A 115,343-nucleotide genomic window follows, 5' to 3' on the forward strand; every position below is an offset into this window, starting at 1 on the left:
GGTGATCCTCAACGGCCTGGATGTGACGGGCGGTGAACTCACTGTCTACGAGAAAAACCTGACCTATGGCTCCGAGCCAAATACCCCGGCGCTGACCCAAAACGGCACCTTCACCGTCAACGCCACAGACGGTTTGCAAACCCTGACCGTGGGCGGCATCGCGGTGGTCAGCAATGGCGTGGCCGCAGGCATGCCGCAGTCGATTAACGGCTTGCACGGCGCCACGTTCACCATCACCCATTACGACCCGGTGACCGGCGTAGTCAGCTACAGCTACACGCTGAATTACACCGACACCCACCCGAACGGTGACGGTGCCAACAGCATTTCCGATAACTTCACCGTGGTCGCCACCGACAAGGATGGCAGTACCGCCACCGGTGAAATCAACGTCAACATCGTCGATGACGTCCCGACCGCGCACAACGATGCGGTGTCGGTCACCGAAGGCGGCGTGGTCACCGGCAACGTATTGTGGAACGACGTTGGCGGCGCTGACGGACCGGCGGCGGGCGGTGGCGTGGTGGGCGTGCGTTTTGGCTCCGACACGTCGACCTCGGCCATCGGCAACTTGAATACCCACATCAACGGCACCTACGGTTACCTGACGCTGGACGCCAACGGCAACGCCGAGTACCACAGCAACCCGAACGCGGTCAGTGGCCCGGGCGCCACCGACACCTTCACCTACACCTTGCGCGATGCCGACGGTGACGAAAGCACCGCGACCATCACCATCGACGTCAACAACAGCTGCATCAAAGCGGTGGGCGACAGCGAAGTCACGGTCTACGAAAAAGCGCTGGACCTGACCAAGGACGGCCAGGACCTGGCCGCTGGTACAGTGGTCGGCAGCGACCCTCATAACACTGGCGAAACGGCTACTGGCACGGTGGTTGGCACCATCGCTGATGCCTCAGGCACGGTGACTTACACGTTGGTCGGCAGTGCGACCGGGACCTATGGGCAGATCTTGCTCAACCCGGACGGCTCTTATACCTACACCCTGACTTCGGCCCCGAAAACCTCGCCGGGCGCCAACGACGGCGCCAACACGTTGAGCGAAAGTTTCACCTACAAAGCCACCGACGCGTTGGGCAACAGCACCACCAGCACCATCCACGTCAACATCGTCGATGATGTGCCGAAAGCCGTGGCGTCCGATCGCATAGCCACCGTTACGGAAGTCGACTCCAACCTGCTGTTGGTGATCGATGTGTCCGGCAGCATGGCCGACAAATCTGGGGTGGATGGCTATTCGCGTCTGGACCTGGCCAAGCAGGCCATCAACGCCTTGCTCGAAAAGTACGACAACCTCGGTGATGTGAAGGTACAAATCGTCACTTTCAGCAGCACTGCCACCGACAAAACCCCGGTTTGGGTGGACGTGGCGACGGCCAAGTCGATTGTCTTGGGCCTGACAGCGGGGGGTAACACCGATTACGAGGCGGCGATGAACGTGGCGAAAACCGCGTTCGCTACCGACGGCAAGCTGACGGGGGCGCAGAACGTCGGTTACTTCTTCTCTGACGGCAAACCCAACGAAGGGACGGCGAATGAGTCGACCTGGAAGGATTTCCTCAATAACAACGACATCAAGAACTACGCGATTGGTCTGGGCAATGGCGTGAGCAATGCCAACCTCGACCCGCTGGCTTATGACGGCACTACCGGCACCGATACCAATGCGGTGGTGGTCAAAGACCTGTCGCAACTCAACTCGGTACTGACCGGCACTATCGTTGGTGTGCCAATCACTGGCTCGTTGCTGGTCGAAGGTAGCTCGTTCGGTGCCGATGGCGGTTTCATCAAATCCATCGTTGTCGACGGCACCACGTACACCTACAACCCCAAAGGTGACGGCTCGCTGACGTTCAGTGGCGGTGCCAACCATGGCACGTTCAACACGGTGAACAACACCCTTACCGTTGCTACCAATAACAGCGGCACGCTGGTGGTGAACCTCGACACGGGTGAGTACACCTACACCTCGCTGAAAGTCACCAGCGTGGTGGTCACTGAAAACATCGGCTTCACGCTGAGCGACAACGATGGTGACCAGGCCAGCTCGACACTGACTGTAAAAGTAGTGCCGAACGCGCCACCGGTAGCGGTGGACGACCACATCATCACTAACGTGCTGTCCGGTAAAATCGTGGTGCCGGGGGAATTGCTGGTGGCCAACGATTCCAGCCCTAATGGCAATCCTCTGACGGCTTCACCGGTCACCCTTAACACCGGTTGGGTTGCCAAGGGTGGAGACTTCACTGCCACCAGCCTCAAAACCATCGCGTTCAACGCTAAGACTGACAGCCCCGCAAACCAGGCGATTTCCCTGGATCGTGCTTCATTCAACGCCACTGCTGCGACCATGACCGCGACATTGCTGATTGCCGGCTACCTGGGCGCCGTCACAACCGTCAATGCCAATGATGAGGACCGCATCACCGTTAACCTCAAGCAAGGTGAAACCCTTAACCTGGATCACAACCTGGCGGCCGGGCACATTGCGATGGAGTACTCGGTCAACGGTGGCGCGTTCATCCCGGTCGGCGACGGTCAAACCATCACTGCCACCAGCGATGGCACTTATCAGATCCACATCATCAACATTGCCGACGGCCCGCATAACACCGGTACCGGAGCAGAGAACTACCAGCTGACCATGACCGTCAATTATTCCGGCGCCCATGACGTCACCCCGGATTACCACAGCACCTACACCGTTAATGACAGCCATGGCGGCAGCGACAGTGCGGCAGTGACCGTCAGCTATCAGGAAGGCCACACCCTGACCGGGACGGCGGGTGATGATGTGCTTGTAGCGGGGCCGGGCGATAACATCATCAACGCCGGTGACGGCAACGATGTATTGACCGCAGGCACCGGCAACAATGAATTGCATGGTGGTGCCGGCAATGACTTGCTGTACGCCGGGCCGGGTAACGACCTGCTCGATGGCGGCCCCGGCAACGACACGGTCAGTTACGCCCACGCAACTGCTGGGGTTACCGTCGACCTGAGCCTGCTGACTGCCCAAAACACCATCGGTGCGGGCGTCGACACGCTTCAGGGCATCGAGAACCTGGTGGGCTCCAATTTCAATGACCACCTCACGGGTGACAACAATAACAACGTCATCAACGGTGGCCTTGGGAATGATGTGCTCAACGGCGGCGGTGGCGACGACATCCTGATTGGCGGCATGGGCAACAACACCCTCACCGGTGGTCCAGGCGCCGATACCTTCCAATGGCTGGCCGGTAACAGCGGGCATGACGTGGTCACTGACTTCACGCCCGGCACCGACAAACTCGACCTGTCACAACTGCTGCAAGGTGAGAATGGCACCGCTGCCTCGCTGGATGATTACCTGCACTTCAAAGTGACCGGGAGTGGCGCTTCGCTGGTCACCACTATCGATGTCAGCAGCATGGCAGGTGCCGCACCGAACCAGACCATCGACCTTGCAGGCGTCAACCTGGCCAGCCATTACGGCGTAACGCCGGGGGCGGGCGGGGTGATTGCCGGGGGCCACGATACGGCAACCATTATCACCGGGATGCTCAACGACCATTCGTTGAAGGTTGATACCGTGTGACGTAAAAACCTTAAACAAAAAACCCGCCATCCTGAGTCAGGGTGGCGGGTTTTTTGTTGGGTGCCATTTGCGCTGCTGTCAGAAGTACCAGGCGCTAACGCGTTTGAGTTTTACGCAGGGTTTTTTGCCTGAGGATGTAGATCGTCACCAGCACGGCACTGGTCAGCATGAAGCCTCGCGCCCAGGGAAGCGGCACCAGATAACAAGAGAACAGAATGCTCGCCCACATCAACCCGATGGAGTAAACCTTGCCCTTGAGCGGGATACCGTTGCCGTCGAGGTAGTCACGAATCCACGGGCCAAGCCTTGGATGGTTGACCAGCCACTGGTAAAAACGCGGCGAGCTGCGGGCAAAGCACGCGGCGGCCAACAGCAAAAACGGCGTGGTGGGCAATACGGGCAGGAAAATTCCGATGACTCCCAGTGCTACGCTCAGCCAGCCGATGGCCAGCAGAACGTAGCGCACTATCAGGGAGCGGTTGCCTATGGGGTTGTCCATAGGCCCAACCTTAGTGGTGACGTGGCTTGAGGATCGCCGGTTTTTCATCGGGCGCGTTGCACAGCAGGTACAGCGCGGTCAGCGCTTCTGGAATCTGCACAATCATGTCGTCCATCAGGTTGGCATCGGCCGCGATGTCGGAAAACTCTGGTTGCTCGTCGAACAGACCCGAACCGACCATGATCGGCAGCAGCATTTCGCTGACTTCGTCTTCTGCGGTTTCGAACCACGCCGCTTCGCGCAGGAACACGCCTTCCATGAAGCCGATGCACCAGCCGCGCAGGTCGGAATCATCCGGGTCTTCGCCCAGGTCCAGTTCGCATGGCAACTCGAACTCTTCATCGGAGGCCAGTTGACGAGCGATGTGAGCCTTGAGGGCCAGCAGAGTGGATTCGATCGCTTCACGCTCGGTGTCGTCGGCGTAATGCGGCTCTTCAGCGAAGAGGGCATCGATCCATTCGCGGTCAGGAACCACTTCCGAACAAATCGAAAGGGCAGTGAGGTAGCCGTGGGCGGCCACGTAGTCCAGCGCCTCGTCATGCAGTTCGTCGGCGTCGAGGAAGACTTGCAGGCGGGTTAATTGCTCAGCGAAGGACATTAAAGGGCTACCTTGGGAATTAAACAGATGCGCGAATTCTAGGCCTTCTTGCGCGCTCAGGCCAGCCGCGCGGCATTTTTGCCGCCGTTGCGGGGTTCAGGCCTGCTCCCAAAGGTCATGCAGTGTACTGCCGCTCATGTGTCTTATCAGCGGCGCCCTTTGCCGGACAGTGGTCGGGTATACTCCCGCGTTTTGCGATGCCCTGTTGGATTGCGGCTGAGATATGAAGTGTCATGCAACGCGCACTTACGATTTATCGGTGCAGCTTGCGTGGTTCTGAACCAGCCTTGCAGGGATGTTTCGGTGATTTTTGGAGTTTTTATGCTCGAACAGGCTCAACGCGTCCTCAAGGACATCTTCGGCTACGACAGTTTTCGCGGTCGCCAGGGTGCAATCATTGAGCGCGTGGCCAGCGGCGGTGATGCGTTGGTGCTGATGCCGACAGGCGGCGGCAAATCCTTGTGCTTCCAGGTCCCTGCGCTGTTACGAGAAGGGCTGGCAGTGGTGGTTTCACCGCTGATCGCGCTGATGGACGACCAGGTCGCCACCCTCGAGGAACTGGGCGTCGCTGCAGCAGCGTTGAACTCCACGCTGAGCGCCGAGCAGCAGCGTGATCTGGCGGCGCGAATCAAACGCGGTGAAGTGAAAATGCTCTACCTGGCGCCCGAACGTCTGGTGCAGCCACGCATGCTGGCCTTCCTGCAAAGCCTGGAAATCTCCCTGTTTGCCATCGACGAAGCGCACTGCGTATCGCAGTGGGGGCATGATTTCCGCCGTGAATACCTGCAACTGGGCCAGTTGGCTGAACTGTTTCCCACTGTCCCGCGCATTGCCCTCACGGCCACCGCTGATAAACGCACCCGCGAAGAAATCGTCGATCGCCTGCACCTGCAAAACGCCGAGCGCTTTCTGTCGAGCTTCGACCGGCCCAACATTTTTTACCGCATCGTCCCAAAGGAACAGCCACGCAAGCAGTTGCTGGCGTTTCTGACCGAGCGCCGCAGCGACGCCGGCATTGTGTATTGCCTCTCGCGCAAGAAGGTTGACGAAGTGGCGGTGTTCCTCAGCGAACAGGGCTTCCCGGCGCTGCCGTATCACGCCGGTTTGCCCAACGAAACCCGGGCGCATAACCAGAAGCGCTTCCTCAACGAGGAAGGTTTGATCATGGTGGCTACCGTGGCCTTTGGCATGGGCATCGACAAACCCAACGTGCGCTTCGTGGCTCACCTTGATTTGCCCAAGTCCCTTGAAGCGTATTACCAGGAAACCGGTCGCGGTGGTCGGGATGGCCTGCCGGCGGATGCCTGGATGGCTTATGGCCTGCAAGACGTGGTGATGCTCAAGCAGATGCTACAAAACTCCGAGGGCGACGAGCGCCACAAGCGTCTGGAGCAGCACAAGCTAGACGCCATGCTCTCGCTTTGCGAAGAAACACGCTGCCGTCGTCAAACGTTGTTGGCCTATTTCGACGAAGACATGCCCCAGCCTTGCGGCCATTGCGACAACTGCGTTGATGGCGTGCAAACCTGGGACGCGACCGAGCCGGCACGCCAGGCACTTTCGGCTATTTACCGCACCGGTCAGCGTTATGGTGTCGGCCACTTGGTGGACGTGCTGCTGGGCAAGGACAACGAAAAAATCCGTAGCTTCGGTCATCAGCATTTGTCGGTGTACGGCGTTGGCAAAGCGATGGGCGAAAGTGAATGGCGCTCCCTGTTCCGACAGCTGGTGGCCCGTGGCTTGGCAGACATCGACCTTGAAGGTTATGGCGGCTTGCGCCTCAGCGACAGCTGTCGACCGCTGCTCAAGGGCGAAGTCACGCTGGAGCTGCGCCGTGACCTGAAGCCGCAAACCACCGCCAAAAGCAGCAAGAGCCAGGCGAGCCAATTGGTACGCGGCGAAGAGCGCGAACAGTGGGAAGCCTTGCGCGCACTGCGTCGCAAGCTTGCCGAGGAACACGGTGTGCCGCCGTACGTTATCTTTCCCGACTCCACACTGCTGGAGATGCTGCGCAGCCAGCCGACCTCGCTCGCGGAAATGGCCACGGTCAGCGGTGTTGGCGCGCGCAAGCTGGAGCGCTACGGCGACGCTTTCCTCGAAGTCCTCGGCGGTCAGGTCGAAGCGCCGAAAGTGGTGGCCGATGTGCGCCACGAACTGATCACCCTGGCCCGAGCCGGCATGACCCCGTTGCAGATCGCCGGTCAACTGCAGTGCTCGGAAAAGAACGTTTACACCATGCTCGCCGAAGCGATCGGCAAGCAGCAGCTGTCACTGGAACAGGCACTGGATCTACCCGAAGAGTTGATGGGCGAGGTGCAGGACGCTTTCCTTGATGGCGAAGGCGAATTGCCGCCAGTGGCAGAAATTGCGGCACAGTTCGCCGGCAAAGTCCCGGAAGGGGTTTTGTACTGCATTCGGGCTGCTCTGCAGTCCGAATTCGAGATTTGAATCCGGTGTTACATGGATGTAACGATTCAGTACAGAGCAACGCTTGCCTCGAGCCAACGGTCATGCTTAGCTGACTAATAATTAGGTTTTCCCTATTTCAGTCTAACCATGAGTTTTTTATGCCGTTAACCGATCAACACCGCTTTGGCATGCAACTGGCCCAGATGTCGCGAGGCTGGCGTGCCGAGCTCGACCGCCGACTGGCCGGCCTTGGACTTTCTCAGGCTCGCTGGCTGGTGCTGCTGCACCTCGCTCGATTCGAGGATGCACCCACTCAGCGTGAATTGGCGCAAAGCGTTGCTGTGGAAGGGCCGACGCTGGCCCGGTTGCTCGACAGCCTGGAAAGCCAGGGGCTGGTGCAACGCCAGGCAGTGCTCGAAGATCGGCGGGCCAAAAAAATCGTCCTCTGTGCGCCCGCACTTCCCTTGATCGAACAAATCGAAACCATCGCCAACCAGTTGCGCATAGAACTTTTCAACGGCGTCGATGAAGCGGATTTAAAGGTTTGCATGCGTGTTCATGGGCACATTCTGGCCAACCTGGAAAAATCTTGAGGCATAACCTCACGCCAGGTTTTTGAGATACCCCGTTGGGCAGACTATAAAGAACTACTAGGCAATATCGCGTTCGTACCGGATGTGCGAACGCGCACGGTTGTTTCTGGTTATCTAAGGGAAGCTCATGCTCGAAAGTCGGCACGTTGTATTGCGGTTTTGCGGCAGGCTGCTCGTCATTGGCGGGGCTGTCGCTTACTCGGCACTGGCGCCCGCATTGGGCTTGGGTGACATCACCATGCACTCGGCGTTAAATCAGCCGTTGCGTGCCGATATCGGGCTGGTGGATGCCGCCGGTTTGCAGGAGGGCGACTTGTCCGTCAGCCTCGCGACGGCGGACGAGTTCAAAAGAGCCGGTGTCGAGCGAGTGTTCTTCCTCAACGATCTGAAGTTCACGCCCATCCTGCACGGCAATCGCAGCCTGATCCGGGTCAGTTCGAACAAACCGGTCAAAGAACCCTTTCTGAATTTCCTGGTGCAGCTCAACCAGCCCAATGGGCGCGTGTTGCGTGAGTACACGGTGCTGATCGATCCACCAGGTTCGCCGGGTATCGTTCCCGTCACTGACGAACCGGATGCACGCCCCCAGTCTTCTGCATTCCCAAGCGTCACGCCGGCCGTTGCGCCGTCAACTCCAGCCAAAAAAACTGCGACACCTGCGGCCCTGCCGCCCACCGTCGCGCCGGACAGCGATATTCTCGCCGAACAACTGGCGGCCAGTGTCCTGCAAACCCAACAGCTGCAAACGACCATCGATGAGCTAAACAAAAAAGTTCAGGCTCAGGACGAGCAACTTGCCGAACAGAAAAAGAAGGTCAGTGAACTGCAAGCTCAACTGACAGTGGCGCCACCCGTTGCGCCGGCAGTGCCCGCAGTGCCTGATACGGTAGCGCCAACTCCAATAGCTGCGGATGAACCCGAAGGCAGCAATTGGCCCCTGATCATCGGTCTGTTAGCGCTAGCGTGTCTGGTATTAGTGGGGATGGTGGTTCGACGTCGTCGTCAGCAGGAACAGGCCTTGTCCGGGGACATTTCCGGTTTGCCGCCCCGACAACACCCGGAACCGGATCAACCCGCCGGGTTGGAGGCACAGACGCGTGGGCCCCAACCTTCAGCCGTACACCCGGCCGAGCATCAAGATGACGCGCCGCATGGCGATGTGCTCGAAGGGGTAGGTATCTATTTGGCTTACGGTCGTTTTTCCGAGGCGGCCGGTTTGCTGCGAGAGGCACTGCTCAAGGAGCCGCAGCGTACAGATCTGGCGGTGCAGTTACTGGATGTGCTGGGTAAACAAGGGGATGTGCCCGCGTACGATGCTCAGGAAAGCAGGCTGCGCGACGCCGGGTTCGATTCTCAGATGCTGGATGAGATTCGTGCGCGTCACCCCAAACTGAACAGCATCGCGCCAGCGCTCGTTCCGCCCGTTGTCACGCCACCTGTGGCGATGGCTCCGAGTGATGAGTTCCAGCTAAACCTGGATGACTTATCGATGGACTCCAATTGGGACTTGGTCAGCCCCTTCGAACCTGCGAAATCATCGGTCGAACCGCCGGCGACAATAGAGCCCGTTTTTTCCTCGAACCTGCATGTCTTGCCCGACGTGTTCGAACTGCCCGAAGAGCCCCAGATCGAATCGGAGCTGGAGTGGGAAGCAGACGCTGACACGCAAACGCTGGATGACGACTTTCTTGCGGGCTTCGCCGAGCCTGGCGAGTCACTTGAACTTGAACCGCTGAGTCTGCAACCGGCGAATCCCGCCATTGCCGGCAAACTGGAGCAAGCACAGACCTGTATCGACGACGGCGACCTGGACAGCGCCATCGAGTTGCTGAACGAATTGCTCAAGGATGGCGATGAACCGTTGAAACAGACTGCGCGGAGCTTGTTGGCCGGGATTCGCTGAGGCTCTACCATAGCGAAGTTCTCAGGCTCAGGAGTGTTGCCAACCATGACCGCGCATAAACCGGAAATCGTTATCACCTATTGCACGCAGTGCCAATGGCTGCTGCGTGCAGCCTGGCTGGCTCAGGAGTTACTCAGTACGTTTGGTGACGATCTGGGCAAAGTATCGCTGGTGCCCGGCACTGGCGGGGTGTTCCACATATTCTGCGACGCGGTGCAGATCTGGGAACGTAAGGCTGACGGCGGCTTTCCCGAGGCCAAGGTGCTAAAGCAACGAGTGCGCGACCAAATCGACCCGCAGCGTGATCTCGGCCATAACGACCGCACTCAGTGAGACGGCGCTTGCGCCGCAACGTTTTTCTTGCTGGTACCGCCCGATAATCTGCTGGAAACAATAATCGCGACGATGATCAGCGCGCCGCCGAACAGCATGCGCAGCGTGGGGTTTTCGTTGAACAGCAGCCAGGCCAGGGTAATGCCGTAAACCGGTTCCAGGGCGAACACCACGGCGGCGGTGCGAGCCTTGATCACCGCGAGGCTGGCGACAAACAGGCTGTGGGCGACGCCGGTGCAGAACACGCCTAGCAAACTGATCCACAGCCAATCCAAGGCGCGTACTTCACTCAGATGCGGTGCTGCAACGGGCAGCAAACACACGGCGACCACCACGTTCTGACACAGCGCTGCCTGCACCGCAGGTATTCTTGCGGCGCTGGCGCGATTGGTCAGAGACAACAGCGCGAACAACAAACCTGAGGTAACGGCCCACAACAGCCCAACCGTGGCGCCGCTGGCCAGGTCGAAATCTGGCGTGACCAGTACCAGGCCGATACTCACCAGCACCACCAGGAGAATTTCATTGGCGCGAATTCTCTCGCGAAAAATCAGTCCTTCCAGGATCACGGTGAATGCCGGGAAACTGGCAAAACCCAGCGTAGCAATCGCCACCCCGGCGACTTTTACCGCAACGAAAAAACTGACCCAATGCCCGGCCAGCAACACACCGCTGAGTAGCAGCCCGCGCCAGTCCGCGCCGGCAAGCTTGCGCCAGCGAGTGTTGCTGGCGAAGCGGGCGAAAACGGCCAGTGCCAGCACCGCGAAGATGGCGCGCCCAAAGACGATTACGGCGGGGGAGGCCGCTGCCAGTTTGCCGAACACACCGGTCAGGCCAAACAGCAGTGCGCCGATATGCAGGGCGCCAAGGGCGGTACGCGGAGTCATTGCAAATCCTTAACAACACAACAGACAGAGCGTCTATTCAATCGTGTTATGCCCAACCTGTCTGTCGCCAGACTCGCGTTATTTGTCGCCAGCCTCGCGTCGAAATGTGCCGGGCGAGGCGCCGAACTCGCGCAAAATCGCCGCCGCGAAAGCGCTTTGTGAGCTGTAGCCCACCCGATTGGCGATCTCGCCGATGGGCAGCGCCGAATCCCGGAGCAGCCCCACGGCGATGTGCAAGCGTCGGCTGCGGATGTAATCCATCGGCGTTTGCCCGCATTCGGCAACGAAGCGTGCGTGCAATCGCGCTGTCGACAAACCGGCAATACGTGCCAGATCCGCCACCTGCAGTGGATGGGCCGCTCGCTGGTCAATGTGGGCATTCAACGCGGCGTAAGGAAGACGCCGGCCACCGACGGTCTCCGGTTTGGCATTGTTGAGGCTGGCCAATAACAGCACGGCGCCTTGTTGGGCGATCAATGGATCGTTGATCTGGCTGCCGGCCAGCCAACTGACGAGCTGACTCTGCCCGGCATCCAGTGGCAGGCGACCCGCCTGATCGAGCAAGCGCCGGCTCGCGTCGGCATGATCCCCCAGCGACTGAGAGACCCATTGGTCACTCGGCACATCCAGCACCAGGCAGCGGCTGCCGTTGGGGCTGCCACAGGCATGATGAAAGCCTGACGGCACCACCACGAAGCTCTGCTGAATCACTTGGCTGCCGCGCCCGTCGACTTCAAAATCCAGCGCGCCCGACAACCCGATCACCAGTTGTGCATGGTCATGGCTGTGGACGATAAGGTCCTTGGTGTATTGGCGCAGTGTGAGGATCGGTCTCATCGCGGGTCTCGGGGCGGGTTTGATGAGCAAGGCTGGCAGTTTACACCGAGGCCGCTTGCTGGGCGCTGTCACAGCACTGACTTGCCACTGTCATGGGCCATTAACCCGCCCGGCGCAAGCTTGCAAAAACAATCGCAGAGGGTTGCCCATGACCAGCGCCGAGCTCGCCAAACCCAGTCGTAAACAACGCGTGCGCACATTGTGGATTTCCGACGTGCATTTGGGCACCCGGGATTGCCAGGCCGAGCATTTGTCGAAGTTCCTCAAGGGCTACCACGCCGACAAGATTTACCTGGTCGGCGATATCATCGATGGCTGGAAACTACGCGGTGGCATGTATTGGCCTCAAGCGCACACCAATGTCATTCGTCGTTTGCTGACCATGAGCAAGCGCGGCACCGAAGTGATCTATGTCACCGGCAACCACGATGAGTTCCTGCGCCGCTATTCGAAACTGATCCTGGGCAATATTCAGCTGGTGGACGAGGCCATACACGTGACTGCCGATGGCCGCCACCTGTTGGTGATCCACGGCGATCAGTTTGATGTGATCACCCGGTACCACCGTTGGCTGGCGTTTCTTGGCGACTCGGCTTATGAGTTCACCCTGACGCTCAACCGCTGGCTCAACCACTGGCGCGCGCGGTATGGCTACGGTTACTGGTCGTTGTCGGCGTACCTCAAACACAAAGTCAAAACCGCCGTCAGCTTCATCAGTGACTTCGAAGAGGCCATCGCCCATGAGTGCACCAAGCGCGAATTGCATGGCGTGGTATGCGGCCACATTCACCATGCCGAGATTCGTAAGGTTGGCGAGGTGGATTACCTTAATTGCGGGGATTGGGTGGAGTCGTGTACGGCACTGATCGAGCATTGGGATGGCTCGATCGAGTTGTACCGCCTGGCGGATGCACAGGCGCGAGAGGCGCAATTGAATGCGCCGAAAGTGGCGGAGCCCGCATAAATCATCGCTAGAAGGCTGGCTCCCACCGTGGAATGCGCCCCTGTGGGAGCGAGCCTGTTGGCGATAGCCTGTCAGGCCGGTGCGTGCTCTTCCATCGCGGCTGTGTAAATCGAGTTTATGGGGTGAGCAAACAAGCGTTCCATCATCGGCAAAAAGAAGCTCAGCGGTAGCGATTCATAAGCCGGATCGAACGCTGCAGCGTCATATTTGGCGCAAAACTCGATCGTCGCCTGGTACTGCGAGTGGTCGCTGAATTGCTCACGCAAGTGCCGATCCATGCCCAAATGATGAAAGAAGTAATAACCCTGGAAAATCCCGTGCTTTTCAACCATCCATAAATTTTCGGCGCTGACGAACGGCTTGAGAATCGCTGCCGCAATGTCCGGGTGGTTATAGGAGCCCAGCGTATCGCCGATGTCGTGCAGCAGAGCGCAGACCACATATTCTTCATCACGGCCATCGCGCCAGGCACGACTGGCGGTTTGCAGGGAATGGGTCAGGCGATCCACCGGGAAACCACCAAAATCACCCTCGAGTAGCTTCAGGTGCGCCACAATCCGTGCAGGCAACTGTCGGGCATAAGCACTGAAGTCTGCGGCGATGATCGCCCAATCTTCCTGCGTACCGTCCTGCATGTGGGTGAAACGGGCATTGGCATTCATTGGCTATCCTCGTTCGACTTTCTGCGCCTGCTGCTAGAACGGCACGCGACCCAGAATCATGTCGCGGTACATCACGAAATCGCCGAGCAGGCTGTAAAACGGATGCTGAAAAGTTGCAGGGCGATTCTTCTCAAAGAAAAAATGACCCGCCCACGCAAAGGTGTAGCCAGCCAGCGGCAAGGCCAAAAGCCATAGCCATGCGCCCTTGCCAACGGTCAACGCCAAAATAAAAATAACCAGCGTGGTGCCGATGAAGTGCAATCGTCGGCAGGTACTGTTGTTGTGCTCGCTGAGGTAATACGGATAGAACTCAGCGAAGCTATTGAAACGCTTGATGTTTTCCACGACAGCGATCTCTGTGGTTATTGTTCTGGCTGCAAGTTGTTCTGCGGGTAGCTTATTTGAGTCTAGAGTGATCATTGGCAACAGCCAGTGACAATAGGCGCCACTTTAGTATCCTTCGGAAATTGGCCGCGGTAGACGGCTCACCACAGACAGTAAACGCCATGAGCGAACGAACAACTTCTGCAAGCTGGGCGATGGGGATTGTCAAAGCACTGGAGATGGACGGCCTGGATTGCCGGGTTCTGTTCAAGCAGCTGGGGCTCGACTACGCGTCACTGGATGACCCGGACGCGCGCTTCCCGCAAGACTCCATGACACGGCTTTGGCAGCGTGCGGTTGAGCTGTCCGGCAACCCGGCAATTGGCTTGAACATGGGCAAAGTGGTACGACCGGCCTCGTTTCACGTGGCGGGCTATGCCTTGATGTCCAGCCAGACCCTGGCCGAAGGCTTCAAGCGACTGGTGCGGTATCAGCGGATCATCGCCGAAAGTGCCGACCTGAGTTTCCGCCTGCTGGACGAAGGTTACGCATTGATTCTGACGGTGCATGGCGATCACCTGCCGCCCACCCGGCAAAGCGCCGAAGCATCGCTGGCCTGTGCGCTGGCCCTGTGCGGCTGGCTGACGGGGCGAACCTTGCAACCGCGTAAAGTGCTGGTGCAGGGTGATCAGCCTGCGGATCTTGAACCGTATAAAAAAGCCTTCCATGCGCCGCTGGTGTTCAACGCGCCTTATGACGCGCTGATTTTCGAGCGTTCCGACATGGAAGCGCCGCTGCCTACCGCCAACGAGGCCATGGCCTTGCTGCATGACCGTTTTGCCGGCGAATACCTGGCGCGTTTTTCCGAAAGTCGCGTAACCCACAAGGCGCGGCAGGTGCTGTGCCGCTTGTTGCCTCAAGGTGAGCCCAAGCGGGATACGGTGGCGCAGACGCTGCACCTTTCGCAGCGGACCTTGCAGCGACGCTTGCAGGAAGAGGGCACCAGTTTCCAGACGTTGCTGGACGACACTCGGCGTGAACTGGCCGAGCAATACCTGGCGCAACCGACCATGACGTTGCTGGAGATAGCCTACCTGTTGGGGTTTGCCGACCCGAGCAACTTCTTTCGCGCATTTCGGCGCTGGTTCGACGCAACGCCCGGCGAATACCGGGTGCGGCTGATGGAAGCTCCCGCCCTTGTCAGTGACGCCAAAACGCCGGAATACACAGCACAAACACGGTGATGATCTCCAGTCGGCCCAGCAACATGCCAAACGACAGGATCCACTTGGCTGCATCGGGTAACGATGCGAAGTTGCCGGCTGGGCCGATGGTTTCGCCAAGTCCCGGTCCTACGCCAGAAACCGTGCTGGCGGCGCCGGTGAGTGCGGTCATCCAGTCCAGGCCTAACAGCGACAGCAGCAATGCGATCACGCAAATAGTGATGGCGAAAAAGAACGAAAACGTCAGGATCGAACGCACGATTTCTTCGTCCAGTCGGTGACCGTTGTACTTCTGCTTGATCACTGCGCGCGGATGAATCAACTGATTTAGGTTGGCCTTGAGCAGGATGTAGGCCACCTGGAAGCGAAAAATCTTGATTCCGCCAGCAGTCGAGCCCGAACAGCCTCCGACGAAGCCCAGGTAGAAGAACAACATCAGTGAGAAGTTGCCCCAGATGCTGTAGTCCCCAAGCGCAAAGCCTGTAGTCGTCACCACCGAGGTCACGTTCAGCGCCACGTGCCGCAGCGCCTCCAGCCAATGCAGGTCGGTGGTCCACCAATACCAGGTGCCGAGTACCAGCCAGGTCACCAGCAACATCCCGAGCAGTCCTTGAACCTGCTGGTCCTTGATCAGTGCCCGACGATTACCGCGCATGGTCGCCACATACAGGGTAAAGGGCAGGCTGCCGAGAATCATCACGACTACTGCAACCCAGTGCACGGCGGGTTGTTTCCAGTGCGCCAGAGACTCGTCCGATGTGGAAAACCCCCCGGTGGAAATCGCTGACATTGCGTGGTTGATCGCGTCAAACAGGCTCATTCCGGCCCACCAGAACGCCAGGCTGCCAAAAATGGTGATACCCACGTAAGCCGCCACAATCAGGCGCGCCACCATGTGCGAACGGGGCATGACTTTTTCGGAACGGTCCGACGACTCGGTCTGAAACAGGCGCATGCCGCCGATGCGCAGCAACGGCAGGATGGCCACCGCCATGCCGATAAAGCCGATGCCGCCGATCCAGTGCAACAGCGAACGCCACATCAGGATGCCGGGGGACATGGTGTCGAGGCCGGTAAGTACCGTCGAACCGGTGGCGGTGATGCCCGACATGCTTTCAAAAAACGAGTCGGTGTAACTGATGTGCTGAGTCAGCAAAAACGGTAATGCTGCAAAAATGCACACCACCAGCCAACTGCTGACGGTCAGCAAATACATGTCTCGCGGGCGCAAATGTATGTGCTCGGGTCTACCGGGAATCACCAGGGCCAGGCCTGCAATGAAGGTAATCATGCTCGCCCAGAGGAACGATGGCAGGTCACTGGTGCGCTCGAAGATCACCAGCGTGGCCATGGGCACGACCATGGAGATAGCCAGCGTGATCAGGAAGATGCCGATAATGAAACCAATGATCCGTAAGGTCGGCAACGCCATGAAGTCCGCTCGGGCTGAAAGTGGGAAGGGCGCCATTCTACCTGCGGGGCAGGGCATGTAAACCGGCATGCCTGCGGCACTTACCGCTAGAATAGCCAAACATTTTTTACAGGAGGTGGCCGATGCAGGCTCTCGACGCTTTGCTCAACCGTGTTTCCGTTCCCCGACTGGTCGACCCGGCGCCCACTGCCGAGCAGCGTGAAGCGCTGTTTGGCGCAGCGATGCGTGCTCCGGATCACGGTCACCTGCAGCCGTGGCGTTTTTTGACCGTAGAAGGTGCCGCGCGCGAGCAAATGGGTGAGTTGCTGGCGCAAGCGGCCAAGCTGCAGGACGGCGAAGTATCCGAGGCCGCCGTGGACAAGGCGCGGAATGGCCCATTACGGGCGCCGCTGGTGGTGGTAGTCATTGCCCGGTTGCAGGATCACGTCAAATACCCGAAATCCGAGCAATTGCTGGCGGCCGGTTGTGCGGCGCACGGGATCTTGCTGGCGGCTTATGCGCAGGGCATTGGCGCGGTATGGCGCACTGGAGAGCTGGCGTACTCGGCGCATGTGGCCAAAGGTTTGGGGTTGGCAGAAGGGGAGGAAGTGATTGCGTTTCTTTACCTGGGTACGCCGCAGAAAGAACCGCGTGTGGCAGAGAAGGTCGATCTGGCCGAATTTGTCAGCGTCTGGCCTGGCAACGCCTGAAGATCAAAAGAGCGCAGCCTCGTTTCACTCGACAGCGCCTACAGAACCACGCGGTCCATGTAGGTGCTGTCGAGTAAAACGAGGCTGCGATTCTTCGCATCACCACAACGCTCTCTCAGAGCTGGATCACCGCTCCTGGTACCAGCGGCAAATCAAGGCTTGCAACAAACCCTCCCTCCGGATGATTGGCCAGCACCAGAGTCCCGCCATGGCGTTCTGCCGCGCGGCGTGCAATGGCCAACCCAAGTCCATGCCCGGCAGCAGTCTGGCCTGGTGCACGGTAAAACGGCTCACCCAACTGGCTTAAATGTTCAGCTTCTACACCGGGCCCGTGGTCACGCACACTCACCACAATCCGCTCGCCTGTACGCACAGCCTGCATCTCGATCGGCGGACCTACCGGGTTGAACCGTTGAGCATTGCGCAACAGATTGTCCACGGCGCGCTCGATCATCGTCGGCCAGCCTTTGAGGTGTAGCTGTGGCTCTGCTTTCAAGCGTACGTTTTGCTCGGGCGAACCCAGTTGCGCATCCTTCTGCAGGGTGTTCAGCAGTGCATTGAGGTCAATGTCCTCTGCACTCGCGTTATCGGCGTCGACCCGCGCCAGCACCAGGATCTCGCTGATCAAAGCTTCCAGTCGATCGCACTCGCGGGTCAGGCGCGGCCAGAGTTTTTCCCGTTCTTCAGGTTTTGCCCGCTCAGCCAATGCCAGGGCGATGCGCAGCCGGGCCAGCGGTGAACGCAATTCATGGGAAACATCGCGCAGCAGTTGGCGCTGGCTGCCGATCAGACTTTGCAGGCGCGCACCCATGCGGTTGAAGTCATTGGCCAACACACCGAACTCGTCGCGTCGGTTGGCCAGTTTCACCAGGCTGTTCTGTTGATAGGTGGTTTGCCCCAAGTCATGCACTGCGCCGCGCAAACGGCTCAGCGGGCGGGTGATGGACATCGTCACGAACAGGCTGAATAACGTCAGTACTACCAGCGCGATTCCGAGTGCGCTCAACGGCCAGAGCAGGCTATCACGGTGCCAGGAATCAAGTTCGGGGTGAGGAATGCGATAGATCAGCAAGTAGGTATTGCCGGTCTTCTCGCTGGTGTATTCAGCGGTGAGACGGCGCCATGGCAAGCGGCGATCATCGTCATGTTGTCGTGCTTCGAAAGCCGCCGCGCGACGTGGAAAGGTACCGCGCACCACCGGATCGCCACTTTCGTTGAGCACCTGGACATCAATGTGATACTGACGTTTGCGCTGTTCGAGGATGTCCTGCGCGGCGTCTTCACCCTGATTTTCGTAGGTTTGCGTCCACTGTTCGGCCAAGGTGTTGAGGCCGGGATGGCGACTGAGAATCCAGGCGTCCTGATTCAGCATGTGCCCAAGCAGAATCGAAAGCCCCGCAACCAGGGCGATGGCCAGCCAGAAGCTGGCCAGAATACGCCAGAACAGTGAGCGCACAGAAAGTCCTCAAGCAAACGCAAATCAACGTGGGAGCGGGCTTGCTCGCGAAAGCAGTGTGTCAGTGACAAAAACTTTGCCTGATACACCGCTTTCGCGAGCAAGCCCGCTCCCACATTTACTTTAGTGGCAACAGACCCGACGGTGTTGAGCCATCGGGTCCGGGTTAACGCATTATTGCGCTTTTTGCGGTTGTTGCGCTTTCCAGGCCTTGAATTCGGCCCATTCAGCGCGACGCTCAGCCTGTTTTTTCTGGATCGCGTCGAATTGCTTCTGTTGGTCCGGTTTCAGTACTGCGCGCACATCGGCTTCGGCTTTCTGATGTTTGGCAGTCATTTCGTCTTTCATGGCTTTCTGGTCAGCTGGGGAGAGTTTCTCCAGGTACTTTTCGACCAGTTGTTTGCGATCATGCATCTGCTCGCCCATGATTTTGCGGATCTGCTCGCGCTGTTCGCGGCTCAGGTCCAACTGGCTGTACGGGCCGCCTTTACCGTGCTGGTACATCTGACCGCCGTGGCGCGGGCCGTCCATCGGACCACCCATCGGGCCCGCGCCTTCGGGCATGGCCATGGCAACGGTCGGCAGAGCGGCGGCAAACATCAGAGCGATAAGAGTCTTGCGCATGGTGAATCTCCTTGTCTCGTTCCCGGTACGTTCCGGATGAGTTCAGATTACGGAGATCAAGGTCAGCGGCGGTCAGGGGAGCGTAAAGCTTGGGTAAAGACGATTTCGCAGCGTCCTGACAAAACTGTAGGAGCGAGCATGCTCGTTCCTACAGGCTGTAGTAGTAACCGCGGCTGCGCAGGGCAACGATGCGAGGGCGGCCGTCGGGGTGCGGACCGATTTTTTTGCGCAGGTTGCTGACGTGCATGTCCAGGCTGCGGTCGTACAGGGTCAGTTTGCGGCCAAGAGCGATTTGCGCCAGTTCCTGCTTGTCCAGCGGCTCGCCGGGTTGCTTGAGCAACGCTTCGAGCAAACGGCTTTCGGAGACGGTGAGGGTGAATTCCTGCTCTTCGATGCTGACTACGCCACGCACAGGGCTGAAACACAGGTCGCCCAATTCCATCTGGCTGGAGACGGCAGCCGGATGACTACGGCGCAATACCGCTCGTAAACGGGCGGTCAGTTCCCGTGGATCGCAGGGCTTTGCCAGGTAGTCGTCGGCGCCCAGTTCCAGGCCGAGGATGCGGTCCAGCGGTTCGCCACGGGCCGAAAGCATCAGCACCGGCAAATCCGGATGGTCGCTGCGCAATTGCTTGAGCAATTCCAGGCCACTGCCGTCCGGCAGCATCACGTCCAGTACCACGGCGGCCGGGGCAGTTTCTGCCAGCGCGCGGCGTGCACTTTGGCCGTCGTGGCAGGCACGGACCTGAAAGCCTTCCTGGCTCAGCCAACTGCTCAGAAGCTCACACAGCTCCTGGTCATCATCAATTAATAACAGCTCGCTCATGAATCACTCAATTTAGCCATTGCCGACGTTTTCGACTTGCACCACTGGCGAAGATACCGCAGAGCAAGGCTAATAGCGCTACCCCACCACCAATGACGAACCACTGCTGTTGATCGGTCAGCAGGCGCGGCAGCGGACTACTGGCCAGAGCTTCCTTGAGTTGCAGCTTGAGGCGCTGATTCTCTTGGCGCAATCGGCTCAGTTGAGCGCTTTCGCGTTCGCCATCGGCATTTTGCAATTGTTTGTTCAATTCTTCTCGTTGCCGCTCACTTTCTTTCAAGCGTTGCTGCAACTCGGTGATCTGGCTACCGGCGCTCAAGGACAGCGGCGTCGAATTACTGCCAGCGGTACTTTCCTCACCGTGGGCGGGGCCAACCATCGACAACGTCACCAACATCAGACACAACGGACCCTTGCGCATCACGACTCCTGATTCCAATCGAGTTATTGGGCAAGTTGTCGGCAGGCAAACGAGAATAATGAGCGATTGAGAGCGCGATGAACCAACAAGGTTCACCGCGCGGGGACATTTTTGAAGAAAGTTACGGCAGGACTTGCTTGAACGGCTTGACTGAAACGTTGGCGTAGACGCCTGCAGCGATGTACGGATCAGCGTCAGCCCAGGCTTGCGCAGCGCTCAGGGAATCGAATTCGGCGACGATCAGGCTACCGGTGAAACCTGCGGCGCCCGGATCATTGCTGTCGACGGCCGGGTGCGGGCCGGCCAATACGATTCGACCTTCACCTTTGAGCTGTTGCAGGCGCTCAAGGTGTGCTGGCCGAGCGGCCATGCGGGCTTGCAGGGAGTTGGCGACGTCTGTGGCAATGATTGCGTAGAGCATGTCAGTCCTCGGTTTTTGGCGTTGTGGTATCGGCGTCGTGCAGGTGGCGAGACAGGTAGATGCCTTGGCCCACCAGGAATATCAGCGTCATGCCCAGGCTGCCGAAGACTTTGAAGTCGACCCAGTAGCTCTGGAAGGTGAACGCAACGAACAGGTTGGCGGCGCCGCAAAACAGGAAGAACACGATCCAGGCGATGTTCAAACGGGTCCATACCGGGTCTGGCAGGGTCAGCGCATGGCCCATGATGCGTTTGATCAGTAGTTTGTCGCCGATGAAGTGGCTACCGATGAAGGCCAGCGCGAACAGCCAGTTGACCACGGGCGCCTTCCATTTAAGGAAGGTTTCGCTGTGGAACGCCAAGGTCAGGCTGCCGAATACCAGGCAGGCGATCAGGGTCAGCCATTGGCTTTTCTCCAGCTTGCGCTGGGTAATGAACAATGTGCCGTAAACCACCAGGGAACTGATGATCAGCATCGCGGTGGCACTGTAGATGCCCCCGATCGACAGCTCATGGCCGGCGATGTCGACAACGCGAGGATCGATTTTGTAGACGATGAAAAACAGTAGAAGCGGGATGAAATCGATGAATTGTTTCACAGTGGCAGCCAGAAGCAGGATGTGGCGGCATAATAACAAACATATGGGCGCGCGATAGCGCCAGCTGATTTGAGGTAACACTTCCCCGTGAATGTCGATTTGCACTGCCACAGCACCGCCTCCGATGGCGCTTTAGCGCCTGCAGTTCTGGTTGCGCGTGCGTTCGAGAAAGGCGTGCGAGTCCTGGCCTTGACCGATCACGACACCCTTGAAGGGCTGGAAGAGGCCCGCAATGAGGCCACGAAGCTTGGGATGCATCTGGTCAACGGCGTCGAGTTGTCCTGCACATGGGGCGGCGCGACCATTCATGTGCTGGGCTACGGTTTTGATGTCAATGCCGCGCCGTTGGTCGAAGCCATCGCAAAACTGCACGATGGCCGCTGGCTGCGGTCCGAAGAGATAAGCCGCAAATTAGCCTTGAAAGGCATGCCTGGCGCGCTGGAAGGCGCTCGGACTGTGCAACAGGCATTGGGCGACAGCGGTAACGCGCCGGCCCGTCCGCACTTTGCCGACTGGATGGTGCAGGAAGGGTTCGTCAAAGATCGCGCCGAAGCCTTCCGCAAATGGTTGGGCGCCGGCAAATTGGGCGACGTCAAGCAACACTGGCCAACCCTTGAAGACACTGTCGAAACCCTGCGTGCGGCGAAAGCCTGGGTCAGTCTTGCGCACCCTTGGCATTACGATTTCACGCGCAGCAAACGTCGCCGGTTGATTTCTGACTATATTCAAGCAGGGGGCCACGCTATAGAAGTGGTCAATGGTTATCAGCCCGCCGAGCAGGTGGGCAGCCTAGCCATTCTCGCCCGTGAGTTCGGTCTGCTGGTCAGCGCCGGCAGTGATTTTCATGGCCCTGGAGGCTGGTCCGAGATCGGCGAATATCGCGCCCTCCCGGAGGATCTGCCGCCACTTTGGTGTCGATTCAAACATGACCCAATTATTGCCGCCGTCTGAACAGGTAGAGAATGTGAGTCAATTTTTCCAGATTCATCCGGAAAATCCGCAAGCGCGCCTGATCAAGCAGGCAGTCGAGATCATCCGCAGCGGCGGGGTGGTGATTTATCCCACCGACTCGTCCTACGCCATTGGTTGCCAGATCGGTGACAAGAATGCCGTGGAGCGCGTGCGCCGGTTGAGACAACTGGACGACAAGCACAACTTCGCGCTGATCTGCAGCGACCTGTCGCAGTTGGGGCTGTTCGCCAAGATCGACACCGGCACTTTCCGTCTGCTGAAGGCGCATTTGCCTGGTCCTTATACGTTCATTCTCAACGCCACTCGCGAAGTCCCGCGCCTGCTGTTGCACCCTAAAAAACGCACCATCGGCCTGCGCGTACCGAGCCACCCGATTGCGCTGGCGCTGCTGGAAGAGCTAGGCGAGCCGTTGATGAGCGTGACGCTGATCATGCCCGGTGACACCGACCCGCTGACCGACCCTTACGAAATGCGCCAATTGCTCGAGCATCAGGTTGACCTGATCATCGACGGCGGCTTCGGCGGCATCAAGGCTTCCACTGTGATCAACCTCGCCGATGGCGAGCCGCAAGTCATCCGCGTAGGTTGCGGCGACCCGGCGCCGTTCATGGCCGAGGCGTAGATGTCGGCAGTGGAACCCGTTGTCGACAGTCAGGCCGGAGCCCAGCAAGAGCTGCCCTTCGCCATGGTCTATGGCCAGGCAGTTCTTGAAATGCCGCTGGACTTGTACATTCCTCCGGATGCGCTTGAAGTTTTTCTCGAAGCTTTTGAAGGCCCGCTCGACCTGCTGCTTTACCTGATTCGCAAACAGAACATCAATATTCTCGACATCCCGGTGGCGGAAATCACGCGCCAGTACATGGGGTACGTCGAATTGATGCAGTCGGTGCGCCTGGAACTCGCCGCCGAATACCTGGTGATGGCCGCGATGCTGGCCGAGATCAAGTCGCGGATGCTGTTGCCGCGAGCAGAAGCGATTGAAGCCGAAGAAGACGATCCTCGCGCCGAACTGATCCGTCGCTTGCAGGAATATGAGCGCTTCAAGGCTGCCGCTGAAGGCATTGACGCCCTGAGCCGAGTCGGCCGTGACGTGGTGGTGCCCAAGCTCGATGCTCCCGAAGCTCGCGCGCGCAAGCTGTTGCCCGACGTCAGTCTGGAAGAGTTGTTGATGTCGATGGCTGAAGTTCTACGCCGTGGTGACATGTTCGAAAGCCACCAGGTCAGCCGCGAAGCGCTGTCCACGCGTGAGCGCATGAGTGATGTGCTGGAGCGGCTCAAGGGCGGCGGTTTTGTCCCGTTCGTGGAATTGTTCACCGCAGAAGAGGGGCGTCTCGGCGTCGTGGTGACTTTTATGGCGATCCTCGAACTGGTCAAGGAATCTTTGGTGGAGCTGGTGCAGAATGAGCCGTTCGCGGCAATTCATGTGCGGGCCCGAGCCGAATAACGAGTTGAAACATGAACCTGACTGAACCCCGTGACCTGGCGCCATTGCTTGAAGCCTTTCTGTTGGCCTCGGGAAAACCGCAGTCGCTTGAGCGCCTGTTCGAACTGTTCGAGGAGGGCGAGCGCCCAGAGCCTCCGGTTTTCAAGAAAGCGCTGACGATTCTGGCCAAGTCTTGTGATGGTCGCGCGTTTGAATTGAAAGAGGTTGCCTCCGGTTATCGCCTGCAGATTCGCGAAAAATTTTCGCCTTGGGTCGGGCGTTTGTGGGAAGAGCGTCCGCAGCGTTATTCCCGCGCAATGCTCGAAACCATGGCGCTGATCGCTTATCACCAGCCGATCACCCGCGGAGAGATCGAAGACGTTCGAGGCGTTGCGGTCAACAGCCACATCGTCAAAACCTTGCTGGAGCGCGAGTGGATTCGCATCGTCGGTTACCGTGACGTACCCGGCAAACCTGCAATGTTCGCCACCACTAAAGTGTTTCTGGATCACTTCAACCTGAAAAACCTCGACGATTTGCCACCCCTGGCCGACCTGCGGGAAATGGAGCCAGACCCCATCCTCGATTTCGACGACGTGCCGGTGCCTGCAGGGTTGCAAGAGTTGGCAGACGCCAGCGCCGAGCCGGAAGAGCCCAAGGAAGAAACCAGTTTTCACACGCTCCTGCTGGAGCTGGACACCATGGAGGAAGGTCTCAAGACCGATTTCGACGATTTGTTGCGCGATGGAGCAGTGACAGAAGAAACGCTCGAGACGCACATTGAGGTTGAACTTCAGGTGGAGCCCGAAGCCGAAATCGAAGAGCCACAGGATGAAGTGCCGCAGGAAGAAGAGCTTGAGGATGATGTGCTGGGCGTTGCCGAAGCCCGCGAAAAACTCCTTGCCGCTGTAGCTGCGCTTGAACAGAAGACGCCCGAGCCAGAATTGACTGACGAAGAGGCCGAAGCCCGGGCCCTCGCCGAAGCCATCGAGGCCGAGCGCCGCGAATTCGAAGACTGACCCGCCGCTGTAGGAGCGAGTCAACTGGAGTTATCGATGAGCTCAACCAAAGACCCTTGCATCAGCGTCTGCAAATTTTCCGATGACATCTGTGTCGGTTGCGGTCGCAGCAAGCGTGAGATCAAGACCTGGAAGAAAATGGACAAGGTCGACAAGCGTTCGGTGCTTGCTGAAGCAGCGTTGCGGTTGATCAAACTGGGCGTCACCGGCCGGCGGAAAAACAAATAACCTGGCGTCGATCAGCTAGTCTCTGATGCGCTAACGCTTGCATGAGCGTATGATTCGCGACCCTCGAGCGAGCCCTTCGCCCGAAGACCCAGATTTACATCGCTTCAGGACGCTCAAGCCAGAGCCTCCTGAACAGACCACACCGGGAGGTGCCCAGATGAGTATCAACGACCAGAAAGACGACCAGGAAATCGGCCCAGCAGGCGAAAAACTGCAGAAAGTCCTCGCCCGTATCGGCGTCGGCTCGCGCCGTGACGTAGAAGCCTGGATCAGCCACGGCCGCATCAAGGTCAATGGCAAAGACGCCACCCTCGGCCTGCGCGTCGACCTGCATGACGCCATTACCATTGATGGCAAGGTGATCAAGCGCGAAGAAGCCGCCGAGTCGGTACGCCGCGTGATCATGTACAACAAACCAGACGGCGAAATCTGCACCCGTGACGACCCTGAGGGCCGTCCGACCGTGTTCGACAAGATGCCGCGCCCGAAAGAAGGTCGCTGGATCAACATCGGTCGTCTGGACATCAACACCACTGGTTTGCTGATGTTCACCACTGATGGTGAGTTGGCCAATCGCCTGATGCACCCTTCCTACGAAATGGACCGTGAATACGCGGTGCGTGTGCGTGGCGAAGTCGATGACGAGATGATTGAGCGCTTGAAAGCAGGCGTCGTCCTCGAAGACGGCCCGGCCAAGTTCACCGACATCAAGCAAGCACCCGGTGGCGAAGGTTTCAACCACTGGTACCACTGCGTAGTGATGGAAGGTCGTAACCGCGAAGTACGTCGTTTGTGGGAATCCCAGGGTTTGGTGGTCAGCCGTCTGAAGCGCGTGCGTTTCGGGCCGGTGTTCCTTAACTCGGACCTGCCGATGGGCCGCTGGCGCGAAATGAGCCAATACGAAGTCGACATTCTGAGCGCTGAAGTGGGCCTGACCCCAGTGGCCATGCCGCAGATGAACGCCAAGAGCAAAGACAAGCTTGAGCGCATGCAGCGTAAATCGTCGCGTCCGGTTGGCAAAACCGAACGTGTACGCACTTTGCGTCCGGCTGCAGGCGCCCCGGCAGTCGGCCCGCGCCCAACGCGTGAACCGCAGATCGAAGGCGAACGCGGTTCCCGCAAACCTGCTGCTCCTCGTGCAGACGGCGAGCGCGGCCCGCGCACTCCGCGTCCGGCCAATGGCCGTACTGAGCGTGGCGAAGGCCGCGGTGCGCCTAGCGGTGGCCGTAGCGATCGCGGTGCCCCAGCCGGTCGCGGTACACCAGTGGCTGACCGTCCATCCGACACTAAGCGCCCGGCCAAGCCTGCGCCGAAGAAGCGCCCAGGTATCGTCCTGGTCGACAAGGATGCACCGTCGGGCAAGCGTCGTGGCGCCCCCGCCGGCTCCGGCCAGCGCCCAGGCTTTGGTCGTCGCAAGCCTGAGTAATCGGTAAACGCTATGTAAAAGCGCCAACCCTCGGGTTGGCGTTTTTTTTTGCCTGCTCATCGCGAGCAGGCCGACTCCCGTGAGCAAGATTTTTCAGAAAAAATGCCTTCAAAATGTGGGAGCGAGCCTGCTCGCGATAGCGTTAGCCCTGCACCGTGAACTCGGATTGGAAAGCCAGCTTGACAGCCTGTAACGAAAATTTTCCGAAACCTGCCGATTGGCCTTGTGAAATTGTCACGTCTTGAAGGCCGTAAGAAAAAGCTTACAGCCAACATTCTTGCCCGTTGCTTCCAGCCCTCTAGCCCGCTTGTTTTACTCACCTTTGCAGGGTGAGATGCGCCCCATGCCTGTCGTGCAGGCGCATAACAAGAAGGAGGCGCAATGTACGCCGTGACTGATCTCCACTTCCCTGCGCGGGGCATTTTTCTTGCCGCCGCCGTCGACGACCTGCAAAGGTCAGACTCATTATTTGCAGCCATCCGTGACCTTGCGGGTGGACACATGCAGCCCCGGCAAATGACACGCTGATTCAGCGGGTCTGGTAGCAGGGGGTTACAGGTGTACAATGCGCCGCGTTTTAACTGTGACTTCCTGCGTATATACGCGCACTTCAGGGCTACCCGCCTTGTTCACTCCGCCATGCCACAAGCCTGTCGGGTTCGATTTCGTCACAGATAAAAACAAACAGGTGACGCATGTCCGTTGTAAATACGCTGAACGTGAGACCCTTTTCATGAGTGGACAAAACTCGCAACCAGGCGAGCTGAAGCGCGGCCTGAAAAATCGCCACATTCAATTGATCGCCCTCGGTGGCGCGATCGGTACCGGGTTGTTCCTGGGCTCGGCCGGTGTTCTGAAATCCGCCGGCCCGTCGATGATCCTCGGGTACGCGATCTGTGGCTTTATCGCTTTCATGATCATGCGCCAGCTTGGCGAAATGATCGTTGAAGAGCCGGTAGCCGGTTCCTTCAGCCACTTTGCGCATAAGTATTGGGGTGGTTTCGCAGGCTTTCTGTCGGGCTGGAACTGCTGGATCCTTTACATTCTGGTGGGCATGTCCGAACTGACTGCGGTCGGCAAATACATTCACTACTGGGCGCCGGACATCCCGACCTGGGTCTCGGCCGCCGGTTTCTTTGTATTGATCAATTTGATCAACCTGGCCAACGTCAAAGTGTTTGGCGAAGCCGAGTTCTGGTTCGCGATCATCAAGGTTGTCGCGATTGTCGGCATGATTGCGCTGGGCAGTTACCTGCTGATGAGTGGTCATGGTGGCCCGCAAGCGTCGGTGAGCAACCTGTGGGCCCACGGCGGTTTCTTCCCCAACGGTGTCAGTGGTCTGGTGATGGCCATGGCGATCATCATGTTCTCTTTTGGCGGCCTGGAAATGCTCGGGTTTACCGCTGCAGAAGCCGACCAGCCTAGAACCGTGATTCCGAAAGCCATCAATCAGGTGATCTACCGGATTTTGATTTTCTACATCGGCGCGCTGGTTATTTTGTTGTCGCTGACGCCTTGGGACAGCCTGTTGGCAACCCTGAACGCATCCGGTGATTCCTACAGCGGTAGCCCGTTCGTGCAGGTGTTCTCGATGCTTGGCAGTAACACCGCCGCGCATATCCTCAACTTCGTGGTGTTGACCGCAGCGTTGTCGGTGTACAACAGCGGCACCTACTGCAACAGCCGGATGTTGTTGGGCATGGCCGAACAGGGCGATGCGCCGAAAGCACTGGCCAAGATCGACAAGCGCGGCGTGCCGGTGCGTTCGATTCTGGCTTCGGCGGCGGTGACGTTGATTGCCGTATTGCTCAACTATCTGATCCCGCAGAACGCGCTGGAACTGTTGATGTCGCTGGTCGTGGCGACGCTGGTCATCAATTGGGCGATGATCAGTTTCTCGCACTTCAAGTTTCGTCAGCACATGAACAAGACCCAGCAAGCGCCACTGTTCAAGGCTCTGTGGTATCCCTACGGGAACTACATCTGCCTGGCGTTCGTGGGCTTCATCCTCTGCGTGATGTTGTTGATCCCGGGTATTCAGATCTCCGTGTATGCGATTCCGGTGTGGATCGCGTTCATGTGGGTCTGCTACGGCATCAAGAACAAACGCTCAGCGCAGCACGCATTGCACGCCGCATCGAAATAACGCGGCACGCAAAAACGACAAACCCGGCCACGTGCCGGGTTTTTGATTTATACAGGCTCGCATACCCGCGTATCCTGAACGCCCTGATCCCGGACGCTTTTCCATGCTGGTGATTTCCAACAATGTGCATCTGCCGGATGCCGAGATCGAGCTGACGGCTATTCGTGCGCAAGGCGCGGGTGGGCAGAACGTCAACAAAGTCTCCAGTGCCATGCACCTGCGCTTCGATATTCCCGCCTCATCGTTGCCGGAGTTTTATAAGGAACGGCTGCTGGCGCTGCGTGACAGTCGCATCACCAGTGATGGCGTGTTGATTATCAAGGCCCAGCAATACCGGACCCAGGAAGCCAATCGCGCGGATGCGCTGGAGCGACTGACCGAGTTGATTCTGAGTGCCACCAAGGTTGAAAAAAAGCGCCGTCCAACCAAACCGACGCTGGGTTCGAAAAAGCGTCGGCTGGAGTCCAAGACCAAGCGCGGCAGCATCAAGGCTGGACGCGGCAAGGTCGACTTTTAGCGAGCGTCACGTTCTTCCCTGTATTTTGGCGCCTGCCGGTACAGGTAAATACTCAGCATCAAACCGCTCAATGCGGCGATGGCGGCGAACAGGAATATCGACGCAAAACCAAAGCCTGCCGCAATTGCCCCGGCCACTGGGCCGGTAATTCCCAGCGATAAATCAATAAACAGCGAATAAGCCCCGACTGCCGCGCCACGGCTGGACGCAGGCACCAGGTTGACTGCTTCCACGCCCAGCGCCGGAAACACCAGCGAGAAACCGAAACCGCTCAGCGCCGCACCCGCCAACGCCCAATGAGCGTCTGGTGCCATCCACAACAGCAGCAGGCCCAGGGTTTCTACCGACAGGCACGCAATGGCAACGCGAAACCCGCCGAGACGGTTGATCAGGTTGCCGAACAGCAGCCGTGCACCAATGAAACTGGCGCCGAACAAGCTCAGGCACAGCACCGCGTTTTCCCAGTGCTGCGTGGCGTAATAAAGGGTGATGAAGGTTGCGATGGTGCCGAAACCGATGGAGCCCAGCGCCAGGCCGCAACCGTGCGGCAGCACTCGCCCGAGTACATGCATGAACGGTAGCCGTTCACCGACCACAATTGGCGCGGCGGTTTTAGGCCACGCTAATGCCAGGCCAAGAACAGCCAGCAGCACAATGCTCACGCCCATGCTCCACAAGCCCAGTTTACTGACCAGCAGTACCCCGAGCGGAGCGCCGATAGCCAGCGCGCCGTAACTGGCAATGCCATTCCAGGAAATAACTTTAGCGGTGTTCGCGGCGCCCACCCGGCCGATGCCCCAGCCAATCGAACCGGAACCCACCAGGCTTTCTGCGCTGCCCAGCACTAATCGGCCGATCAACAGGCTGATCAGGCTCAGCATCGGCAGGCTTTGGGTAAAGGCTGAAATCAGCATGAACACGCCGCTCAAGCCGCAGCCTGCCAAGCCATACATCACCGCCAGTTTGCTGCCCTTGTTGTCGATGATTTTCCCGGCGTAAGGACGGCTGAGCAGTGTGGCCAGGTATTGCACGCTGATCACCAGCCCGGCAATCACGGCGCCAAAGCCCAGATCGCTGTGGACGTAGCCCGGCAATACGGCAAGGGGAATGCCGATGTTCAGGTAGCCGATAAAGGTAAACAGGACGATGGAAACAACTTGCAACGTTACCGCCAAGGGGCGCGGATTTTCTGACATGGGTAAAGGTCCACGGGGAAGCTAGGTAGATAGGCTGCTTATGATAGCGGCGCTGAAGCTAGTGGGGCGGGGAAAAGTCAAACTATTTGCCGGGCGGAGCAGCATCAGGGCTTGGCAGGAGCAACCAATTGCGTCGTGACCAGGGCGGCCAAGGCGTTTTCTTCGCTGCCGAAACGGGCGAGCAGGGCGGCTTGTTTCTCGGGGGAGAGGCGATTCCAGATATCGATCATCTTTTCGGCGGTGCCGATCAGGACGCTGGCCTGGGTGTCGCTGAAATTGTCGGTCATGGTGTGCAACTCGAGGGATCAGGCGGTGTGGAAAGCGCATGTTAGCGCTTTCCACACGGTCTGGTAGTGCAGGTATTTCAGTCTTCGCTGTCAGCCTTTCGACTGTCAGTGGCTTCCTTCGGCTCGGGCTGTTGGGCACCGGCTTGTTGCGGGGTTGTCTGCTCAGTTTCGTGCAGGCTTGGGAAGGGGAGATTAGGGATCTCGTGCATGTTCGCGCTCCTCGCAAAGTCTGTTGATAGATCTGGTAGATCCGCGCTTTTACAAAGCTTGAGCAGGATACAGCAGGAGAAATGACAAATAGACTTTTATCTCTATTTGTTTCGACGGATGGGCTTGTCTAGACACATCTGAGCTATTGCACCGCTTTATCGGTAGGAGCGCGCATGCTCGCTCCTACCGGGGAAGGTTATTGGCAGACGGCTGCGATGGCTTCGGCCAACAGGTCCAAGCGTGTTGCATCAATGCCCGCTACGTTGGCGCGGCCGGAGCTGACCATGTACACACTGTGATGCTCGCGCAGTTGCTTGACCTGCTCCGGCGTCAACCCGGTGTAGGAAAACATACCGCGTTGCACGCCAATGTGTGCAAAGCGCTCACGCAAGCCGTGGGGCTCGAGGGCTTCCACCAAACCGCTGCGCAATTGAGCAATGCGCAAACGCATCGACTCCACTTCATCGGCCCAGAGGCTTTTCAGCTCCGGGTCGCCCAGAATGGTCGCAACCACAGCCGCGCCGTGGTCCGGTGGCGTTGACCACAGGTTGCGCGCGATATTGGCCAGTTGACTGCGAATATCCAGCAGCTTGTCGGCGTTTTTCGCGCAGACAATCAGTGCGCCGGTGCGATCTCGATAAAGGCCGAAGTTCTTCGAGCACGAACTGGTGATCAGCACTTCAGGCAGTTCTTCGGCAAACAAGCGAGTCGACCACGCATCCTGTTCCAGGCCATCGCCGAACCCCTGATAGGCGAAGTCGATCAACGGCAACAAGTCTCGACTGCGCACTACATCCAGCACTCGGCGCCAGTCGTCATGCGACAGGTCGAAACCGGTCGGGTTGTGGCAGCACGCATGCAGCAGCACCACATCGCCCTTCGGTGCCAGCTTGAGTGCTTGCAGCATGGCCTCGACGTCGAGACGGTTATCACTGCCCACATACGGGTAATGGCTGACCTTGACTCCGGCCGTGGCGAAAATGGTTTCGTGAATCGGCCAGGTTGGATTACTCAGCCAGACACCGCGCCCCGGCAGGCAATGCGCGATGAAGTCGGCGCTCAGGCGAAGTGCACCGGTGCCACCCGGTGTTTGAGTGACCCCGGCGCGTTGTTCGTCGATCAACGCCGAATCTGCACCCAGCACCAGCTCGTTGATGGCTTTGCCGAACGCAGGTTCACCGTGGCCACCGATATACGTCTTGGTGTTCTGGCGATCCACCAGTCGCGCCTCGGCGAGTTTCACCGCTTGGGGAATAGGCGTCAGGCCTTGGGCATCTTTATAGACGCCCACACCCAGATCGAATTTGCGCGGGTTTGGGTCCTGCGCATAAGCGTCCATCAACCCGAGAATCGGGTCGCCCGGAACTCTGCCGATGGCGTCGAAATGCATTATTTGCGCCCCTCGGCATCCTTGGCCACAACGTCAGTGCGTGCAGCCATGATGAAGTCGTTACGGTGCAGGCCTTTGATCGAATGGCTCCACCAGGTCACGGTGACTTTGCCCCACTCGGTCAGCAAACCTGGGTGGTGGCCTTCGGCTTCGGAGATTTCACCGACAGCGTTGGTGAATGCCAGCGCGTGTTTGAAATTTTTGAACAGGAATACTTTTTCCAACTGCATCACGCCGTCGCGAACTTCGATGTTCCAGTCCGGGATCTGCTTGATCAGCACCGGCAGTTCTTCGTCGCTGACTTGAGGGGCGCCGGCCTGGCAGGCTTCGCAATGAGCTTGGTTCAATGTGGACATGATCTGTTTCCCGATTCGATTCTTGTTAGACGTTACTATTTTTCAGTGCGTACCGCGACTGCTGGCGTGCTCAGGCAGCCTTGGGTTTCGGTGGAAATTTGGGTGCATGCAAACCTAACTGCATGCCTTGCTGAACCATGCCCATGATGTCTTCGTGGGCCAGGTCAAACAGGCGCTTGAGGTTAGGCAGCACAAAATACAGAGGCTGCAAGATGTCGATTCGGTAGGGCGTGCGCATGCATTCCAGCGGATCGAAGGCTTGATGCTCAGGCTCGTCCGACAATGAATAAACAGTTTCTTTCGGTGAAGAAAGAATGCCGCCGCCGTAGATGCGCTGGCCTTGTGGTGTGTCGACCAGGCCGAATTCGATGGTCATCCAGTACAGGCGCGCCAGATAAACGCGTTCTTCCTTGGACGCCTGTAGGCCAAGCTTGCCGTAAGTGTGGGTAAATTCCGCAAACCAAGGGTTGGTCAGCAGCGGGCAGTGGCCGAAAATCTCATGGAAAATGTCCGGCTCTTGCAGGTAATCCAACTCTTCGCGGGTGCGAACAAACGTCGCCACCGGAAACTGTTTGTTAGCCAGTAATTCGAAAAAGGTCTGGAAAGGAATGAGCGCCGGCACGCGGGCAACTTGCCAGCCAGTGGTTTCACCGAGGACTTTGTTGATCTCGCCGAGCTGTGGAATGCGGTCGTGGGGCAGGGCGAGCTTTTCGATACCGTCCAGGTATTCCTGGCACGCACGACCCTCAAGCACCTTCAGTTGACGAGTGATCAGCGTGTTCCACACCGCGTGTTCTTCGGCGGGGTAGTCGATAAAACCTTGCGCATCGGGCTCGCGAGCCACGTATTGCGTCTGCTTCATGCTGCTCTCCTGCTAGGGGAATTCGTTCTTGTTATGTCCAGCTATGGACTTAGAAATACCCCAAAGGTGTGGAGCGAGGCAGTGCTTGCCTTCTTCAGCGCGTAGGAAGATTCTTGCTATTCGTAAAGTTTTCGTTACGGATCGGCTGTTGAGGCGCAGGTATTGGGTTTTTTGGGCTTGAAAAGCGCTTTGGCTGTCACATAATCTTGACGATTAAGTTGGCGTCTGCGCAAAAAACTACCCGCTCAGCGTTTCGATCAACCTGTTTCGAGCCCTTCATATGCGTATCAAAGTTCACTGCCAGAACCGCATCGGCATCCTGCGCGACATTCTTAACCTGCTGGTCGAGTACGGGGTCAACGTCGCTCGTGGTGAAGTCGGCGGTGAGCATGGCAACGCGATCTACCTGCATTGTCCGAATCTGATCAACATTCAATTTCAGGCGTTGCGTCCGAAGTTTGAATCGATTGCCGGGGTTTTTGGCGTCAAGCGTGTAGGGCTGATGCCCAGTGAGCGTCGGCACATGGAGCTCAATGCATTGCTTGGCGCGTTGGAGTTTCCGGTGTTGTCGATCGACATGGGTGGCTCGATTGTCGCGGCCAACCGCGCCGCTGCGCAGTTGCTCGGGGTGCGCGTAGATGAAGTGCCGGGCATCCCGCTGTCGCGTTATGCGGAAGATTTTGACCTGCCGGAACTGGTGCGAGCCAATAAATCGCGGATCAATGGGCTGCGGGTCAAAGTGTGCGGCGACGTGTTTCTCGCCGACATCGCCCCGCTGCAATCCGAGCATGACGACAGCGAAGCCATGGCGGGTGCGGTGCTGACGCTGCACCGTGCCGACCGTGTGGGTGAGCGCATCTATAACGTGCGCAAGCAGGAATTGCGTGGCTTCGACAGCATTTTTCAAAGCTCGAAAGTCATGGCTGCTGTTGTGCGCGAAGCCCGGCGCATGGCACCGCTGGACGCACCTTTATTGATAGAGGGTGAAACCGGCACCGGCAAAGAATTGTTGGCGCGCGCCTGTCACCTGGCGAGTCCGCGCGGCCAGTCGCCGTTGATGGCGCTCAACTGCGCCGGTTTGCCGGAGTCCATGGCCGAGACTGAGTTGTTCGGCTACGGCCCGGGTGCTTTTGAAGGCGCGCGGGCTGAAGGCAAGCTCGGTCTGCTGGAGCTGACGGCGGGCGGTACGTTGTTTCTCGACGGTGTCGGGGAAATGAGCTCTCGCTTGCAGGTGAAATTGCTGCGGTTCCTGCAGGACGGTTGCTTCCGTCGTGTAGGCAGCGATGAAGAGGTTTATCTGGACGTGCGAGTGATCTGTGCGACGCAGGTGGATTTGTCGGAGTTGTGCGCTCGCGGAGAGTTTCGCCAGGATTTGTATCACCGTTTGAACGTGCTTTCGCTGCACATTCCACCCTTGCGTGAATGCCTTGATGGTCTGACGCCACTGGTAGAGCACTTCCTCGACCAGGCCAGTCGGCAAATTGGCTGCCCGTTGCCGAAACTGGCGCCCGCAGCGATGGAACGGCTGGTTCATTACCACTGGCCAGGCAATGTCCGACAGCTGGAAAACGTGTTGTTCCAGGCGGTTTCGCTGTGTGAGGGCGGGACGGTCAAGGCTGAGCATATTCGACTGCCGGACTACGGCGTGCGTCAGCCACTTGGCGACTTTTCGCTCGAGGGAGGGCTGGACGCGATTGTTGGACGCTTCGAGAAAGCGGTGCTCGAGCGGTTGTATTCCGAGCACCCAAGCAGCCGGCAATTGGGTAAGCGGTTGGGGGTTTCGCACACCACCATCGCCAACAAGTTGCGTGAGTATGACGTCGTCAAGACCGAGTCATAACGGGTATTTGCGGTAGTTGTTCTGGGCTCTTCGCGGCAAGCCCGCGAAGACGCCGGCACTGCCTGCACCTTGGTCAAGGCTTGCCACCAAACGGCATAACACCGCCGGTTTTTCGTCTTTGACACAATCCCCGATTCCCTTCGAAATCGCTAAAACCCTTTGTTTGCCGGGCCCCACGCCGCCAAAAAAAAGTTGGTCTGCAAATTGCTTATTGCTCATCAGTACAGCGGTGGGCGGCAAACGTCCGGCATGCAGAGGAAAGAGTGTGGACAAGTACCTTTATGTGGCAATGACCGGCGCCAGCCAGAATGCACTGGCGCAGAAGGCTCATGCGAACAACCTCGCGAACATCTCCACCAACGGCTTCCAGAAAGACCTGGAGCAGGCGCGTTCGATGCCGGTGTTCGGTGACAGCTTTCCGGCGCGCGCGTTCGCCATGTCCGAACGCCCGGCCACCGACTTCTCTCCTGGCTCGCTGGTAGAAACCGGCCGCGACCTCGATGTCGCCGTACAAGGCGGCGGATGGTTGGCGGTACAGAACCCCGATGGCGGCGAAAGCTACGTGCGCACTGGCAGCCTCAACGTTGATGCACTCGGTGTATTGCGCGCCGGCAACGGTATGCCGGTGATCGGCAACGGCGGCCCGATTGCGGTGCCGCCTGAGCAGCAAATCGAAGTCGGCGAAGACGGCACTATCAGCATTCGTGCGATGGGCGAAGGTCCTCGCGTGATGGCCGAAGTCGACCGCATCAAACTGGTTAACCCCGACTTCAAGAACATGACCAAAGGCCTGGACGGTTCCATTCACACCAAGGACGGCAAGCCTGCGCAAGCCGATGCCAACGTGAAACTGGTGTCCGGTTTCCTCGAGTCGAGCAACGTCAATGCCGTGGAAGAGATGACCTCGGTACTGGCTTTGTCGAAGCAGTTCGAACTGCACATCAAGATGATGAACACCGCCAAAGACGATGACCAGGCCATGGCTCGGGTCTTGCAGATCAGCTAATTATCAGAACGTCGCGCCGTAAAACAGGCGCACGAGGAGAATCGAATGCTTCCGGCTCTATGGGTTGCCAAAACAGGTTTGTCCGCCCAGGACACCAACCTGACGACCATTTCCAACAACCTGGCAAACGTGTCGACCACAGGTTTCAAACGTGATCGTGCCGAGTTCCAGGATTTGCTCTACCAGATCAAACGCCAGCCTGGCGCCCAGTCGACTCAGGACAGCGAACTGCCGTCGGGTCTGCAATTGGGTACCGGTGTGCGCATCGTCGGCACGCAAAAGAACTTCACCGCCGGTAGCCTGCAAACTACCGAACAGCCGCTGGACCTGGCGGTCGACGGTCGTGGTTTCTTCCAGATTCTGCAGCCGGACGGCACCACGTCCTACACCCGTGACGGTACTTTCCACCTCGACTCCAACGGTCAGATCGTCAATGCCAGCGGTTTCGCCCTGGAGCCGGCGATTGTCATCCCCAACGATGCCCAGACCTTCACGGTCGGTCGTGACGGCACCGTGTCCATCACCATTGCCGGCAACCCGGCGTCCCAGGTGATCGGCAACTTGCAAACCGCCGACTTCATCAACCCGGCCGGTCTGCAAGCCGTTGGTAACAACCTGTTCCTGGAAACTGCCGCCAGTGGCGCGCCGCAAGTCGGTACCCCAGGCCTGGCCGGTTTCGGTACCACGCTGCAGAACACCCTGGAAACCTCCAACGTGAGCACCGTTGAGGAGATGGTCAACATGATCACCACCCAGCGCGCCTACGAGATGAACTCCAAGGTGATTTCCACCGCCGACCAGATGCTCTCGTTCGTAACGCAGAATCTGTAATCAAGTCCAAGAGGCGGCCATGAGGCTGCCTGCAACACCGTGAGGTAGGGTCATGAATCGCTTTGTATCTGTTCTGGCACTGAGTGGAGTCGCCGCGCTGGCGGGTTGCGTCGGTCCGACGCCCAAGCCCAATGACCCTTATTACGCCCCGGTGTTGCCACGGACGCCGTTGCCGGCAGCCGCCAACAATGGCTCGATCTATCAGGCCGGTTTTGAACAGAACCTGTACAGCGACCGCAAGGCGTTTCGCGTGGGTGACATCATCACCATCACCCTGAACGAGAAGACCCAGGCCAGCAAGAACGCCAACTCCCAGGTCGGCAAGACCAGCAAGACCAGCATCGGTTTGTCTTCGCTGTTCGGCGGTGTGCCCAACACCAATAACCCGTTGGGCAGTGGTGATTTGAGCCTTGATGCCGGCTACAGCGGCGACCGTGCGACCAAGGGTGATAGCAAGGCAGGGCAGGGCAACAGCCTCACCGGTTCGATCACCGTAACCGTCGCCGATGTGTTGCCCAACGGCATCATTGCGGTACGTGGCGAGAAATGGATGACCCTCAATACCGGTGACGAACTGGTGCGCATTGCGGGCCTGGTTCGCGCCGATGACATTGCTACCGACAACACTGTTTCGTCGACCCGCATTGCCGATGCACGCATCACTTACTCGGGCACCGGTTCGTTTGCCGATGCGAGTCAGCCAGGCTGGTTCGACCGTTTCTTCCTCAGCCCGCTGTTCCCTTTCTAGGTGGCTACGTTGAATTTCAGAAGTCTCATCGTTGCTGCCCTGATGCTGTCGGCATCCTTCAACGCTCAAGCCGAGCGCCTGAAGGATATCGCCAGCATTTCCGGCGTGCGCTCCAACCAATTGATCGGCTATGGCCTGGTGGTCGGGCTTAACGGCACCGGTGACCAGACGACGCAGACCCCGTTTACCCTGCAGACCTTCAACAACATGCTCTCGCAGTTCGGCATCAAGGTGCCGCCAGGCTCGGGCAACGTGCAATTGAAGAACGTCGCTGCGGTGTCGATCAGTGCTGACTTGCCGGCATTTGCCAAACCGGGCCAGCAGGTCGATATCACCGTGTCGTCCATCGGTAACTCCAAGAGCCTGCGTGGCGGCACTTTGTTGCTGACACCGCTCAAGGGTATCGATGGCAACGTCTACGCCATCGCCCAGGGCAACCTGGTGGTTGGCGGTTTCGATGCTGAAGGTCGCGACGGCTCGAAGATTACGGTCAACGTCCCTTCGGCCGGCCGGATTCCTGGGGGTGCCTCGGTGGAGCGTTCGGTGCCGAGTGGTTTCAACCAGGGCAACAGCCTGACGCTGAACCTCAACCGCTCCGATTTCACCACGGCCAAACGCATCGTCGACAAGATCAACGACATGCTCGGCCCAGGCGTTGCCCAGGCTATCGATGGTGGTTCGATTCGGGTCAGTGCACCGCTGGACCCGAGCCAACGCGTGGACTACCTGTCGATCATCGAAAACCTTGAAGTCGATCCGGGTCAGGCGGTGGCGAAAGTCATCATCAACTCGCGGACCGGCACCATCGTGATCGGCCAGAACGTCAAGGTTTCCCCGGCCGCCGTGACCCACGGCAGCCTGACCGTCACGATCACCGAAGACCCGATCGTCAGCCAGCCAGGTCCTCTGTCCAATGGCCAGACGGCGGTTGTGCCGCGCTCGCGGGTCAACGCCCAGCAAGAAGCCAAACCGATGTTCAAGTTCGGCCCGGGTACCACCCTCGACGAAATCGTTCGTGCGGTGAACCAGGTCGGCGCGGCGCCGGGTGACCTGATGGCCATCCTTGAAGCGTTGAAGCAGGCCGGCGCGTTGCAAGCCGACCTGATCGTGATCTGAGGACGTAGATCATGGACATGCGCAAAAGCGGATTGGTCAGCAGCAGCGATTCGGGCTCCTATTCGGACCTTAATCGCCTGAACCAACTGAAAGTGGGCGACAAGGACAGCGACGCGAACATGCGCAAGGTTGCGCAGGAATTCGAGTCGTTGTTCCTCGGCGAAATGCTCAAGTCGATGCGTTCGGCCACTGAAGCGCTGGGCAAGGACAATCCGCTGAATACGCCTGCCGCCAAGCAGTACCAGGAAATGTACGACCAGCAGTTGGCCGTTTCCATGTCTCGCGAGGGCGGTGGTATTGGTTTGGCGGACGTGCTGATGCGTCAGATGTCGAAGAACAAACCGATGGCACCGGGTGAAGCTGCTGCGGCATCGGCGGCCAAACAGGCTGCCGCCAAAGCCGCGGTTGAAACGCCGATTGCTGCTGGCACTGTTGCCACCCACGGGCCGTTGTCGAGGCTCAATGGTGAGCGTCCGTTGTGGGCGTCGCGCTCGGTCCATGCACCGCAAGCGACGGGTGAGGGCGCACATCGCAACGACATGGCACTGATCAATCAGCGACGCCTGGCATTGCCGCCGAAACTGGCGGACCGTTTGCTCGCCGGTCTGGTGCCGTCGGCCTCGACCGCCAACAACACGGCGATCAACAAAACCTTGTTGCCTGAGCAAACCACGCCGGCCGTCAAGACCGGAGCCGGTCCACTGTTCAATGGCGACTGGCTGGCCTCGCAAGCCAATTCCGACACCAGCGCACGCCTGCAGGTTTACGGCCGTGCCATGGCGCAAATCCCGTTGGCGCCGGCGAAGAAAGCCTTCAGCTCAGCTGACGAATTCGTCAACACCATGCTGCCGATGGCCAAGGAAGCAGCCGACCGCATCGGCGTCGATCCGCGTTACTTGGTGGCCCAGGCCGCGCTGGAAACCGGATGGGGCAAATCGGTCATGCGCTCCCAGGATGGCAGCAGCAGTCACAACCTGTTCGGCATCAAGGCCGGCAGCAGTTGGAAGGGCGATTCGGCGCGAGCGATCACCAGCGAATTCAGGGACGGCGAGATGGTCAAGGAGACGGCAGAGTTCCGGTCCTACGCCTCTTACAAGGACAGCTTCCATGACCTCGTCACTTTGCTGCAAACCAATAATCGCTATCAAGATGTCGTGAAGTCGGCCGATAACCCAGAACAGTTTGTACGCGAGTTGCAGAAGGCCGGTTACGCAACCGACCCCGACTACGCAAGCAAGATTTCGCAGATAGCCAAGCAGATGACTAGTTACCAGAACTACGCTGCGGCGGGCGTTTCCACCACGCCTTTATAAGGCATAAGGTTAAGGTCTGAACCATGAGTTTGCTCAATATCGGGATGTCCGGGCTGGCCGCAAGCCAATCCTCGTTGGCGACCACCGGCAACAACATTGCCAACGCTGATACCGCCGGGTACTCACGCCAGCAAACCGTGCAGGGCACCAAGTCCTCGCAGCAGTTCGGCAACGTATACATCGGCACTGGCACCACCCTTGCCGATGTGCGCCGGGTGTACAACAGCTACCTCGATGCACAGTTGCAGACCACCACCGCGCTCAATAGCGATGCGGCGGCCTACGCAGGCCAGGTCACGCCGCTGGATACCTTGCTGTCGGACAGCGGTACCGGCCTTAACGGTGCACTGACCAAGTTTTTTGCTTCGGTGCAAAACGTCAACGCCAAGCCCGGCGACGATGCTTCCCGCCAATTGTTGCTCAGCGACACCCAGGCGCTGGCGGCCCGTTTCAACTCGATGTCGACGCAGTTGAACGCGCAGAACACCAGCATCAACGGCAACCTGACGAACATGGCCGATCAGGTCAACAAACTGGCCGCAACCGTGGCCCAGTTGAACCAGAAGATTACCGAGATTTCCAGCTCCGGTGGCCAGCCCAATGAACTGCTCGATGCGCGTAACGAGACGGTGCGTCAGCTGTCGACCTTCACCGGTGCGCAGGTGGTTGAGCGTGATGGCAACCTCGACATCTATCTGGGCAGCGGCCAGCCGTTGGTCATGGGCAACACGGTCAACAAACTCGAAGTAGTGCCGGGCAAAGACGACCCGAATCGTTTGGCTCTGCAGCTCAATCGCGGTTCGAGCACTATCGATATCACCTCGATCATGACGGGTGGCGAGATCGGCGGTTTGCTGCGTTATCGCAGCACTGTCCTGGACCCGGCCATGAACGAATTGGGTCGTGTGGCATTGGTCGTCGCCGATCAGATGAACAGCATCCAGGCCCAAGGTATCGACAAGAACGGCAACTTCGGTTCGAACCTGTTCAACAGCATCAACAGCGCGGCGCAAATGGCGCAGCGCAGCATCGCTTCGGGCAATAACACCGGCACCGGCAACGTTGACGTGAGCATCGAGGATTCGGGCAAGCTGACCATCAATGATTACAAGGTCACCTTTACCAGCGCCACCGACTACACCGTGCAGCGCCTGCCGGACAACACGTCTATGGGCAGCTACAGCACCGCCACGCCGCCAGCGCCAGTGATCGATGGTTTCAAAATGAATTTCACCGGCACTCCAGCTGCCGGCGATACCTTCAAGATCACCCCGACGCGTAACGCGGCTGGCAACATCAAGATAGAGATGACAGACGCCAAGAGTCTGGCCATTGCGGCGCCCTTGGGCGCGGAGATTGCGGCGGGTGGCAGCGGTACGCTGACCATTCCTGCGAGCGGCCAGCCGAAGCTGACTACCCAGTTCGACATCTACGACTCGGCAACCGCCACGGCGATGCAGAACGGCCTCAAGAACTCGACACCGGTCAAAGTCTTGTTTGGTGCTGTGTCTGCTGACGGTACCAGCCAGGCCTACCAGTTTCTGGACGCCAAAGGCGGGGTGATCAGCAGCGGTACCATCAAGCCTGGCGAGAACAACACGCTGAGCCTGAGCATCCCGTTGACCGACGCCAGCGGCGCACCGATCAACGACCCAGGCCCGCCCATTGTGCAGCGCACTGCACAGTTTGACATGACGGTTGCCGGTGCCCCAGGCAACGGCACTGCGATCAATGTGACGTTGAGCCAACCGGGTACCCTGGATAACCGCAACGGTACGGCATTGGCTGGCCTGCAAACCGCACAAACCGTGGACACCGGTTCGAGCAGTAAAGGCATTTCCCTGACCGACGCCTACGGCAAACTGGTCGAAGGCGTAGGCGCCAAGGCTGCCCAGGGCAAGCTCGACAGCGCCGCCACCACTGCGATCCTGGCCAACGCCAAAGGCGCACGTGATTCGTTGTCCGGTGTCGACCTCGATGAGGAAACCGGCAACCTGGTCAAGTATCAGCAGTACTACACCGCCTCTTCGCAGATCATCAAGGCTGCGCAGGAAATTTTCAGCACACTGATCAACAGTCTTTAAGGAGTCGTAGCCCATGCGCATTTCTACCGCCCAGTTTTACGAGTCCTCTGCAGCGAACTACCAGAAAAACTTCGCCAACGTGGTCAAAAGCAGCGAAGAGGCCAGCAGCCTGGTTCGCGTCAACACCGCAGCCGATGATCCGGTCGGTGCGTCGCGCTTGCTGCAGTTGGGGCAACAAGCTTCGATGCTTGATCAGTACGCCACCAATACCAACACCATCAAGGCGACGCTGGGTCAGACCGAGTCGGTATTGACCAGTATCAACAACGTGCTGCAGCGCGCCAAGGAGTTGGCGATTGGTGCAAACAACGCCGGTTATACCGATGCCGATCGTCAGGCCAACGCCTCTGAACTGGGCCAGATTGAAGAGCAACTGCTGAGTTTGATGAACAGCCAGGATGAAAACGGTAAGTACATCTTCGCCGGTTCCAAGGGCGATACCGTTCCGTTTACGCGCAACAGCGATGGCACCTACAGCTACAACGGCGACCAGTCGACCCTGAACCTGCCGGTCGGCGACAACATGTCGATGGCCACCAATAGCACCGGTTGGGAAGTGTTTCAGCAAGCGGTCAACACCGCGCGCACCCAGGTGACCGGGTCGATGAATGACGGCCTCGTCACACTGTCCAACGGACAGGTTTCATCCAGCGTTTCGTACAACAGCAAATTCCGCAGCGGCGAGCCGTACACAGTGGATTTTGTCAGCGGCACTCAGTTAAAGATCACGGACGGGCTCGGCAACGACGTGACGAATGAAGCGACGCAGGGCGGTGTCATCACCAACGGCACGAATCAAAGCATCAGTTTTCGCGGTGTCGACTTGTCGCTGAGCTTCAACGACCCCAACGCGACGCTGACTGGGCGTAATTTCACCCTGCAATCCACGCCTGACACGTTCAACGTGTCTCGCGGACCCGGCAACACCGGGTCGGTTCAGCCTACCAGCACCAAGGTTACCGATCCTGCCGCTTACAAAGCGAGCTTCCCAAGTGGCTCGGCGGTGCTGAAATTCACCAGCGATACCGCGTTCGATTTGTACGCTGCACCGATTACTGCCGACAGCAAACCGGTCTCCAGCGGCACGATGGTGGGTAACAAGGCCACCGCATCCGGTGTGGAGTTCACACTCGACAACACTGCGACCAACGTTCTGGTTGCCGGCGACCAGTTCAATTTGGCTGTCAACACTCACGAGACCCAGAACATTCTGGACACCGTGAGCCAGTTGAAAACTGCATTGAACACCCCGACTACGGGCAATGCTGTAGCAACTCAGAAACAACAAGCGGCGATGACAGCAGGCTTGGGTAACCTAGCCAGCGGTATCGATCAAGTGTCCGCAGGCCTGAGTTCGGTAGGCGGTCGCGGATCGGCGCTGGATACCCAAAGCGACACCAACCAGGCGCTGGTGCTGGCAAACACTCAGACGCAATCGACGATCCGTGATTCGGATCCGGCCGAAGTAATGACGCGCCTGACCCTGCAGCAAACCATGCTGCAAGCTTCGCAGTTGGCGTTCAGTAAAATCGCGCAGTTGGGCCTGTTCAACAAAGTCTGATCCAGAGCGGGGGTCGCATGCCCGTGCGATCCCTGATCCTCTACCTTTACGGTTCAGGACGTTTTGCTCTCTCGCGGAGCTGACGCCCGCCGGTCGAGAGTCACGCGTGTGAAACCTATTCCTCTTGTCAGTATCGCCATCCCTGCGTTCAACCCGCGTTTTTTTCGTGCGGCATTGCAAAGTGCGCTCGACCAGACTTACGAAAACCTTGAAATCGTCATTTGTGATGATTGCCGCACGGATGAAATCGAGCAAATAGTAGCTTCGTTGGTCGCAGAATCGAGCGTGGTTGTGCGCTACTCACACAATCCTGAGCGCCTCGGTTTCCAACAAAATCTCTTGCGGTGTTTCGAAGAAAGTCGTGGCGAGTTCATCAAGTTTTTATGTGATGACGATCAACTGCTGGTGACCACGATCAGCCAGCAGGCTGCCATTTTGAGCGTGCATGCCGAAGTGTTGTTGGTGGTGAGCAAGCATCACGTGGTCGATGCCGACGATTACGTCTTGCCGATTCGCATGGAGAACGTTGGGCTTACTCCGTTCGACGCGCTGTTCAAGGGCGAGGACCTGCTGGCCAGTTTCGAGAAAACGCCGCGTAATATACTTGGCGGATTCAGTTGCGCGCTGATGCGTCGGGCAGACATCGCTTCATTGCTGCCTGCCTTGGCTCAGCCTGAGGCCGGGTTTGTCGCACTGCTTGATTTTGCCTTGTTCATTTGTTTGCTGCGACGAGGCAACCTGGTGCAGCTCAGCAACGTTGGCAGTATCGAGCGCTTGTATCCAGAGCGCCTGCGCAAACGCCCGGACATGGTGTCTGCGTCCGTTGTCGAGTGGGGATGGCTGGAGCAGATGCTTGCTCAGCGCAGCGGCGAACTGGCCCCCGCCACCGATTGGGTGCGCTACGTGATGCTGGAGGAGCTCACCACGCCAGAAACCCGTGAATGGGATGAGCTCAATCTGTATACGGTGATGGCTTCGCGCCAAGGCATCATGCTGGTTCAGGTCGGCACGGACACCGAAAGCTACGCTGATCTCTACGCGCAATGGATCGACTGCCGCCGTTTCAGTCCGTCGCGTAAGCAGGTGTTGTCACGGCAGATTGCGCGATGGCCGCATCGTCCTGCCATCGTCCCGATCATCATTGATTCGAACGATGACGCCTACGGGCTGGACGTTACCCTCCAAAGTATCGCCTCCCAAACGTATGCCTGTGAATCGGTGCTGCTGTTATCGAACGGTGCAGGGGACCTCGGTGACGGTATTCAGCGCCTTCCACTGCGGGCCGACTGGCCACAGCAACTCAATCAGTTACTGCCAGCGCTAAATGGAGCCGACTGGGTTTACCTGCTTCGCGCCGGTGATCGTTTGACCGAATCCGCATTGCTGGTTCTGGCTGACCGGATTGTCGGCATGCCGGGCGCATCCTGTATTTTCAGTGACGAAGGTGCGCTGGTAGACGACGAGCCCGCCGAGCCAATCTTCAAGCCCGACTTCAATCTCGACTTGATGCGCGGATATCCCTATGTCGGTCGTACCCTTGCGTTTGAACGCCAACGTCTCGTTGCACTGGGCGGCTTTGACTCGACGCTGGGTGAGCTGGCACCTCATGACGCGATCTGGCGACTGGTCGAAACGGACGGGACGAACGCTATCGGGCACATTGCTGAAGTACAGGTTGAATCGACTTTTACCTTTGCACAGTGGCTTTCCCTTCCTGAAGTGATCGAGAAGAACGCTCAACTGATCACTGCGCATCTGCAGCGCATAGGAATCAGTCACGTGTTGCATCCGGGACCGATGTTGAAATTGATTCCGCGAATCGAGTACCAGTATGCGCAGTGTCCGCTGGTGTCGATCATCATTACCGTCAACGACGAGTTGATGGCGCTACAGCGCTGCATCAATAGTCTGATTAGCAAAACGGCGTATACCCGTTACGAAATCATCCTCGTCGACAATGCCAGCGAAAGCGCTGAAGTGCGGAACTGGCTCAAGGCCATGGCCGAGTTGGGCACTGACACCTTGCGCATTTTCTATCAGCCGGAGAGCGGCAATGATGCGACCGTCAAAAATTTCGCGTCACAACAGGCGCGTGGCGAATACCTGCTGTTTCTCAGCCCCTATTGCGTGGCCCACGACGAGCGTTGGCTGGACGAGTTGCTCAACCATGCGCAGCGTCCAGAAGTCGGGATCGTTGGGCCGCGCACGCTCAACCTGCAAGGCAATGTGATCGATGCCGGCTTGGTGCTGGGGCTAAATGGCTTGGCGGGCCGGGCGTTTATCAACGAGCCAGTGACTTCGGGCGGCTATATGCAGCGCCTGCAGGTGGTGCAGAACTGGAGCGCGGTCAGCGGCCATTGCTTGCTGGTCCGCAAGTCGGTGTTTGACGGTGTTGGTGCGTTTGAAGAAACCATCAGTACTCAAGGCATCAACGCCCTTGAGCTGTGCCTGCGGGTCGGCAAGGACGGTTACCTGATCGTCACCACACCCTTCTCCAGCGTAGTGCTGGCGCCTTCCGCACACACCAGAATTGAAGAACTGCGTGAACAGCAGCTGGAGCTCGAGCAAGAGGCGTTCTACCAGCGCTGGTTACCACAAATTGCTAATGATCCCTCATACAACCGCAACCTGAATCTGAGCGGCAACAGCTTTGGCCTTAATCCAGGGCAGCGCACGGGATGGAATCCACTATTTACGCGCAATGCGCCGTCGATTCTAGGGTTGGCGCTTAACAGTTCGGCGATCGGACACTACCGCGTCAGCCAGCCTTTGTTCGAGCTGCAAGCGGCAGGGCGAATCGTTGGCCGAGTGGCGTACGACATGCCCTCAATCATTGAGATTGAACGGCAATCGCCTGACGTCATCATTCTGCAGGGCCGCTACAACACCGGTAAAATCAACGACATCGTTCAAGTGAAAAACTATTCCCGGGCCATGCGTATTTACGAGTTGGACGATTATGTCGCGCGGATCCCGGAGAAGAACGAACACACCCGTAATATGCCCGATAATATCGAGTCATTGATGCGCAAAGGCATTGGCATGTGCGACAGGGTAGTGGTGTCGACGCATGCGCTGGCGGGTGTCCTCAGTGATATGCACCACAACATTCGGGTGGTGCCTAACATGCTGGCACCTAATCTGTGGGCGCACCTTAAGAGCCAGCGTCGCACCTCGAACAAGCCGCGCATCGGCTGGGGTGGCGGTACCAGTCATCGCGGCGACCTGGAGCTCATCGCTGATGTGGTCCGCGAATTAGCAGATGAAGTCGAGTGGGTCTTTTTCGGCATGTGTCCCGATCTGCTCAGGCCCTATGTCCACGAGTTCCATCCTGGCGTCAGCCTCTCGGCGTACCCGGAAAAACTCGCAAGTCTGGATCTTGATCTTGCGTTGGCGCCCTTGGAATTTCATATCTTCAACGATTGTAAGAGCAACCTGCGATTGCTCGAATACGGTGCTTGCGGCTATCCGGTGATTTGCTCCGACACTGAGGCATATCGTGGTCATTTGCCGTGTACAAGAGTCCTGACCAACAGCACCGATGAATGGTTGCAGGCGATTCGCATGCATCTGTCGGACCCGGCTGCCAGTTATCGAATGGGTGACGATTTGCGCGAAGTGGTCTTGCGCGATTTCATGTTGCGCGGCGATAACCTGCAGTACTGGGCCGATGGCTGGCTGCCGGATTGAAAGCCAACATCGAACAGCCAATAGAACGTAATGCCGCTGATCTGGCGACCCGCTCGTTATAGGAATTCATATGCAAATTAATTTCACGAATGGAACCGCTGCTCCTTTAAACGAGCGGCTTACACTGGTGCTGTTGGCCCACGATCAACCGCGAACGTTGCGCCGTGCATTGCGTTACTACAGTAATTTATCGTGCGCGGTACTGGTTGTGGATTCGTCGCTCGAAACAGACGTCGACATCGCCGTGACGTTTCCCAGGGTTCAATATGTGCATGCGCCGGCGCAGGGTGTTGAGCATTTCAGCGTCAGGGTCCGCCGGGTGATCGATCGGATCACCACGCCTTACATGGCAGTGGCCGAAGCCGAAAGCTTCCTGTTGCCTACGGCGATTGATCAATCCTTGGCTTTCCTTGAGGCCAATGCCGATTACGGTACCTGCCAGGGTTACAGCCTGGCATTCGAAGCGCATGCCGATCGTGTCGATTATTATCTGCGTGACCGCAAGGGCTGCGAAGACTACGAAGATGATTCGGCTGAAGCTCGGCTGGCCGTGTTGGCCAGTGACTCGCCCTCTCTCGCGACCGCGGTGACTCGCACGGCCGTATTGCAGCGCTGGTACAGCAACCTCGCTGCGGACTTCAACCCAACCGTGCAGGAAAACGGCTACTCCAATGGACTAACGGAAGGTGCCAAAGTGCGCCTGCTGCCTGTTCCGTACGCGCTGCACCAACGCAACAGCATCACGTTTGGCGCGATCACTGAAAAGTTGTTCGAGTCACGCTGGGATTCTCATCTCGGCGAGCCGGTTCGTCGTTTCGAACCGACGCAATACGTTGAGTTGCCGTTTTATAATCAGGCTTTTTTCGACGTGCTTACAGGCCTCGAGTTTCTACTCCACGCAGTGCCGACAGGCCGGTTGCAACTTGATGAGCTCGAAGCGGCAATGTTCAAACAGAAAGAACTGTCGCGCGTACACCGCAACGCCAGCGCTGAGCCGCTCAATGAGCGCTTGCTGAAAGCCTTCCAGACTTATGCATTCAATCAGGATGTAGTGCAGCAATTGGGCCGCGTGTTGCAAAGCGAAGGCGAAAAAGAACATGCGCACAAAATTCTCGCGTGGGGCCAGCGTTTGGCGGCTGCGACGCTGCAAGATAACGGTCGCTTGTTTGATGCCACACGCTCTGGTCAATTGATGCAGTGGCTGGAGGCTCGTGAGCCGAGCGCCGCTCAGGTCAAGGACATCGGCCGGCACCTGGCACGCAACGGTGGTGGCCCGACATTCGGCATTCTGTTGCTGGATCTGGACGCTGACATCTTCAAGCTGCAGGCAACCTTTGATAGCGTTATGAACAGCTATTGCAGAGCGTTCAAGATCATTGTGTTTACCACCGGCGATCTGCCGGCCGAAACCACGCTGCAAAACACCCTGCACTTCGTCAAGGTCAACGAAAGCAACTACGTCGACAAGATCAATCAGGCGGTCAGCCAGACGGATTGCGACTGGATGGTGTTGATTGAGGCGGGTGAGGAGCTGACGCCAAGTGGCCTGTATCAGGCGAGCCTGGAGCTGCTTGCGGCGCCGCAGTGTCGTGCAGTCGCCATGGATGAGTTTCAGCGACAGGACAGTGGGACACTGGCCGATGTCTTCCGTCCGGGCTTCAACCTGGATCTGCTGCAAAGCTATCCGGGCTTGATGGCGCGCCACTGGCTGGTTCGTCGGGATGTCATGGTCGAGACAGGTGGTTACTCGCGCGAGTTCAAGAAAGCGCTGGAGTTTGATTTGCTGTTGCGTCTGATTGAGCAGGGCGGACTGGACGGTCTCGCGCATCTGGACGAGCCGCTACTTATTGGTCGGGCGCCGGACGAAAATGCCAGTGCCGATGAGCGTCGGACACTCCTGCGCCATCTTGCCACCCGTGGCTACCAAGCTGACGTCAGCACGCTGGTGCCAGGCACGCACAAAATCGATTACCGCTTCACCGAGCGTCCGATGGTGTCGATCATCCTGCATGGCGTCAGCGATCTTGAAACCTTGCAGCGCTGCATTCGCAGCGTACTCCAGCGTACCCGCTACCAGCGTTACGAACTGCTGCTTGCGAACGATTCGGCTTACGCGACGTCGTTAGGCACATGGCTAGATAGCCAGGGGCCACAGGCTAATCGCGTTCACCTGTTCAATGCCCAGCCGGGGTTGGCAACGGGTAGTCTCATCAATGCGGCCAGCCAGCACGCCCAAGGCGAATACCTGGTTACGCTGGCGGCTGATAGTGAAGTGGTCAACGTCAACTGGATCGAATCCTTGCTCAACCAAGTGCTGCGCCCGGAGGTTGGTATTGCCGGTGCCAAGCTCATCGATCAGGAAGGTCGGGTTACTCAGGCTGGCTTGATCCTGGGTTTCGACGACGGTGTGGGTTCGCCGTTCGTGGGTGAGCCGAAGACGGCCATGGGCTACATGAATCGGTTGGTGGTGGAGCAGAATTGCTCGGCAGTGTCCTTTGCATGCCTGATGATCTCCAAGCAGTTGTTCGAAGCGGCTGACGGCATCGACGTGGAACACTTTGCCGAAGCGTTCGGTGATGTCGATCTATGCCTGCGCGTCGGTCAAGCGGGTTATCTGACGGTGTGGACACCCCATGTGCAAGTCATCCAGTCGGGCGTGATGGCACATTCTGCAGAGGCTCGTCAGGCGTTTGGCGAGAAGTGGATCGAGGCGTTGGGGCACGACCGGTTCTACAACAAAAACCTGGCCGCCTATGGCTCTGGTTTTGAGCTCGGGCCGGTGGTCGGCATTGACTGGCCGGCCCTGGTCAAGCAAGCCACAGCCTGAGAATCAACGTTCGATATTAGTCAGCGTCAACAAAACAAGGCTCACCTGACGGTGGGCCTTTTTTGTCTGTGTCGCGTGCTGCAGCCCTTTCGAAACGGGGCCTGCCAGCACTTGTTTTCCTGTGGCACCAATATTGCTTTCTGGTGTCTGCGCCCGAGTAAATCGCGCAGACGCCGAATTATTGGCGTCCCTTGCCAATGGCCAGCGATTCAATGAAGTCGATGTCGCCCACAGTTGAGAGAAGCACATGAAGGCAGTAATTCTGGCGGGGGGATTGGGTACTCGCATCAGCGAGGAGTCGCACCTCAAGCCCAAGCCGATGATCGAAATTGGTGGCAAGCCAATCATCTGGCACATCATGAAGATCTACTCTCACTACGGCATCAACGACTTTGTGGTGTGCCTTGGCTACAAGGGCTACGTCATCAAGGAGTACTTCGCTAACTACTTCCTGCACATGTCGGACGTGACCTTCGACATGGCCAAAAACAGCATGCACATTCATCAGGGTAAAGCCGAGCCATGGCGCGTCACTCTGGTCGATACCGGCGAAACCACAGGTACCGGCGGACGCCTGAAGCGCGTTCGCGAATACTTGGGTGACGATACCTTCTGCTTGACCTATGGCGACGGTGTATCGAACGTCAACATTCCCGAGCTGATCGACTTCCACCGACAACACGGCAAAAAAGCCACCGTGACGGCGGTGCAGCCGCCAGGCCGCTTTGGCGCGATGGAGCTTGAAGGCGCCTGCGTCAGAGGCTTCCAGGAAAAACCCCAAGGCGACGGTGGCTGGATTAACGGTGGTTTCTTCGTGCTGGAGCCGAGTGTGCTCGACGGTATCGAAGACGATTCGACCACTTGGGAATACGAACCGATGCGCAACCTTGCGCGGCAGGGCCAGCTCATGAGCCACCTGCACCATGGCTTTTGGCAACCGATGGACACCCTGCGTGACCGCGTTTTCCTTGAAGAGCGCTGGAACAGCGGCAACGCCGAATGGAAGCTCTGGCAGTGAACGGATTCTGGGCGGGCAAAAAGGTCTTCCTGACCGGCCATACCGGCTTCAAAGGCGGCTGGTTGGCGTTGTGGTTGCAGCAACTTGGCGCTGATGTACGCGGTTTCGCCTTGCCTGCCGTGACCACGCCTGCGCTCTGGTCGGTGGCCGGAGTGGACCGTCTGATTGCCGGCGACCTGGCGGATGTTCGCGATGAAGCGGCAGTCGCCTTGGCCTTGCAGGCGTTCCAGCCCGATGTGGTGTTCCATCTCGCGGCGCAACCGCTGGTACGCGAAGCTTATCGCACGCCGGTCCAGACCTATGCCATCAACGTCATGGGCACAGTGAATGTGCTGGAGGCCGTGCGTCATTGCCCGAGCGTTCGCTCGGTGGTGGTGGTCACGACCGATAAATGCTACGAAAACCGCGAGTGGGTTTTGCCCTATCGCGAGTACGACGCCCTCGGCGGTTTTGATCCGTACAGCAACAGCAAGGCCTGTGTGGAATTGCTCTGCGCGTCCTACCGTAATTCCTTTCTGCAGGCGTCCGGAGCAGCGCTGGCCACTGCACGGGCAGGCAATGTAATCGGTGGCGGCGACTGGTCGCCGGAACGGTTGATCCCGGATGTGTTCCGCGCCTGGCAAAACAACGAAGAAGTAGTCCTGCGTTATCCCAACGCGACGCGTCCATGGCAGCACGCACTAGAACCGTTGATGGGTTACCTAATGCTGGCTCGCGGGTTGTTCGAGGACGGCGAAAAGTACGCCAGTGCCTGGAACTTCGGGCCTGAGCGCAGCAGTGTTGCCACCGTCGAAACCATCGTCGGCCAACTGGCTGAATTATGGCCGACGCCAGTTCGTTGGTCGGTCGATACCCAGTCGCAACCCCACGAAGCCGGGTTGCTCGCGCTCGATTCAAGCAAGGCTCGTCAAGAGCTGGGCTGGACGCCGCGCTGGTCATTGGCGACCACGCTCGAACGCACGCTGGCCTGGAACCTCGCCTGGCAACACGGCGAAGACATGCACACCTTTACCCGCAAGCAAATTGCGGACTACCAAGGCGATACCCATGAGTGAAAGTACTGCGGATCAGTTGCGCCAACAAATTGTCGAGTTGGTTGGGCGTTATGCGCAGCTGGAACTGGCACCTAAAGTCTTCGTCGCCGGCCAGAGCCCTGTGCCGCCCGCCGGCAAGGTGATCGGCGCAGGCGAACTGCAAACGATGACCGAAGCGGTGCTGGATGGTTGGTTGACCACCGGGCGCTTCAATGACGCTTTCGAAAAGCGCTTGGGTAAATACCTGGGCCGACGGTGTGTGCTGACCACCAACTCAGGCTCGTCGGCGAACCTGGTCGCGTTTTCTGCGCTGACCTCGCCGCGCTTGGGTGATCGCGCGATCAAGCCGGGTGACGAAGTCATCGGTGTGGCGGCGGGTTTCCCGACCACGGTCAACCCGATCCTGCAGTTCGGTGCAGTGCCGGTGTTCGTCGATATCGAACTGCCGCACTACAACATCGATCCGGCCAAGATCGAAGCGGCTATCGGCCCCAAAACCAAGGCGATCATGCTCGCGCACACCTTGGGCAACCCTTACGACCTGAAAGTCATCCGCGCGCTGTGTGACAAGTACAAACTGTGGCTGATCGAAGACTGCTGCGACGCCCTCGGTTCGACCTACGACGGGCAACTGGTCGGCACGTTCGGCGACATAGGCACCCTGAGCTTCTACCCGGCACACCACATCACCATGGGGGAGGGCGGTGCGGTCTTCACCAACAGCCCGTTGCTCGCGCGCATCATGGAATCGTTTCGGGACTGGGGCCGCGACTGTTATTGCGCACCCGGCCAGGACAACACCTGCAAGCAGCGTTTTTGCAAGCAGATGGGCCAGTTGCCGGAAGGGTACGACCACAAGTACACCTATTCGCACCTTGGCTATAACCTGAAAATCACCGACATGCAGGCCGCTTGTGCGTTGGCGCAAATGGATCGACTGGAGGATTTCACCGAGGCGCGCAAACGCAATTTCCTGTGGCTCCGCCAGCGTCTGGCGAACTGCGCCGACTACCTGATCCTGCCGCAAGCCACTGCGAACAGCGATCCTTCGTGGTTCGGTTTTCCCGTGACGTTGCGTGACGGCTGCGGCATCAAGCGCGTCGAGTTGCTGCAATACCTCGACAGCAAAGGCATCGGTACACGCCTGCTGTTCGCCGGCAACCTGGTGCGTCAGCCGTACATGGAAGGTCGCAACTTCCGCGTTAGCGGTGAGCTGACGGTCACCGACAAAATCATGAACGATACCTTTTGGGTGGGCGTATGGCCGGGGCTCGGTGAAGAACACCTCGGACATGTCGCATGCTGCCTGGAGCAGTATTTCGGGTTGGCCCACTGATGCGCGCTTACATCCTTTGCGGCGGATTCGGTACGCGCCTCAGCGCTGTGCTGCAAGGTTCGCAAAAAGCCGTGGTCGACATCTATGGTCGACCATTCCTGGCGCTGGTCCTGGCGCAACTGAAACAGGCTGGTATCAGCGACGCGGTGTTGTGCGCGCATTACCGTGCCGATCAGTTGGCGGAATTGTTGCCGGCGTTGTCTGCCGAATCGGGCCTGTCCCTGCAGCTAGTGGTTGAGGAGCAGCCGATGGGCACCGGCGGTGCAGTGTTGCAAGCACTGTGCGAAGCACCACCCAACGGCCGTTATCTGGTGCTCAACGCCGATACCTGGCTCGATCACTCGGCCTATCACCTGGCAATGAATGCGACGAAGGATGTACTGGTCGGGGTCAAGGTTGAAGACCGTTCGCGCTACGGCAGCCTGAGCTGCTCGGACAACTTGCAACTGCTTGCGTTGAACGAGAAGGGTATTCACGGGCCGGGTCTGGTGAACGCTGGCGTTTACGGTTTCGCGATCGACTCACTGGACGGGTTTGCGTTGCGAGCCTGTTCGATGGAGCAGGAGATTCTGCCCCAGTTGATTGCTCGCCAATCGCTGAAGGTCGGTGAGTATTCGGGCCCATTCATCGATATTGGCACGCCGGACTCGCTGAGCGCATTCAAGTCGGCTTTTCAGGAGGTCGCGAGCGCATGAATCAGTTGGTAAAAAGCCAGACGATTTACACCCATCAGACCATCCTCGATGCGGTTGAGTGCATAGAGTCCGGTGCCCTGCAGATCGTTTTTGTAGTGGACGATGAGCGACGTCTGGCCGGCGTCTTGACCAACGGCGATCTGCGCCGATACCTGCTGCAAGGCGGTGCAACCACGGTACCGGTCACCGAATGCATGAACACCGACTATCGCTCGGTCAAGCTTGGTGCAGCACGCGAAGAAATGCTCAAGATCTTCGACCTGAGCTACAACGCAATCCCGGTGGTGGATGTCGATGGCTATCTGGTCGACGTGGTCACGCCTGCGCGACTGGCGGCTAATCAGGAAGTGCCGGTTTTGGCGCGGGCACGAGCTCCTGTGCGGATGAGCTTTAGCGGCGGTGGTTCCGACCTCACGTATTACTTCGTGGAAAACCCGGCAGCGGTTCTTAGTTGCACGGTGGGTCTTTATTCCCACGCCACGTTGATCCCGCGGACCGATAACGTCATCCGGATTTTTTCTGAAGACCTTGGCACCGAAGAACATTACGCCTCCATAGCCGACTTGTTGGGGCATGGCGACAAGGGGTTGCTGGCAACCATCGTTTCGGTGATTCAGCCCAATTACGGTCTTGATCTTTATATCCGTTCCGATTTTCCCGTGGGCTCTGGCCTTGGCGGTTCGTCGGCCGTCACCACGGCGGTTATTGCCGCATTCAATGAACTGCGCCGAGATCGTTGGAGCACCTACGAAGTCGCCGAGCTGGCGTTTCAATCCGAGCGACTGTGCTTCGGCATTGCTGGTGGATGGCAGGATCAATACGCCTCTGCCTTCGGTGGTTTCAACCTTATCGAGTTCAAGGAAGGTCGAAACCTGGTGCATCCGATTCGGCTCGAGGATTCGATCTGCAACGAACTTGAAGAGTGCCTGGTGCTCTGCGACACGCGCATTTCCCACGACTCCGGCAAGCTGCATGAGCAGCAGCGCGAAGAAATGGAAAGCAAAAATGCCCAAGGCCTGCTGATCACTGAAAGCGTGGCGCTGTGCCGTCACATGCACCATCACCTGATTCGCGGCGAGCTGCATGATTTCGGCCGTTGCCTGCATCAGGGCTGGATGCTCAAGCGCCAGTTTTCCCGTGCCGTCAGCGATGGCGTGCTCGACCAGATTTACGACAGCGCGCTGGCCGCCGGCGCGCTGGGTGGCAAATTACTTGGCGCCGGAGGCGGGGGCTTTTTCCTGTTCTTCGTGCAGCCCCAGCACCGCCAGGCCGTAACTTCCAAAGTCCGCGAGCTTGGCTGCCGAACCACTGATTTCCGTTTCGAATCCAACGGTGTCACTTCCTGGCGGACCAAAATTCAATGAGCAAGCAAACCTTCAGCATCGATGGCGTTGTCATCGGTGGCGACCACACTTTTGTCATCGCCGAAGTGGGCAACAACCACAACGGTTCGGTAGAGCTGGCCAAACAATTGGTGGATGCCTCGATCGAATCCGGCGCTGATTGCGTCAAGTTTCAACTGCGCAACCGTGAAGCGCTCTATCGGCGCAAGGCTGATGGTTCGCGCGCCGAGGACCTGGGCGTCGAGTACATCCAGGACTTGCTCGACAAGGTTGAATTGAGCGTCGATGAACACCTGCAAATCCGTCGGTACTGTGCGGCAAAAGGCATCAGCTACATCTGCACTCCATGGGATGAGCCTAGCGTCGAAGTCCTCGCCGACTTTGACGTGCCGGCGCTGAAAATCGCTTCGGCCGACCTGTGCAACCCGTACCTGATCGCCAAGGCTGCACAACTGGGCAAGCCGCTGATCCTGTCCACGGGCATGTCCCTGGAGCACGAGATCGTCCGCGCCATCGAGCAGTTGAACGGTTTGGGCGTGCCCTTCGCGTTGCTGCATTGCAACAGCACTTACCCGGCGCCGGAAACCGACATCCAGCTCGGTTATCTGGCGCGCCTGCGCGAGCTGCACGGCCTGATCGGTTACTCCGGCCACGAGCGTGGCACCGCCATCAGCATTGCCGCCGTTGCATTGGGTGCCAAGTTGATCGAGCGCCACATCACCCTCGACCGCGGTATGGAAGGGCCGGACCATCTCGCCAGCCTCGAGCCGGAAGAATTCCGTCAACTGGTCGAAGGCATTCGTCAGGTCGAGAAGGCCTTGCCGTGGACCGGACCCGGTCGTCACGCCAGCCAGGGCGAATTGCTCAACCGCGAGAATCTTGGCAAGAGCGTGATCGCCGCTCGTGCCATCGCACCCGGTGAAGTATTCGAGCAGAGCATGCTGCGCGTAGCCAGTCCCGGTCAGGGTCTACCGCCGTATCGCTTGATCGATCTGCTTGGCAAGAAGGCAGGACGCGCAATTCCTCAAGGTGATTTTCTGTTCGACAGCGACCTGTCCGAGCAAGCCGAAGTGCGCCGTGAATTCGCCATGCCGATTCTGTGGGGCGTGCCGGTGCGGTATCACGATTTCCTGCAGTACGAGCAGTGGATCAAACCGGATTTATTCGAATTCCATCTGTCCTACCGCGACCTGAGCGTGGCGCCGCAGGCATATCTGCGTCAGGTCGAGTGTTCGCGCTTGGTGGTGCATGCCCCGGAGCTGTTCGAGAACAGCGAGTTGCTGGACCTGGTGGCCGATGACCTGGACTACCGCCAGCGCTCGATCGCCAACCTGCAACGGGTGGTCGACGCCACCTTGCAAATCGCCGAATTCTTCCCGAATGCCGACTCGCTGCTGATCGTCGCCAACATCGGCGGCTTCTCGGCAGACGAGCCGTTCCCGGTCAGTCAGCGTGCCGAGTTGTATCGCCGCTTCCAGGAGTCCTGCGCGCAGGTCGACTTCGGTCGCACCGAGCTGATTCCGCAAAATATGGCGCCGTTCCCATGGCACTTCGGCGGTCAGCGTCACCAGAACATTTTCATGATGCCGCAGGAACTCGCTGAACAAGCCAAGGCCCTGAACCTGCGTCTGTGCCTGGATCTCTCGCACCTGCAAATGGCCTGCTTTCACTTTGAGCTGGATTTCCAGGCAGCGCTGAAACTGCTGCTGCCGTACTCCGCGCACTTGCACGTGGCCGACGCCAAAGGCAGCAACGGCGAGGGCGTGCTCATGGGCACCGGTGATGTGGACTGGCCGGCGACCTGGACGCAGCTCAAAGCGTATCCGCAAGTGAGCTTTATTCCGGAAGTGTGGCAAGGCCACAAGGATCACGGTGCCGGATTCTGGTCGGCGCTGGATTTTCTGAATCAATTGAATTGAGCCGAGCGCTCGGCGAACTGGGGTTTGAACGATGAGTACCAAAATGCGTGTAGCTGACTACATCATGAATCGACTGGCAGAGCTGGGCATCAAGCAGGTGTATTTCCTGCCAGGTGGCGGCGCCATGCATTTGAACGATGCCCTGGGACGTCATCCTGACCTTGAGCCGATCCTGTGCTTGCATGAGCAGGCCGCCGGCATTGCCGCCGAAGCAGCAGGCAAGCTCACGGGTGGACCAAGTGCTTGCATGACCACCTGTGGGCCGGGCGCTACAAACGCGGTGACGGCTACCCTCGGCGCCTGGCTCGATTCCACCCCAGTGTTCTTTATTTCGGGTCAGGTCAAGACCGCTGATTTGAAGGCCGGTACCGGTTTGCGCATGTTGGGTGTGCAGGAAGCCGACATCGTCTCCATCGTGTCCTCAATCACCAAACGCGCGGTGACCCTGACTGACCCCTTGGCTATTGCTGAAGTGTTCGATGAACTGGAACACGCGGCGCTGACTGGTCGTCGCGGTCCAGTCTGGCTAGACGTGCCGCTGGACATGCAAGCTGTGCAGATCGACCCTTCGCAGTTGCGCCGCGCGAAGTTGCCGCTCGTGCCTGCGTCTGTCGACATCACCGAGTCGTTGGCCCGCACTCTGGAATTGCTGAAAACCGCCAAGCGCCCGGGGATCATCGCCGGAAGCGGTATCCGTATGGCGGGTGCTGTCGATGCGTTCAATGCGCTGGTGGAAAGCGCTGGTGTTCCGATCATGCCGACCTGGCTGGCGATGGATGTGATAGAGGACGATCATCCTCTGTACGGCGGCCGTCCCGGCTCTATCGCGCCGCGCTGGGCCAATTTTACTTTGCAGAACTGCGACCTGCTGATCGTGCTCGGTTCGCGTCTGGACATGGCGCTCACCGCATACAACCACGCGCATTTTGCCCCGCATGCGAAAAAAATCGTTGTCGATATCGATGCGGCGGAAATTGCCAAGTTGCAGATGCCGGTCGAAGTGGCGGTGGTGGCAGACGTCAAACCGTTCATCGAAGGCCTGGTCGCTGGTATCAAAGCCGCGCCTCTACCTGCCTTCGATGGCTGGCTGGCACAGATCGCAGACTGGCGTAAACGCTATCCGTTGCTGCTGGCTGAGCACGCCGATGACAGCGAAGGCGTGAGCATGTATCACTTCACTGATCGACTGTCCGAGCTGCTGAAAGAGGGCGATGTGATTGCCCCCGGCAGTTCCGGTTTTGCTTCCGAATTGTTCCTGCTCAATCTGCGTCTCAAGAAAGGCCAGCGCTGCTTCCACAACCGTGGGACCGGCTCGATGGGCTTCGGTATTCCTTCGGCCATTGGTGCTTGCCTGGCGGCGGGCCGCAAGCAGACGATCTGTGTCGAAGGCGATGGCGGCGTGCAATTGAACATCCAGGAGCTGGCCACGCTGGCCGCGCAGAACCTGCCGGTCAAATGCTTTGTGATCAACAACCAGGGTTATGCCTCGATCCGCACCTCGCAGAATATGCATTTCAAATTGCTCGTCGGCGCAGACGACACCAGCGGTTTGAAGCTGCCTGACCTGCAGCAACTAGCTGCTGCATATGGTGTTGGTTATGCACGTATTGATGCGCACGATGGACTGGATGCCGCTTTGAGTGAGGTACTGGAACGAAGCGGTCCAGTGATCTGTGAGGTGTTGGTTCAAGTCGAAGAGGCGCGGGTGCCGCGTGTCATGACGCGAATCAACGAACAAGGCAAACCGGAAACCGGCGCTCTGGAAGATCTGTACCCGTTCCTGCCGCGTGATGAGTTCAACGAGCAGATGGCGATTTCGGAGCGTCACTGAGATGGCCTGGCTAAAAAGAAAACTGACCGGTATGAGCTACCGCTACCTGAGAGGCACGGTATCGTGGGCGCATGGCAAGTCGCCGGAGATTCGCCATGAGCGATTGTTACCGTACTCAAGCTATGCGCCATGGTGCGGCGATCAGCCCTTTGAGCAAGCACTGTCGCTGGTCGAGAAAAATACGCTGGTGGACAAATACCGGTTATTCGAGCTGTGGTCGCTGGCACGGCAACTGGATAGTGTTGATGGTGATTTCCTCGAAGTCGGTGTTTGGCGTGGTGGTTCCGGCTGCCTGTTGGCGTTGGCCAGCAAGCGTCCGGGTCGCAAGGTATTCCTCGCCGATACGTTCACGGGGGTGGTCAAAGCCGGCAGTCTAGATACTCGTTATGAAGGCGGTGAACATAGCGATACAGATATCCAACTGGTCGAGGCACTCGCCTCGCGGTGTGGCGTGAGTGATCGTGTGCACCTACTTGAGGGCATGTTCCCTGAATACAACGCCGAGCATGTAGGCCCACGCCTGGCGTTCTTGCACATCGATGTGGATGTTTATGAGTCCGCTCGCAGCGTGCTGGAATGGGCGTTGCCACGTCTGGTCGCCGGTGCCGTTGTTGTATTTGACGATTACGGTTTTTATGGCTGCGAGGGCGTGACCCGACTGGTAAACGAATTCACTGCGGCCAATCGGGATTTCCGCTTCCTGCACAACCTGAACGGCCATGCCGTGCTGGTCCGGATAGCTTCGGGAGCCAGCCATGCTTGATGGGCAAAACTTCAAGCATGTGCTGGTCTATGGCGCACGTCTGGCCGGCCAGCGGGTTCAAGCGTATCTGGCGGGAGAGGGCGTCGAAGTCAGCGCGTATCTGGATCGCGACGCTTCGCTCAAAGAAGTTGACGGGATCAATGTTGCTACCGCCTCGGATTGGGCGGTGCAGCATGACCCGGCGAGTGCTTGCGTCATCATCGGTCTGTTCAACAATTACGTGGACGTTGGCGAAGTCGTCACACAGTTAAACCAATTGGGCTATGGGCGGGTCGTTAGCCTTGTCGAGTTCGTTCGCCATTACCCCATGGATCAACCCTTCCGATATTGGTTGGTTGAACCGAGTTATTACGAAGCGCATGCCGATCGCATCGCCCGCATGCGAGAACAGTTGGCCGACGAGGCCAGTCGCGAATTGCTCGACCGAATCGTTGATTTCAGAACCACCGGTGACTACCTGCGGTTACCTGCGCCGACGCCTCGTCAGTACTTTCCTGAAGATCTGCCTGCCTGGCCACAGCCATTGCGCTTTATTGACTGCGGCGCCTACACCGGCGACACCGTGGAAGAGATGCGCGCTGCTGGCCTGACCTTCGAGGCCGTGGCCACCTTCGAACCCAATCTTGATAACTACGCCGTGCTCGTCAAGAGCCTCAGCGACCTAAACACGGTGAACTTTCCATGCGGTGTTTCCGATGGCAACCGGCAGGTCGGCTTCGATGGTGCGTTGGGCGCAGGAGGACATCTGGTCGAGTCGGGTGGTGAGACCGTGACCTGTGTTCGGTTGGATGACGCGTTGCCGGGGTTTATGCCCAATCTGATCAAGATGGACATAGAGGGTGAGGAGCCTGCAGCGCTTGAAGGCGCCAAGGCCATGCTGAAGAAGCACCGGCCGAATCTGGCCATCAGCATTTATCATCGGGCAGAGCATCTGTGGAGCATTTTTGAGCAGTTGCTTAGCTATGAGCTGGATTATCGTTTTTATTTGCGCTGTCACGCACATAGCTCGTTTGATACGGTGCTTTATGCGGTCAAGCCCATTGTTTTTGAACGCTGCAACGGGGTAGCGCCGCATGCGAAACCATGAGAATGCCGATTTACTTCAAAGTGAAGATCTGACTGAAGGTTGCACTTATCAGTGCGCTTTTTCTGTTGGTGAGCAATCCTCGATCCTGAATTTTCGCTTTGACCCTAAGGCCAGCCTTGCTGCCGGGCGGGAAGTGGTGCTGCGATCACGTCATCAATTAAATGTTTTAAAAAGGCTCGGTGAATATCCCGGTATGGCCCGGCTCCTTTCCATTCAAGCATCCGATTTTTCGTATGACGCACTGGAAAGGCAACTTGATGCGCCGGTTTACATCTTCGGTGCCCATCAGGTAGGGGTATTGCTCGCCCGACTCTTTACCAACAGCGGTGGCTGCGTTAAAGCATTCTTTGATAACGATGTAAACAAACACGGTGCAATGCTCGACGGAATCGTGGTGCAGGCATTTGACCTTTCCAACATTCCGAGCAACGCTCTAATTGTTCTGGGTAGCGGTCGCTACAGCGCCGTCATTCAAAATGATCTTCAAGTCAGGGGCTGGAGCAATTTTATGACCATGCAGCAATTTCTTGCTGCGATGGATGCGCCCTACATTACCGAGTCCAGCTTTCGCAATTACCGGTCAAAAGTCGCTGATGAAAGTCTGGCGTTCATATCAGCGTTTTTGTGTCTTGATGACGAGCGCTCGCGAGAAGTGTTTGACGGGTTGATGACCATGCGTCTTGATCTGGGCCATGCGGACTCTGCAATTCGCTCGGATTTCTTAGATGAGTATCTCGAGCCCGGATTCATCACGGCTGCCGATCTTCGCCACTACGTTGATGCTGGCGCATACAACGGAGATACCTTGGCAAAAATCGAATCACGTTTCGGCCCGGTAGAAAGCTCCTATTTATTTGAACCGGAGCAACTCGCGTTTCTGGAGTGTCAGCGCCGTTTTGAGGGGAGACCGGAAGTGGTCGCATTGCGAGCGGCTATGACCGAAGTTGCCTGCCAGCTCTCGGCACCTGAATCAAACAGTTGCGATGTTCTAGGCGTGTTGTCTGTCGAGCAGTCACTCGTTCCACTCGTGCATGTACCTGGTATTCCCTTGGACCAGATCATGCCCGCGAGAGTAAGCCTGATCAAACTTGATATTGAAGGTGCAGAGCGGGGCGCCCTTCGAGGGGCTCGCGAAGTTATACAGCGAGATCGACCGAAGCTGTGCGTGTGTGCCTACCATCGTGGCGATGATTTATGGAAGTTGATCGATACCGTTCTTTCGATACGTGACGATTACAAAGTTGGTGTTCGTCATTATTCGGACATTGTCGACGACACCACGCTTTATTTTTACTGATCCTACGGTCCGTGAGAAAACTTCACGGTTGATTTAAGAATTGAAGGGATGTAGTCAATGAGTTCCAATCTCGCCCACGCTGATCGCCTGGAATACTGGAACGGCTTTTATAGCCGCCAAGATACATCGGTACCGCAATTGCCTTCCCAGTTCTCCGTATTCTCGGCAGGTGAATTCATTGGCGTTGATGCAGTCGTCGAATTCGGCTGCGGCAATGGGCGCGATAGTGAGTTTTTCGGGCTCAATGGCTATCATGTATTAGCCTTTGACGCGTCCAGAGAAGCAATAGCTCTTTGTCAAAAGCGGACTAAAACTACGCAAGTCCGCTATCTGTTGAGCAACGCTCAGGGCAGTTCGGAATATCTTCAAGACTTCCTGCAAGGCAAACGTCGTATTGCGGTCTATGCACGATTCTTCTTGCATGCGATAGATGCCGACGTTCAAAAGTCATTCTTTGACATGCTGGAAAACTCCCTACCGGCAGGCAGTTTGGTTTTTCTGGAGTACCGGACCAAGGAAGATGAGATAGGAGAGAAAAAGTTTGGTCAGCACTACCGCCGTTACATCGATCATGACGCCCTGATCGACACATTGCAGGGCGCGGGGTTTTCCATCGCATACCAGATACAGGGGCGCGGATTTGCAAAGTACCGTGATGAAGATGCTTTGGTCGGACGCTGTGTAGCTGTGAAGGGGTGAGTATGATTCCTCAACAACTGAAAGAAAAACGTTTGGTTCTGTTTGGCGCCGGGAGAGTGGCAAGATTGATGTTCGCTCGATTTCCTGACTTGAACGTAGTGGCGTTTGCCGATAACGATCCGCTGAAAGAAGGCACTTTCGTGGGTGATGTTCCGGTTATTTTGCCTTCAGGGCTACGGGCGGTTGATTACGATCTGGTTGTGATCAGCACTGGATGGTGGGAGAGCATTACCGCCCAATTGCTGGGGTTGGGTGTTCCCACTGAGAAAATCGTCCTTCCTCCCAAAAGTATGTTGGCCGTGAACAATGGTGCCAAACCGTTTTCCCACCGCGTCACCAAGACGCTTGCGGTTGATGTGATCCAGCGCGTCGCAGACTTTTGCGAGGCTTTCGACATTCCTATCCTTCTAGATTTCGGGACGTTGTTGGGGGCTACGCGCGATGGTGATCTTATTGCTTGGGATGACGATGTCGATTTCTCGGTCAATGATGATGATTTCCCCTTATTGCTCAAACATTTGACTGACTTCAAATCCCTGCTGCCGAAGCCGTACGGTGTGTGTATCGAAATTATCATTCTCAAATCGGATGACTGGGTGAACGGGGTGTCGGTAACATTTGAAAACGTCGTTGGTCACGACGTTATCATCCCGTTTGAATTGGGCTTCATGCGTCGTGTGTTTGAAGAGGGGATGTCCGTTACCAAGTCATCGGGCCCAGCATTTATTGCGCCACAGGTACATTTTCGTACGGCTGACACCACACGATTCCTTGACCGGCAGTTTTTCACTCCCCATGACGTGCCAGGTTATCTGACTTTCGTTTATGGCAATTGGCAGGCGCCCAAGCAGGATGTAACCCTGGCCGACTATCCCATGCAGGAATCAGATTATCGAGAGACCTCAAGGTCAGTTTTCTGAAAATGGACATGCACGCTTATTCTCCTGATGCAGGGTCCATACCCGCACATCTTCAATCGATTGTGGCTGGATTGAATTTGCGTGATGAGTTGGCGGGCCGACATCTGTTGCTGACGGGGGGGACGGGTTTTTTTGGCCGTTGGTTGATGGCACTCCTGAACGACTTCAATGGTCAAGGCGCCGCGATAACTGTGACCGTCACCTCTCGCAATCCAGCGCGTTTTTTAGCGGCCCAACCCCAGTATCGAGCATGCGACTGGGTTAACTGGTTCACGGGCGATATCCGCGATCTGGTTGATCTGCCTGGGCGGGGCCCCGATTTTATTCTACATGCCGCTGCTGATACATCGGCAGAGGCCAATGCGCATCCACTGGAGTTGTTCAATACGCTCGTGGACGGCACGCGACGGGTATTCGAACTCGCCGCACGCAGCGGTACATCGCGTGTGTTGTTGACTGGCTCGGGTGCTCAGTATGGAAGCCTGCCGTTTTCAACGGGCGTTGATGAATCCTACAGCGGCGCCTGCGTGAGCAATACGGCTGCCAGCGCGTACGCCGAAGGCAAGCGGGCTCAGGAAACACTCGGAGCCCTCTATGCCGATCAGCATGGGATCGATGTCGTGTTGACCCGCTGCTTTGCCTTTGCAGGACCGGGACTGCCGCTAGATGGACATTTTGCGATCGGTAACTTTGTACGGGACGCTCTGTATGGCGACGAGATCGTGCTCAAATCCAGTGGTCAGGCCATTCGCAGCTACCTGTACGGCGCTGATCTAGCGGTCTGGTTGTTGACCTTGCTTGTACGTGGGGAGTCATGTGTTGCCTATAACGTGGGCTCTGACCAGGCGATCAGCATCGCTGACCTGGCCAGGCGAGTAGTTGCCCGGATAGCACCGCAGAAATCGGTACAAATACTAGGGTGTTCCGACGACGCGGGGCGCTCGTTCTATGTGCCCGACATCAGTCGCGCAAAGGAACTGGGGCTGGATGTCTGGACTTCCCTGGATGCGTCCATCGACAGCATGGCGAAATGGGCCATGGCGCGGGATGTCGAAAGACATTGAGCACACACAGACCTCGCGGTCCAAGGCTCAACCCGGCCTGATGCCACACTCTTATTCGACGAGAAGCTAATCTTGATACGCGAATTGTTTTCGAAGCGGCCGCAACCGTACTACATCTATGCACCGAATTTCCGCCGCAGCTCTGCCGGTATTCGTGTTTTGCACATGCTATGTGACGCTCTCAATCGCTCTGGTCACGAGGCTTACGTCGTTGCCCAAGTGCTTAATCCAGATTTGATCACACCGTACTTGAGCGCTGAGGTTATGGCGTTGCACAAGTCCCAAGGGCTGGAGCCAGTGGTGGTGTACCCCGAGATTATTGATGGCAATCCACTCGGAGCGGGCGTGGTAGTACGTTATCTTCTCAACCAACCCGGGTACCTCGGTGGTAAAGGTGTTTATGCCGAGGATGATCTGCTTTTCGCCTATTCGCGGGGATTGCTACAGCCCGGTATGGCTGAGGAGAACGTACTCCACTTGCCGCCCATCGACCTGAGCATTTTTTGCCCGCCAGTGAATCCGGCCAAACGGGTATCTGGCAGGGTTTGTTATTATCAGGGGCGGGAAGGGCGAGCTAAAATCGATCCGGAGCTATTGCCTGCGGATGCAACCGAAATAACCGCTGAGTTTCCAGACTCATGGGAGGGCTTGGCCGGCCTGTTTCACCAGTGTGAGTACTTTTATCTTGCCGAGCGTTCGGGGCTGGCCGCTGAGGCGGCGCTGTGCGGGTGTATCAGTATCGTGTTGCCGGGGCAATATGCGCCGGGGCAGTTGTCCGAATTCGAAAACAAGAACTATGGAACGGCTTGGGGCAATACACCCGAAGCGATTGAGCGTGCCCGAGAGACACTGCCGTTGTTACGGCAGGTGCAACTGCAACATCAAGCGAGATTCTGGTCTGCGTTGGACTACTTCATTGAGGTGACGCAGGAAGCGGCCACAAACCATAAAGCGAGGTCCGCTAACAGGGTCGTTTCGCAATGGATGGGTACCCGAGTGTGCAGCGAGACTCAACGGCGATTGATGGTCGAGCATCAGGCTGCGAACGTAGTGCCGTTGGTAGGTGTGTTGGTTTTTAACAACCACCAGAGCGACGAACCCCTGTCCCGTACGCTCGCAAGCTTTGAACGCTTGGGTTGGTTTGCCGGTAACCTTCGTATCATCGTGCTGGGCGCCAGGCCAACTTTTGCGGCGGCAGATGGAAGCCTGCGAGATGTGATCTACATGGATAGTAAGGATGTCGCATGCGTCAATCGGTTGCTGGGGGACAGTGATTTCGACTGGTTCGTCATGGCTGAAGCCGGTGTCGAATTTTCCCCAGCTGGCTTACCTGTTTCGGCAGCGAGCCTGAAAGACGCCGGAGAAGGGGTCCAAGCCTTATTCGCCGATGAAACCATACGAATGGCCGATGGAACGCTGGACATCGTGTTACGTCCTGACATGAACTTGGACCTGCTGTTGAGCCTTCCGGCGAGTTTGAGTCCTCACTGGTTTTATCGCCGCGCTGCACTGCTTGAACTCGGCGGGTTCGCGCCGGGCTATGGCCAGGCATTCGAACTGGAATTTCAGTTGCGCCTTATTTGCGAGGTAGGAGTCGCTTGCGTAGCGCATGTTTGTGAGCCGCTGCTGATCAGTGAGGCCAGACCGCTGCAAGACTGTGCCGATGAACGCGCAGTTATCGAAGGGCATCTTCTGGCCCGCGGTTATAACCAGGCCCAAGTATTGCCACTGGAGCATCTGGGTGGCGGCTACCGTCTTGATTACGGACATGCACGACAGCCGATGGTCAGCATCCTGATTCTTCTGGAGGGCCGTTTATCTGAGTTCAGACGGTGTGTTGAATCAATTCTGGAAAGCACCGAATACCCTTATTACGAAGTCTTGCTACTTGATCACGGCATTGAAGATGCCGAGGTGCTTGATTGGCTGGCAATGGTTGAACAGGTGGGCGGGGATCGGCTTTGTGTCGAGCGCTTTGCCCCAGAGCAATCCGTCGCCTCTCTGAGCAACGATGCCGCCGCAATGGCGCGTGGTGAGTTCCTGCTCTGGTTGGGCGCAAAGGCGGGCATTCTAGGCAAGGGCTGGCTGCCGAAGCTGCTCAACCATGCGCTACGTCCCGAAGTGGGGGCTGTCGGCGGTAAACTCTTGTCGGCACAAGGCAAGATTCATCACGCGGGCCTGCTTTTAGGTATTGGTGGTTCGGTCGGCCGCGCGTTCCATGAACTTTCCCACGAAAGCGTCGGTTACATGCAACGGCTTCAGGTCGATCAGAATTATTCTGCGCTCAGTAGTGAATGCCTGATGGTGCGGCGTTCACTATTCCAGGAGGCAGGGGGGTTTGACGAGAGTCCGTTGTTAAAGCGTTGGGTGGATGTTGATCTGTGTCTGAAGCTGCAGCAGGCGGGTTACTTGAACGTCTGGACGCCGCATGTGCAGTTGTTGATTGGGGCTTGTGAAATAACGCGGGCGTCTGTCGAAGAAGAGGATGCCTTGTATGCCCGCTGGTTGCCCATGCTTGCGCGCGACCCAGCGTACAACACTGGGTTGTCGCTGCGTGCCGAAGCTACTTTCCGACTTGATGATCACAATCTGGCCTGGCATCCGTTTCAAGGCTCGGGATCGCTGCCTTCGGTGTTGGCACATCCTGACCATATAGGTGACAGCGGACATTACCGGATTGTCCAGCCATTCGATGCTTTGAAAGAGCAGGGGCTGATCTCTGGTGCTCTGTTGTCGGGGATGATGACTGTGCCTGAACTGGACCGTTATGACCCCCATGTCATTGTTATGCAGTGTCAGCTCAGTGAAGAGCATCTGCAAGCCATGCGTCGAATGAGCACCTTTTCGCAAGCCTTCAAGATTTTTGAGTTAAACGAATACCTTCCCGAATTGCCTCTCGATAGCGTTCGTCGACTTGAGCTGCCCGAGGGCATCGTCGGAGCATTGAAGCGGGGACTACTTCATGTGGATCGCTTCGTCGTCGCTACACCTGCCCTGGCTGAAGCGTTTGCTGGCTGGCATGAGGATATCCGGGTGATACCGAGCCTGCTGCCTGGCTGTTGGTGGTCCGGGAAGCAAGGAAGGCGTCAAGCAGGTACAAAGCCCCGGGTGGGATGGGCCGGCTCTGTGGAGCATGCGCGAGATCTCGCACTGATCGCCCGCGCGGTTGTAGCGACGGCAGCGGAAGTGGAGTGGGTGTTCGTTGGTTATTGCCCGGATAACCTGAGACCGTACGTGCATGAGCTTCATTCCAATGTGCCTGCGGATTGCTATCCGGTGTTACTCGCCGGCCTTAATCTGGATTTTGCCGTGGCACCTCTTGGGGACACGCTGTTCAATCGCTGCAAGAGCAATACCGTTCTGTTGGAGTACGGAGTGTGTGGCGTACCGGTAGTCTGCAGCGATATCGAACCTTACCGATGCGGCTTGCCTGTCACGCTGGTCAACGGCGGAGTGGATGAGTGGCTAAAAGCGATCCGAGCCCACTTGAACGATTTGGATCAGGCTGCAGTGATGGGCAATGCCCTGCAAAGTGCTGTGCGTCGCGATTGGATGCTTGAAGGCGAGAAACTTCTTGGATGGCGCGACATCTGGCTTCCGGCATGAGCCAGACGTCAACGCTGGATGTGAAAAATTGCATTCATGTGCTTATCGGCGTGACGCATAGGTCATAAAGTGCATCTTCACTGTATTGTGTTCTTGGGTGCGGGTGATGAGTCTGCTCCGGGAAATCAACCATTTTGATGCGCCCCTGAGCTTTTCGGGGTGAACCTAGTCGCTGTTTATGATCGGGAAGCCATGATGATTGGCATAAAAAGCATAGCGAGTTACGTGCCGACCGCTGGTGTGGATAACTACGCTCAGGGTGCCAAATTCTCCAAGGATGAAGAGTTCATCCTGGGCAAGATCGGTTCGGCTTTCTTGCCGCGTAAAGGCGCCGAGCAGGAAACTTCGGATTTGTGTGTTGAAGCGGTCAACGCTTTGTTCGCCAGTAATCCGGAGCTCAAGCGCGAGTCGATTGATGCATTGATCGTTGTGACCCAGAACGGTGATGAAGAAGGGCTGCCACACACAGCCGCCATCGTTCAGGACAAGCTCGGTCTGCCAACCCACGTCGCCGCATTTGATATTTCATTGGGCTGCTCGGGTTACGTTTATGGCATCTACGCCATGAAAGGCTTCATGGAAGCCGCCGGCCTGAAGAACGGTTTGCTGATTACTGCCGACCCCTATTCAAAGATTGTCGACCCGGAAGATCGCAACACCACCATGCTCTTTGGAGATGCTGCGACTGCGACGTGGATGGCTGACGACGCGCCTTGGCAGTTGGGCAAAGCCAAGTTCGGCACTGACGGTTCCGGTGCGCCGCACTTGAAGGTCAGCGATGGTGTGTTCTTCATGAACGGTCGCCAGGTTTTCAACTTTGCATTATTGAAAGTTCCGGCGCATCTGCACGAGTTGCTGGATGAATCCGAGCTGCAAACCAGCGACATTGATGCATTTTGCATTCACCAAGGCAGCGCGGCGATTGTCGACGCCGTTGCCCGGCGGTTTGAAGGTGAGCCGGAGAAGTTCATAAAGGACATGGTTGAGACCGGAAATACCGTGTCCTCGAGCATTCCGTTACTGCTGGAAAAGCACGTGCTGACTTCACCTTGGAAACGCGTCGCGATTAGCGGATTCGGCGTGGGCTTGTCTTGGGGCTCGGCGATTCTTTATCGCGGCTGATATCAAAAACGCTGTTCCATAGCGCTGCCGGTACTCCCGGTAGCGCTATTTTTTTGCCTGTAGCTTTTGTTCGTGGCTTTTTTGACGTCATTTTTTTATGACTTAACGATTCTAACCCCTTGTTTTACGGGGGGTGGCAGTCTGCTAGTAATTTTTTTTAAAAAAGCCCTCAAGCAACTTGCCATGACGACGATAACTATTACGAAGGTTCTCTAGGCCACACCCGGCGGTTGCCAGGGCCGGAAGCCGCAGTACCCAACCAACGAGGAATTCGTCATGGCTTTAACAGTAAACACTAACGTTACATCGTTGAACGTTCAGAAAAACCTGAACAAGGCTTCTGATGCTCTGTCGGTTTCGATGACTCGTCTGTCTTCCGGCCTGAAAATCAACAGCGCAAAAGACGACGCCGCCGGCCTGCAAATCGCTACCCGCATGACTTCGCAGATCCGTGGTCAGACCATGGCGATCAAAAACGCCAACGACGGTATCTCCATCGCTCAGACCGCTGAAGGCGCGATGCAGGAACAAACCAACATCCTGCAACGTATGCGTGAACTGGCCGTTCAATCCCGAAACGACAGCAACAGCTCCGACGACCGTGACGCTCTGAACAAAGAGTTCACCCAGATGGCCGCCGAGCTGTCCCGTATCGCTGGCTCCACCAACCTGAACGGCAAAAACCTGCTCGACGGTTCGGCCAGCACCATGACCTTCCAGGTTGGTTCCAACACTGGTAGCGACAACCAGATCAAACTGGACTTGACCGCCAAGTTCGACGCCGTGAGCCTGGGCATCACTTCCGGTATCACCATTGCCGGTTCGTCCACCACCATCGCTGAAACCAATTTCTCGGCAGCCGTTGGCGCAATCGACACTGCACTGAAAACCATCAACTCCAGCCGTGCTGACCTCGGTGCTGCACAAAACCGTCTGACCAGCACCATCGCCAACCTGCAAAACATCAACGAAAACGCCAGTGCTGCACTGGGTCGCGTACAAGATACCGACTTCGCTGCTGAAACTGCACAGCTGACCAAGCAACAAACTCTGCAACAAGCTTCCACCGCAGTTCTGGCCCAGGCCAACCAACTGCCATCCGCTGTACTGAAACTGCTTCAGTAATAGCTGGTGAGTTTTTGGCGGGGGAGTGCGCTTGTCGCGCTCTCTCGCTTTTTTGATTATCAGAGGTGATGGACATGGATATGAGCGTGAAGCTGAACTTGTCTTATCCTGCGGTCAAGCAGGCAGCTCCTGTTGCCGATGCGGCTGTGGAAAACCCTCGAACCGATGCTGCGCCCGTGGCGTTGGTCAAGGATGAGCCCAAGGATGCTGTGAGTGAGCAGGACAAACTGAAGATGGCCGTTCAAGAAATTGAAAAGTTCGTCCAGTCAGTCAAGCGAAACCTGGAGTTCTCTATCGATGAGCCTTCGGGCAAAGTAGTCGTCAAAGTCATTGCCAGTGACTCCGGTGAGGTGATCCGTCAGATCCCCAACGAAGAAGTCCTGAAACTGGCCAATAGCTTGAATGACGCAAGCAGTCTGCTGTTTAGCGCCAAAGCCTGACAGCTGGCATGAAATTTGTTGCTATGTTCTTTTGGGCGTTGTAGTGGTCAAAAGACCGGCGAGACACTGAAGGGAGATTTACATGGCAAGTCCAATTCTACCGGGCACGGGCCTAGGCTCCGGCCTTGATACCGGTGCTATCGTCAAAGCATTGGTTAACGCCGATAAAGCGGCCAAACAAGGGCAGATTGACCGGGGTACTACCACCAATACCGCGTCGATTTCCGGTGTCGGGACCCTGAAGTCGCTTCTTGCTACGTTCCAGACCTCGCTGAAAGCACTGGGCGATACCACTGCGCCTCAGTTCACCGGTTTTGCCGCAACCTCGTCAGATGCTACGAAGGCCACTGCTACCGCCAGCAACTCGGCGGTCAATGGCATCTACAAAATCAACGTGGGGCAGCTTGCAACGGGTTCGAAAGTCGCGACTGCCGCGTTCGATGGCGGCTCCAAGGCAAGCGTCAATGGCGGTGCTGCCGGCACGTTGACGATCACCCAGGGCGTGCCCGGGGGTAATGCCAAAACGTACAATCTTGATATACCGGCCAACTCGACCCTTGACTCTGTCGCCAAAGCGCTGAACGACAAATATCAGTTCAGCGGTTTCAGTGCCAACGTGGTGACTGACAATTTTGGATCGCGGTTAGTGGTGAGTTCGTCAAATACCGGTGCGGGCACTGATATTTCTCTGAGTGGTGTCGGCCTGGACGTTGATGGGTCGAAGGTGATTCCGGCTGATTCGACGAAGGACTCTGCGGGTTCTGTTGGCGCTATAGCCATGGACGCGAAATTCACCGTCGACGGTTTGGCGATTAGCAGCCCGACTAACAAATTGGACAATACTGTTTCAGGCTTGTCGATGACCCTGCTTGCCAAGGGTGAAACTCAAATCTTGGTGACTACCAACACCGATGGTCTGAAGGCGTCGATCCAGAAGTTTGTCGATGCGTACAACGCTGTTGCCAATGCCATCACAACGCTGACCAAACCCTCTCTCGACGACGATGGTAATCCGACTATTCCCGCAGCATTGACCGGCGACGCGATGCCGCGCTCTATCTTGGCGGCGATGCGTGGTCCACTGGCCGAGACAGGCAACGGAGATAAGCTCACTGTATTGTCGCAGCTGGGGATAACCACTGATCAGAAAACCGGTGCATTGAACTTCGATAGCGTCAAGTTCAATACGGCAATGAACGACAAGAAGCTTGGAGGGGAGGTTCAGACACTTTTCTCTGGCGATAATGGCCTGTTGAGTCGCATGAGTAATGCGCTCTCGCCTTATACAAATACTGGCGGCATCCTTGATACCCGTACAACCGCTCTGACAGTCACCAAGACCAAGCTGGCCAACGATCAGGCGGCACTGGACCGTCGGGTCGAGTCCCTCACCGCTGTGCTGACCAAAAAGTACAACGACATGGACACCCTCGTTGGGCAATTGAAGGCGACTGCTAGCAACATCACTTCGATGTTCGAAGCGATGAACGCTCAATCGAAGAGCTGATAGCTAAGAAACGCCAAAAGCCCGGCAGCGTTTTCCAGCGCTCCGGGCTTTTTGCATTTGAATCTAAAGTTTTTTGACGCGTCGTCGATACATTGATTATACGAACCACAGAATTTTGATGAGGTACAACATGAATCCAATGTTAGCCCTTCGCCAATACCAGAAGATTGGCGCTCAGGCGCAGACGTCCGAAGCCAGTCCTCACCGTCTGGTGCAGATGTTGATGGAAGGTGGTCTTGACCGGATCGCTCAGGCCCGTGGTGCAATGGAGCGCAAGGACATCCCCAACAAAGGTGTTCTGATCGGCAAGGCCATCGGCATTATTGGTGGTTTGCGTGAAGGGCTGGATCTGGAAAACCAGGCCGAATCGGTCGGTGAACTGGACAACCTCTATACCTACATGATGAAACGTCTGACCGAGGCCAACATCAAGACCGACCCAAAAATTCTCGACGAAGTCAGTGACTTGCTTCGCACCGTCAAAGACGGCTGGGATGCTATTGCCGCGCCGGGTCCGCAGTTTTAAGGAGATCGCCATGAGTCCTGTATTGCAGCGAATCGAACAAACCCGTGAAGGCCTGGTGGGTGCATTGGCCGAGCGTAACTGGGAAGCCATTGGAGCATTGGACCTGGCTTGCCGATCCTGCATGGAGGACGTCTTGAGCGAAGCTTCAGTGGACGAGGCGGCGTTGCGCGACAATCTGGAGGAGTTGCTGCGGGTGTACAAGCAGCTTCTGGAAGCGGCGACAGGTGAGCGCCAGGCGATAGTCGATGAGATGTCGCAGATCCATCAAGCACAGAATGCGGCAAAGGTTTACCATCTGTTTGGTTAATTAATCCCCGGTTAATCCAGACTTAGTGCGCCATAAATTTGACTGTGCACGGTTTTTTGACTTAACTAGTGGCTGGTTACAGATTTCAGGCGTCTACAGGCATAACGTGTCTGCAAGCGTCTAGCTTGCCCCCTCATTTTGGGCATTGAGTTGACTAGGGAAGTTGCTATTGCATGTGGCGTGAAACCAAAATTCTGCTGATTGATGACGATAGCGTCCGCCGCCGCGATTTGGCGGTGATTTTAAATTTTCTCGGTGAAGAAAATTTACCCTGCGGCAGCCATGACTGGCAGCAGGCTGTCGGCTCTTTGTCGTCAAGTCGTGAAGTGATCTGTGTCCTCATCGGGACGGTCAATGCTCCTGGTGCACTTACGGGCTTGCTAAAGACACTCTCTACTTGGGATGAGTTCCTTCCGGTTTTGTTGATGGGTGATAATTCTTCCCTCGACTTGCCTGAAGACCAGCGCCGCCGGGTGTTGTCGACCCTGGAAATGCCACCCAGCTACAGCAAATTGCTCGATTCGCTGCACCGTGCCCAGGTCTATCGCGAGATGTATGACCAGGCCCGTGAGCGCGGTCGTCATCGCGAACCCAATCTATTCCGCAGTCTTGTCGGCACCAGCCGGGCGATTCAACACGTCCGGCAGATGATGCAGCAAGTCGCCGACACCGACGCCAGCGTGCTGATCCTCGGTGAGTCCGGTACCGGCAAGGAAGTGGTCGCGCGCAACCTGCACTATCACTCCAAGCGCCGTGATGCGCCATTCGTGCCGGTCAACTGCGGTGCTATCCCGGCCGAGTTGCTGGAAAGCGAACTGTTCGGGCATGAGAAGGGTGCCTTCACCGGCGCCATCACCAGCCGTGCCGGGCGTTTCGAACTGGCCAATGGCGGCACCCTGTTTCTTGACGAAATCGGCGACATGCCGCTGCCGATGCAGGTCAAGTTGCTGCGCGTGCTGCAGGAACGTACCTTCGAGCGCGTGGGCAGCAACAAGACCCAAAGCGTTGATGTGCGCATTATTGCCGCCACCCACAAAAACCTCGAAAGCATGATCGAGATCGGCACCTTCCGCGAAGATTTGTACTATCGCCTGAACGTGTTCCCGATCGAGATGGCACCCTTGCGCGAGCGGGTCGAAGACATCCCGCTGTTGATGAACGAGCTGATCTCGCGCATGGAGCACGAGAAGCGTGGTTCGATTCGCTTCAACTCCGCAGCGATCATGTCGCTGTGCCGTCACGGCTGGCCGGGCAACGTTCGTGAGCTCGCCAACCTGGTGGAGCGCATGGCAATCATGCACCCGTACGGCGTGATCGGCGTGGTCGAGTTGCCGAAGAAATTCCGATACGTCGACGATGAAGACGAGCAGTTGGTCGACAGCTTGCGCAGCGATCTCGAAGAGCGTGTTGCCATTAACGGGCATGCTCCGGATTTCTCCGCCAGTGCATTGCTGCCGCCAGAAGGCCTGGACTTGAAAGACTACCTTGGTGGTCTGGAACAAGGGCTGATTCAGCAGGCGCTGGATGACGCGAATGGCATCGTCGCGCGCGCCGCCGAGCGGTTGCGTATTCGCCGTACAACGCTGGTTGAGAAGATGCGCAAGTACGGTATGAGTCGTCGTGACGGTGATGAACAGGCAGATGATTGACGCCTGTTTTTCAAGTCCTTCATTTATAGGCGGTTTTTTTTAGGCACGGGTATTGCTACGTCTCTCGCAACGTTCCGTTTAACTGACGGTCAGCCAAGCGAGAGAGCACGATGCCCCAAGCCGCCCAGATGTCTCCTGTTCCTGATATTTCGGGGCAACCGTCGTCCGTAGAGCAGGCAAGCCGGCTTGGCCTTGAGCAGGCGTTTGCCCTGTTCAACCAGATGTCCAGCCAATTGACCGACTCCTACAGCATGCTTGAAGCGCGGGTGACCGAGCTCAAGGGTGAACTGGCGGTGGTCAGTGCCCAGCGCATGCAAGAGCTGGCGGAAAAAGAACGCCTGGCCAACCGTCTGCAAAACCTCCTCGACCTGCTGCCCGGTGGTGTGATCGTCATCGATGTTCAAGGCATCGTGCGCGAAGCCAATCCCGCAGCTTGTGAGCTATTGGGTTTGCCGCTCGAAGGCGAGCTCTGGCGTCATGTGATCGCCCGCTGCTTTGCCCCGCGTGAAGACGATGGTCACGAAATCTCGCTCAAGGACGGTCGGCGCCTGTCTATTGCGACGCGCTCGCTGGACGCTGAACCGGGGCAACTGGTGTTGCTCAACGACCTGACTGAAACCCGTCATCTGCAAGATCAGCTCGCGCGCCATGAGCGCCTGTCGTCGCTGGGGCGGATGGTTGCGTCGCTGGCGCATCAAATTCGTACACCGTTGTCGGCTGCACTGCTTTACGCCAGCCATTTGACCGAGCAGCAATTGCCCGTCGAAACCCAGCAGCGCTTTGCGGGCCGCTTGAAAGAGCGTTTGCACGAACTGGAGCATCAGGTCCGCGACATGCTGGTGTTCGCTCGCGGTGAGCTGCCATTGACTGACCGTGTTACGCCCAAACTGCTGATGCAATCATTGCAGGCCGCAGCATTGACCCACGTGCAGGACCTGCCGATTCGTTGGCAATGCGACAGCCATTCGGGCGAGTTGCTGTGTAACCGCGACACCTTGGTCGGGGCGATCCTCAACCTGATAGAAAACGCGATTCAGGCCAGTGCCGGCGACGTGCGTCTGAAGGTCCATTTGTACACCCGCGACAACACACTGCGTGTCTCGGTCAGCGACAGCGGGAGCGGCATCGACAGCAAAGTCCTGGCGCGCTTGGGCGAGCCCTTCTTTACCACCAAAACCACCGGCACCGGCCTCGGCCTGACGGTCGTCAAAGCGGTGGCGCGTGCTCATCAGGGAGAATTGCAGCTGCGCTCGCGAGTGGGGCGCGGTACCTGTGCGCAGGTCCTCCTGCCGCTTTTTTCGGGTGACAGGGCAATGGCTCAGGGAGCGGAGTGAAAGACATGGGGATCAAGGTTCTACTGGTCGAGGATGACCGTGCACTGCGCGAGGCGCTGGCTGATACGCTGTTGCTGGCCGGGCACGATTACAAGGCTGTCGGGTCGGCAGAGGAAGCGCTGACGGCAGTGGGCGCCGAGGCGTTTAACCTGGTGCTCAGCGACGTCAATATGCCGGGCATGGACGGTCATCAGTTGCTCGGCCTGCTGCGTGCGCGTCAGCCGCAACTGCCCGTGTTGCTGATGACGGCACATGGCGCTGTCGAGCGGGCGGTCGATGCGATGCGCCAAGGCGCCGCCGATTACCTGGTCAAGCCGTTCGAGCCCAAAGCGTTGCTCGATCTGGTGGCGCGTCATGCATTGGGGAGCCTCGGTGCCAGCGATAGCGAAGGCCCGGTGGCGTTCGAACCTGCCAGCGCTCAGTTGCTCGAACTGGCGGCTCGCGTGGCTCGTAGTGATTCCACGGTATTGATTTCGGGTGAGTCCGGCACGGGCAAGGAAGTGCTGGCGCGCTACATCCATCAACATTCGCATCGCGCCACCCAGCCATTCATTGCCATCAACTGCGCGGCAATTCCGGACAACATGCTCGAAGCCACGCTGTTCGGCCACGAAAAGGGCTCGTTCACCGGCGCCATCGCTGCGCAGGCCGGCAAGTTCGAACAGGCCGATGGCGGCACTATCTTGCTGGATGAAATTTCCGAGATGCCGTTGAGCCTTCAGGCCAAGTTGCTGCGCGTTTTGCAGGAGCGGGAGGTTGAACGTGTCGGCGCGCGCAAGCCCATCACGCTGGACATCCGTGTGGTCGCCACCACCAACCGTGACTTGGCGGGTGAAGTGGCGGCCGGGCGTTTTCGTGAAGACCTTTACTATCGGTTGTCGGTATTCCCGTTGGCGTGGCGCCCCTTGCGCGAGCGCACCGCCGATATTTTGCCGCTGGCCGAGCGTCTGCTGGCCAAACACGTCAATAAAATGAAACACGCGGCGGCCAGACTTTCGCCTGAGGCGCAGGCCTGCCTGATCGGTTATCCGTGGCCGGGCAATGTCCGCGAACTGGACAACGCGATCCAGCGAGCGCTGATCTTGCAGCAGGGTGGTTTGATCCAGCCTCAGGATTTCTGCCTCGCCGGGCCGGTAGCCTGTGCGCCGTTACCGGCGTTGGTATTAGTGCCCACGCCGGCGCGCGCCGTAGAAGTTGACACCGAATCGGCCGGGGCATTGGGTGATGACCTGCGGCGCCGGGAATTCCAGATGATCATCGACACCCTGCGCTCCGAGCGCGGCCGGCGCAAAGAGGCTGCGGAGCGTTTGGGTATCAGCCCACGTACATTGCGCTACAAGTTGGCGCAGATGCGCAATGCCGGCATGGATGTCGAGGCGTACCTGTTCGCCACCTGATTTAGCGAGGCGAAGCCCCGGATGGGCTTTTGTTTAATCCAGCCATGGAGCTGGCACCCTTGTTGCTAACACCTCAGTACCCGCCGAGTGAGTGTCAAAAAATTGCGGGTCGCCAAAGAGAGAAATCATGAGCCAAGGTATTGAATTCAATCGATTGATGCTGGATATGCGCTCCATGCAAATGGACGCCATGTCAGCTTCGAAGTCGACTGCCGCAGTCCCTGAACTGGGCGGCAGCAGCTTTTCCGACATGCTCGGCCAAGCCGTCAATAAAGTGAACGACACCCAGCAGGCTTCCAATCAGTTGGCCAGCGCCTTCGAGATTGGCAAGAGCGGCGTCGACCTGACGGATGTAATGATTTCCTCACAGAAGGCCAGCGTGTCTTTCCAGGCGTTGACCCAAGTGCGTAACAAACTGGTTCAGGCATACCAAGACATCATGCAGATGCCGGTTTAAGGACGAGATTGAGTCATGGCAGAAGCAGTCGCCGATAATGTTCCGGCCAAGGCCAATTCGATAGACGGCAAACCGCCGCTGTTCGGGTTGTCCTTTCTGGAAAACCTCTCCGAGATGACCATGTTGCGTCAGGTAGGCCTGTTGGTCGGTCTGGCTGCGAGCGTGGCGATTGGTTTTGCCGTGGTGTTGTGGTCCCAGCAACCGGACTACCGGCCTCTGTACGGCAGCCTTGCCGGCATGGACGCCAAGCAAGTCATGGAAACCCTGGCTGCCGCTGATATTCCCTACACCGTTGAACCGAACTCCGGTGCCTTGCTGGTCAAGGCCGATGACGTGTCCCGTGCGCGGCTCAAGCTTGCGGCCGCTGGTGTCACTCCCAGCGATGGCAATGTCGGTTTTGAGATTCTGGACAAGGACCAAGGGCTGGGCACCAGCCAGTTCATGGAAGCGACCCGTTATCGTCGCGGCCTCGAGGGCGAACTGGCACGCACCATTTCCAGCCTGAACAACGTCAAGGGTGCCCGCGTGCACTTGGCGATTCCAAAGAGTTCGGTGTTCGTGCGCGACGAGCGCAAGCCAAGCGCTTCGGTGCTGGTCGAGTTGTACTCTGGCCGTTCGCTGGAGCCGGGTCAGGTGTTGGCAATCATCAACCTGGTGGCCACCAGCGTTCCCGAACTCAGCAAGTCGCAGATTACCGTTGTCGACCAGAAGGGCACGTTGCTCTCGGATCAGGCGGAAAATTCCGAACTGACCATGGCCGGCAAACAATTCGATTACAGCCGTCGCATGGAAAGCATGTTGACGCAGCGTGTACAGAATATTTTGCAACCGGTGCTGGGCAACGATCGATACAAAGCTGAGGTCTCGGCCGACGTCGATTTCAGCGCTGTCGAGTCGACCTCCGAGCAGTTCAACCCCGATCAACCGGCGTTGCGCAGCGAGCAGTCGGTTAATGAACAACGCACTGCCAGCAATGGTCCTCAAGGTGTTCCCGGCGCGCTGAGCAACCAGCCGCCATCGCCTGCATCGGCGCCGCAAACCACCGCCAACGCAGCACCAGCCGCCGGCATGGTGCAGCCAGGCCAGCCATTGCTGGATGCCAACGGTCAGCAAATCATGGACCCGGCGACCGGTCAGCCTATGCTTGCACCGTACCCGGCCGACAAGCGTCAACAATCCACCAAGAACTTCGAGCTTGATCGCTCCATCAGCCACACCAAGCAACAACAGGGTCGGTTGAACCGCCTCTCGGTGTCGGTGGTGGTGGATGACCAGGTCAAGGTCAACGCCGCCAACGGTGAAACCACCCGCGCCCCCTGGAGTGCCGATGAATTGGCGCGCTTCACGCGTCTGGTGCAGGACGCCGTCGGGTTCGATGCCAGTCGTGGTGACAGCGTCAGCGTGATCAACATGCCGTTCTCCGCAGAACGCGGCGAAGTGATAGCCGATATTCCGTTCTACTCTCAGCCGTGGTTCTGGGACATCGTCAAGCAAGTGCTGGGCGTGTTGTTCATCCTGATCCTGGTATTCGGTGTGTTGCGCCCGGTGCTCAACAACATCACCAACGGCGGCAAAGGCCGGCAGTTGGCCGGTATCGGCAGCGACGTCGAGCTGGGTGGCATGGGCGGTCTGGACGGCGAGTTGGCCAACGATCGTGTCAGCCTCGGTGGCCCGCAAAGTATTTTGCTGCCTAGCCCAAGCGAAGGCTATGACGCACAGTTGAACGCAATTAAGAGTCTGGTGGCAGAAGATCCGGGCCGCGTGGCCCAGGTCGTGAAAGAGTGGATTAACGCAGATGAGTGATAACCGAGCCGTTGCCGCCAAACTGACCAAAGTCGACAAAGCCGCGATTCTGCTGCTGTCCCTGGGTTCAACCGATGCCGCTCAAGTGCTGCGCCACATGGGGCCTAAAGAGGTCCAGCGTGTGGGCGTGGCCATGGCGCAGATGGGTAATGTGCACCGTGAGCAGGTCGAGCAGGTGATGAGCGAGTTCGTCGACATCGTCGGCGACCAAACCAGCCTGGGCGTCGGTTCTGATGACTATGTGCGCAAAATGCTCACCCAGGCATTGGGCGAAGACAAGGCCAATGGCCTGATCGACCGCATTCTGCTGGGTGGCAACACCAGCGGTCTCGACAGCCTGAAATGGATGGAGCCGCGCGCCGTCGCCGACGTCATCCGTTACGAGCACCCACAGATCCAGGCGATCGTGGTGGCGTATCTCGACCCGGATCAGGCCGGTGAAGTGCTGGGCAACTTTGATCACAAGGTACGGCTGGACATCATCCTGCGCGTGTCTTCGCTGAACACTGTGCAGCCTGCAGCGCTCAAGGAACTCAACCAGATTCTCGAGAAGCAGTTCTCCGGCAACTCGAACGCGTCGCGCACCACCCTGGGTGGTATCAAGCGTGCGGCCGACATCATGAACTTCCTCGACAGTTCGATCGAAGGTCAATTGATGGACTCGATCCGCGAAGTCGACGAAGACCTGTCCGGTCAGATCGAAGACCTCATGTTCGTGTTCAACAACCTGTCCGATGTCGACGATCGTGGGATCCAGGCGTTGCTGCGCGAGGTGTCCTCGGACGTGTTGGTGCTGGCCCTCAAAGGCTCGGACGAAGGCGTCAAGGAAAAGATCTTCAAGAACATGTCCAAACGGGCGGCCGAACTGTTGCGCGACGACCTCGAGGCCAAAGGCCCGGTGCGCGTCAGCGACGTCGAAACTGCACAGAAAGAAATCCTCACCATTGCTCGCCGTATGGCCGAAGCCGGAGAAATCGTTCTCGGCGGGAAGGGCGGCGAAGAGATGATCTAAGGTCACTATGTCGTCCAAACATGATGAGTCCCAGACCGACCTGATCCGAGCCAAGGACGTCGGCGGTTTTGATATCTGGTCGTTGCCCAGCTTCGATCCGCACGTTCCGGAGCCTGAGCCGGAACCAGAGCCCGATCCGCCGGAAATGGAAGAAGTGCCGCTGGATGAAGTCCAGCCACTGACGCTTGAAGAGCTTGAGAGTATTCGTCAGGAAGCCTACAACGAAGGCTTCGCGACCGGCGAGAAAGAGGGTTTTCACAGCACTACGCTCAAGGTTCGCCAAGAAGCCGAAGTGGCGTTATCGGCGAAAGTGACGGCCCTGGAACAACTCATGAGTCACCTGTTCGAGCCTATCGCCGAGCAGGACACGCAGATTGAGAAATCGCTGGTGGACCTGGTGCAGCACATCACCAAACAGGTGATTCAGCGCGAACTGGCCATTGACTCGACGCAAATCGAACACGTCATGCGCGAGGCCCTCAAGCTCTTGCCGCTGGGCGTGGGCAATGTGCGGCTGTACATCAACCCGCAGGATTTCGAACAGGTCAAAGCCCTGCGCGAGCGCCATGAAGAAACCTGGCGCATCGTCGAAGACGAGGCGTTGTTGCCTGGCGGTTGCCGGGTCGAAACCGAGCACAGCCGCATCGACGCCACGGTCGAAACTCGCGTGGCGCGGGTCATGGACAAACTGTTCGATCAACTGCACGAGCAGGCGCTGCACCCGGCCGAGCCGGACGTGAGCCTGGAACTGCCGATCGACGACAAACCTGCCGCAGCGCCAACGCCGGAAGACCCTGATGCGCCTTGATCGCACCAGTTTCGCCAAGCGCCTGAGCAGTTATGCAGAGGTCACGGAACTGGCTGGCGCACCGATCCTCGAAGGTCGCTTGCTGCGCATGGTAGGCCTGACGCTTGAAGCCGAGGGCTTGCGCGCGGCCATGGGCAGCCGCTGCATGGTCATCAACGATGACAGTTATCACCCGGTGCAAGTCGAAGCCGAAGTCATGGGTTTTTCGGGCAGCAAAGTGTTTTTGATGCCGGTCGGCAGCGTCGCCGGCATTGCGCCCGGTGCACGCGTGGTTCCGCTGGCGGATACCGGGCGTTTGCCGATGGGCATGAGCATGCTCGGGCGCGTGCTCGATGGTGCCGGTCGCGCACTGGACGGCAAGGGCGGGATGAAGGCCGAGGATTGGGTGCCGATGGACGGCCCGACCATCAACCCGCTCAAGCGTGAACCGATCAGCGAACCGCTGGACGTCGGCATTCGCAGTATCAACGGTTTGTTGACGGTCGGTCGCGGTCAGCGGCTCGGGCTGTTCGCCGGCACCGGCGTCGGCAAGAGTGTGCTGTTGGGCATGATGACTCGCTTCACCGAGGCCGACATTATTGTCGTCGGGCTGATCGGTGAGCGGGGACGCGAAGTTAAAGAGTTCATCGAGCACATCCTCGGTGAAGAAGGGCTCAAGCGTTCAGTGGTGGTGGCGTCACCCGCCGACGATGCGCCGCTGATGCGTTTGCGTGCGGCCATGTACTGCACGCGCATCGCTGAATATTTTCGCGACAAGGGCAAGAATGTCCTGTTGCTGATGGATTCCCTGACGCGTTTCGCGCAGGCCCAGCGAGAAATTGCCTTGGCCATTGGCGAACCGCCCGCGACCAAGGGCTATCCGCCATCGGTGTTCGCCAAGTTGCCAAAACTGGTAGAGCGCGCCGGTAACGCCGAGAAGGGCGGCGGTTCGATCACCGCGTTCTACACCGTATTGTCCGAAGGCGATGATCAGCAGGATCCTATTGCCGACGCCGCGCGCGGTGTACTCGACGGGCACATCGTGTTGTCCCGGCGATTGGCCGAGGAAGGGCATTACCCGGCCATCGATATCGAAGCGTCCATCAGCCGGGTCATGCCGTCGGTTGTGACACCGGAGCACATGACACGTGCGCAATACTTCAAGCAATTGTGGTCGCGTTATCAGCAGAGTCGAGACCTGATCAGCGTCGGTGCATATGTCGCCGGCGGTGATCGCGAAACCGATCTGGCGATTTCGCTGCAGCCGCAGTTGGTCAAATACTTGCGTCAGGGTTTGAACGACAGCATTAGCCTGGGTGAAAGCGAAGCGTATCTCGCGTCGATCTTTGCGCCTGCGGCTGGCGGTTAACCCGCCATGGCCCAGAGCCGCGCAGCACGCTTGGCACCCGTCGTGGACATGGCCGAAAAGGTCGAGAAAGCTGCGGTCCAGCGTTTGGGGCACTTCCAGGGCCAGGTTCGATTGGCGGAAAGCAAACTTGCCGACCTCGAAGCGTTCCGCCTCGATTATCAGGAACAATGGATCGTACGCGGCAGCGGCGGCGTTTCAGGTCAGTGGTTGCTGGGTTATCAGGGCTTTCTTGCGCAATTGGGCACGGCCATCGATCAGCAGCGCCAAAGCCTGGTATGGCACCAAAACAACCTGAACAAGGCGCGCGAAACCTGGCAGCAGGCGTATGCGCGCGTTGAAGGCTTGCGCAAACTGGTGCAGCGCTACGCCGACGAAGCGCGGCAATTGGAAGACAAGCGCGAGCAGAAGCTGCTGGATGAGTTGTCCCAGCGCTTGCCGCGTGAGAGCCCGTATTGAATTGCGATCGCGTTATCGTTCTTCGCGAGCAGGCTCGCTCCCACAGGGGGGGGCGGTATTTCAGGATAATGCGGTCAACCTGTGGGAGCGAGCCTGCTCGCGAAGACATACTTTAAGACGCCACACCTTTCCAGCCTTGCCCCTATCCCCGTCAGGTGCTAAACCTTTTGTACGCTCGCCATGACAAGGAAGCCTTCAATGTCAGTTGTCACAGAAGTATCCAAAGAAGGAAAAAAGCTGACGATTTCGATCAAGGGACGATTCGATTTCACCAAGCATCAGGACTTTCGACAAGCCTACGAATTACTCAATCAGACGCCTGAGTCCATAGTGGTCGACCTCAAGGAAGCCACTTATCTGGACAGCTCTGCGTTGGGCATGTTGCTGTTGCTGCGTGATCACGCCGGTGGCGACGACTCCGATGTCCGGCTGATCAATAGCAGTTCGGACGTGCGCAAGATCCTCGCCATCTCCAACTTCGACCAACTGTTCGACATCAGTTGAACAGGGTTCAACAACAACTGGAGCCTTTGACGGTCCTGATCGCCGAAGACAGTGCGGCTGATCGTATGCTGCTGTCGAGTATCGTTCGACGTCAGGGTCATCAAGTACTGACGGCGGCGAACGGTGCCGAGGCGGTCGAGGCTTTTCGCCTGCAGAGCCCGCAACTGGTATTGATGGACGCCATGATGCCGGTGATGGATGGTTTTGAAGCCGCGCGGCAGATCAAGCTATTGGCCGGGGAAATCCTGGTGCCGATTATTTTCCTGACCTCGCTGACCGAAAGCGAGGCGCTGGCCCGTTGTCTGGAGGCGGGCGGCGACGACTTTCTGGCAAAGCCCTACAACCAGGTGATCCTGGCCGCCAAAATCAAGGCAATGGATCGCTTGCGACGCTTGCAGGCTACGGTGCTGGAGCAGCGCGACCAGATTGCCAAACATCACGATTACTTGCTTAACGAACAGCGCGTAGCCAAGGCTGTGTTCGATAAGGTCGCCCATTCCGGCTGCCTGAATGCGCCGAACATCCGCTACCTGCAATCTCCTTATGCGCTGTTCAACGGTGATTTGCTGCTGGCCGCATTTACCCCGTCCGGGGACATGCACGTATTGCTCGGCGATTTTACTGGCCACGGTTTACCAGCCGCTGTTGGCGCGATGCCGTTGGCCGAGGTTTTTTACGGCATGACCGCCAAGGGTTATGGCCTGTCGGAAACCCTGCGCGAGATGAATGCCAAGCTCAAGCGCATCCTGCCGGTGGACATGTTTTGTTGTGCCACGTTGCTGAACCTGAGTTTTCAGCGACGCTCGGTCGAGGTCTGGAATGGCGGGATGCCGGACGGCTACCTGCACAGCATCGCCAGTGGTGTACGAACGCCGCTAACGGCGCGGCATTTACCGCTGGGCGTGCTGAATGCGCACACTTTTGACGACCGAACTGAAGTGTTCCCGATGGCCGTCGGCGATCGGGTGTTCCTGTTGTCTGACGGCGTTATCGATACCTGTGATGCCAATGAACAGTTGTTTGGCGTGGAGCGATTGCAGCGCGTGTTTGCCGCCAATCATCAGCCCGATCAATTGTTCGAGGAGATCGAGCAGGCCCTTCACGATTTTCGGGGTGAGGCGCGTGATGATGTGAGCATGGTCGAGGTCAGCCTGCTGGAAGCGGCGGCGTTGAGTCCGCCAGCGCTGGTGTATTCCGACAGTGGTCAATCCTGTCCGCTGGACTGGTCGGTGACGTTCGAGTTTCGCGCTGACACCCTCAAGCGCTTCAATCCACTGCCGTATCTTTTGCAGTTGCTGTTGGAGGTGCATGGGCTGCGGGCTCAGAGTGGCGCACTTTATAGTGTGTTGGCCGAACTGTATTCAAATGCACTGGAGCATGGCGTGCTGGGCCTGGACTCCAGCCTCAAACGTGATGCTTCAGGTTTCGCGCGTTATTATCAACAGCGTAATGAGCGCCTGAACGCGTTGCAGGAAGGCTATGTGCGTGTACATCTGCAGGTCGTACCCAAGGGCGAGGGCGGTTGCCTGAAGGTGTGTGTTGAAGACAGCGGCAAAGGTTTTGACGTGGCACGTGTCATGGCAAGACCCTTGGAAGCTGTCCGTTTGTCGGGACGCGGCGTCAGTTTGATCCGGCAATTAAGCCGAAATGCCAGTTGGTCAGACGATGGTCGCAGTGCCCGCGTAGAGTTTTTCTGGGAGGCTCTGGCATAATCCCACGCATTCTTGATCAAGGAGTGAGCAAGTGGCTGATGAACATTTGGACCGTGAGGTGTTAAACGCGCTGCAGGAGGTCATGGAGGATGAGTATCCACTGTTGCTGGATACCTTTCTGGCTGACTCCGAGGAGCGTTTGAATCTGCTGCGGCACGCAGGAGATGCTACGCAGCTGATTGGAACTGCGCACAGTTTCAAGGGCAGCAGCAGCAATATGGGGGCTGTGCGTCTGGCTCAGCTGTGCCATCAACTGGAGCAGACCGCGAAAGATCAAAAGATGACGGACTCCAGGCATCTGGTGTGTGAAATCTATCGCGAATTTGCCATCGTCCGTCCCCTTTTCGAAGCTGAGCGCAACCGCGCGCTTTAAGTCGGCGCTACCGTTCGACATTATTAAGCGTGGGTTGCGCAACTCTGGCGCGACCTTTGCAACTATCTCCGATACCTGTACCTACGATCCCAGTACAGCGGAGACCGTTTTATGCCCGTTACCCCGAACACGCTTCTTCAGGCCGCCACACAGGCCAAGACTCAAGCCGCCACCGCCACTACCTCGGCGGCGTCGGCTGAGCCTCGGGATAAGGCAGCAAGCTTCGCCCGGGTCTACGCCAATCAAGCCCAGAACAAGCCCGCGGTAGTGGTCGATGGGCCGGCGAAACCGATGCGCGATAAAGCCCCGGACGCCCCGGCCAAGAAAGACGTCGGTAACGACAAGTCTGCCGCTGCGGACCCTCAGGTTGCCGATAGCGGCAAATCCTTGCCCGCCGATCAATCGACACAAGTCGATGATAAAACCGGCGACAAAACGGCAAGTGATGACACTGCTGACGCTGTCGCGACACCGGTGACCGATGCGTCGGTGGATCCGACCCTTGATCCAGCCTTGATGCAAGCCGTGCAGCCGACAGTTCCGGCCCCTGTTGCAGTGACGCCTCCCGTTGCGAGTGCCGAGCCGGCGCAGCCTGAAAAACCTGTGGCCACTGCCGTGACGGCGGCGGTCACCACAGAAGAACCTTTCGACCCGGAAGCGGATCCCCTCGACTCACTCCCGGCCGTACGCATGGCCATGGAGCAGAGCGGGCGCGTGTCGGCCTCCAGCCAGGCACAAGTCAAGGCTGCACCGAATCAGGCTCAGTCGCAGGCTGATGGCGAGCTGACCTCAGCGCAAACTTTCGCCGCCGGCATGGCAAGCATGCTCGACGTCCAGGCTGACAAGGACAGCACCAGTCAGGGCGGTGATAAGGCATTTGGCAGCTTGATCGAAGGTGGCCTCAAGGATTTGAAGTCTGCCACCAGCGATACCCGTGTTGACGATTTTGCCAACCGATTGGCGGCGCTGACCCAAGCGGCCACGCCGAAAACGGCCAACGCGTTGCCGGTCAATCAACCGATAGCCATGCACCAGAGCGGCTGGACTGAAGAAGTGGTCAACCGGGTCATGTACCTCTCCAGTGCAAACCTCAAAGCCGCTGACATTCAGCTGCAGCCGGCAGAGCTGGGGCGCCTGGACATCCGGGTCAACATGGTTCCTGATCAGCAAACCCAAATCACCTTCATGAGTGCGCACCCCAGCGTTCGCGAGGCGCTGGACGGCCAAATGCATCGCCTGCGTGACATGTTTACGCAACAGGGCATGGGCCAGGTCGATGTCAACGTTTCCGATCAGTCTCGCGGCTGGCAAGGGCAGGGCCAGGAGCAGGCGCAGCAGGGCCAAAGCAGTCGCACCAGCGCCAGTGGCGGCCGACTAGATGCCATGGACGATGAGCCTGTGCCAACCGTGGCGGAAGTCGCTGCCACCACCACCAGCGTGATCGGCTCCAGCGCCGTCGACTATTACGCCTGATAAAAGCACAACAATCCTGTGGGTGCAGGCTTGCTCGCGAAGAGGTCGTGTCAGTCAATGGAAATGCCGACTGGCACATAGCTTTTCTCGAACAAGCCTGCCCTCCGCATTTGATTAGCGCTCGCCAATCATTCGCCGTCCGCCGCCGCTCCCGACACTTCTGGCATAACACTTGCTCTTGCCTTGCCGTGCGACTGTGAAAACCCGAATAGTGACGGATTATTGGCATGGCGAAGAGCGAAGCAGCAGTAAAAGACCCCGCAACCAAAGGCAAACTCAAGCTGATCATTGTGATCGTCGTGGCGCTTTTGCTGGCTATCGGCGTGTCTGTCGGGGCGACCTGGTTCTTCATGCACAGTGCCCAGAGCAAGCCTGCCGAAGCGGCTGAAACTGCTGTAGTCGGCAAACAGGCGGCGATCTTCGAACCCCTGTTGCCGGCCTTCGTGGCCAATTTCAACCAGAACGGCCGTCAGCGCTACATGCAGGTGAGCATCACCATGATGGGCCGCAATCAAGCGGATGTGGATGCACTCAAAGTTCACATGCCGGTGATCCGCAATAACCTGGTCATGCTGTTCTCCGGGCAGGATTTCGCCACGCTGGCCTCGCCAGTGGGCCAAGAGATGTTGCGTCAGAAGGCTACCGCCAGCGTCCAGGAAGTGGCGCAGAAAGAACTCGGCAAAGTAGTCATCGAACAGCTGCTTTTCACTAATTTCGTACTGCAGTAGGAACACGACATGGCCGTGCAGGACCTGCTGTCCCAGGATGAGATCGATGCGCTGTTGCATGGCGTCGACGACGGTCTGGTACAGACCGATATCGCTGCCGAACCCGGCACCGTCAAAAGTTATGACCTGACCAGCCAGGATCGCATCGTCCGCGGACGCATGCCGACCCTGGAGATGATCAACGAGCGTTTCGCCCGCTACACGCGCATCAGCATGTTCAACATGCTGCGCCGCTCGGCGGACGTTGCGGTCGGTGGCGTGCAGGTCATGAAGTTCGGCGAGTACGTACACTCGCTGTATGTGCCGACCAGCCTCAACCTGGTCAAGATCAAACCCCTGCGCGGCACCGCGTTGTTCATCCTCGACGCCAAACTGGTGTTCAAACTGGTGGATAACTTCTTTGGTGGCGACGGCCGTCACGCGAAGATCGAAGGGCGTGAATTCACCCCCACCGAACTGCGCGTAGTGCGCATGGTGCTGGAGCAGGCTTTCGTCGATTTGAAAGAAGCCTGGCAAGCCATCATGGAAGTGAACTTCGAGTACATCAACTCGGAAGTGAACCCGGCCATGGCCAACATCGTTGGCCCAAGCGAAGCCATTGTAGTGTCGACTTTCCATATCGAACTCGATGGGGGTGGCGGCGATCTGCACGTGACCATGCCGTATTCGATGATTGAGCCGGTCCGTGAAATGCTCGATGCCGGGTTCCAGTCGGACCTCGACGATCAGGACGAGCGCTGGGTCAACGCCTTGCGCCAGGACGTGCTGGATGTCGATGTACCGATTGGTGCCACGGTTGCGCGCCGGCAGTTGCGCCTGCGCGACATTCTGCACATGCAGCCGGGCGACATCATCCCGGTCGAGATGCCGGAAGAAATGATCATGCGCGCCAATGGCGTGCCTGCTTTCAAGGTCAAGATGGGCTCGCACAAAGGCAACCTTGCTTTGCAGGTCATCGAGCCGATAGAGCGCCGTTGACCGGTGCTCGCCCTGTTTCATTCAACTGAATGCTTTTTACTGAATTTTTGCCCGCCGAGGACAAATGATGGCCAATGACATGAATACCCAGGACGACCAGGCGCTGGCTGATGAATGGGCTGCGGCACTCGAAGAAACCGGTGATGCCGGGCAGGACGATATCGACGCCTTGCTGGCTGCCGACGCCGCCAGTTCGCCGTCCAACCGCTTGCCGATGGAAGAGTTTGGCAGCGTGCCGAAAAATAACGAGCCGGTGAGCCTGGAAGGTCCGAACCTGGACGTGATCCTCGACATCCCGGTATCGATTTCGATGGAAGTCGGCAGCACCGATATCAACATTCGCAACCTGCTGCAACTTAACCAGGGCTCGGTGATCGAGCTGGATCGCCTGGCGGGTGAGCCGCTTGATGTGCTGGTTAACGGCACCCTCATCGCCCATGGTGAAGTGGTGGTGGTCAACGAGAAGTTCGGCATCCGCCTGACCGACGTGATCAGCCCAAGCGAACGCATCAAGAAGCTGCGTTAAGTGAAAAAGGTAACGGGTTTTTTGCTGGTCGCAGTGCTGTCCTTGCCGGTCAGCGTTCTGGCGGCCGAGCCCGCAACCAGCACGGCCGCCGTGGTTGCGCCTGCGGTCAGTGGCGGTGTGGCGGGGCAACTGACGCAATTGGTGCTGGGTTTGCTGCTGGTACTGGGGCTGATTTTTCTGTTGGCCTGGTTGCTACGTCGAGTTCAGCAGGCAGGTCCTGCAGGCAAGGGCCAGGTGATCGAGCTGATCGGTTCCCGGGCGCTCGGGCCTCGCGACCGTTTGATGCTGGTACAGGTCGGCAACGAGCAGATTCTGCTGGGCTTGAGCCCCGGCACGATCACCGCGCTGCATGTGCTTAAAGAGCCGGTACACGTGCCGGCTACCGAAAAGGCGACCCCCGAGTTTGCTCAGCGCCTGCTGGAGCTGTTGGGCAAGGATCAGAAGGATAAGAAGTAATGGGTGCGCTACGCATCGTCTTGACGCTGATGTTGATGCTGGCCGCGCCGCTGGCATTTGCCGCCGACCCGCTGTCGATCCCGGCGATTACCTTGGGCACCAATGCCAATGGTGCGCAGGAGTATTCGGTCAGCCTGCAAATCCTGCTGATCATGACCGCGCTGAGTTTTATTCCGGCGTTCGTCATGTTGATGACCAGTTTCACCCGGATCATCATCGTCTTCTCGATCCTGCGTCAGGCCCTCGGCTTGCAGCAAACACCGTCGAATCAGATTCTGACCGGCATGGCGCTGTTCTTGACGCTGTTCATCATGGCACCAGTGTTTGATCGGGTGAACCAGGATGCCCTGCAGCCGTATCTTGCAGAAAAATTGACCGCCCAGGATGCCGTGGCCAAAGCACAAGTGCCGATCAAGGATTTCATGCTGGCCCAGACGCGCAGCAGCGATCTCGAATTGTTCATGCGCCTGTCCAAACGCACTGATATCGCGACGCCGGATGACGCGCCACTGACTATCCTGGTGCCGGCCTTCGTCACGTCCGAATTGAAAACCGCTTTCCAGATCGGTTTCATGATTTTCATCCCGTTCCTGATCATCGACCTGGTCGTGGCCAGTGTACTGATGGCGATGGGGATGATGATGCTGTCGCCGCTGATCATCTCCCTGCCGTTCAAGATCATGCTGTTTGTGCTGGTGGATGGCTGGGCATTGATCATCGGTACCTTGGCCAGCAGTTTCGGTGGTGTGTCGCCATGACTCCAGAAGTTGCCGTCGATATTTTTCGTGAAGCGCTGTGGCTGACCACCATGATGGTTGCGGTACTGGTGATCCCGAGCTTGCTGGTCGGCCTGCTGGTGGCGATGTTTCAGGCCGCGACCCAGATCAACGAGCAAACCCTGAGCTTCCTGCCGCGCCTGCTGGTGATGTTGGTCACGCTGATTGTTGCCGGTCCTTGGCTGGTGCAGACCTTCATGGAATACATCCTGCAGTTGTACGGCAACATTCCACGGGTCATCGGCTAAGCCATGTCGTTGCTGCAGCTGACCGATACCCAGATCAGTACGTGGGTGGCGACGTTCATGTTGCCGCTGTTTCGCGTCGGTTCGTTGTTGATGGTCATGCCTGTTTTCGGCACCACACTCGTGCCCAAGCGAGTGCGGCTGTACTTCGCGCTGGCGATCACTCTGGTTATTTCACCCAACCTGCCACCGATGCCACCCGTCAACGCGCTGGACCTGAGCGCGCTGTTGTTGATCGCCGAGCAGATCATCATTGGCGCGATCCTTGGGTTTTCCCTGCAGTTGTTATTTCAAGCCTTCGTGGTCGCCGGGCAGATCATCTCGATCCAGATGGGCATGGGCTTCGCCTCCATGGTGGACCCTACCAACGGCGTGTCAGTGGCCGTCATCGGGCAGTTTTTGACGATGCTGGTGACGTTGCTGTTTTTGTCCATGAACGGCCATCTGGTGGTGTTTGAAGTGCTCACCGAGAGCTTCACCACGTTGCCGGTCGGTGGCGGGTTGCTGGTCAATCACTACTGGGAACTGGCTGGCAAACTGGGCTGGGTGCTGGGCTCGGCGTTAATGCTGGTATTGCCGGCGATCACCGCACTGCTGGTGGTCAACATTGCCTTTGGCATCATGACCCGGGCGGCGCCGCAGTTGAACATCTTCTCGATCGGTTTTCCGCTGACCCTGGTGCTTGGCCTGTTCATTTTCTGGATCGGCCTGGCGGATATCCTCAACCAGTATCAACCGCTGGCTGCCGAAGCCTTGCAGTTTTTACGCGAACTGGCACGGGCGCGCTGAGCCATGGCAGAAAGCGAGAGCGGTGCGGACAAAACAGAAGACCCCACGGAGAAACGCAAAAAGGATTCCCGTGAGAAGGGGGAAATTGCCCGCTCCAAAGAACTCAATACGCTGGCGATCATGCTTGCCGGTTCCGGGGCGCTGCTGATTTTCGGTGGCGCGCTGGCGCAAGACCTGATGGAGCTGATGCGGATGAACTTTTCGCTGCCGCGCGAAGTTATCCTCGATCAGCGCTCGATGGGGTCGTACCTGATGCACTCGGGAATGATCGCGCTGGTAGCGATTCAGCCGATCATGATTACCCTGGTTCTTGCCGCGTTGATCGGGCCGATTTCTCTCGGGGGATGGCTTTTTGCGGCGGGCTCAATGGCGCCGAAATTCAGCCGGATGAACCCTGCTGCCGGGCTTAAGAGGATGTTCTCGGCCAAGGCCCTGACCGAGCTGCTTAAGGCGCTGGCGAAGTTTCTGATCACGCTGACGGTGGCACTCATGGTGCTGTCGAAAGACATCGACGATTTAATCCGTATCGCCCATGAACCGCTTGAAATGGCGGTTATACACTGCTTGCAGGTGGTGGGCTGGAGCGCGTTATGGATGTCTTGCGGGCTCATCATTATCGCTGCCGTGGACGTGCCCATCCAGCTGTGGGAAAGCCACAAAAAACTGTTGATGACCAAGCAGGAAGTGCGCGACGAACACAAGGACGCGGAAGGGCGGCCAGAGGTTAAACAACGCATTCGGCAGTTGCAGCGCGAGATGTCGCAGCGCCGGATGATGGCGGCGATTCCCGACGCAGACGTTGTGATTACCAACCCGACCCACTATGCCGTGGCCCTGAAATACGACCCGGAAAAGGGCGGGGCGCCCATGCTCATCGCCAAGGGCAGTGATTTTCTGGCGTTGAAAATTCGCGAAATTGCAGTGGCCAACGAAGTGTTGTTGCTGGAGTCGCCAGCGCTGGCGCGGTCGATCTATTACTCCACGGAGCTGGAGCAGGAAATCCCCGGTGGGCTGTATCTGGCCGTTGCTCAGGTGTTGGCTTATGTTTATCAGATTCGTCAGCACCGCGCCGGCAAGGGTAAGCGCCCGGAACCGTTGAAGGACGACATGCCGATTCCGCCGGATCTGCGACGCGATTCCTGATGCAGCGGTAAATCTTGTGGAAGCAAGCTTGCTCGCGCTTAGGCGGGTACATCCAACATTGATGTTGGCTGACAGTCCGCTATCGCGAGCCAGTTGTGCTCGCTATCACAGAAGATTGCCTCAGTTCATTCGCCAGCATCGCATGGCGCTGCGGCCCTCAAGATATCCCGCGAAATAACGGGTCGACAATTGACCGCTAAAAGGGTGCTTCGAAAGATCGAGGACGTACTTTTTTAGTCAAAGAGGTAGAGCCTAGCGTTCTAATCTCCACTGCTCTCAATCTATGTTCTTTTACTATGAACTCCATCGTCATATGCCCTAGATTATTATGATCAAACATATAGGGATTAAACTCGTAGTCCACACCGGGCGTCATGCGCTGAAAATTCTGAATGTGAACTTCTACGATATGTTCTTTGCCGAACCTGGTTAGTTCCCTCTTTGTGCTTTTCCAATGCGCCCGTTCAGCGTATTCGACCGCGACACTGCGGTCTGGAGAGAAATAAAACCCTGGGCGATCCGTAACTTGGGAATGATTTGGGAGTACTCCTTTTTTTAGCAGGTTCGCAGCGCCTTCTATTGAGGCTCCGTGCAATCCGAGAAAATCCGGTTCGAGTAGTGATGGAATTGACGGACCAGGATCTGATGGGCGTCTCTGCCTTACAGGGAAGGGGCGGTGACCAAAACGTGCTGTAGCCAACCTGCTGTCGGGATTCGAAACTCTACTAAATAATGACTTCAAGAGGGGTGTGAAGATCGGACTATGTCCAGACGTGTCAGTGGCATTGACTGGGTCCCCCAAGCAGTATGCATATGCGTTTAAGCAGCTTTTCCCAAACGGGCTCCAACTGTCCGGGCTGTTAAACCGCATCAACACCGGATTAAACGCTCGATAACCGTTCCCCAACAAATAGTGCCCCGTCACGGAATCCGGTGGTTCCCCGTTGAAACCTAGCAGGCTGGTTAAACCGCTTTCCGCAGGACGATGCCCATAGGGCGAATAAGCAATCGAGTTTTGTTGCTGTTTCTTCCCCACTGACTGCAAAACCGATTGTTGCTGGTCGGTGACCAACAGCGTGCTATTGAACGCATCGCCTTCACGCCGCTGTTGCGCCAACAACACATCGTCCGTCTGGAAAATTGTCTGGCTCATCGCCCCTTGGATCTCGGTAACCAACCTCTTTTTGCAATAGAAGCGCTGACGTTCAGGGGTGGCCGCAAGTCTCTGGCCAATTAAACGGTCCAGCGGGTCATAGTGATAACGGCAAGGCAGGCTTTCGCGTTGATGCAGCATAGGTCGAGCTCCCGGTGCTAAAACGCCGATTCACTATCGGTGATATGGCACCCTGCGGGAACTATCAGAACTGATAGGTGCGTTGCGTTTGCCGTCCTCATCGCGGGCAAGCCCGGCTCCTACAATATTGTGGTTTTACCGCAAAAAAGTCGGCCAGACACCATTCGCTGTGGCGTCGGGCTTGCCCGCGATGAAGCCGGCCCAGGCATAAATACCTGTGTTGCCGAAACGCTCCCGCAAAAGTTGGAAGGCTTCTTGCAGTAGCCGCTCTGCGCCTGCTTCTGGCGTCAAAAGTTTGCTTTAAAGGAACGGGGAAAACCGGTGGATCGCTCTCAGTTACTCAACAGTGCTCGCACAAACGTCGCCGACTTGAGTCGGGGCAATCTGGGTGTGCCGCTGTTGCTGCTGGTCATGCTGGCAATGATGATGTTGCCCATACCTCCGTTTCTGCTGGACGTGTTTTTCACGTTCAACATCGCGTTGTCGATTGTCGTGCTGCTGGTCTGCGTATACGCCTTGCGGCCACTGGATTTCGCGGTGTTCCCGACCATTTTGCTGGTGGCGACGCTGATGCGCCTGGCGCTGAACGTGGCCTCCACGCGGGTGGTGATGCTGCATGGTCAGGATGGCCACGCGGCTGCCGGTAAAGTGATCCAGGCGTTCGGTGAGGTGGTGATCGGCGGTAACTACGTCGTCGGTATCGTGGTGTTCGCGATTTTGATGATCATCAACTTTGTGGTGGTGACCAAAGGTGCCGGGCGTATTTCCGAGGTGAGCGCGCGTTTCACCCTCGACGCAATGCCCGGCAAGCAAATGGCGATCGACGCCGATTTGAACGCCGGCCTCATCGATCAGAACCAAGCCAAGTTGCGCCGCATGGAGGTCGCCCAGGAAGCCGAGTTCTACGGTTCCATGGACGGTGCCAGCAAATTTGTTCGCGGTGACGCCATCGCCGGCCTGCTGATTCTGTTCATCAACCTGATCGGCGGCATGGCGGTCGGTATTTTCCAGCACAACATGAACTTCGGCGACGCCGGTCGCGTTTATGCGTTGTTGACCATTGGTGACGGTTTGGTGGCGCAATTGCCATCACTGCTGTTGTCGACTGCTGCCGCGATCATGGTCACGCGTGCTTCCGGTTCGGAAGACATGGGCAAGCAGATCGGTCGCCAGATGTTCGCCTCGCCAAAAGCCTTGGCCGTTGCTGCGGGTTTGATGGCGGTGATGGGTGTCGTGCCCGGCATGCCGCACTTCTCTTTTCTGAGCATGGCAGCCCTTGCGGCGGGCGGTGCTTATCTGTTCTGGAAGAAACAGAACGTGGTCAAGGTTCAGGCCTTGCAAGAGGTCAAGCGTCAACAGGAATTGCTGCCATCGCCGGCCCGCGCCCAGGAAACCAAGGAGCTTGGCTGGGATGACGTCACGCCTATCGACATGATTGGCCTGGAAGTGGGGTACCGGTTGATCCCGCTGGTGGACCGCAATCAGGGTGGCCAACTGCTCGCGCGGATCAAAGGCGTGCGCAAGAAGTTGTCCCAAGACCTGGGCTTCCTGATGCCGACTGTGCATATCCGTGACAACCTCGACTTGGCGCCCAGTGCTTATCGACTGACCTTGATGGGCGTGATCCTGGCTGAAGCAGAGATTTACCCGGACCGTGAGCTGGCGATCAACCCCGGCCAGGTGTACGGCACGCTCAACGGTATTAACGCCAAAGATCCGGCTTTTGGCCTGGAGGCGGTCTGGATTGAAATCAGCCAGCGTGCTCAAGCTCAATCACTTGGGTACACTGTGGTCGATGCCAGTACAGTAGTGGCCACCCACCTGAACCAGATTTTGTACAAACACTCCAGCGAACTGATCGGCCACGAAGAAGTCCAGCAACTGATGCAATTGCTGGCCAAAAGTTCGCCAAAACTGGCGGAAGAGTTGGTGCCGGGCGTTGTCTCGTTGTCGCAATTGCTCAAGGTGTTGCAGGCGTTGTTGGCCGAACAGGTGCCCGTGCGCGACATTCGCAGCATTGCCGAAGCCATCGCGAACAATGCCGCCAAGAGTCAAGATACTGCCGCGTTGGTTGCCGCTGTGCGCGTTGGCGTCTCTCGCGCAATCGTCCAAAGCATTGTAGGGACTGAGTCCGAGCTGCCCGTGATCACACTGGAACCAAGGTTGGAACAGATATTGCTCAATAGTCTGCAGAAGGCAGGACAAGGCTCGGAAGAGGGCGTTCTGCTGGAGCCAAGCATGGCTGAGAAGCTGCAGCGTTCGTTGATCGATGCGGCGCAGCGTCAGGAAATGCAAGGTCAACCGGTGATTCTGCTGGTGGCCGGCCCGGTTCGCGCAATGCTCTCGCGATTCGGCCGGTTGGCAGTCCCGGGTTTGCATGTGTTGGCGTACCAGGAAATTCCTGACAACAAGCAAGTGACCATCGTTGCGACAGTAGGGCCCAACGGCTGAGGTAGTGGTTTATGCAAGTTAAGCGTTTTTTCGCCGCCGATATGCGTCAGGCCATGAAACTGGTTCGTGATGAGCTGGGCGCTGATGCCGCCATCATTGGCAACCGCCGGATCGCAGGCGGTGTCGAGCTGACGGCTGCCCTGGATTACAAACTGTCGGCGCTGGCTCCACGTGTTCCGAACATGGAACTCGAAGATGAGCTGCGCAAGACCCAGTCGCGCATCGTCAACGCCCAGGCCGAACTGAGCCTGCGTAGCGAAGGTGAAACCGAAGGCGACAAGAGCACCAATCGCCAGTTGTTCGCCGGCCTGCCATTGACCGCTGCCGAGCCGCTGATAGAACCGACCTATAGTGAACCTCGTCGTCCGGCACCCGCGCCTGCGCCAGCGTCCGGCGGCGTAGACCCGCGTGCATTTGATTCGATGCGTTTCGAGCTCAACAGCCTGCGTGAATTGATGGAAGTGCAACTTGGCTCCCTGGCCTGGAATCAGCTGCAAGGCAGTCGTCCAGCCCAGGCCAATCTGTGGCGCCGCCTGCAACGTATCGGCTTGTCCGGTCCGCTGTCGCGGGACTTGCTGGCATTGATTAACGATATCGAAGAGCCTCGTCAGGCCTGGCGCATGTTGCTGGCACACCTGGCGCGGATGATCAGCACACCTGAAGTCGAGCCTCTGGAAGAAGGAGGCGTGATTGCCATGGTCGGCCCGGCCGGCATGGGTAAAACCACGACTTTGGCCAAACTCGCGGCTCGCTACGTGCTCAAGTACGGCGCGCAAAACATCGCGCTGGTGAGCATGGACAGCTACCGCATCGGTGCGCAAGAACAGCTGAAGACGCTCGGCCGTATCCTCAATGTGTCGGTAACGCATGTCGACCCGGGGCAATCGCTGGTGCAGGCACTGGACCCATTGCTGCGCAAACGCGTGATTCTGATCGATACCGCAGGCCTTCAGGCCAGTGACCCGGCGCTGCGCATGCAGCTCGAGAGTCTGGCCGGTCGTGGCGTCAAATCGAAAAATTATCTGGTGCTGGCAACCACCAGCCAAAAACAGGTTCTAACCGCCGCATATCACAGTTACAAACGCTGCGGGCTCGCAGGCTGCATCCTGACTAAACTGGATGAAACGGCAAGTCTGGGCGAGGTGTTGAGCCTGGCTATCAGTCATGAATTACCGGTGGCCTACCTGACCGATGGTCCGCGGATTCCAGATGATTTGCATCTGCCGCGTCGTCATCAGTTAGTCAGTCGCGCCGTCAGCGTACAAATGCAGGAAGAACCCAGCGAAGAAGCCATGGCTGACATGTTCGCTGATATTTACCACAGTCCGACCAAGCAGGTTGGCTGAGGTATTAATGAACAGTTTTTGTACCTACATCGATGGTCTGCCATGCATTGTTCCGTTTGTGAACGCGCAGCCAGTAATGTGGCCTCCGTCTATGCAAGACAAGGTAAAGAAATAACATGGGCAGCATGCATCCCGTACAGGTGATCGCGGTGACCGGCGGCAAAGGTGGCGTCGGGAAGACTAACGTTTCAGTGAACTTGTCGCTGGCTCTAGCCGAGCTCGGACGACGCGTTATGCTGCTGGACGCCGATCTGGGACTGGCTAACGTCGACGTCCTGCTGGGACTGACACCCAAACGGACGCTGGCCGACGTGATCGAAGGCCGATGCGAATTGCGCGACGTTTTGTTGCAGGGGCCTGGCGGTATCCGCATCGTCCCGGCCGCGTCCGGCACGCAAAGCATGGTTCACCTCAGCCCGGCGCAACACGCCGGCCTCATTCAGGCGTTCAGTGACATCGGCGACAACCTCGACGTGTTGGTTATCGACACGGCTGCCGGTATTGGTGACTCGGTCGTCAGTTTCGTGCGGGCCGCGCAGGAAGTATTGCTGGTGGTGTGTGACGAGCCGACCTCGATCACCGACGCTTACGCACTCATAAAACTGCTTAACCGTGATTACGGCATGAACCGGTTCCGGGTCCTGGCCAACATGGCGCAGAGCCCGCAAGAAGGTCGCAACCTGTTCGCCAAACTGACCAAGGTCACGGATCGCTTTCTCGATGTTGCCTTGCAATACGTCGGCGCCGTGCCGTACGACGAGAGCGTACGCAAAGCCGTGCAGAAGCAGCGTGCAGTCTACGAAGCCTTCCCGCGTTCCAAGTGCTCGCTGGCGTTCAAGGCGATTGCGCAAAAGGTCGACACCTGGCCACTGCCTGCCAACCCGCGTGGGCACCTGGAGTTTTTCGTTGAGCGCCTCGTGCAACAAACGGCAGGACCCGTGCTATGACAGCCAGCGGCTACAACCTCTACAAGAAATCGGCACGTGATGCGCAGTACGAGCTGATCGAGCGTTACGCGCCACTGGTTAAACGCATTGCATACCACTTGCTGGCGCGTTTGCCAGCCAGTGTCCAGGTTGAAGACCTGATTCAGGCTGGCATGATCGGCCTGCTGGAAGTGTCGACCAAATACGACGCCAGCAAAGGCGCGAGTTTCGAAACGTACGCGGGCATACGAATCCGTGGCGCGATGCTCGATGAAGTTCGCAAAGGGGACTGGGCGCCACGTTCAGTCCACCGCAATACCCGCATGGTCAGTGACGCAATTCGCTCTATTGAAGCTAAAACCGGCCGTGACGCTAAAGATCACGAGGTTGCGGCCGAACTCCAATTGAGTCTCGATGATTATTACGGGATTTTGAACGACACCTTGGGTAGCCGCTTATTCAGTTTCGACGATCTGTTGCAGGACGGCGAACACGAAGGGCTGCATGAGGATGGCGCGAGTGCTCATCTCGAGCCGTCACGCGATCTGGAAGATGAACGCTTCCAGGCAGCACTGGCGGACGCGATTGCCAATTTGCCGGAGCGTGAGCGACTGGTGTTGGCGCTGTACTACGACGAAGAGTTGAATCTCAAGGAAATCGGTGAGGTCCTTGGGGTCAGCGAATCTCGGGTCAGCCAGTTACACAGCCAGTGCGCGGCCCGTTTGCGGGGGCGTTTGGGGGAGTGGCGAGCGCGCTGAAGGCAGTGTGGGGACACTGCGAACCTGGCTGGTGTGGTGTTGAACCGCACCGGTCTTGATCTGCTGTGCTCCAGACAGTCATTGAGTGCTTCGCCGGATTGATTGAAATGGCGTGTCCAGGTGCTGGGCGCGTTTAAGACTGCTTGGAGGTCGAATTGGACAAGAACATGAAAATCCTCATCGTTGATGACTTCTCAACGATGCGGCGGATCATCAAAAACCTGTTGCGTGACCTTGGGTTCACCAACACGGTCGAGGCTGACGATGGCACAACCGCCATCCCGGTCCTCAACAGCGGCAGCATCGACTTTCTGGTAACGGACTGGAACATGCCTGGCATGACCGGTATCGACCTGCTGCGCCATGTGCGCGCCGATGAAAAGCTCAAGCACCTTCCAGTGCTGATGGTGACCGCTGAAGCCAAGCGCGAGCAGATCATCGAAGCGGCCCAGGCCGGCGTTAACGGCTATGTGGTCAAGCCCTTCACGGCCCAGGCGTTGAAAGACAAAATCGAGAAGATTTTCGAACGCATCGGTTGAGCAACTGCGCCACGGGGGAGCTATGGAGCATAAAGAATCTTCACAGGGCGATTTCGAATCGACCCTGAAAAAACACGCGGTCGAACTGGTCGAAAGCCTTGAAAAAGGCAGGTTTGGCGACGCTGTGCAACTGATCCATGAGCTCAATCAGACCCGTGACCGCGGCCTGTATCAGGAAGTGGGCAAACTCACTCGCGAGCTGCATAGCGCGATCGTCAATTTTCAGATTGACCCGCATATGCCGCAAGCCGAAGAAGTGTCCCAGATCACGGACGCCACCGAGCGCCTGGGTTATGTTGTGAAACTGACCGAGGCGGCCGCCAATCGCACCATGGACCTGGTGGAAAATGCCACCCCGCTGGTCAACGGTTTGAGCCAGGAAGCTCAGGCGTTGAGTACCGATTGGGGACGGTTCATGCGTCGCGAAGTCGGGGCTGAAGAGTTTCGTGAGCTGGCCCGTCGAGTCGACGGTTTCCTGACACGCAGCACTGAAGAAAACCGCATTGTATCCAGCAACCTCAACGACATTCTGCTCGCCCAGGACTACCAGGACCTCACCGGTCAGGTAATAAAGCGTGTGACCCAATTGGTCACCGAAGTTGAAAGCAATCTGCTCAAACTCGTGCTCATGGCCAGTCAGGTGGACCGCTTTGCGGGCATCGAACATGACCGTGATGCGATGCTGGCAGAAAAAGATCCGCAAAAACATCTCTCGCAGGGTGAAGGTCCGCAGATTCATGCCGATAAACGAGAAGACGTTGTGTCCGGTCAGGACGATGTAGACGATTTGCTTTCCAGCCTTGGATTCTAGGAGCACCCCATACATGAGCTTCGGCGCCGATGAAGAGATCCTTCAGGATTTCCTGGTTGAGGCCGGCGAGATTCTAGAGCAACTGTCCGAACAACTGGTCGAGCTAGAAAGCCGACCGGATGATGCGGACTTGCTCAATGCAATTTTTCGCGGTTTTCACACTGTAAAAGGGGGCGCCGGCTTCCTCCAGCTCAACGAGCTGGTGGAGTGCTGTCACATCGCCGAGAACGTGTTCGACATCCTGCGCAAGGGTGAGCGTCGCGTCGACTCGGAACTGATGGACGTGGTTCTTGAAGCGCTGGATGCGGTAAACGGCATGTTTACCGAAGTCCGCGAGCGCAGTCCGATTACGGCTGCCACACCTGAACTGCTCGCAGCGTTGGCCCGTCTGGCCGAGCCGCAATCGGCTGCTGAAGCTGCACCGGTTGCCGAGGTCGCGCAAGCACCTGCTGCCGACGGCGAATCAGGCGACATCACCGATAACGAATTCGAACAGCTGCTGGACTCGCTGAACGCCGTCAAGGCGCAGGCCGAGGCAGCGCCAGTGGTTCAGCAAACCGCCAGCAATACAGCGGCCAGCGACGAAATTACCGATGCCGAGTTCGAGTCTTTGCTCGACCAATTGCACGGCAAGGGCCAGTTCGCCGTCGACGCGGTAGTGCCAGCCACGCCAGCAGCATCTGTTGCGCCGTCACCCGAAGCGCCAAAAGCGGCGGGCGACAGCTCCGACATTACCGATGACGAGTTCGAAGCACTGCTCGACCAGTTGCACGGCAAGGGCAACTTTGCGGTCGACGCCCTGGAGTCGGCCATTGCTTCGGCGCCAGCCCCGGCGGCGCCAACTGCAGCCGTGGCCGGTAGCGATCTGATCTCCGATCACGAGTTCGAATCGCTGCTCGACGAACTGCATGGCAAAGGCAAGTTCAGCGAAGTGGGCAGCGCTGCCGGCGCTAGCGCTGCGGTGGCTTCGCCCGCCGCCAAGGCAGCGGCAGCCAAACCGGTGGCGAAAGCCCCCGAGCCAAAAGCTGAAACACCCAAGCCTGCGGCTGCAGCCCCCGCGCCTGCTCGCGCGGTGTCCGCGCCACCTGCAGACAAACCCGCCAGTGAAGCCGAGACCACCGTGCGGGTTGATACCGCGCGCCTCGACGAAATCATGAACATGGTTGGCGAGTTGGTATTGGTGCGTAACCGTTTGGTTCGCCTGGGTGCCAACAGTGCCGATGAGGCCATGTCCAAAGCCGTGTCGAACCTCGACGTGGTCACGGCCGACCTGCAAACCGCGGTCATGAAGACCCGGATGCAACCGATCAAGAAGGTCTTCGGACGCTTCCCGCGTCTGGTTCGAGACCTGGCTCGCCAGCTCAAGAAAGAGATCAACCTGGAGTTGGTCGGCGAAGAAACCGACCTCGACAAGAACCTCGTTGAAGCACTCGCCGATCCGCTGGTCCACTTGGTGCGCAACGCGGTCGACCACGGCATCGAATCGCCGGAAGAACGCGAAGCCTCGGGCAAGTCCCGCGGCGGCAAAGTGGTGCTGGCTGCCGAGCAGGAAGGCGACCATATCCTGTTGTCGATCTCTGATGACGGCAAAGGCATGGACCCGAACGTTCTGCGCTCCATCGCGGTAAAACGCGGGGTGATGGACAAGGATGCGGCTGATCGCCTGAGCGACACCGAATGCTACAACCTGATTTTTGCACCGGGTTTCTCGACCAAAACCGAGATCTCCGATGTGTCGGGGCGTGGCGTGGGCATGGACGTGGTGAAAACCAAGATTTCCCAGCTCAACGGTTCGATCAACATCTATTCGACCAAGGGCCAAGGCTCGAAGATTGTCATCAAGGTGCCGTTGACCCTGGCAATCATGCCGACGCTGATGGTGATGCTGGGCAACCAGGCATTTGCTTTCCCGCTGGTGAACGTCAACGAGATTTTCCACCTCGACCTGTCACGCACCAACGTGGTGGACGGTCAGGAAGTGGTGATCGTGCGCGACAAGGCGTTACCGCTGTTCTACCTCAAGCGCTGGCTGGTCAGTTCTGCCGCTCACGAAGAGCAGCGTGAAGGCCATGTGGTGATCCTTTCCGTGGGCACCCAGCGAATCGGCTTCGTCGTCGATCAACTGGTGGGTCAAGAAGAAGTGGTCATCAAGCCTTTGGGCAAAATGCTCCAGGGAACTCCGGGCATGTCCGGCGCCACCATCACCGGTGACGGCCGTATTGCGCTGATTCTCGATGTTCCGAGCATGCTCAAGCGTTACGCCGCACGGCGTATTTGATTCTGATGGAGCGGGGCGAGTGCGCCTCGCTCCGTCTAACGGAGTGTTTATGGCAGTCAAAGTCCTGGTGGTGGATGATTCGGGGTTTTTCCGCCGCCGCGTCTCGGAAATTCTTTCAGCGGATCCCAATATCCAGGTTGTCGGTACGGCAACCAACGGTAAAGAGGCGATTGATCAGGCGCTGGCCCTCAAGCCAGACGTGATCACCATGGACTACGAAATGCCGATGATGGATGGCATCACCGCCGTGCGTCATATCATGCAACGCTGCCCGACCCCGGTCTTGATGTTCTCGTCGCTGACGCACGAAGGCGCTCGGGTAACCCTCGATGCGCTGGACGCTGGCGCGGTGGATTTCCTGCCGAAAAATTTCGAAGACATCTCGCGTAATCCCGAAAAGGTCAAACAACTGCTGTGCGAAAAGATCCTGAGCATTTCGCGCAGTAATCGTCGTGTCAGTACTTACAGTTCGCCTGCACCGGTCGCCGCACCTGCTCCGACGCCAGCGCCTTCCAGTATCGGTAGTTATGGCAGCAGCGCACCTGTGCGCCCGGTTCCGGCAGCCATCCCGGCGCGTGCACATGCGCCTGCGGCCTCGTCGCCTACAGCCTCCTCGCCAGCACCGAAGCGCAAGCCCTACAAACTGGTTGCCATTGGTACGTCCACTGGTGGCCCGGTGGCGCTGCAACGGGTGTTGACTCAGTTGCCGGCTAACTTCCCGGCACCGATCGTCCTGATTCAGCACATGCCCGCAGCCTTCACCAAGGCCTTTGCCGAGCGTTTGGACAAGCTCTGCCGCATCAGCGTCAAGGAAGCCGAGGATGGTGACATTCTGCGTCCGGGCCTCGCGTTGCTGGCACCGGGTGGCAAACAGATGATGATCGACGGCCGTGGCGCGGTGAAAATCCTCCCGGGCGACGAGCGTTTGAACTACAAGCCGTGCGTCGACATCACCTTCGGCTCGGCCGCCAAGTCCTATGGCGACAAAGTTCTGGCGGTTGTATTGACCGGCATGGGCGCCGATGGACGTGAAGGCGCTCGCCTGCTCAAGCAGAGCGGCAGCGCAATCTGGGCTCAGGATGAAGCCAGTTGCGTGATCTATGGCATGCCGATGGCCATCGTCAAAGCGCAATTGGCGGATGCCATTTACAGCCTGGACGATATTGGCAGGCACCTGGTCGAGGCGTGTATCTGATGGACGTTTTAAGCCTTATCGGGATCATCATGGCGTTCGTCGCCATTATCGGCGGCAACTACCTTGAGGGCGGTCACCTCGGCGCATTGGCCAACGGTCCTGCGGCGTTGATCGTACTGGGCGGCACCATCGGCGCCGCGCTGTTGCAGTCGCCCATGAGTGCGTTCAAACGCGCCCTGCAAATCCTCACCTGGATTCTGTTTCCGCCGCGTGTGGATCTGGCCGGTGGCATTGATCGTGTCGTCAACTGGAGCCTTACCGCGCGCAAGGAAGGTTTGCTGGGACTCGAAGGCGTGGCCGACGCCGAACCGGACAGCTACTCGCGCAAAGGCCTTCAATTGCTGGTGGATGGCGCCGAACCAGAAGCGATTCGCAGCATCCTGGAAGTGGATTTCTACACCCAGGAAAGCCGCGACATCGAAGCCGCCAAAGTCTTCGAAAGCATGGGCGGCTATGCGCCAACCATCGGCATCATCGGTGCGGTGATGGGCTTGATCCATGTCATGGGCAACCTCGGTGATCCCTCGCAGTTGGGCAGTGGCATCGCCGTGGCCTTCGTCGCCACCATTTACGGTGTGGCCAGCGCCAACCTGATTTTGCTGCCGGTGGCGGCGAAACTGAAGTCCGTGGCTTTAAGGCAGTCGCGTTATCGCGAAATGTTGTTGGAAGGCATTCTGTCGATCGCCGAAGGTGAAAACCCTCGCTCTATTGAGTTGAAGCTTCAGGGCTTCATGGATTGATGGGGGTAATGGACTATGGCTCGTCGCCGGCAACCTGAAGAACATGTAAACCATGAACGCTGGCTTGTTTCCTACGCCGACTTCATTACGTTGCTGTTCGCTTTCTTCGTGGTGATGTACTCGATTTCATCGATCAACGAAGGCAAGTACAAGGTCATTTCCGAAGCGTTGATCGGTGTCTTTACCGACTCCGATCGCGCCTTGAAGCCGATCCCGATTGGCGACGAGCGACCCAAAACCGTGACCCCGGCCAAACCGCTGGTCAAGGACAGCGAGCAGATCGATGCCGGTATCGCGCAGGCTGCCAACGACCCGCTGAAAAGCATTTCCGATGACATCAGCGCCGCGTTCGGTGACTTGATCAGCTCCAATCAGATGACAGTGCGTGGTAACGAGTTGTGGGTCGAAATCGAACTCAACTCCAGCCTGCTGTTCGGCAGCGGCGACGCGATGCCCAGCGATATAGCGTTCAATATCATCGACAAGGTGGCGGCGATTCTGAAGCCGTTCGATAACCCGATACACGTCGAAGGTTTCACCGACGACCAACCGATACGCACCCCGCAATACCCGACCAATTGGGAGCTGTCTTCAGCCCGCTCGGCCAGCATCGTGCGCATGCTGGCGATGCAGGGTGTGAACCCTGGACGCCTGGCGTCGGTGGGGTATGGCGAATTCCAACCCGTGGCCAATAACGCCACGGCGCAGGGCAGGGCGCGCAACCGTCGGGTGGTGTTGGTGGTGTCGCGAAATCTCGATGTGCGCCGCAGCCTCACCGGCACCGGAACAGCCAATGCACAACCGGACGCCGCGTTGAAGCGTGCTGGCACACAAACTGCACCTGCACCGGTCAAGTCGCCGGGACGAGAGAGCGCCGTCAATTCTCCGTCACCCGCATTAATACGCTGAGCTATTTCTCGGTCGGCATTTTCGACCGGGAGGAACATGTCGAATGAGAGTCTGGGCAGTTGCCAATCAAAAGGGTGGTGTTGGTAAAACCACTTCCTCTATCGCTTTAGCCGGTTTGCTGGCAGAGGCGGGCAAGCGTGTGGTCGTGGTCGATCTCGACCCTCACGGCTCCATGACCAGCTATTTCGGTTACGACCCCGACAGCCTGGAACACAGCAGCTACGACTTGTTCCTGCACAAAGGCAGTGTGCCGCAAGGCCTGCCCGGACAGTTGCTGTTACCCACCAGCCATGAACACATTTCGCTGCTGCCATCGAGCACTGCGCTGGCAACCCTCGAACGCCAATCGCCGGGGCAGAGTGGCCTGGGCCTGGTGATTGCCAAGAGCCTGGCGCAGTTGTGGCAAGACTTCGATTACGCGGTCATCGACAGCCCGCCGTTGCTCGGCGTGCTGATGGTCAATGCCTTGGCGGCGAGCCAGCAACTGGTGATTCCGGTGCAAACCGAACACCTGGCCGTCAAAGGCCTGGAGCGCATGGTCAACACCTTGGCGATGATCAATCGCTCACGCAAACAGGCACTGCCATTCACCATCGTGCCGACCTTGTTTGACCGCCGCACTCAAGCTTCCCTCGGAACCTTGCGCGTGTTGCGCGACATGTACCCGGACGACATCTGGCAAGGCTATATCCCGGTCGATACGCGTTTGCGTGATGCCAGCCGCGCGGGTGTAACGCCTTCGCAATTCGACGGTAAAAGCCGTGGTGTGCTGGCTTACCGTGCGCTGCTCAAGCATTTGCTGACGCAGCAATCCGTTGCGCAGGTGGCCTGACATGAATCGGCCGGTAAAAATCACTTCGCGCCCGCAACTCGCACTGCAGTCCTATCTGGACAGTTTGCTGCAAGAGGCGACTGAAGAGCTGCCGCCACAGATTGAAACACTGCCAGAAGTGGTCGAGGTGGAAGGTGCACTCGACGAATTCCAGGCCGCAGTGCTCGAAGAGCAGGCTCGCGATGCGCAACAACAACCTGTCGTGGCTGCAACGCCGGTCATCGCCCCGGTTCTGAAAGCGGTAGTGGCAGTGGTTGAGGCGCCCGTACCGATTGTGGCGCCGGTGTCGACCATCGCCCCGTTGCTGCAGGCGCTGGTGCCGCCGGTCGTTGAAGTTCATCTGCCGCCGAGCAACACCCCGCCACCACTCGAAACCGACGGACGCCCGGCGTGGGCTGCCGAACCGTTCGAATGCCTGTTGTTCGATGTCGCCGGTTTGACCCTGGCTGTTCCGCTGGTGTGCCTTGGCTCGATTTATTCGTTGGCCGGCCATGAGTTGACGCCGCTGTTCGGTCAACCGGATTGGTTTCTCGGAATACTGCCCAGCCAGGGCGGCAACCTGAAAGTACTCGATACCGCGCGTTGGGTGATGCCCGACCGTTACCGCGACGATTTCCGTCAGGGTCTGCAATACGTCATTTCGGTTCAGGGTTATGAGTGGGGGCTGGCGGTGCACCAGGTCAGCCGCTCGTTACGCCTGGACCCGAACGAAATCAAATGGAGAAGTCATCGAGGTCAGCGGCCATGGCTTGCCGGCACGGTGATTGAACACATGTGCGCGCTGCTGGACGTGTCCGAGTTGGCCGAGCTGATCGCCAGCGGCGGGGCAAAGCACATGGGTGGCAGCAAGCCGCTACACAAACTCACATAGCAGCCGACATAACAATCAGGCGACGGCATTGTTGAATGCCGCCAACAGAACACACACCGCCAGAAGCGGTTTTTTGAGGGGTCAGGTATGAGTAATCACGCGACGAATGCAAAGGGTTCCGAAGATCCGATCCTGCAATGGGTAACCTTCAAACTGGACAATGAAACCTACGGCATCAACGTGATGCGGGTTCAGGAAGTGCTGCGCTACACCGAAATCGCTCCAGTGCCGGGTGCCCCAAGCTATGTGCTGGGCATCATCAACCTGCGCGGTAACGTGGTCACCGTAATCGACACCCGTCAGCGTTTCGGCCTGATGAATGCCGAAATCAGTGACAACACCCGTATCGTCATCATCGAAGCCGACAAGCAAGTGGTCGGGATCATGGTCGACAGCGTGGCCGAAGTGGTTTACCTGCGTCAGTCGGAAATCGAAACCGCGCCTAACGTCGGTAACGAAGAATCCGCCAAGTTCATTCAGGGCGTGTGCAACAAGAACAACGAACTGCTGATCCTTGTCGAACTGGACAAGATGATGAGCGAAGAAGAATGGTCGGACCTGGAGAACATCTGATTGATTCTTGAGGTGGCGGTGATTGTCCTGTTCCTCTTTTGGGCAGGCACGCTGGCGATGTTCCTGGCGTACGTTCGTGGGCAAAAACAGATCGCTGCGCAACAGGCTCAGAGCGATGCGCTGCGCGATCAGCGCATCAAAGACCTGACCAAGCGCGTCGACGACTATCAGAACGGTAACGTGCGCATGGGGCAGGATTTGCACGAGTTGCGCGCGGTGGTCGGGCCTTTGCCGGACAAACTGGCTTCACTCGAGCAGCGAGACCCTTCCAGCCTGTCGTTTGCCCAAGCGGCGCGACTGGTCGGCATGGGCGCCAGCGTCGATGAGTTGACCCAGTCTTGTGGCCTGACTCAGGCCGAAGCTCAGTTGATGAGCAAGTTGCATAAAAGCAGCTAAAGATTCAAAGCGATGAGTTAGAAAATCGTGACCGGTGGCAGCCGTCAGAAGTTTGCCTTGGTCGCGATTTTTTGTTGGACTAAATCCACCACTTTCTATATTGTTTGCCTCCCTGTCCAACTGGCAATATTTTGTTCAGGCGATTTGCGTTAAAACTGAAATACCATTTGTCTTGCTCCACTCTGGATCAGACGAACGCCCCGTAATGTGGGGTTCTCACTTGGCCGTTTCTCACGGTTGCAGCGTTTTACCTGAATGCACTCGCACCGAGTGTCCTTCTATCAATGACCGAAGTCGGGCTCGATAAAGTGCCGGATGAACTTCGTGCAATATAATAAAAACATCTAATTTTGCCCTGGTTTTCATGAATGCATCTCAACCATAAAGTTGACATGGTGCAGTAACTTCCGTGGCGAATTTTTAATGCTTGCCTGTAAGTCATTTCAAACTTTATTTGTGGCGTCGACTTCAATTCGATCTATGCGCGTTTTGTCGAGGCTGTTGTGTCTAAAGGTGTTGTTTTCGCAGTATCTGCATCATTCCTGTTTGGCGTTCTGTATTACTTTACGTCCTTGCTTTCACCGCTCAATGGTCAGGAAATTTTTGGCTGGCGAATGCTCATTTCGTTGCCATTCATGACGTTGTTCATCTGCCTTTCCGGCGACTGGAAATGGGTACCTCTGATCGTCGAGCGTCTTCGTAACAAACCCTCCCTGATTTTCTGGGTGCTGATCACCAGTGCCTTGGTCGGTGTGCAGTTGTGGATTTTCATGTGGGGACCGCTCAATGGCCACGCGCTGGATGTATCGCTGGGCTACTTCCTGTTGCCACTGACAATGGTGCTTACAGGCCGCATCATCTACGGCGAACACCTGTCGCACTTGCAGAAGTTGGCGGCCATTCTGGCCGCCATCGGGGTGGGTAACGAGCTGTACCGCACGGGTGGTTTTTCGTGGACAACAATGGTCGTGGCCCTCGGCTACCCGCTGTATTTTGTGTTGCGTCGTCGTTGCGGCACGGACAATCTCGGCGGGTTGTGGCTGGACATGCTGCTGATGGTTCCCGTGGCGTTATGGTTCGTCCTTAGCGGCGATCCACTGGCCGAAATCGGGGCGCAGCGCCCGGCTCTTTACTGGCTGGTCCCCATCATGGGCATTGTCAGTGCGGCGGCCGGGTACGCCTATATTCTGGCCAGTCGCTTGTTGCCGTTCAGTTTGTTCGGGCTACTGAGCTATGCCGAACCGGTGTTATTGGTCGCGGTATCCCTTGCGTTGGGTGAAGCGCTGAAACCCGGGCAATGGATGACCTATCTGCCGATCTGGTTGGCGGTGCTGGTACTGGTGCTGGAAGGGCTGAAGCATTTAAGCCGGCTACGTCGCTCGATTTGATAGCGATACACCCAGCGCGGCAGGTCAATAATCATCACCGCGCTCGGTAATGTCCTTCTCCAGCATCGGTTCGTTCGGATCGTGGCCCTCCGGAAACTTGCCCTTCAGGCTCCACGCGAACGCGATGATCTCGGCAATCGTGCGATACAACTCCTCTGGAATACTCTCGCCCAGCTCCATCCTTGCCAGTAACCGCACCAGCTCTGCGTTTTCGTAGATGGGGACTTCGCAATCGCGCGCAATCTTCAGAATGGCTTCGGCCAGTTCGTCATCACCTTTGGCGGTGAGTGTCGGGGCGTGAGTGCCGTCGTATTTGAGGGCGATAGCCTGGCGTGGCGGGGTTGGATTTCTCATGCGGTTTCATCGACCCAGCGTTGTTCGAGACGGGTTTGCGGGCCTTGTGGCGGCGTACCGAGGTGGCAGTCGAGATCGCCGACGTTCAAGCCAGAGGCCAATAAACGCTCGCGCAGCCCGACCAGATTGCTCTCGATCAGGCTCGCGGTGTACGGACGTTCGGCCCATAACTGGCTGGACAGGCTGCCTTTGATCAGTTGCGCCTGGATCTGCAAAGGGCCCAAAGGCTCCATGTCAAACGCCAGCTCCACGCGCCACAGTTGCTGCTTGGGTTCGCGTTCGTCGCGGCGTTCGTTTTGTGGTTCTTTTTCGGGGGCTTCTTCACGCTGAAACTTGACCTGTAAAGGCACGATGTCCTGCATGTTGCGCATCGGGATTTCCAGTTGCCAGGTACTCATCAACCGACCATCGTCCGTGACACCGGTTTGTTCCAGGCTCGACAGTTGATGGCTTTGCAGGCGCGAAACGGCGGCTGCCGCCAAACGCAGCAAATGCTCGAGATCGCCTTCGCCATCCAGGCTTTGTAAAAAACGCGGCGGCAATGGAAAACCGGTTGGCTGCTGTTTGGCGCTGACCTGGCCCAGCATGCCGAGGGCGCTGCGCACGAAACTTGGCATCGTCTGGGCCAACGTATTGGCGGCGAGGATGGCGTTGAGGTTGGTGTTGGTCGGCAGGTTCTGTGTGAGTTGGCCAATCAGGCGCAACAAATCGCCCTTCATGTCTGGTGCCAGTGTCGGGTTTTGCCCGACCAGCAGTTTTGCCTCAAGAAACAGACCGCTATTGGCCAACGCCTGGGCCAAACCTTTAGGTGTGCTCAGTTGCTGCGCGTCTGGCAGGCCCGCGAGCAGTTTGTTGATCGCAGCGCGCAGGTCGGCAGAGGTTTCGTCACTCTGCGGCAGGTTCTGCAGTAGGCCGAGCAATCCGTCCAGCGAACCTTGGCGGCTTTGCTGGGTGTTCAGCTGTTGCGCAACCGCCAATTGGTCCTGCCGGCTGCTCAACGGCACGAATTTCAGGGTTTGGGTATCTTCCACCAGCGCACTCAGCAGCGTGCCGATGCGCAGTGGTTGCGGGCTGTCGATGCTCAGGGTACTGCCGCTGAACGCCGTGTTGAGCAAACTCACCAGTGAGCGAAACACCGTCGGCTGGCCCGGCACCTGCGGCAGCACTTGTGAAGTCAGCACTTTGCCTTGCAGCAGCGTACCGGCGGGCAGTTGCGCGGTGTCGATGCGGGTGAGGGTGGCGACACTTGAGGCGATGGCCTGTTGCACCGTCACCGCCAGACTCCCCGCTGACGGCTGTGTGATCGCAAGACTGGTGCCCTGCGGCAGCGGCTGAGTGCTGGTGGCTTGCACGGTCGTTTGACGGCCGCTGTCGAGGGTGACTTTAAGCAACAGTTGAAAGGTTTGATCCGCCTGCTTGAGTGACAGCACTTCGGCCCTGGCAGATTGACCGGCGGTAATCAGGCCCTCCATTGGCGTCAGTAACTTCAGCAACTCGCCAGTGACCACTAACGGACGCGCGGCCGTCGGTGTGGTCTGCGGCAGTGGGAGGATGTTCATTTCGCCTGTCATACGCGGTCACAACCTGAGGAAATTGCCCTCTTGAGAGTAGGGCATGGCATGTATAATGCCGCCCCGTTGTCACCGAGGCGCTGAAAACATCGCAAATGTTTGACGCAGCTCTCTGGATCAGGCCGCCAATGCATTTATCCTGCATCTCTGTAGCGGCCGCACCCTTGCCGACTTGAACCGTAAAGGCCCTTGATCTCTTGACCAGTCCTGTCCTGCAAACCGTTGCCCTCGCTTGTGAGCGAGACCTTCGGCTGCTTTTCGAAAATCTCGATTTGAGACTGGCCAGTGGCGAAATGGTGCAAATCAGTGGCCCCAACGGCAGTGGCAAGACCAGCCTGTTACGTTTGCTCTCGGGGCTGATGCAACCGACCGACGGTCAAGTGTTGCTCAATGGCCAACCGCTCGGCGAACAACGCAGTGAACTGGCTCGCAACCTGTTGTGGATCGGCCATGCCGCCGGCATCAAGGATTTGCTGACGCCCGAAGAGAACCTGAGCTGGCTATGCGCCTTGCATCAGCCGGCCAGCCATGACGCCATCTGGCAAGCGCTGGGTGCTGTCGGGCTGCGCGGTTTCGAGGATGTACCTTGCCACACCTTGTCGGCAGGCCAGCAACGCCGGGTGGCGCTGGCGCGTTTGTACCTCGACAGTCCGCCATTGTGGATTCTTGATGAGCCGTTCACTGCGCTCGACAAACAAGGCGTGGCGCAACTCGAAGAACATTTGGCTGCGCACTGTGAGCGAGGCGGAATGGTCGTGTTGACCACGCACCACACGCTCACACGGATGCCTGCCGGCTATCGCGATATTGATTTGGGGAACTGGGCCGTATGAGTGTTTTCGGCCTATTGGTGGCCCGTGAGGCCCGACTGCTGTTTCGCCGACCTGCGGAACTGGCCAATCCGCTCGTGTTCTTTGCGATCGTCGTCGCATTGTTCCCTTTGGCCGTCGGACCCGAGTCTCAATTGTTGCAAACCTTGTCTCCGGGACTGGTCTGGGTAGCGGCTCTTTTATCGGTTTTGCTCTCGCTGGACGGGCTTTTCCGCAGTGATTTCGAAGACGGTTCCCTTGAGCAGTGGGTCCTTTCGTCGCACCCCTTGGCTCTTCTGGTTTTGGCCAAGGTACTGGCACACTGGGCCTTCTCTGGTCTGGCACTGGTTTTGCTCGCGCCACTGCTGGCGTTAATGCTCGGTTTGCCAACCGCCTGTCTGCCGGTGTTGCTGCTTTCTTTATTGCTGGGTACACCGGTGCTGAGCTTGCTCGGTGCAGTGGGCGCAGCATTGACGGTGGGGTTGAAGCGTGGCGGCCTGTTGCTGGCCTTGCTGATTCTGCCGTTGTACATCCCGGTGTTGATTCTTGGCAGTGGCGCCTTGCAGGCGGCCTTGCAGGGAATGCCGGCGACCGGTTATCTCTTGTGGCTTGGTAGCCTGACCGCCCTGGCGATAACCCTTACACCTTTTGCAATAGCTGCTGGCCTGAAGATCAGCGTCGGCGAATAATAATGAGGCCTGATCAGAAACTGATCACTTCTTTTGAAGTAAAGGCAGACCCTTGGCTCTCGATAGCCAAGAGCAACCGTGATGGAAACAGTAATGAACTGGACCTGGTTTCATAAGCTCGGCTCGCCCAAATGGTTTTACGGTATCAGCGGTAAACTGCTGCCGTGGCTGAGCGTCGCGGCGTTGTTGCTGATCGGCGTCGGTATTGTCTGGGGCTTGGCCTTCGCGCCACCCGACTACCAGCAAGGCAACAGCTTTCGCATCATCTATATCCACGTTCCAGCCGCGATGTTGGCGCAATCCTGTTACGTAATGCTTGCCGTGTGCGGCGTTGTCGGGCTGGTCTGGAAGATGAAACTGGCCGACGTTGCGCTGCAATGTGCCGCGCCCATCGGTGCCTGGATGACCGCCGTGGCGCTGGTCACCGGGGCGATCTGGGGCAAACCGACCTGGGGCTCGTGGTGGGTCTGGGATGCGCGACTGACGTCCATGTTGATTCTGCTGTTCCTGTACTTCGGTCTTATTGCGTTGGGCAACGCCATCAGCAATCGTGACAGCGCCGCCAAGGCCTGCGCAGTGTTGGCCATTGTTGGCGTGATCAATATTCCGATCATCAAATACTCGGTGGAGTGGTGGAACACCCTGCATCAGGGCGCGAC

Annotated in this window: 107 protein-coding genes (1 of these 107 running past the window's edge); 85 read left to right on the plus strand and 22 right to left on the minus strand. The window is 57.8% G+C overall.

The genetic code is table 11. The features are described from left to right. A partial coding sequence (locus ACQR3R_RS00005; protein WP_428269856.1) for a type I secretion C-terminal target domain-containing protein occupies positions 1 to 3,601 on the plus strand: 3,601 nt, incomplete at its 5' end. Between the two features lie 94 nt (positions 3,602 to 3,695). Here the strand turns inward: ACQR3R_RS00005 and ACQR3R_RS00010 are convergent. Both ACQR3R_RS00010 and ACQR3R_RS00015 read right to left on the minus strand, forming a co-directional pair. Next, positions 3,696 to 4,100 carry a DUF454 family protein gene (locus ACQR3R_RS00010; protein WP_428269857.1) on the minus strand — a complete coding sequence of 135 codons (405 nt, stop codon included), beginning with the start codon at positions 4,098 to 4,100 and terminating at the stop codon, positions 3,696 to 3,698. A gap of 10 nt (positions 4,101 to 4,110) precedes the next feature. Beyond that, complete coding sequence (locus tag ACQR3R_RS00015; protein WP_428269858.1) at positions 4,111 to 4,698, minus strand: UPF0149 family protein; 588 nt, start codon at positions 4,696 to 4,698, stop codon at positions 4,111 to 4,113. 321 nt (positions 4,699 to 5,019) lie between these two features. Between ACQR3R_RS00015 and recQ the strand changes: the two genes are divergently transcribed. The 4 genes from recQ (at position 5,020) to ACQR3R_RS00035 (ending at position 9,936) form a co-directional block, all read left to right on the plus strand. Further along, on the plus strand, positions 5,020 to 7,146 hold the full coding sequence (gene recQ / locus ACQR3R_RS00020; protein ID WP_428269859.1) for a DNA helicase RecQ: 2,127 nt from the start codon (positions 5,020 to 5,022) through the stop codon (positions 7,144 to 7,146). Positions 7,147 to 7,265: 119 nt separating this feature from the next. Then, positions 7,266 to 7,700 carry a MarR family transcriptional regulator gene (locus tag ACQR3R_RS00025; protein ID WP_428269860.1) on the plus strand — a complete coding sequence of 145 codons (435 nt, stop codon included), beginning with the start codon at positions 7,266 to 7,268 and terminating at the stop codon, positions 7,698 to 7,700. A gap of 127 nt (positions 7,701 to 7,827) precedes the next feature. After that, entirely contained in the window at positions 7,828 to 9,603 is a 1,776-nt protein-coding gene (locus ACQR3R_RS00030) for a FimV/HubP family polar landmark protein (protein ID WP_428269861.1), read from the plus strand. Positions 9,604 to 9,648: 45 nt separating this feature from the next. Continuing rightward, positions 9,649 to 9,936, plus strand: a complete 288-nt coding sequence (locus ACQR3R_RS00035) for a SelT/SelW/SelH family protein (RefSeq protein ID WP_428269862.1) — start codon at positions 9,649 to 9,651, stop codon at positions 9,934 to 9,936. Here ACQR3R_RS00035 and ACQR3R_RS00040 read toward each other — a convergent pair. Next, positions 9,930 to 10,823 (minus strand): EamA family transporter, encoded by an 894-nt coding sequence (locus ACQR3R_RS00040; RefSeq protein WP_428269863.1) that lies wholly within the window; start codon positions 10,821 to 10,823, stop codon positions 9,930 to 9,932. The genes ACQR3R_RS00035 and ACQR3R_RS00040 overlap by 7 nt on opposite strands. 78 nt (positions 10,824 to 10,901) lie before the next feature. Further along, positions 10,902 to 11,660: a helix-turn-helix domain-containing protein gene (locus ACQR3R_RS00045; RefSeq protein ID WP_428269864.1), complete on the minus strand. Its 759-nt coding sequence runs from the start codon at positions 11,658 to 11,660 to the stop codon at positions 10,902 to 10,904. 148 nt (positions 11,661 to 11,808) lie between these two features. On the opposite strand from ACQR3R_RS00045, the gene ACQR3R_RS00050 reads away from it, so the two are divergent. Beyond that, positions 11,809 to 12,624 carry a metallophosphoesterase family protein gene (locus ACQR3R_RS00050; RefSeq protein ID WP_428269865.1) on the plus strand — a complete coding sequence of 272 codons (816 nt, stop codon included), beginning with the start codon at positions 11,809 to 11,811 and terminating at the stop codon, positions 12,622 to 12,624. A 71-nt stretch (positions 12,625 to 12,695) separates the two neighbouring features. Here ACQR3R_RS00050 and ACQR3R_RS00055 read toward each other — a convergent pair whose 3' ends face one another. Together ACQR3R_RS00055 and ACQR3R_RS00060 are read right to left on the minus strand one after the other, a co-directional pair. Beyond that, positions 12,696 to 13,286, minus strand: coding sequence for an HD domain-containing protein (locus tag ACQR3R_RS00055; RefSeq protein WP_428269866.1), 591 nt, complete (start codon positions 13,284 to 13,286; stop codon positions 12,696 to 12,698). Positions 13,287 to 13,319: 33 nt separating this feature from the next. Further along, on the minus strand, positions 13,320 to 13,631 hold the full coding sequence (locus ACQR3R_RS00060; protein WP_428269867.1) for an Mpo1-like protein: 312 nt from the start codon (positions 13,629 to 13,631) through the stop codon (positions 13,320 to 13,322). 161 nt (positions 13,632 to 13,792) lie between these two features. Here ACQR3R_RS00060 and ACQR3R_RS00065 point away from each other — a divergent pair, with 161 nt between their 5' ends. After that, positions 13,793 to 14,854, plus strand: a complete 1,062-nt coding sequence (locus ACQR3R_RS00065) for an AraC family transcriptional regulator ligand-binding domain-containing protein (RefSeq protein ID WP_428269868.1) — start codon at positions 13,793 to 13,795, stop codon at positions 14,852 to 14,854. Here ACQR3R_RS00065 and ACQR3R_RS00070 read toward each other — a convergent pair. Next, the gene (locus ACQR3R_RS00070; RefSeq protein WP_428269869.1) at positions 14,811 to 16,265 is read right to left on the minus strand and encodes a TrkH family potassium uptake protein; all 1,455 of its coding nucleotides are present in this window, start codon (positions 16,263 to 16,265) and stop codon (positions 14,811 to 14,813) included. The genes ACQR3R_RS00065 and ACQR3R_RS00070 overlap by 44 nt on opposite strands. 122 nt (positions 16,266 to 16,387) lie before the next feature. On the opposite strand from ACQR3R_RS00070, the gene ACQR3R_RS00075 reads away from it, so the two are divergent. Further along, positions 16,388 to 16,954 carry an NAD(P)H nitroreductase gene (locus tag ACQR3R_RS00075; RefSeq protein ID WP_428269870.1) on the plus strand — a complete coding sequence of 189 codons (567 nt, stop codon included), beginning with the start codon at positions 16,388 to 16,390 and terminating at the stop codon, positions 16,952 to 16,954. Between the two features lie 115 nt (positions 16,955 to 17,069). Here the strand turns inward: ACQR3R_RS00075 and ACQR3R_RS00080 are convergent, their stop codons facing one another. The 6 genes from ACQR3R_RS00080 to ACQR3R_RS00105 all read right to left on the minus strand — a co-directional run bounded on the left by ACQR3R_RS00080 (position 17,070) and on the right by ACQR3R_RS00105 (position 21,300). Beyond that, positions 17,070 to 18,410: an ATP-binding protein gene (locus tag ACQR3R_RS00080; protein WP_428269871.1), complete on the minus strand. Its 1,341-nt coding sequence runs from the start codon at positions 18,408 to 18,410 to the stop codon at positions 17,070 to 17,072. 174 nt (positions 18,411 to 18,584) lie between these two features. Further along, complete coding sequence (locus tag ACQR3R_RS00085) at positions 18,585 to 19,034, minus strand: Spy/CpxP family protein refolding chaperone (RefSeq protein WP_428269872.1); 450 nt, start codon at positions 19,032 to 19,034, stop codon at positions 18,585 to 18,587. Positions 19,035 to 19,182: 148 nt separating this feature from the next. After that, positions 19,183 to 19,860 carry a response regulator gene (locus ACQR3R_RS00090; protein WP_428269873.1) on the minus strand — a complete coding sequence of 226 codons (678 nt, stop codon included), beginning with the start codon at positions 19,858 to 19,860 and terminating at the stop codon, positions 19,183 to 19,185. A 7-nt stretch (positions 19,861 to 19,867) separates the two neighbouring features. Further along, entirely contained in the window at positions 19,868 to 20,281 is a 414-nt protein-coding gene (locus ACQR3R_RS00095; RefSeq protein WP_428269874.1) for a hypothetical protein, read from the minus strand. A 121-nt stretch (positions 20,282 to 20,402) separates the two neighbouring features. After that, positions 20,403 to 20,702 carry a YciI family protein gene (locus ACQR3R_RS00100; protein ID WP_428269875.1) on the minus strand — a complete coding sequence of 100 codons (300 nt, stop codon included), beginning with the start codon at positions 20,700 to 20,702 and terminating at the stop codon, positions 20,403 to 20,405. Between the two features lies 1 nt (position 20,703). Then, positions 20,704 to 21,300, minus strand: coding sequence for a septation protein A (locus ACQR3R_RS00105; protein WP_428269876.1), 597 nt, complete (start codon positions 21,298 to 21,300; stop codon positions 20,704 to 20,706). An 87-nt stretch (positions 21,301 to 21,387) separates the two neighbouring features. On the opposite strand from ACQR3R_RS00105, the gene ACQR3R_RS00110 reads away from it, so the two are divergent. From ACQR3R_RS00110 to arfB, 8 genes are all read left to right on the plus strand, one after another. Further along, positions 21,388 to 22,251, plus strand: coding sequence for a PHP domain-containing protein (locus ACQR3R_RS00110; RefSeq protein WP_428269877.1), 864 nt, complete (start codon positions 21,388 to 21,390; stop codon positions 22,249 to 22,251). Beyond that, entirely contained in the window at positions 22,226 to 22,894 is a 669-nt protein-coding gene (locus ACQR3R_RS00115) for an L-threonylcarbamoyladenylate synthase (RefSeq protein ID WP_428269878.1), read from the plus strand. Before ACQR3R_RS00110 ends, ACQR3R_RS00115 begins: the two co-directional genes overlap by 26 nt. Beyond that, positions 22,895 to 23,716, plus strand: a complete 822-nt coding sequence (locus tag ACQR3R_RS00120) for a segregation/condensation protein A (protein WP_428269879.1) — start codon at positions 22,895 to 22,897, stop codon at positions 23,714 to 23,716. Positions 23,717 to 23,727: 11 nt separating this feature from the next. Then, on the plus strand, positions 23,728 to 24,714 hold the full coding sequence (scpB, locus tag ACQR3R_RS00125) for an SMC-Scp complex subunit ScpB (RefSeq protein WP_428269880.1): 987 nt from the start codon (positions 23,728 to 23,730) through the stop codon (positions 24,712 to 24,714). Positions 24,715 to 24,750: 36 nt separating this feature from the next. After that, complete coding sequence (locus ACQR3R_RS00130; RefSeq protein WP_428269881.1) at positions 24,751 to 24,942, plus strand: DUF1289 domain-containing protein; 192 nt, start codon at positions 24,751 to 24,753, stop codon at positions 24,940 to 24,942. Between the two features lie 157 nt (positions 24,943 to 25,099). Continuing rightward, positions 25,100 to 26,368 carry a 23S rRNA pseudouridine(2605) synthase RluB gene (gene rluB, locus ACQR3R_RS00135; RefSeq protein WP_428269882.1) on the plus strand — a complete coding sequence of 423 codons (1,269 nt, stop codon included), beginning with the start codon at positions 25,100 to 25,102 and terminating at the stop codon, positions 26,366 to 26,368. A 733-nt stretch (positions 26,369 to 27,101) separates the two neighbouring features. After that, complete coding sequence (locus ACQR3R_RS00140; protein ID WP_428269883.1) at positions 27,102 to 28,514, plus strand: amino acid permease; 1,413 nt, start codon at positions 27,102 to 27,104, stop codon at positions 28,512 to 28,514. A gap of 103 nt (positions 28,515 to 28,617) precedes the next feature. Continuing rightward, positions 28,618 to 29,031 (plus strand): alternative ribosome rescue aminoacyl-tRNA hydrolase ArfB, encoded by a 414-nt coding sequence (arfB, locus tag ACQR3R_RS00145; protein WP_047600013.1) that lies wholly within the window; start codon positions 28,618 to 28,620, stop codon positions 29,029 to 29,031. Here the strand turns inward: arfB and ACQR3R_RS00150 are convergent. The 6 genes from ACQR3R_RS00150 to phhA form a co-directional block, all read right to left on the minus strand. Beyond that, complete coding sequence (locus ACQR3R_RS00150) at positions 29,028 to 30,227, minus strand: MFS transporter (protein ID WP_428269884.1); 1,200 nt, start codon at positions 30,225 to 30,227, stop codon at positions 29,028 to 29,030. The genes arfB and ACQR3R_RS00150 overlap by 4 nt on opposite strands. 104 nt (positions 30,228 to 30,331) lie before the next feature. Next, a complete protein-coding gene (locus tag ACQR3R_RS00155) occupies positions 30,332 to 30,514 on the minus strand; it encodes a hypothetical protein (protein ID WP_428269885.1) in 183 nt (60 codons plus the stop codon). A 77-nt stretch (positions 30,515 to 30,591) separates the two neighbouring features. After that, positions 30,592 to 30,723 (minus strand): hypothetical protein, encoded by a 132-nt coding sequence (locus ACQR3R_RS00160; RefSeq protein WP_428269886.1) that lies wholly within the window; start codon positions 30,721 to 30,723, stop codon positions 30,592 to 30,594. A gap of 197 nt (positions 30,724 to 30,920) precedes the next feature. Further along, complete coding sequence (locus tag ACQR3R_RS00165) at positions 30,921 to 32,114, minus strand: aromatic amino acid transaminase (RefSeq protein WP_428269887.1); 1,194 nt, start codon at positions 32,112 to 32,114, stop codon at positions 30,921 to 30,923. Further along, positions 32,114 to 32,470 (minus strand): 4a-hydroxytetrahydrobiopterin dehydratase, encoded by a 357-nt coding sequence (locus tag ACQR3R_RS00170; RefSeq protein ID WP_428269888.1) that lies wholly within the window; start codon positions 32,468 to 32,470, stop codon positions 32,114 to 32,116. Before ACQR3R_RS00170 ends, ACQR3R_RS00165 begins: the two co-directional genes overlap by 1 nt. A 70-nt stretch (positions 32,471 to 32,540) precedes the next feature. After that, positions 32,541 to 33,332 (minus strand): phenylalanine 4-monooxygenase, encoded by a 792-nt coding sequence (gene phhA, locus ACQR3R_RS00175; protein ID WP_428269889.1) that lies wholly within the window; start codon positions 33,330 to 33,332, stop codon positions 32,541 to 32,543. Positions 33,333 to 33,612: 280 nt separating this feature from the next. Between phhA and ACQR3R_RS00180 the strand changes: the two genes are divergently transcribed. From ACQR3R_RS00180 to flhB, 51 genes are all read left to right on the plus strand, one after another. Next, entirely contained in the window at positions 33,613 to 35,172 is a 1,560-nt protein-coding gene (locus ACQR3R_RS00180; RefSeq protein WP_428269890.1) for a sigma 54-interacting transcriptional regulator, read from the plus strand. Positions 35,173 to 35,437: 265 nt separating this feature from the next. Continuing rightward, positions 35,438 to 36,178 carry a flagellar basal body rod protein FlgF gene (locus ACQR3R_RS00185; RefSeq protein ID WP_428269891.1) on the plus strand — a complete coding sequence of 247 codons (741 nt, stop codon included), beginning with the start codon at positions 35,438 to 35,440 and terminating at the stop codon, positions 36,176 to 36,178. Positions 36,179 to 36,223: 45 nt separating this feature from the next. Next, a complete protein-coding gene (flgG, locus tag ACQR3R_RS00190) occupies positions 36,224 to 37,009 on the plus strand; it encodes a flagellar basal-body rod protein FlgG (RefSeq protein ID WP_428269892.1) in 786 nt (261 codons plus the stop codon). Between the two features lie 52 nt (positions 37,010 to 37,061). Further along, on the plus strand, positions 37,062 to 37,757 hold the full coding sequence (flgH, locus tag ACQR3R_RS00195; protein ID WP_428269893.1) for a flagellar basal body L-ring protein FlgH: 696 nt from the start codon (positions 37,062 to 37,064) through the stop codon (positions 37,755 to 37,757). Between the two features lie 9 nt (positions 37,758 to 37,766). Next, on the plus strand, positions 37,767 to 38,873 hold the full coding sequence (locus ACQR3R_RS00200) for a flagellar basal body P-ring protein FlgI (RefSeq protein WP_428269894.1): 1,107 nt from the start codon (positions 37,767 to 37,769) through the stop codon (positions 38,871 to 38,873). Between the two features lie 11 nt (positions 38,874 to 38,884). Then, the gene (gene flgJ / locus ACQR3R_RS00205) at positions 38,885 to 40,186 is read left to right on the plus strand and encodes a flagellar assembly peptidoglycan hydrolase FlgJ (protein WP_428269895.1); all 1,302 of its coding nucleotides are present in this window, start codon (positions 38,885 to 38,887) and stop codon (positions 40,184 to 40,186) included. 23 nt (positions 40,187 to 40,209) lie between these two features. Beyond that, positions 40,210 to 42,270, plus strand: a complete 2,061-nt coding sequence (flgK, locus tag ACQR3R_RS00210) for a flagellar hook-associated protein FlgK (protein WP_428269896.1) — start codon at positions 40,210 to 40,212, stop codon at positions 42,268 to 42,270. Positions 42,271 to 42,283: 13 nt separating this feature from the next. Continuing rightward, positions 42,284 to 43,831: a flagellar hook-associated protein 3 gene (locus tag ACQR3R_RS00215; protein ID WP_428269897.1), complete on the plus strand. Its 1,548-nt coding sequence runs from the start codon at positions 42,284 to 42,286 to the stop codon at positions 43,829 to 43,831. A gap of 108 nt (positions 43,832 to 43,939) precedes the next feature. Continuing rightward, a complete protein-coding gene (locus tag ACQR3R_RS00220) occupies positions 43,940 to 47,521 on the plus strand; it encodes a glycosyltransferase (RefSeq protein ID WP_428269898.1) in 3,582 nt (1,193 codons plus the stop codon). Positions 47,522 to 47,591: 70 nt separating this feature from the next. Continuing rightward, the gene (locus ACQR3R_RS00225; protein ID WP_428269899.1) at positions 47,592 to 50,348 is read left to right on the plus strand and encodes a TIGR00180 family glycosyltransferase; all 2,757 of its coding nucleotides are present in this window, start codon (positions 47,592 to 47,594) and stop codon (positions 50,346 to 50,348) included. 247 nt (positions 50,349 to 50,595) lie between these two features. Beyond that, positions 50,596 to 51,366, plus strand: coding sequence for a glucose-1-phosphate cytidylyltransferase (gene rfbF / locus ACQR3R_RS00230; protein ID WP_428269900.1), 771 nt, complete (start codon positions 50,596 to 50,598; stop codon positions 51,364 to 51,366). Then, on the plus strand, positions 51,348 to 52,421 hold the full coding sequence (gene rfbG, locus ACQR3R_RS00235) for a CDP-glucose 4,6-dehydratase (RefSeq protein ID WP_428269901.1): 1,074 nt from the start codon (positions 51,348 to 51,350) through the stop codon (positions 52,419 to 52,421). Before rfbF ends, rfbG begins: the two co-directional genes overlap by 19 nt. Beyond that, on the plus strand, positions 52,414 to 53,736 hold the full coding sequence (gene rfbH / locus ACQR3R_RS00240) for a lipopolysaccharide biosynthesis protein RfbH (RefSeq protein ID WP_428269902.1): 1,323 nt from the start codon (positions 52,414 to 52,416) through the stop codon (positions 53,734 to 53,736). Before rfbG ends, rfbH begins: the two co-directional genes overlap by 8 nt. Then, the gene (locus tag ACQR3R_RS00245) at positions 53,736 to 54,431 is read left to right on the plus strand and encodes a sugar phosphate nucleotidyltransferase (RefSeq protein WP_428269903.1); all 696 of its coding nucleotides are present in this window, start codon (positions 53,736 to 53,738) and stop codon (positions 54,429 to 54,431) included. The genes rfbH and ACQR3R_RS00245 overlap by 1 nt, the downstream gene beginning before the upstream one ends. After that, the gene (locus ACQR3R_RS00250) at positions 54,428 to 55,795 is read left to right on the plus strand and encodes a GHMP family kinase ATP-binding protein (protein ID WP_428269904.1); all 1,368 of its coding nucleotides are present in this window, start codon (positions 54,428 to 54,430) and stop codon (positions 55,793 to 55,795) included. The genes ACQR3R_RS00245 and ACQR3R_RS00250 overlap by 4 nt, the downstream gene beginning before the upstream one ends. Next, the gene (locus ACQR3R_RS00255) at positions 55,792 to 57,693 is read left to right on the plus strand and encodes an N-acetylneuraminate synthase family protein (protein WP_428269905.1); all 1,902 of its coding nucleotides are present in this window, start codon (positions 55,792 to 55,794) and stop codon (positions 57,691 to 57,693) included. The genes ACQR3R_RS00250 and ACQR3R_RS00255 overlap by 4 nt, the downstream gene beginning before the upstream one ends. 31 nt (positions 57,694 to 57,724) lie before the next feature. Next, on the plus strand, positions 57,725 to 59,524 hold the full coding sequence (locus ACQR3R_RS00260) for a thiamine pyrophosphate-dependent enzyme (protein WP_428269906.1): 1,800 nt from the start codon (positions 57,725 to 57,727) through the stop codon (positions 59,522 to 59,524). A gap of 1 nt (position 59,525) precedes the next feature. Beyond that, positions 59,526 to 60,287: a TylF/MycF/NovP-related O-methyltransferase gene (locus ACQR3R_RS00265; protein WP_428269907.1), complete on the plus strand. Its 762-nt coding sequence runs from the start codon at positions 59,526 to 59,528 to the stop codon at positions 60,285 to 60,287. After that, entirely contained in the window at positions 60,280 to 61,374 is a 1,095-nt protein-coding gene (locus tag ACQR3R_RS00270; protein WP_428269908.1) for an FkbM family methyltransferase, read from the plus strand. Before ACQR3R_RS00265 ends, ACQR3R_RS00270 begins: the two co-directional genes overlap by 8 nt. Further along, positions 61,361 to 62,671, plus strand: a complete 1,311-nt coding sequence (locus ACQR3R_RS00275; RefSeq protein WP_428269909.1) for an FkbM family methyltransferase — start codon at positions 61,361 to 61,363, stop codon at positions 62,669 to 62,671. Before ACQR3R_RS00270 ends, ACQR3R_RS00275 begins: the two co-directional genes overlap by 14 nt. A 57-nt stretch (positions 62,672 to 62,728) precedes the next feature. Then, positions 62,729 to 63,370: a methyltransferase domain-containing protein gene (locus ACQR3R_RS00280; RefSeq protein ID WP_428269910.1), complete on the plus strand. Its 642-nt coding sequence runs from the start codon at positions 62,729 to 62,731 to the stop codon at positions 63,368 to 63,370. A 2-nt stretch (positions 63,371 to 63,372) separates the two neighbouring features. Beyond that, entirely contained in the window at positions 63,373 to 64,290 is a 918-nt protein-coding gene (locus tag ACQR3R_RS00285) for a LicD family protein (RefSeq protein WP_428269911.1), read from the plus strand. A gap of 8 nt (positions 64,291 to 64,298) precedes the next feature. After that, on the plus strand, positions 64,299 to 65,354 hold the full coding sequence (locus ACQR3R_RS00290; protein WP_428269912.1) for an NAD-dependent epimerase/dehydratase family protein: 1,056 nt from the start codon (positions 64,299 to 64,301) through the stop codon (positions 65,352 to 65,354). Positions 65,355 to 65,426: 72 nt separating this feature from the next. Further along, the gene (locus tag ACQR3R_RS00295) at positions 65,427 to 68,960 is read left to right on the plus strand and encodes a glycosyltransferase (protein WP_428269913.1); all 3,534 of its coding nucleotides are present in this window, start codon (positions 65,427 to 65,429) and stop codon (positions 68,958 to 68,960) included. Between the two features lie 195 nt (positions 68,961 to 69,155). Next, positions 69,156 to 70,082: a 3-oxoacyl-[acyl-carrier-protein] synthase III C-terminal domain-containing protein gene (locus ACQR3R_RS00300; protein ID WP_428269914.1), complete on the plus strand. Its 927-nt coding sequence runs from the start codon at positions 69,156 to 69,158 to the stop codon at positions 70,080 to 70,082. 276 nt (positions 70,083 to 70,358) lie between these two features. Further along, positions 70,359 to 71,207, plus strand: coding sequence for a flagellin domain-containing protein (locus ACQR3R_RS00305; protein ID WP_428269915.1), 849 nt, complete (start codon positions 70,359 to 70,361; stop codon positions 71,205 to 71,207). A gap of 74 nt (positions 71,208 to 71,281) precedes the next feature. Further along, positions 71,282 to 71,647, plus strand: coding sequence for a flagellar protein FlaG (locus tag ACQR3R_RS00310; protein ID WP_428269916.1), 366 nt, complete (start codon positions 71,282 to 71,284; stop codon positions 71,645 to 71,647). An 82-nt stretch (positions 71,648 to 71,729) separates the two neighbouring features. Further along, complete coding sequence (gene fliD / locus ACQR3R_RS00315; RefSeq protein ID WP_428269917.1) at positions 71,730 to 73,154, plus strand: flagellar filament capping protein FliD; 1,425 nt, start codon at positions 71,730 to 71,732, stop codon at positions 73,152 to 73,154. 130 nt (positions 73,155 to 73,284) lie between these two features. Further along, complete coding sequence (gene fliS, locus ACQR3R_RS00320) at positions 73,285 to 73,680, plus strand: flagellar export chaperone FliS (RefSeq protein WP_428269918.1); 396 nt, start codon at positions 73,285 to 73,287, stop codon at positions 73,678 to 73,680. A 10-nt stretch (positions 73,681 to 73,690) separates the two neighbouring features. Beyond that, positions 73,691 to 73,987, plus strand: a complete 297-nt coding sequence (locus ACQR3R_RS00325; RefSeq protein WP_428269919.1) for a flagellar protein FliT — start codon at positions 73,691 to 73,693, stop codon at positions 73,985 to 73,987. Between the two features lie 173 nt (positions 73,988 to 74,160). After that, positions 74,161 to 75,636, plus strand: a complete 1,476-nt coding sequence (locus ACQR3R_RS00330; protein WP_428269920.1) for a sigma 54-interacting transcriptional regulator — start codon at positions 74,161 to 74,163, stop codon at positions 75,634 to 75,636. Between the two features lie 110 nt (positions 75,637 to 75,746). Further along, complete coding sequence (locus tag ACQR3R_RS00335) at positions 75,747 to 76,970, plus strand: ATP-binding protein (protein WP_428269921.1); 1,224 nt, start codon at positions 75,747 to 75,749, stop codon at positions 76,968 to 76,970. A 5-nt stretch (positions 76,971 to 76,975) separates the two neighbouring features. Further along, complete coding sequence (locus tag ACQR3R_RS00340) at positions 76,976 to 78,367, plus strand: sigma 54-interacting transcriptional regulator (protein WP_428269922.1); 1,392 nt, start codon at positions 76,976 to 76,978, stop codon at positions 78,365 to 78,367. A 127-nt stretch (positions 78,368 to 78,494) separates the two neighbouring features. Next, entirely contained in the window at positions 78,495 to 78,824 is a 330-nt protein-coding gene (gene fliE / locus ACQR3R_RS00345) for a flagellar hook-basal body complex protein FliE (RefSeq protein ID WP_140670752.1), read from the plus strand. A gap of 15 nt (positions 78,825 to 78,839) precedes the next feature. After that, positions 78,840 to 80,627 carry a flagellar basal-body MS-ring/collar protein FliF gene (fliF, locus tag ACQR3R_RS00350; protein ID WP_428269923.1) on the plus strand — a complete coding sequence of 596 codons (1,788 nt, stop codon included), beginning with the start codon at positions 78,840 to 78,842 and terminating at the stop codon, positions 80,625 to 80,627. Next, on the plus strand, positions 80,620 to 81,639 hold the full coding sequence (gene fliG / locus ACQR3R_RS00355) for a flagellar motor switch protein FliG (RefSeq protein ID WP_007894195.1): 1,020 nt from the start codon (positions 80,620 to 80,622) through the stop codon (positions 81,637 to 81,639). Before fliF ends, fliG begins: the two co-directional genes overlap by 8 nt. A 7-nt stretch (positions 81,640 to 81,646) precedes the next feature. After that, positions 81,647 to 82,447 carry a flagellar assembly protein FliH gene (gene fliH / locus ACQR3R_RS00360; protein WP_428269924.1) on the plus strand — a complete coding sequence of 267 codons (801 nt, stop codon included), beginning with the start codon at positions 81,647 to 81,649 and terminating at the stop codon, positions 82,445 to 82,447. After that, on the plus strand, positions 82,437 to 83,795 hold the full coding sequence (gene fliI / locus ACQR3R_RS00365) for a flagellar protein export ATPase FliI (RefSeq protein ID WP_428269925.1): 1,359 nt from the start codon (positions 82,437 to 82,439) through the stop codon (positions 83,793 to 83,795). The genes fliH and fliI overlap by 11 nt, the downstream gene beginning before the upstream one ends. 6 nt (positions 83,796 to 83,801) lie before the next feature. After that, positions 83,802 to 84,251, plus strand: coding sequence for a flagellar export protein FliJ (gene fliJ, locus ACQR3R_RS00370; protein ID WP_428269926.1), 450 nt, complete (start codon positions 83,802 to 83,804; stop codon positions 84,249 to 84,251). Positions 84,252 to 84,449: 198 nt separating this feature from the next. Further along, the gene (locus tag ACQR3R_RS00375; protein ID WP_428269927.1) at positions 84,450 to 84,755 is read left to right on the plus strand and encodes an STAS domain-containing protein; all 306 of its coding nucleotides are present in this window, start codon (positions 84,450 to 84,452) and stop codon (positions 84,753 to 84,755) included. A 26-nt stretch (positions 84,756 to 84,781) separates the two neighbouring features. Further along, positions 84,782 to 86,467 (plus strand): SpoIIE family protein phosphatase, encoded by a 1,686-nt coding sequence (locus ACQR3R_RS00380; RefSeq protein ID WP_428269928.1) that lies wholly within the window; start codon positions 84,782 to 84,784, stop codon positions 86,465 to 86,467. A gap of 31 nt (positions 86,468 to 86,498) precedes the next feature. Beyond that, the gene (locus ACQR3R_RS00385) at positions 86,499 to 86,840 is read left to right on the plus strand and encodes an Hpt domain-containing protein (RefSeq protein WP_428269929.1); all 342 of its coding nucleotides are present in this window, start codon (positions 86,499 to 86,501) and stop codon (positions 86,838 to 86,840) included. Positions 86,841 to 86,951: 111 nt separating this feature from the next. Then, entirely contained in the window at positions 86,952 to 88,313 is a 1,362-nt protein-coding gene (locus tag ACQR3R_RS00390) for a flagellar hook-length control protein FliK (protein ID WP_428269930.1), read from the plus strand. 227 nt (positions 88,314 to 88,540) lie between these two features. Then, positions 88,541 to 89,041 carry a flagellar basal body-associated protein FliL gene (fliL, locus tag ACQR3R_RS00395; protein WP_428269931.1) on the plus strand — a complete coding sequence of 167 codons (501 nt, stop codon included), beginning with the start codon at positions 88,541 to 88,543 and terminating at the stop codon, positions 89,039 to 89,041. Between the two features lie 9 nt (positions 89,042 to 89,050). Next, on the plus strand, positions 89,051 to 90,019 hold the full coding sequence (gene fliM / locus ACQR3R_RS00400) for a flagellar motor switch protein FliM (RefSeq protein ID WP_128605770.1): 969 nt from the start codon (positions 89,051 to 89,053) through the stop codon (positions 90,017 to 90,019). 67 nt (positions 90,020 to 90,086) lie between these two features. Then, positions 90,087 to 90,545: a flagellar motor switch protein FliN gene (gene fliN, locus ACQR3R_RS00405; protein ID WP_428269932.1), complete on the plus strand. Its 459-nt coding sequence runs from the start codon at positions 90,087 to 90,089 to the stop codon at positions 90,543 to 90,545. After that, positions 90,546 to 91,001 (plus strand): flagellar biosynthetic protein FliO, encoded by a 456-nt coding sequence (gene fliO, locus ACQR3R_RS00410; RefSeq protein ID WP_428269933.1) that lies wholly within the window; start codon positions 90,546 to 90,548, stop codon positions 90,999 to 91,001. Further along, on the plus strand, positions 91,001 to 91,759 hold the full coding sequence (fliP, locus tag ACQR3R_RS00415) for a flagellar type III secretion system pore protein FliP (RefSeq protein ID WP_428269934.1): 759 nt from the start codon (positions 91,001 to 91,003) through the stop codon (positions 91,757 to 91,759). The genes fliO and fliP overlap by 1 nt, the downstream gene beginning before the upstream one ends. After that, complete coding sequence (gene fliQ / locus ACQR3R_RS00420) at positions 91,756 to 92,025, plus strand: flagellar biosynthesis protein FliQ (RefSeq protein ID WP_008024593.1); 270 nt, start codon at positions 91,756 to 91,758, stop codon at positions 92,023 to 92,025. The genes fliP and fliQ overlap by 4 nt, the downstream gene beginning before the upstream one ends. 3 nt (positions 92,026 to 92,028) lie before the next feature. Next, positions 92,029 to 92,811 carry a flagellar biosynthetic protein FliR gene (fliR, locus tag ACQR3R_RS00425; protein WP_428269935.1) on the plus strand — a complete coding sequence of 261 codons (783 nt, stop codon included), beginning with the start codon at positions 92,029 to 92,031 and terminating at the stop codon, positions 92,809 to 92,811. 3 nt (positions 92,812 to 92,814) lie between these two features. Beyond that, on the plus strand, positions 92,815 to 93,954 hold the full coding sequence (gene flhB, locus ACQR3R_RS00430; protein ID WP_428269936.1) for a flagellar biosynthesis protein FlhB: 1,140 nt from the start codon (positions 92,815 to 92,817) through the stop codon (positions 93,952 to 93,954). A gap of 196 nt (positions 93,955 to 94,150) precedes the next feature. Here the strand turns inward: flhB and ACQR3R_RS00435 are convergent, their stop codons facing one another. Beyond that, entirely contained in the window at positions 94,151 to 95,248 is a 1,098-nt protein-coding gene (locus ACQR3R_RS00435; RefSeq protein WP_428269937.1) for an RHS repeat-associated core domain-containing protein, read from the minus strand. Positions 95,249 to 95,569: 321 nt separating this feature from the next. Here ACQR3R_RS00435 and flhA point away from each other — a divergent pair, with 321 nt between their 5' ends. The 15 genes from flhA to rarD all read left to right on the plus strand — a co-directional run bounded on the left by flhA (position 95,570) and on the right by rarD (position 111,261). Beyond that, positions 95,570 to 97,699 carry a flagellar biosynthesis protein FlhA gene (flhA, locus tag ACQR3R_RS00440; protein ID WP_428269938.1) on the plus strand — a complete coding sequence of 710 codons (2,130 nt, stop codon included), beginning with the start codon at positions 95,570 to 95,572 and terminating at the stop codon, positions 97,697 to 97,699. 11 nt (positions 97,700 to 97,710) lie between these two features. After that, positions 97,711 to 99,045, plus strand: a complete 1,335-nt coding sequence (gene flhF / locus ACQR3R_RS00445; protein ID WP_428269939.1) for a flagellar biosynthesis GTPase FlhF — start codon at positions 97,711 to 97,713, stop codon at positions 99,043 to 99,045. A 116-nt stretch (positions 99,046 to 99,161) separates the two neighbouring features. Continuing rightward, positions 99,162 to 99,992, plus strand: coding sequence for a flagellar synthesis regulator FleN (fleN, locus tag ACQR3R_RS00450; protein ID WP_008001746.1), 831 nt, complete (start codon positions 99,162 to 99,164; stop codon positions 99,990 to 99,992). Continuing rightward, on the plus strand, positions 99,989 to 100,729 hold the full coding sequence (gene fliA, locus ACQR3R_RS00455; protein ID WP_007894214.1) for an RNA polymerase sigma factor FliA: 741 nt from the start codon (positions 99,989 to 99,991) through the stop codon (positions 100,727 to 100,729). The genes fleN and fliA overlap by 4 nt, the downstream gene beginning before the upstream one ends. A 167-nt stretch (positions 100,730 to 100,896) precedes the next feature. Next, the gene (locus tag ACQR3R_RS00460) at positions 100,897 to 101,268 is read left to right on the plus strand and encodes a chemotaxis response regulator CheY (RefSeq protein WP_024012118.1); all 372 of its coding nucleotides are present in this window, start codon (positions 100,897 to 100,899) and stop codon (positions 101,266 to 101,268) included. Between the two features lie 22 nt (positions 101,269 to 101,290). Beyond that, the gene (locus ACQR3R_RS00465; protein WP_428269940.1) at positions 101,291 to 102,079 is read left to right on the plus strand and encodes a protein phosphatase CheZ; all 789 of its coding nucleotides are present in this window, start codon (positions 101,291 to 101,293) and stop codon (positions 102,077 to 102,079) included. Between the two features lie 13 nt (positions 102,080 to 102,092). Continuing rightward, positions 102,093 to 104,357: a chemotaxis protein CheW gene (locus ACQR3R_RS00470; protein ID WP_428269941.1), complete on the plus strand. Its 2,265-nt coding sequence runs from the start codon at positions 102,093 to 102,095 to the stop codon at positions 104,355 to 104,357. Positions 104,358 to 104,406: 49 nt separating this feature from the next. After that, positions 104,407 to 105,552, plus strand: coding sequence for a chemotaxis-specific protein-glutamate methyltransferase CheB (locus ACQR3R_RS00475; protein WP_428269942.1), 1,146 nt, complete (start codon positions 104,407 to 104,409; stop codon positions 105,550 to 105,552). After that, positions 105,552 to 106,292 carry a flagellar motor protein gene (locus tag ACQR3R_RS00480; protein ID WP_428269943.1) on the plus strand — a complete coding sequence of 247 codons (741 nt, stop codon included), beginning with the start codon at positions 105,552 to 105,554 and terminating at the stop codon, positions 106,290 to 106,292. The genes ACQR3R_RS00475 and ACQR3R_RS00480 overlap by 1 nt, the downstream gene beginning before the upstream one ends. A gap of 15 nt (positions 106,293 to 106,307) precedes the next feature. Beyond that, entirely contained in the window at positions 106,308 to 107,201 is an 894-nt protein-coding gene (motD, locus tag ACQR3R_RS00485) for a flagellar motor protein MotD (protein ID WP_428269944.1), read from the plus strand. A gap of 43 nt (positions 107,202 to 107,244) precedes the next feature. Continuing rightward, on the plus strand, positions 107,245 to 108,033 hold the full coding sequence (locus tag ACQR3R_RS00490) for an AAA family ATPase (protein ID WP_428269945.1): 789 nt from the start codon (positions 107,245 to 107,247) through the stop codon (positions 108,031 to 108,033). 1 nt (position 108,034) lies between these two features. Further along, positions 108,035 to 108,904, plus strand: a complete 870-nt coding sequence (locus ACQR3R_RS00495) for a chemotaxis protein CheW (RefSeq protein WP_428269946.1) — start codon at positions 108,035 to 108,037, stop codon at positions 108,902 to 108,904. An 87-nt stretch (positions 108,905 to 108,991) separates the two neighbouring features. Continuing rightward, a complete protein-coding gene (locus tag ACQR3R_RS00500; RefSeq protein ID WP_059407544.1) occupies positions 108,992 to 109,477 on the plus strand; it encodes a chemotaxis protein CheW in 486 nt (161 codons plus the stop codon). Then, positions 109,478 to 109,873 (plus strand): DUF2802 domain-containing protein, encoded by a 396-nt coding sequence (locus ACQR3R_RS00505; RefSeq protein ID WP_428269947.1) that lies wholly within the window; start codon positions 109,478 to 109,480, stop codon positions 109,871 to 109,873. A gap of 503 nt (positions 109,874 to 110,376) precedes the next feature. Next, positions 110,377 to 111,261, plus strand: coding sequence for an EamA family transporter RarD (gene rarD, locus ACQR3R_RS00510; RefSeq protein WP_428269948.1), 885 nt, complete (start codon positions 110,377 to 110,379; stop codon positions 111,259 to 111,261). Between the two features lie 24 nt (positions 111,262 to 111,285). On the opposite strand, the gene ACQR3R_RS00515 is transcribed toward rarD, so the two are convergent. Next, entirely contained in the window at positions 111,286 to 111,615 is a 330-nt protein-coding gene (locus ACQR3R_RS00515) for an EscU/YscU/HrcU family type III secretion system export apparatus switch protein (protein ID WP_428269949.1), read from the minus strand. Beyond that, the gene (locus ACQR3R_RS00520) at positions 111,612 to 113,174 is read right to left on the minus strand and encodes a flagellar hook-length control protein FliK (protein WP_428269950.1); all 1,563 of its coding nucleotides are present in this window, start codon (positions 113,172 to 113,174) and stop codon (positions 111,612 to 111,614) included. Before ACQR3R_RS00520 ends, ACQR3R_RS00515 begins: the two co-directional genes overlap by 4 nt. A gap of 209 nt (positions 113,175 to 113,383) precedes the next feature. On the opposite strand from ACQR3R_RS00520, the gene ccmA reads away from it, so the two are divergent. From ccmA to ccmC, 3 genes are all read left to right on the plus strand, one after another. After that, a complete protein-coding gene (gene ccmA / locus ACQR3R_RS00525; RefSeq protein WP_428269951.1) occupies positions 113,384 to 114,019 on the plus strand; it encodes a cytochrome c biogenesis heme-transporting ATPase CcmA in 636 nt (211 codons plus the stop codon). After that, positions 114,016 to 114,684, plus strand: coding sequence for a heme exporter protein CcmB (gene ccmB, locus ACQR3R_RS00530; RefSeq protein ID WP_428269952.1), 669 nt, complete (start codon positions 114,016 to 114,018; stop codon positions 114,682 to 114,684). Before ccmA ends, ccmB begins: the two co-directional genes overlap by 4 nt. A gap of 93 nt (positions 114,685 to 114,777) precedes the next feature. Beyond that, positions 114,778 to 115,343: the 5' portion of a heme ABC transporter permease CcmC gene (ccmC, locus tag ACQR3R_RS00535; RefSeq protein WP_428269953.1), read on the plus strand. Its footprint extends 190 nt past the window's final position; the window shows 566 of its 756 coding nt (coding positions 1-566); the start codon lies at positions 114,778 to 114,780; the stop codon falls past the right edge of the window.

Origin of the sequence: Gordonia sp. IEGM753 (assembly GCF_050321825.1) — a bacterium.
Lineage (GTDB): Bacteria > Pseudomonadota > Gammaproteobacteria > Pseudomonadales > Pseudomonadaceae > Aquipseudomonas.

Bases quoted from the DNA above. Each gene is read 5' to 3' on its own strand.
- ACQR3R_RS00010 (WP_428269857.1), bottom strand. From the start codon at position 4,100: ATGGACAACCCCATAGGCAACCGCTCCCTGATAGTGCGCTACGTTCTG.
- ACQR3R_RS00015 (WP_428269858.1), bottom strand. From the start codon at position 4,698: ATGTCCTTCGCTGAGCAATTAACCCGCCTGCAAGTCTTCCTCGACGCC.
- recQ (WP_428269859.1), top strand. From the start codon at position 5,020: ATGCTCGAACAGGCTCAACGCGTCCTCAAGGACATCTTCGGCTACGAC.
- ACQR3R_RS00025 (WP_428269860.1), top strand. From the start codon at position 7,266: ATGCCGTTAACCGATCAACACCGCTTTGGCATGCAACTGGCCCAGATG.
- ACQR3R_RS00030 (WP_428269861.1), top strand. From the start codon at position 7,828: ATGCTCGAAAGTCGGCACGTTGTATTGCGGTTTTGCGGCAGGCTGCTC.
- ACQR3R_RS00035 (WP_428269862.1), top strand. From the start codon at position 9,649: ATGACCGCGCATAAACCGGAAATCGTTATCACCTATTGCACGCAGTGC.
- ACQR3R_RS00040 (WP_428269863.1), bottom strand. From the start codon at position 10,823: ATGACTCCGCGTACCGCCCTTGGCGCCCTGCATATCGGCGCACTGCTG.
- ACQR3R_RS00045 (WP_428269864.1), bottom strand. From the start codon at position 11,660: ATGAGACCGATCCTCACACTGCGCCAATACACCAAGGACCTTATCGTC.
- ACQR3R_RS00050 (WP_428269865.1), top strand. From the start codon at position 11,809: ATGACCAGCGCCGAGCTCGCCAAACCCAGTCGTAAACAACGCGTGCGC.
- ACQR3R_RS00055 (WP_428269866.1), bottom strand. From the start codon at position 13,286: ATGAATGCCAATGCCCGTTTCACCCACATGCAGGACGGTACGCAGGAA.
- ACQR3R_RS00065 (WP_428269868.1), top strand. From the start codon at position 13,793: ATGAGCGAACGAACAACTTCTGCAAGCTGGGCGATGGGGATTGTCAAA.
- ACQR3R_RS00070 (WP_428269869.1), bottom strand. From the start codon at position 16,265: ATGGCGTTGCCGACCTTACGGATCATTGGTTTCATTATCGGCATCTTC.
- ACQR3R_RS00075 (WP_428269870.1), top strand. From the start codon at position 16,388: ATGCAGGCTCTCGACGCTTTGCTCAACCGTGTTTCCGTTCCCCGACTG.
- ACQR3R_RS00085 (WP_428269872.1), bottom strand. From the start codon at position 19,034: ATGCGCAAGACTCTTATCGCTCTGATGTTTGCCGCCGCTCTGCCGACC.
- ACQR3R_RS00090 (WP_428269873.1), bottom strand. From the start codon at position 19,860: ATGAGCGAGCTGTTATTAATTGATGATGACCAGGAGCTGTGTGAGCTT.
- ACQR3R_RS00095 (WP_428269874.1), bottom strand. From the start codon at position 20,281: ATGCGCAAGGGTCCGTTGTGTCTGATGTTGGTGACGTTGTCGATGGTT.
- ACQR3R_RS00100 (WP_428269875.1), bottom strand. From the start codon at position 20,702: ATGCTCTACGCAATCATTGCCACAGACGTCGCCAACTCCCTGCAAGCC.
- ACQR3R_RS00115 (WP_428269878.1), top strand. From the start codon at position 22,226: ATGACCCAATTATTGCCGCCGTCTGAACAGGTAGAGAATGTGAGTCAA.
- ACQR3R_RS00120 (WP_428269879.1), top strand. From the start codon at position 22,895: ATGTCGGCAGTGGAACCCGTTGTCGACAGTCAGGCCGGAGCCCAGCAA.
- scpB (WP_428269880.1), top strand. From the start codon at position 23,728: ATGAACCTGACTGAACCCCGTGACCTGGCGCCATTGCTTGAAGCCTTT.
- ACQR3R_RS00130 (WP_428269881.1), top strand. From the start codon at position 24,751: ATGAGCTCAACCAAAGACCCTTGCATCAGCGTCTGCAAATTTTCCGAT.
- rluB (WP_428269882.1), top strand. From the start codon at position 25,100: ATGAGTATCAACGACCAGAAAGACGACCAGGAAATCGGCCCAGCAGGC.
- ACQR3R_RS00140 (WP_428269883.1), top strand. From the start codon at position 27,102: ATGAGTGGACAAAACTCGCAACCAGGCGAGCTGAAGCGCGGCCTGAAA.
- arfB (WP_047600013.1), top strand. From the start codon at position 28,618: ATGCTGGTGATTTCCAACAATGTGCATCTGCCGGATGCCGAGATCGAG.
- ACQR3R_RS00150 (WP_428269884.1), bottom strand. From the start codon at position 30,227: ATGTCAGAAAATCCGCGCCCCTTGGCGGTAACGTTGCAAGTTGTTTCC.
- ACQR3R_RS00155 (WP_428269885.1), bottom strand. From the start codon at position 30,514: ATGACCGACAATTTCAGCGACACCCAGGCCAGCGTCCTGATCGGCACC.
- ACQR3R_RS00160 (WP_428269886.1), bottom strand. From the start codon at position 30,723: ATGCACGAGATCCCTAATCTCCCCTTCCCAAGCCTGCACGAAACTGAG.
- ACQR3R_RS00165 (WP_428269887.1), bottom strand. From the start codon at position 32,114: ATGCATTTCGACGCCATCGGCAGAGTTCCGGGCGACCCGATTCTCGGG.
- ACQR3R_RS00170 (WP_428269888.1), bottom strand. From the start codon at position 32,470: ATGTCCACATTGAACCAAGCTCATTGCGAAGCCTGCCAGGCCGGCGCC.
- phhA (WP_428269889.1), bottom strand. From the start codon at position 33,332: ATGAAGCAGACGCAATACGTGGCTCGCGAGCCCGATGCGCAAGGTTTT.
- ACQR3R_RS00180 (WP_428269890.1), top strand. From the start codon at position 33,613: ATGCGTATCAAAGTTCACTGCCAGAACCGCATCGGCATCCTGCGCGAC.
- flgG (WP_428269892.1), top strand. From the start codon at position 36,224: ATGCTTCCGGCTCTATGGGTTGCCAAAACAGGTTTGTCCGCCCAGGAC.
- flgH (WP_428269893.1), top strand. From the start codon at position 37,062: ATGAATCGCTTTGTATCTGTTCTGGCACTGAGTGGAGTCGCCGCGCTG.
- flgJ (WP_428269895.1), top strand. From the start codon at position 38,885: ATGGACATGCGCAAAAGCGGATTGGTCAGCAGCAGCGATTCGGGCTCC.
- flgK (WP_428269896.1), top strand. From the start codon at position 40,210: ATGAGTTTGCTCAATATCGGGATGTCCGGGCTGGCCGCAAGCCAATCC.
- ACQR3R_RS00215 (WP_428269897.1), top strand. From the start codon at position 42,284: ATGCGCATTTCTACCGCCCAGTTTTACGAGTCCTCTGCAGCGAACTAC.
- ACQR3R_RS00225 (WP_428269899.1), top strand. From the start codon at position 47,592: ATGCAAATTAATTTCACGAATGGAACCGCTGCTCCTTTAAACGAGCGG.
- rfbF (WP_428269900.1), top strand. From the start codon at position 50,596: ATGAAGGCAGTAATTCTGGCGGGGGGATTGGGTACTCGCATCAGCGAG.
- rfbG (WP_428269901.1), top strand. From the start codon at position 51,348: ATGGAAGCTCTGGCAGTGAACGGATTCTGGGCGGGCAAAAAGGTCTTC.
- rfbH (WP_428269902.1), top strand. From the start codon at position 52,414: ATGAGTGAAAGTACTGCGGATCAGTTGCGCCAACAAATTGTCGAGTTG.
- ACQR3R_RS00245 (WP_428269903.1), top strand. From the start codon at position 53,736: ATGCGCGCTTACATCCTTTGCGGCGGATTCGGTACGCGCCTCAGCGCT.
- ACQR3R_RS00250 (WP_428269904.1), top strand. From the start codon at position 54,428: ATGAATCAGTTGGTAAAAAGCCAGACGATTTACACCCATCAGACCATC.
- ACQR3R_RS00255 (WP_428269905.1), top strand. From the start codon at position 55,792: ATGAGCAAGCAAACCTTCAGCATCGATGGCGTTGTCATCGGTGGCGAC.
- ACQR3R_RS00260 (WP_428269906.1), top strand. From the start codon at position 57,725: ATGAGTACCAAAATGCGTGTAGCTGACTACATCATGAATCGACTGGCA.
- ACQR3R_RS00265 (WP_428269907.1), top strand. From the start codon at position 59,526: ATGGCCTGGCTAAAAAGAAAACTGACCGGTATGAGCTACCGCTACCTG.
- ACQR3R_RS00270 (WP_428269908.1), top strand. From the start codon at position 60,280: ATGCTTGATGGGCAAAACTTCAAGCATGTGCTGGTCTATGGCGCACGT.
- ACQR3R_RS00275 (WP_428269909.1), top strand. From the start codon at position 61,361: ATGCGAAACCATGAGAATGCCGATTTACTTCAAAGTGAAGATCTGACT.
- ACQR3R_RS00280 (WP_428269910.1), top strand. From the start codon at position 62,729: ATGAGTTCCAATCTCGCCCACGCTGATCGCCTGGAATACTGGAACGGC.
- ACQR3R_RS00285 (WP_428269911.1), top strand. From the start codon at position 63,373: ATGATTCCTCAACAACTGAAAGAAAAACGTTTGGTTCTGTTTGGCGCC.
- ACQR3R_RS00290 (WP_428269912.1), top strand. From the start codon at position 64,299: ATGCACGCTTATTCTCCTGATGCAGGGTCCATACCCGCACATCTTCAA.
- ACQR3R_RS00300 (WP_428269914.1), top strand. From the start codon at position 69,156: ATGATTGGCATAAAAAGCATAGCGAGTTACGTGCCGACCGCTGGTGTG.
- ACQR3R_RS00305 (WP_428269915.1), top strand. From the start codon at position 70,359: ATGGCTTTAACAGTAAACACTAACGTTACATCGTTGAACGTTCAGAAA.
- ACQR3R_RS00310 (WP_428269916.1), top strand. From the start codon at position 71,282: ATGGATATGAGCGTGAAGCTGAACTTGTCTTATCCTGCGGTCAAGCAG.
- fliD (WP_428269917.1), top strand. From the start codon at position 71,730: ATGGCAAGTCCAATTCTACCGGGCACGGGCCTAGGCTCCGGCCTTGAT.
- fliS (WP_428269918.1), top strand. From the start codon at position 73,285: ATGAATCCAATGTTAGCCCTTCGCCAATACCAGAAGATTGGCGCTCAG.
- ACQR3R_RS00325 (WP_428269919.1), top strand. From the start codon at position 73,691: ATGAGTCCTGTATTGCAGCGAATCGAACAAACCCGTGAAGGCCTGGTG.
- ACQR3R_RS00330 (WP_428269920.1), top strand. From the start codon at position 74,161: ATGTGGCGTGAAACCAAAATTCTGCTGATTGATGACGATAGCGTCCGC.
- ACQR3R_RS00335 (WP_428269921.1), top strand. From the start codon at position 75,747: ATGCCCCAAGCCGCCCAGATGTCTCCTGTTCCTGATATTTCGGGGCAA.
- ACQR3R_RS00340 (WP_428269922.1), top strand. From the start codon at position 76,976: ATGGGGATCAAGGTTCTACTGGTCGAGGATGACCGTGCACTGCGCGAG.
- fliE (WP_140670752.1), top strand. From the start codon at position 78,495: ATGAGCCAAGGTATTGAATTCAATCGATTGATGCTGGATATGCGCTCC.
- fliF (WP_428269923.1), top strand. From the start codon at position 78,840: ATGGCAGAAGCAGTCGCCGATAATGTTCCGGCCAAGGCCAATTCGATA.
- fliG (WP_007894195.1), top strand. From the start codon at position 80,620: ATGAGTGATAACCGAGCCGTTGCCGCCAAACTGACCAAAGTCGACAAA.
- fliH (WP_428269924.1), top strand. From the start codon at position 81,647: ATGTCGTCCAAACATGATGAGTCCCAGACCGACCTGATCCGAGCCAAG.
- fliI (WP_428269925.1), top strand. From the start codon at position 82,437: ATGCGCCTTGATCGCACCAGTTTCGCCAAGCGCCTGAGCAGTTATGCA.
- fliJ (WP_428269926.1), top strand. From the start codon at position 83,802: ATGGCCCAGAGCCGCGCAGCACGCTTGGCACCCGTCGTGGACATGGCC.
- ACQR3R_RS00375 (WP_428269927.1), top strand. From the start codon at position 84,450: ATGTCAGTTGTCACAGAAGTATCCAAAGAAGGAAAAAAGCTGACGATT.
- ACQR3R_RS00390 (WP_428269930.1), top strand. From the start codon at position 86,952: ATGCCCGTTACCCCGAACACGCTTCTTCAGGCCGCCACACAGGCCAAG.
- fliL (WP_428269931.1), top strand. From the start codon at position 88,541: ATGGCGAAGAGCGAAGCAGCAGTAAAAGACCCCGCAACCAAAGGCAAA.
- fliM (WP_128605770.1), top strand. From the start codon at position 89,051: ATGGCCGTGCAGGACCTGCTGTCCCAGGATGAGATCGATGCGCTGTTG.
- fliN (WP_428269932.1), top strand. From the start codon at position 90,087: ATGGCCAATGACATGAATACCCAGGACGACCAGGCGCTGGCTGATGAA.
- fliP (WP_428269934.1), top strand. From the start codon at position 91,001: ATGGGTGCGCTACGCATCGTCTTGACGCTGATGTTGATGCTGGCCGCG.
- fliQ (WP_008024593.1), top strand. From the start codon at position 91,756: ATGACTCCAGAAGTTGCCGTCGATATTTTTCGTGAAGCGCTGTGGCTG.
- fliR (WP_428269935.1), top strand. From the start codon at position 92,029: ATGTCGTTGCTGCAGCTGACCGATACCCAGATCAGTACGTGGGTGGCG.
- flhB (WP_428269936.1), top strand. From the start codon at position 92,815: ATGGCAGAAAGCGAGAGCGGTGCGGACAAAACAGAAGACCCCACGGAG.
- ACQR3R_RS00435 (WP_428269937.1), bottom strand. From the start codon at position 95,248: ATGCTGCATCAACGCGAAAGCCTGCCTTGCCGTTATCACTATGACCCG.
- flhF (WP_428269939.1), top strand. From the start codon at position 97,711: ATGCAAGTTAAGCGTTTTTTCGCCGCCGATATGCGTCAGGCCATGAAA.
- fleN (WP_008001746.1), top strand. From the start codon at position 99,162: ATGGGCAGCATGCATCCCGTACAGGTGATCGCGGTGACCGGCGGCAAA.
- fliA (WP_007894214.1), top strand. From the start codon at position 99,989: ATGACAGCCAGCGGCTACAACCTCTACAAGAAATCGGCACGTGATGCG.
- ACQR3R_RS00460 (WP_024012118.1), top strand. From the start codon at position 100,897: ATGAAAATCCTCATCGTTGATGACTTCTCAACGATGCGGCGGATCATC.
- ACQR3R_RS00465 (WP_428269940.1), top strand. From the start codon at position 101,291: ATGGAGCATAAAGAATCTTCACAGGGCGATTTCGAATCGACCCTGAAA.
- ACQR3R_RS00470 (WP_428269941.1), top strand. From the start codon at position 102,093: ATGAGCTTCGGCGCCGATGAAGAGATCCTTCAGGATTTCCTGGTTGAG.
- ACQR3R_RS00475 (WP_428269942.1), top strand. From the start codon at position 104,407: ATGGCAGTCAAAGTCCTGGTGGTGGATGATTCGGGGTTTTTCCGCCGC.
- ACQR3R_RS00480 (WP_428269943.1), top strand. From the start codon at position 105,552: ATGGACGTTTTAAGCCTTATCGGGATCATCATGGCGTTCGTCGCCATT.
- motD (WP_428269944.1), top strand. From the start codon at position 106,308: ATGGCTCGTCGCCGGCAACCTGAAGAACATGTAAACCATGAACGCTGG.
- ACQR3R_RS00490 (WP_428269945.1), top strand. From the start codon at position 107,245: ATGAGAGTCTGGGCAGTTGCCAATCAAAAGGGTGGTGTTGGTAAAACC.
- ACQR3R_RS00495 (WP_428269946.1), top strand. From the start codon at position 108,035: ATGAATCGGCCGGTAAAAATCACTTCGCGCCCGCAACTCGCACTGCAG.
- ACQR3R_RS00500 (WP_059407544.1), top strand. From the start codon at position 108,992: ATGAGTAATCACGCGACGAATGCAAAGGGTTCCGAAGATCCGATCCTG.
- ACQR3R_RS00515 (WP_428269949.1), bottom strand. From the start codon at position 111,615: ATGAGAAATCCAACCCCGCCACGCCAGGCTATCGCCCTCAAATACGAC.
- ACQR3R_RS00520 (WP_428269950.1), bottom strand. From the start codon at position 113,174: ATGAACATCCTCCCACTGCCGCAGACCACACCGACGGCCGCGCGTCCG.
- ccmB (WP_428269952.1), top strand. From the start codon at position 114,016: ATGAGTGTTTTCGGCCTATTGGTGGCCCGTGAGGCCCGACTGCTGTTT.